Origin of the sequence: Phytohabitans kaempferiae (assembly GCF_042433955.1) — a bacterium.
GTDB lineage: Bacteria > Actinomycetota > Actinomycetes > Mycobacteriales > Micromonosporaceae > Phytohabitans > Phytohabitans kaempferiae.
Window position 1 is genome coordinate 113,520 of record NZ_JBHLUH010000021.1, and the last position, 115,343, is coordinate 228,862.

At 73.1% G+C, this 115,343-nt stretch carries 91 protein-coding genes and 3 pseudogenes (2 of these 94 cut by a window edge); 49 read left to right on the top strand and 45 right to left on the bottom strand.

Annotation, left to right across the window (positions count from 1 at the left end):
- Positions 1 to 454: the 5' portion of a DUF2470 domain-containing protein gene (locus ACFFIA_RS14520; RefSeq protein WP_377251034.1), read on the bottom strand. Its footprint begins 371 nt before the window's first position; 454 of the gene's 825 nt are visible here — the first part of the coding sequence; the start codon lies at positions 452 to 454; its stop codon lies beyond the left edge, outside the window.
- Positions 455 to 524: 70 nt separating this feature from the next.
- Between ACFFIA_RS14520 and rpsD the strand changes: the two genes are divergently transcribed.
- Positions 525 to 1,133, top strand: a complete 609-nt coding sequence (rpsD, locus tag ACFFIA_RS14525; RefSeq protein ID WP_377251037.1) for a 30S ribosomal protein S4 — start codon at positions 525 to 527, stop codon at positions 1,131 to 1,133.
- Here rpsD and ACFFIA_RS14530 read toward each other — a convergent pair.
- The 3 genes from ACFFIA_RS14530 to ACFFIA_RS14540 form a co-directional block, all read right to left on the bottom strand.
- Positions 1,121 to 1,735, bottom strand: a complete 615-nt coding sequence (locus ACFFIA_RS14530) for a TetR/AcrR family transcriptional regulator (RefSeq protein ID WP_377251040.1) — start codon at positions 1,733 to 1,735, stop codon at positions 1,121 to 1,123. The genes rpsD and ACFFIA_RS14530 overlap by 13 nt on opposite strands.
- 97 nt (positions 1,736 to 1,832) lie before the next feature.
- Complete coding sequence (locus ACFFIA_RS14535) at positions 1,833 to 2,570, bottom strand: ABC transporter permease (protein ID WP_377251043.1); 738 nt, start codon at positions 2,568 to 2,570, stop codon at positions 1,833 to 1,835.
- Positions 2,567 to 3,289: an ABC transporter ATP-binding protein gene (locus ACFFIA_RS14540; RefSeq protein ID WP_377251046.1), complete on the bottom strand. Its 723-nt coding sequence runs from the start codon at positions 3,287 to 3,289 to the stop codon at positions 2,567 to 2,569. The genes ACFFIA_RS14535 and ACFFIA_RS14540 overlap by 4 nt, the downstream gene beginning before the upstream one ends.
- Before the next feature lie 110 nt (positions 3,290 to 3,399).
- Here ACFFIA_RS14540 and ACFFIA_RS14545 point away from each other — a divergent pair, with 110 nt between their 5' ends.
- Both ACFFIA_RS14545 and ACFFIA_RS14550 read left to right on the top strand, forming a co-directional pair.
- Positions 3,400 to 3,768 (top strand): MerR family transcriptional regulator, encoded by a 369-nt coding sequence (locus ACFFIA_RS14545; protein ID WP_377251049.1) that lies wholly within the window; start codon positions 3,400 to 3,402, stop codon positions 3,766 to 3,768.
- Positions 3,765 to 4,766, top strand: coding sequence for an aldo/keto reductase (locus tag ACFFIA_RS14550; protein WP_377251052.1), 1,002 nt, complete (start codon positions 3,765 to 3,767; stop codon positions 4,764 to 4,766). The genes ACFFIA_RS14545 and ACFFIA_RS14550 overlap by 4 nt, the downstream gene beginning before the upstream one ends.
- A gap of 102 nt (positions 4,767 to 4,868) precedes the next feature.
- Here ACFFIA_RS14550 and ACFFIA_RS14555 read toward each other — a convergent pair whose 3' ends face one another.
- Entirely contained in the window at positions 4,869 to 8,159 is a 3,291-nt protein-coding gene (locus ACFFIA_RS14555; protein WP_377251055.1) for a midas domain-containing protein, read from the bottom strand.
- A 945-nt stretch (positions 8,160 to 9,104) separates the two neighbouring features.
- On the opposite strand from ACFFIA_RS14555, the gene hisI reads away from it, so the two are divergent.
- From hisI to ACFFIA_RS14570, 4 genes and pseudogenes are all read left to right on the top strand, one after another.
- Complete coding sequence (gene hisI, locus ACFFIA_RS14560; protein WP_377251058.1) at positions 9,105 to 9,515, top strand: phosphoribosyl-AMP cyclohydrolase; 411 nt, start codon at positions 9,105 to 9,107, stop codon at positions 9,513 to 9,515.
- Positions 9,512 to 9,895 (top strand): annotated as a pseudogene (locus tag ACFFIA_RS42585) (anthranilate synthase component I); the annotation flags it as partial. The gene hisI and the pseudogene ACFFIA_RS42585, both read left to right, overlap by 4 nt.
- A complete protein-coding gene (trpE, locus tag ACFFIA_RS14565) occupies positions 9,893 to 11,179 on the top strand; it encodes an anthranilate synthase component I (protein ID WP_512700718.1) in 1,287 nt (428 codons plus the stop codon). The pseudogene ACFFIA_RS42585 and the gene trpE, both read left to right, overlap by 3 nt.
- Positions 11,176 to 11,673, top strand: a complete 498-nt coding sequence (locus ACFFIA_RS14570; protein ID WP_377251064.1) for a Trp biosynthesis-associated membrane protein — start codon at positions 11,176 to 11,178, stop codon at positions 11,671 to 11,673. Before trpE ends, ACFFIA_RS14570 begins: the two co-directional genes overlap by 4 nt.
- Here ACFFIA_RS14570 and ACFFIA_RS14575 read toward each other — a convergent pair.
- Positions 11,586 to 11,870: a hypothetical protein gene (locus ACFFIA_RS14575; RefSeq protein ID WP_377251067.1), complete on the bottom strand. Its 285-nt coding sequence runs from the start codon at positions 11,868 to 11,870 to the stop codon at positions 11,586 to 11,588. The genes ACFFIA_RS14570 and ACFFIA_RS14575 overlap by 88 nt on opposite strands.
- Positions 11,871 to 12,280: 410 nt before the next feature.
- On the opposite strand from ACFFIA_RS14575, the gene trpC reads away from it, so the two are divergent.
- The 3 genes from trpC to trpA are packed head-to-tail and all read left to right on the top strand — an operon-like array spanning position 12,281 to position 15,104.
- On the top strand, positions 12,281 to 13,084 hold the full coding sequence (gene trpC / locus ACFFIA_RS14580) for an indole-3-glycerol phosphate synthase TrpC (RefSeq protein WP_377251267.1): 804 nt from the start codon (positions 12,281 to 12,283) through the stop codon (positions 13,082 to 13,084).
- Complete coding sequence (trpB, locus tag ACFFIA_RS14585) at positions 13,081 to 14,298, top strand: tryptophan synthase subunit beta (protein ID WP_377251070.1); 1,218 nt, start codon at positions 13,081 to 13,083, stop codon at positions 14,296 to 14,298. Before trpC ends, trpB begins: the two co-directional genes overlap by 4 nt.
- Positions 14,298 to 15,104 carry a tryptophan synthase subunit alpha gene (trpA, locus tag ACFFIA_RS14590; RefSeq protein WP_377251073.1) on the top strand — a complete coding sequence of 269 codons (807 nt, stop codon included), beginning with the start codon at positions 14,298 to 14,300 and terminating at the stop codon, positions 15,102 to 15,104. The genes trpB and trpA overlap by 1 nt, the downstream gene beginning before the upstream one ends.
- Here trpA and ACFFIA_RS14595 read toward each other — a convergent pair.
- Entirely contained in the window at positions 15,101 to 15,616 is a 516-nt protein-coding gene (locus ACFFIA_RS14595; protein WP_377251076.1) for an NUDIX hydrolase, read from the bottom strand. The two genes, trpA and ACFFIA_RS14595, sit on opposite strands and share 4 nt — an antisense overlap.
- A 121-nt stretch (positions 15,617 to 15,737) precedes the next feature.
- Here ACFFIA_RS14595 and lgt point away from each other — a divergent pair, with 121 nt between their 5' ends.
- From lgt to ACFFIA_RS14610, 3 genes are all read left to right on the top strand, one after another.
- Entirely contained in the window at positions 15,738 to 16,982 is a 1,245-nt protein-coding gene (gene lgt / locus ACFFIA_RS14600) for a prolipoprotein diacylglyceryl transferase (protein WP_377251079.1), read from the top strand.
- 30 nt (positions 16,983 to 17,012) lie between these two features.
- Positions 17,013 to 18,209, top strand: coding sequence for an FAD-dependent oxidoreductase (locus ACFFIA_RS14605; RefSeq protein WP_377251082.1), 1,197 nt, complete (start codon positions 17,013 to 17,015; stop codon positions 18,207 to 18,209).
- Positions 18,210 to 18,343: 134 nt separating this feature from the next.
- Positions 18,344 to 21,316 carry an AfsR/SARP family transcriptional regulator gene (locus tag ACFFIA_RS14610; RefSeq protein WP_377251085.1) on the top strand — a complete coding sequence of 991 codons (2,973 nt, stop codon included), beginning with the start codon at positions 18,344 to 18,346 and terminating at the stop codon, positions 21,314 to 21,316.
- 49 nt (positions 21,317 to 21,365) lie between these two features.
- On the opposite strand, the gene ACFFIA_RS14615 is transcribed toward ACFFIA_RS14610, so the two are convergent.
- Entirely contained in the window at positions 21,366 to 22,211 is an 846-nt protein-coding gene (locus ACFFIA_RS14615; protein ID WP_377251269.1) for a GNAT family N-acetyltransferase, read from the bottom strand.
- A 127-nt stretch (positions 22,212 to 22,338) separates the two neighbouring features.
- On the opposite strand from ACFFIA_RS14615, the gene gltB reads away from it, so the two are divergent.
- Positions 22,339 to 26,907 (top strand): glutamate synthase large subunit, encoded by a 4,569-nt coding sequence (gene gltB / locus ACFFIA_RS14620; protein WP_377251087.1) that lies wholly within the window; start codon positions 22,339 to 22,341, stop codon positions 26,905 to 26,907.
- The gene (locus ACFFIA_RS14625; RefSeq protein WP_377251089.1) at positions 26,900 to 28,411 is read left to right on the top strand and encodes a glutamate synthase subunit beta; all 1,512 of its coding nucleotides are present in this window, start codon (positions 26,900 to 26,902) and stop codon (positions 28,409 to 28,411) included. Before gltB ends, ACFFIA_RS14625 begins: the two co-directional genes overlap by 8 nt.
- A gap of 135 nt (positions 28,412 to 28,546) precedes the next feature.
- Here the strand turns inward: ACFFIA_RS14625 and ACFFIA_RS14630 are convergent, their stop codons facing one another.
- The gene (locus ACFFIA_RS14630) at positions 28,547 to 29,626 is read right to left on the bottom strand and encodes a hypothetical protein (protein ID WP_377251091.1); all 1,080 of its coding nucleotides are present in this window, start codon (positions 29,624 to 29,626) and stop codon (positions 28,547 to 28,549) included.
- A gap of 163 nt (positions 29,627 to 29,789) precedes the next feature.
- Here ACFFIA_RS14630 and ACFFIA_RS14635 point away from each other — a divergent pair, with 163 nt between their 5' ends.
- Complete coding sequence (locus ACFFIA_RS14635) at positions 29,790 to 30,089, top strand: hypothetical protein (protein WP_377251093.1); 300 nt, start codon at positions 29,790 to 29,792, stop codon at positions 30,087 to 30,089.
- The gene (locus ACFFIA_RS14640) at positions 30,086 to 31,675 is read left to right on the top strand and encodes an amidase (RefSeq protein ID WP_377251095.1); all 1,590 of its coding nucleotides are present in this window, start codon (positions 30,086 to 30,088) and stop codon (positions 31,673 to 31,675) included. Before ACFFIA_RS14635 ends, ACFFIA_RS14640 begins: the two co-directional genes overlap by 4 nt.
- Positions 31,676 to 31,723: 48 nt before the next feature.
- Here the strand turns inward: ACFFIA_RS14640 and ACFFIA_RS14645 are convergent, their stop codons facing one another.
- Positions 31,724 to 31,882 (bottom strand): hypothetical protein, encoded by a 159-nt coding sequence (locus ACFFIA_RS14645; RefSeq protein ID WP_377251097.1) that lies wholly within the window; start codon positions 31,880 to 31,882, stop codon positions 31,724 to 31,726.
- Positions 31,883 to 31,999: 117 nt separating this feature from the next.
- Positions 32,000 to 32,785 carry an IclR family transcriptional regulator gene (locus tag ACFFIA_RS14650; protein ID WP_377251099.1) on the bottom strand — a complete coding sequence of 262 codons (786 nt, stop codon included), beginning with the start codon at positions 32,783 to 32,785 and terminating at the stop codon, positions 32,000 to 32,002.
- Between the two features lie 159 nt (positions 32,786 to 32,944).
- On the opposite strand from ACFFIA_RS14650, the gene ACFFIA_RS14655 reads away from it, so the two are divergent.
- The 5 genes from ACFFIA_RS14655 to ACFFIA_RS14675 all read left to right on the top strand — a co-directional run bounded on the left by ACFFIA_RS14655 (position 32,945) and on the right by ACFFIA_RS14675 (position 37,475).
- The gene (locus ACFFIA_RS14655; protein WP_377251271.1) at positions 32,945 to 33,340 is read left to right on the top strand and encodes a PTS sugar transporter subunit IIA domain-containing protein; all 396 of its coding nucleotides are present in this window, start codon (positions 32,945 to 32,947) and stop codon (positions 33,338 to 33,340) included.
- A gap of 77 nt (positions 33,341 to 33,417) precedes the next feature.
- Complete coding sequence (gene pyk / locus ACFFIA_RS14660; protein WP_377251101.1) at positions 33,418 to 34,872, top strand: pyruvate kinase; 1,455 nt, start codon at positions 33,418 to 33,420, stop codon at positions 34,870 to 34,872.
- 46 nt (positions 34,873 to 34,918) lie between these two features.
- Positions 34,919 to 35,797, top strand: coding sequence for an acyl-CoA thioesterase (locus ACFFIA_RS14665; RefSeq protein ID WP_377251103.1), 879 nt, complete (start codon positions 34,919 to 34,921; stop codon positions 35,795 to 35,797).
- 221 nt (positions 35,798 to 36,018) lie between these two features.
- Entirely contained in the window at positions 36,019 to 36,468 is a 450-nt protein-coding gene (locus ACFFIA_RS14670) for an RrF2 family transcriptional regulator (RefSeq protein WP_377251105.1), read from the top strand.
- Positions 36,469 to 36,560: 92 nt separating this feature from the next.
- Positions 36,561 to 37,475 (top strand): sulfite exporter TauE/SafE family protein, encoded by a 915-nt coding sequence (locus tag ACFFIA_RS14675; protein WP_377251107.1) that lies wholly within the window; start codon positions 36,561 to 36,563, stop codon positions 37,473 to 37,475.
- A gap of 463 nt (positions 37,476 to 37,938) precedes the next feature.
- On the opposite strand, the gene ACFFIA_RS14680 is transcribed toward ACFFIA_RS14675, so the two are convergent.
- The 4 genes from ACFFIA_RS14680 to ACFFIA_RS14695 form a co-directional block, all read right to left on the bottom strand.
- Positions 37,939 to 38,163, bottom strand: coding sequence for a hypothetical protein (locus ACFFIA_RS14680; protein ID WP_377251109.1), 225 nt, complete (start codon positions 38,161 to 38,163; stop codon positions 37,939 to 37,941).
- The gene (locus ACFFIA_RS14685) at positions 38,163 to 39,377 is read right to left on the bottom strand and encodes a LacI family DNA-binding transcriptional regulator (RefSeq protein ID WP_377251111.1); all 1,215 of its coding nucleotides are present in this window, start codon (positions 39,375 to 39,377) and stop codon (positions 38,163 to 38,165) included. The genes ACFFIA_RS14680 and ACFFIA_RS14685 overlap by 1 nt, the downstream gene beginning before the upstream one ends.
- The gene (locus ACFFIA_RS14690; protein ID WP_377251113.1) at positions 39,370 to 42,210 is read right to left on the bottom strand and encodes a glycoside hydrolase family 3 C-terminal domain-containing protein; all 2,841 of its coding nucleotides are present in this window, start codon (positions 42,208 to 42,210) and stop codon (positions 39,370 to 39,372) included. The genes ACFFIA_RS14685 and ACFFIA_RS14690 overlap by 8 nt, the downstream gene beginning before the upstream one ends.
- 391 nt (positions 42,211 to 42,601) lie before the next feature.
- Positions 42,602 to 43,822, bottom strand: coding sequence for an ROK family protein (locus tag ACFFIA_RS14695; RefSeq protein WP_377251273.1), 1,221 nt, complete (start codon positions 43,820 to 43,822; stop codon positions 42,602 to 42,604).
- 193 nt (positions 43,823 to 44,015) lie between these two features.
- On the opposite strand from ACFFIA_RS14695, the gene ACFFIA_RS14700 reads away from it, so the two are divergent.
- From ACFFIA_RS14700 to ACFFIA_RS14710, 3 genes are all read left to right on the top strand, one after another.
- Complete coding sequence (locus tag ACFFIA_RS14700) at positions 44,016 to 45,698, top strand: extracellular solute-binding protein (RefSeq protein WP_377251115.1); 1,683 nt, start codon at positions 44,016 to 44,018, stop codon at positions 45,696 to 45,698.
- A gap of 55 nt (positions 45,699 to 45,753) precedes the next feature.
- The gene (locus ACFFIA_RS14705; RefSeq protein WP_377251117.1) at positions 45,754 to 46,776 is read left to right on the top strand and encodes an ABC transporter permease; all 1,023 of its coding nucleotides are present in this window, start codon (positions 45,754 to 45,756) and stop codon (positions 46,774 to 46,776) included.
- Between the two features lie 76 nt (positions 46,777 to 46,852).
- Positions 46,853 to 47,740 carry a carbohydrate ABC transporter permease gene (locus ACFFIA_RS14710; protein WP_377251119.1) on the top strand — a complete coding sequence of 296 codons (888 nt, stop codon included), beginning with the start codon at positions 46,853 to 46,855 and terminating at the stop codon, positions 47,738 to 47,740.
- Between the two features lie 47 nt (positions 47,741 to 47,787).
- On the opposite strand, the gene ACFFIA_RS14715 is transcribed toward ACFFIA_RS14710, so the two are convergent.
- Entirely contained in the window at positions 47,788 to 48,465 is a 678-nt protein-coding gene (locus ACFFIA_RS14715) for a S1 family peptidase (RefSeq protein ID WP_377251121.1), read from the bottom strand.
- A gap of 256 nt (positions 48,466 to 48,721) precedes the next feature.
- Positions 48,722 to 51,016 (bottom strand): TIM-barrel domain-containing protein, encoded by a 2,295-nt coding sequence (locus tag ACFFIA_RS14720; protein ID WP_377251123.1) that lies wholly within the window; start codon positions 51,014 to 51,016, stop codon positions 48,722 to 48,724.
- Positions 51,017 to 51,072: 56 nt separating this feature from the next.
- On the opposite strand from ACFFIA_RS14720, the gene ACFFIA_RS14725 reads away from it, so the two are divergent.
- Positions 51,073 to 52,977, top strand: coding sequence for a beta-galactosidase (locus ACFFIA_RS14725; RefSeq protein WP_377251125.1), 1,905 nt, complete (start codon positions 51,073 to 51,075; stop codon positions 52,975 to 52,977).
- 177 nt (positions 52,978 to 53,154) lie between these two features.
- Positions 53,155 to 55,419 carry a rhamnogalacturonan lyase family protein gene (locus ACFFIA_RS14730; RefSeq protein WP_377251127.1) on the top strand — a complete coding sequence of 755 codons (2,265 nt, stop codon included), beginning with the start codon at positions 53,155 to 53,157 and terminating at the stop codon, positions 55,417 to 55,419.
- Between the two features lie 352 nt (positions 55,420 to 55,771).
- Here ACFFIA_RS14730 and ACFFIA_RS14735 read toward each other — a convergent pair whose 3' ends face one another.
- The 3 genes from ACFFIA_RS14735 to ACFFIA_RS14745 form a co-directional block, all read right to left on the bottom strand.
- The gene (locus tag ACFFIA_RS14735; RefSeq protein ID WP_377251129.1) at positions 55,772 to 56,767 is read right to left on the bottom strand and encodes an LLM class flavin-dependent oxidoreductase; all 996 of its coding nucleotides are present in this window, start codon (positions 56,765 to 56,767) and stop codon (positions 55,772 to 55,774) included.
- A gap of 185 nt (positions 56,768 to 56,952) precedes the next feature.
- Positions 56,953 to 57,471, bottom strand: coding sequence for a hypothetical protein (locus tag ACFFIA_RS14740; protein WP_377251131.1), 519 nt, complete (start codon positions 57,469 to 57,471; stop codon positions 56,953 to 56,955).
- 305 nt (positions 57,472 to 57,776) lie between these two features.
- Positions 57,777 to 58,205, bottom strand: a complete 429-nt coding sequence (locus tag ACFFIA_RS14745; protein ID WP_377251133.1) for a MarR family winged helix-turn-helix transcriptional regulator — start codon at positions 58,203 to 58,205, stop codon at positions 57,777 to 57,779.
- A 146-nt stretch (positions 58,206 to 58,351) separates the two neighbouring features.
- Between ACFFIA_RS14745 and ACFFIA_RS14750 the strand changes: the two genes are divergently transcribed.
- On the top strand, positions 58,352 to 59,239 hold the full coding sequence (locus ACFFIA_RS14750; RefSeq protein ID WP_377251135.1) for an MBL fold metallo-hydrolase: 888 nt from the start codon (positions 58,352 to 58,354) through the stop codon (positions 59,237 to 59,239).
- 18 nt (positions 59,240 to 59,257) lie between these two features.
- Complete coding sequence (locus tag ACFFIA_RS14755) at positions 59,258 to 60,463, top strand: MFS transporter (RefSeq protein ID WP_377251137.1); 1,206 nt, start codon at positions 59,258 to 59,260, stop codon at positions 60,461 to 60,463.
- A gap of 258 nt (positions 60,464 to 60,721) precedes the next feature.
- Here ACFFIA_RS14755 and ACFFIA_RS14760 read toward each other — a convergent pair whose 3' ends face one another.
- The 4 genes from ACFFIA_RS14760 to ACFFIA_RS14775 are packed head-to-tail and all read right to left on the bottom strand — an operon-like array spanning position 60,722 to position 63,666.
- Positions 60,722 to 61,753, bottom strand: coding sequence for an amidohydrolase family protein (locus ACFFIA_RS14760; protein ID WP_377251139.1), 1,032 nt, complete (start codon positions 61,751 to 61,753; stop codon positions 60,722 to 60,724).
- Complete coding sequence (locus tag ACFFIA_RS14765) at positions 61,750 to 62,151, bottom strand: RidA family protein (protein ID WP_377251141.1); 402 nt, start codon at positions 62,149 to 62,151, stop codon at positions 61,750 to 61,752. The genes ACFFIA_RS14760 and ACFFIA_RS14765 overlap by 4 nt, the downstream gene beginning before the upstream one ends.
- Position 62,152: 1 nt before the next feature.
- Positions 62,153 to 62,608, bottom strand: coding sequence for a cupin domain-containing protein (locus ACFFIA_RS14770; protein ID WP_377251143.1), 456 nt, complete (start codon positions 62,606 to 62,608; stop codon positions 62,153 to 62,155).
- Positions 62,605 to 63,666: an Ldh family oxidoreductase gene (locus ACFFIA_RS14775; protein ID WP_377251145.1), complete on the bottom strand. Its 1,062-nt coding sequence runs from the start codon at positions 63,664 to 63,666 to the stop codon at positions 62,605 to 62,607. The genes ACFFIA_RS14770 and ACFFIA_RS14775 overlap by 4 nt, the downstream gene beginning before the upstream one ends.
- Before the next feature lie 497 nt (positions 63,667 to 64,163).
- Between ACFFIA_RS14775 and ACFFIA_RS14780 the strand changes: the two genes are divergently transcribed.
- Positions 64,164 to 65,090, top strand: coding sequence for a diacylglycerol/lipid kinase family protein (locus ACFFIA_RS14780; protein WP_377251147.1), 927 nt, complete (start codon positions 64,164 to 64,166; stop codon positions 65,088 to 65,090).
- Positions 65,091 to 65,098: 8 nt separating this feature from the next.
- Here ACFFIA_RS14780 and ACFFIA_RS14785 read toward each other — a convergent pair whose 3' ends face one another.
- From ACFFIA_RS14785 to ACFFIA_RS14795, 3 genes are read right to left on the bottom strand one after another with little or no spacing between them, the layout of a single operon-like run.
- Complete coding sequence (locus ACFFIA_RS14785; RefSeq protein ID WP_377251149.1) at positions 65,099 to 65,374, bottom strand: hypothetical protein; 276 nt, start codon at positions 65,372 to 65,374, stop codon at positions 65,099 to 65,101.
- Positions 65,375 to 65,424: 50 nt separating this feature from the next.
- Positions 65,425 to 66,639 carry an RNA polymerase sigma factor gene (locus ACFFIA_RS14790; RefSeq protein WP_377251151.1) on the bottom strand — a complete coding sequence of 405 codons (1,215 nt, stop codon included), beginning with the start codon at positions 66,637 to 66,639 and terminating at the stop codon, positions 65,425 to 65,427.
- Positions 66,640 to 66,647: 8 nt separating this feature from the next.
- Positions 66,648 to 66,998, bottom strand: coding sequence for a YciI family protein (locus ACFFIA_RS14795; protein WP_377251153.1), 351 nt, complete (start codon positions 66,996 to 66,998; stop codon positions 66,648 to 66,650).
- A gap of 180 nt (positions 66,999 to 67,178) precedes the next feature.
- Here ACFFIA_RS14795 and ACFFIA_RS14800 point away from each other — a divergent pair, with 180 nt between their 5' ends.
- Genes ACFFIA_RS14800 through ACFFIA_RS14815 form a run of 4 tightly spaced genes read left to right on the top strand, consistent with a single transcriptional unit; the run spans position 67,179 to position 70,649 of the window.
- Positions 67,179 to 68,021 carry an ABC transporter ATP-binding protein gene (locus ACFFIA_RS14800; protein WP_377251155.1) on the top strand — a complete coding sequence of 281 codons (843 nt, stop codon included), beginning with the start codon at positions 67,179 to 67,181 and terminating at the stop codon, positions 68,019 to 68,021.
- Positions 68,018 to 68,809, top strand: coding sequence for an ABC transporter permease (locus tag ACFFIA_RS14805; RefSeq protein WP_377251157.1), 792 nt, complete (start codon positions 68,018 to 68,020; stop codon positions 68,807 to 68,809). Before ACFFIA_RS14800 ends, ACFFIA_RS14805 begins: the two co-directional genes overlap by 4 nt.
- Positions 68,809 to 70,032 carry a sensor histidine kinase gene (locus ACFFIA_RS14810; protein ID WP_377251159.1) on the top strand — a complete coding sequence of 408 codons (1,224 nt, stop codon included), beginning with the start codon at positions 68,809 to 68,811 and terminating at the stop codon, positions 70,030 to 70,032. The genes ACFFIA_RS14805 and ACFFIA_RS14810 overlap by 1 nt, the downstream gene beginning before the upstream one ends.
- Positions 70,029 to 70,649, top strand: a complete 621-nt coding sequence (locus ACFFIA_RS14815; protein WP_377251161.1) for a response regulator — start codon at positions 70,029 to 70,031, stop codon at positions 70,647 to 70,649. The genes ACFFIA_RS14810 and ACFFIA_RS14815 overlap by 4 nt, the downstream gene beginning before the upstream one ends.
- 22 nt (positions 70,650 to 70,671) lie before the next feature.
- Here ACFFIA_RS14815 and ACFFIA_RS14820 read toward each other — a convergent pair whose 3' ends face one another.
- The 6 genes and pseudogenes from ACFFIA_RS14820 to ACFFIA_RS14845 form a co-directional block, all read right to left on the bottom strand.
- On the bottom strand, positions 70,672 to 70,986 hold the full coding sequence (locus ACFFIA_RS14820; protein ID WP_377251163.1) for a transcriptional regulator: 315 nt from the start codon (positions 70,984 to 70,986) through the stop codon (positions 70,672 to 70,674).
- 381 nt (positions 70,987 to 71,367) lie between these two features.
- Positions 71,368 to 76,623 (bottom strand): non-ribosomal peptide synthetase/MFS transporter, encoded by a 5,256-nt coding sequence (locus ACFFIA_RS14825; protein ID WP_377251165.1) that lies wholly within the window; start codon positions 76,621 to 76,623, stop codon positions 71,368 to 71,370.
- Between the two features lie 52 nt (positions 76,624 to 76,675).
- Positions 76,676 to 79,615, bottom strand: coding sequence for a condensation domain-containing protein (locus tag ACFFIA_RS14830; protein ID WP_377251167.1), 2,940 nt, complete (start codon positions 79,613 to 79,615; stop codon positions 76,676 to 76,678).
- Positions 79,616 to 79,624: 9 nt separating this feature from the next.
- Positions 79,625 to 81,613 carry an HAD-IIIC family phosphatase gene (locus ACFFIA_RS14835; RefSeq protein ID WP_377251169.1) on the bottom strand — a complete coding sequence of 663 codons (1,989 nt, stop codon included), beginning with the start codon at positions 81,611 to 81,613 and terminating at the stop codon, positions 79,625 to 79,627.
- 312 nt (positions 81,614 to 81,925) lie between these two features.
- Positions 81,926 to 82,099: a hypothetical protein gene (locus ACFFIA_RS14840; RefSeq protein ID WP_377251283.1), complete on the bottom strand. Its 174-nt coding sequence runs from the start codon at positions 82,097 to 82,099 to the stop codon at positions 81,926 to 81,928.
- Positions 82,100 to 82,395: 296 nt separating this feature from the next.
- Positions 82,396 to 82,689 (bottom strand): annotated as a pseudogene (locus ACFFIA_RS14845) (alpha/beta fold hydrolase); the annotation flags it as partial.
- On the opposite strand from ACFFIA_RS14845, the gene ACFFIA_RS14850 reads away from it, so the two are divergent.
- From ACFFIA_RS14850 to fxsT (ACFFIA_RS14860), 3 genes and pseudogenes are all read left to right on the top strand, one after another.
- Positions 82,613 to 82,810: a hypothetical protein gene (locus ACFFIA_RS14850; protein ID WP_377251285.1), complete on the top strand. Its 198-nt coding sequence runs from the start codon at positions 82,613 to 82,615 to the stop codon at positions 82,808 to 82,810. The pseudogene ACFFIA_RS14845 and the gene ACFFIA_RS14850 overlap by 77 nt on opposite strands.
- A gap of 526 nt (positions 82,811 to 83,336) precedes the next feature.
- Positions 83,337 to 83,477 (top strand): annotated as a pseudogene (locus ACFFIA_RS14855) (hypothetical protein); the annotation flags it as partial.
- Positions 83,478 to 83,711: 234 nt separating this feature from the next.
- Positions 83,712 to 86,264, top strand: coding sequence for an FxSxx-COOH system tetratricopeptide repeat protein (gene fxsT, locus ACFFIA_RS14860; protein ID WP_377251275.1), 2,553 nt, complete (start codon positions 83,712 to 83,714; stop codon positions 86,262 to 86,264).
- A gap of 20 nt (positions 86,265 to 86,284) precedes the next feature.
- Here the strand turns inward: fxsT (ACFFIA_RS14860) and ACFFIA_RS14865 are convergent, their stop codons facing one another.
- The 5 genes from ACFFIA_RS14865 to fxsT (ACFFIA_RS14880) form a co-directional block, all read right to left on the bottom strand.
- On the bottom strand, positions 86,285 to 86,473 hold the full coding sequence (locus ACFFIA_RS14865; protein WP_377251171.1) for a hypothetical protein: 189 nt from the start codon (positions 86,471 to 86,473) through the stop codon (positions 86,285 to 86,287).
- A 252-nt stretch (positions 86,474 to 86,725) separates the two neighbouring features.
- On the bottom strand, positions 86,726 to 86,911 hold the full coding sequence (locus ACFFIA_RS42590; RefSeq protein WP_512700717.1) for an FxSxx-COOH-like cyclophane-containing RiPP peptide: 186 nt from the start codon (positions 86,909 to 86,911) through the stop codon (positions 86,726 to 86,728).
- An 89-nt stretch (positions 86,912 to 87,000) separates the two neighbouring features.
- A complete protein-coding gene (locus ACFFIA_RS14870) occupies positions 87,001 to 88,305 on the bottom strand; it encodes an HEXXH motif domain-containing protein (protein WP_377251173.1) in 1,305 nt (434 codons plus the stop codon).
- Positions 88,302 to 89,540 (bottom strand): FxsB family cyclophane-forming radical SAM/SPASM peptide maturase, encoded by a 1,239-nt coding sequence (locus ACFFIA_RS14875; protein WP_377251175.1) that lies wholly within the window; start codon positions 89,538 to 89,540, stop codon positions 88,302 to 88,304. Before ACFFIA_RS14875 ends, ACFFIA_RS14870 begins: the two co-directional genes overlap by 4 nt.
- A 72-nt stretch (positions 89,541 to 89,612) precedes the next feature.
- Complete coding sequence (fxsT, locus tag ACFFIA_RS14880; RefSeq protein ID WP_377251177.1) at positions 89,613 to 92,453, bottom strand: FxSxx-COOH system tetratricopeptide repeat protein; 2,841 nt, start codon at positions 92,451 to 92,453, stop codon at positions 89,613 to 89,615.
- A gap of 210 nt (positions 92,454 to 92,663) precedes the next feature.
- On the opposite strand from fxsT (ACFFIA_RS14880), the gene ACFFIA_RS14885 reads away from it, so the two are divergent.
- Positions 92,664 to 93,059 carry a hypothetical protein gene (locus ACFFIA_RS14885; RefSeq protein ID WP_377251179.1) on the top strand — a complete coding sequence of 132 codons (396 nt, stop codon included), beginning with the start codon at positions 92,664 to 92,666 and terminating at the stop codon, positions 93,057 to 93,059.
- 240 nt (positions 93,060 to 93,299) lie between these two features.
- Here ACFFIA_RS14885 and ACFFIA_RS14890 read toward each other — a convergent pair whose 3' ends face one another.
- Complete coding sequence (locus ACFFIA_RS14890) at positions 93,300 to 93,680, bottom strand: VOC family protein (protein ID WP_377251181.1); 381 nt, start codon at positions 93,678 to 93,680, stop codon at positions 93,300 to 93,302.
- A 175-nt stretch (positions 93,681 to 93,855) separates the two neighbouring features.
- Here ACFFIA_RS14890 and ACFFIA_RS14895 point away from each other — a divergent pair, with 175 nt between their 5' ends.
- Positions 93,856 to 94,473 carry a DedA family protein gene (locus tag ACFFIA_RS14895; RefSeq protein WP_377251183.1) on the top strand — a complete coding sequence of 206 codons (618 nt, stop codon included), beginning with the start codon at positions 93,856 to 93,858 and terminating at the stop codon, positions 94,471 to 94,473.
- 230 nt (positions 94,474 to 94,703) lie between these two features.
- Here the strand turns inward: ACFFIA_RS14895 and ACFFIA_RS14900 are convergent, their stop codons facing one another.
- A complete protein-coding gene (locus ACFFIA_RS14900) occupies positions 94,704 to 96,320 on the bottom strand; it encodes a non-homologous end-joining DNA ligase LigD (protein ID WP_377251185.1) in 1,617 nt (538 codons plus the stop codon).
- Between the two features lie 71 nt (positions 96,321 to 96,391).
- Here ACFFIA_RS14900 and ACFFIA_RS14905 point away from each other — a divergent pair, with 71 nt between their 5' ends.
- From ACFFIA_RS14905 to ACFFIA_RS14915, 3 genes are all read left to right on the top strand, one after another.
- Positions 96,392 to 96,796 (top strand): nitroreductase family deazaflavin-dependent oxidoreductase, encoded by a 405-nt coding sequence (locus tag ACFFIA_RS14905; RefSeq protein ID WP_377251187.1) that lies wholly within the window; start codon positions 96,392 to 96,394, stop codon positions 96,794 to 96,796.
- Positions 96,797 to 96,862: 66 nt separating this feature from the next.
- The gene (locus tag ACFFIA_RS14910; protein WP_377251189.1) at positions 96,863 to 97,990 is read left to right on the top strand and encodes a cellulose binding domain-containing protein; all 1,128 of its coding nucleotides are present in this window, start codon (positions 96,863 to 96,865) and stop codon (positions 97,988 to 97,990) included.
- 28 nt (positions 97,991 to 98,018) lie between these two features.
- Complete coding sequence (locus ACFFIA_RS14915) at positions 98,019 to 99,551, top strand: alpha/beta hydrolase (RefSeq protein WP_377251191.1); 1,533 nt, start codon at positions 98,019 to 98,021, stop codon at positions 99,549 to 99,551.
- Here ACFFIA_RS14915 and ACFFIA_RS14920 read toward each other — a convergent pair.
- On the bottom strand, positions 99,548 to 100,453 hold the full coding sequence (locus ACFFIA_RS14920; protein WP_377251277.1) for an NADP-dependent oxidoreductase: 906 nt from the start codon (positions 100,451 to 100,453) through the stop codon (positions 99,548 to 99,550). The genes ACFFIA_RS14915 and ACFFIA_RS14920 overlap by 4 nt on opposite strands.
- A 100-nt stretch (positions 100,454 to 100,553) precedes the next feature.
- Here ACFFIA_RS14920 and ACFFIA_RS14925 point away from each other — a divergent pair, with 100 nt between their 5' ends.
- The 3 genes from ACFFIA_RS14925 (at position 100,554) to ACFFIA_RS14935 (ending at position 103,413) form a co-directional block, all read left to right on the top strand.
- A complete protein-coding gene (locus tag ACFFIA_RS14925; RefSeq protein ID WP_377251193.1) occupies positions 100,554 to 101,495 on the top strand; it encodes an AraC family transcriptional regulator in 942 nt (313 codons plus the stop codon).
- Between the two features lie 99 nt (positions 101,496 to 101,594).
- On the top strand, positions 101,595 to 102,632 hold the full coding sequence (locus ACFFIA_RS14930) for a LacI family DNA-binding transcriptional regulator (RefSeq protein WP_377251195.1): 1,038 nt from the start codon (positions 101,595 to 101,597) through the stop codon (positions 102,630 to 102,632).
- 121 nt (positions 102,633 to 102,753) lie between these two features.
- Positions 102,754 to 103,413, top strand: coding sequence for a hypothetical protein (locus ACFFIA_RS14935; RefSeq protein ID WP_377251197.1), 660 nt, complete (start codon positions 102,754 to 102,756; stop codon positions 103,411 to 103,413).
- 228 nt (positions 103,414 to 103,641) lie between these two features.
- Here ACFFIA_RS14935 and ACFFIA_RS14940 read toward each other — a convergent pair whose 3' ends face one another.
- The 3 genes from ACFFIA_RS14940 to ACFFIA_RS14950 form a co-directional block, all read right to left on the bottom strand.
- Positions 103,642 to 104,277: a response regulator gene (locus tag ACFFIA_RS14940; RefSeq protein ID WP_377251199.1), complete on the bottom strand. Its 636-nt coding sequence runs from the start codon at positions 104,275 to 104,277 to the stop codon at positions 103,642 to 103,644.
- Positions 104,277 to 106,502, bottom strand: coding sequence for a sensor histidine kinase (locus ACFFIA_RS14945; protein WP_377251201.1), 2,226 nt, complete (start codon positions 106,500 to 106,502; stop codon positions 104,277 to 104,279). Before ACFFIA_RS14945 ends, ACFFIA_RS14940 begins: the two co-directional genes overlap by 1 nt.
- A 534-nt stretch (positions 106,503 to 107,036) precedes the next feature.
- The gene (locus tag ACFFIA_RS14950; RefSeq protein WP_377251203.1) at positions 107,037 to 109,553 is read right to left on the bottom strand and encodes an ATP-dependent Clp protease ATP-binding subunit; all 2,517 of its coding nucleotides are present in this window, start codon (positions 109,551 to 109,553) and stop codon (positions 107,037 to 107,039) included.
- Between the two features lie 193 nt (positions 109,554 to 109,746).
- Here ACFFIA_RS14950 and ACFFIA_RS14955 point away from each other — a divergent pair, with 193 nt between their 5' ends.
- Both ACFFIA_RS14955 and ACFFIA_RS14960 read left to right on the top strand, forming a co-directional pair.
- Positions 109,747 to 110,787 carry a TRM11 family SAM-dependent methyltransferase gene (locus ACFFIA_RS14955; RefSeq protein ID WP_377251205.1) on the top strand — a complete coding sequence of 347 codons (1,041 nt, stop codon included), beginning with the start codon at positions 109,747 to 109,749 and terminating at the stop codon, positions 110,785 to 110,787.
- 76 nt (positions 110,788 to 110,863) lie between these two features.
- On the top strand, positions 110,864 to 111,889 hold the full coding sequence (locus ACFFIA_RS14960) for an NADPH:quinone reductase (RefSeq protein WP_377251207.1): 1,026 nt from the start codon (positions 110,864 to 110,866) through the stop codon (positions 111,887 to 111,889).
- An 18-nt stretch (positions 111,890 to 111,907) separates the two neighbouring features.
- Here the strand turns inward: ACFFIA_RS14960 and ACFFIA_RS14965 are convergent, their stop codons facing one another.
- On the bottom strand, positions 111,908 to 113,032 hold the full coding sequence (locus ACFFIA_RS14965; RefSeq protein WP_377251209.1) for a glycosyltransferase family 9 protein: 1,125 nt from the start codon (positions 113,030 to 113,032) through the stop codon (positions 111,908 to 111,910).
- A gap of 70 nt (positions 113,033 to 113,102) precedes the next feature.
- Between ACFFIA_RS14965 and rfaE2 the strand changes: the two genes are divergently transcribed.
- On the top strand, positions 113,103 to 114,539 hold the full coding sequence (gene rfaE2 / locus ACFFIA_RS14970; protein WP_377251211.1) for a D-glycero-beta-D-manno-heptose 1-phosphate adenylyltransferase: 1,437 nt from the start codon (positions 113,103 to 113,105) through the stop codon (positions 114,537 to 114,539).
- On the top strand, positions 114,536 to 115,343 hold the 5' portion of the coding sequence (locus tag ACFFIA_RS14975) for a glycosyltransferase (RefSeq protein ID WP_377251213.1). It continues 47 nt past the right edge of the window; 808 of the gene's 855 nt are visible here — the first part of the coding sequence; its start codon is at positions 114,536 to 114,538; the stop codon falls past the right edge of the window. Before rfaE2 ends, ACFFIA_RS14975 begins: the two co-directional genes overlap by 4 nt.

Here is a 115,343-nt window from a genome sequence, read left to right on the forward strand (position 1 = left end):
CCGGCTCCATCCGGAAGAGCACCTGGCCGCGCCCGAGGTCGAGCAGGTCGCCGACGGGGTCTGTGTTACCGGGCACTGGTCCTCGGTTGGCGGGCCCGCCAACCGAGGACCAGTCCCAGATGAGGGAGCCGACGAAGTCCTGCGCCGCCTGCCGCGCCTCCACGCCGGTCAGCGGAGCCGCCCAGCCCGAGACCCACACGCGCCCGAGCGTGGGGGAGCCGGCGACCGGCGGTACGTCCTGCACGTCCAGCACCACCGCCACGTCGTCGTTGCCCTCCGCGGGCCGCAGCGCGGCGGCGAGGTCACTCTCCACCGGTACGAGCATCAGCACGCGCCCGGTTGAGTCCGTGGCGTGCCGCACCTGGTGCGGGCTGGGCCGGCAGGCGATGTGTGCGGTGCCGGGGAGCCGGCCGGCGGCCAGGGTACGGGCGACCTCGGCGGGGCTGGGCTGCATGTCGGGGACCTCCGGCAGTTAGGTTAGGCTTAGTAAGGGCAGGCTAACCTACTCGAACGGAGACGTCTACGTGAACCAGGCTCGACCCAAAGCGCGCATCTCGCGGGCGCTCGGCATCCCGCTGACCCGCAAGGACACCAGGTACTTCGAGCGCCGTCCCTACCCGCCGGGCGTGCACGGGCGGTCGCGCCGCAAGACCTCCGACTATCAGGTGCGGCTGCTGGAGAAGCAGCGGCTGCGTTTCCAGTACAACATCAGCGAGAAGCAGATGCGGCGCGCGTTCGAGGAGGCGCACCGCAGCTCCGCCAAGACCGGTGAGCTGCTCGTTTCGCTCCTGGAGCGGCGGCTGGACGCGGTGGTCTTCCGCGCCGGGTTGGCCCGCACCATCTACCAGGCCCGACAGGTCGTGGCGCACGGCCACGTCACCGTCGACGGTCGCAAGGTGGACCGCCCCTCCTACCGACTTCGCCCCGGCCAGGTGGTGCGGGTGCGCGAGTCGAGCCGCCAGAAGCCGCCGTTTCAGATCGCGGCGGCCGGCGCGCACGTCGACGGGCCCACCGCGCCGTACCTCTCGACCGATCTCGCCGAGCTGACGACCACGCTGTTGCGCCTGCCCGAGCGCCGCGAGGTGCCGGTGATCTGCGACGAGCAGCTTGTCGTGGAGTTCTACTCCCGCTGACCGGGTGGTGCCCCCAGCTCTCCGGTCACGTACCGCTGGACGTTGGGGGCGACCGCCGCGACCACGACCTCGGGCGGGGCGGAGGCGAGCGGTTCGAGCTTGAGTACGTACCGGACCATGGCCAGCCCGGCCATCTGGGACGCGACAAGGCTCGCCCGCAGCGGCGCTTCCGCCGGGTCGGCCGAGAACTTGGGCAGCACGTGGCGGAGCATCTGCGTGGTCACGAACTCGCGCATCAGCCGCGCCGACCAGTCGTTGGACACCGCCGACCGCATCAGTGCCACGCCCGCCGCGCCGGCCGGCGAGTCCCAGATCCGCAGGAAGAAGCGCACCAACCGCTCGCCGACCTGCTCGGGCGCGCCGGCGAGCACCTGGGGGAGCACCTCGGCCGGGTCGATCGGGAAGTCCATGGCCGTCTTGAAGAGCTGCTCCTTCGTACCGAAATAGTGGTGAACCAGCGCCGGGTCGACCCCGGCGCTGGTCGCGATGCCGCGGATGGACGCGGCGTCGAAGCCGCGCTCGGCGAACGTCTCCCGGGCGGCCGCGAGGATCGCCTCGCGCGTGTCCGGGTTGCCGGGCCGGCGCCCGGTCCGTCGTGCCATGTGCTTCCTTAACTCCGGTACGTGTCGCGCCGCGCTTTGCTTGCTGTCAGGTCGTGCGTCGCCTGCTGTCAGGTCGTGCGCCGCGCTTCGCTTGCTGTCAGGTCGTGCGCCGTCTGAGCGTGGCGGCGGCCAGGACAAGGGCGACGACCACGCATCCGGCAACAATGCCCAGGTCTCGCCAGAGCGTGGCGGTGGACTCGGTGTGCGTGCCGACCTCCTGGAGCGCCTCCACCGCGTACGACAGCGGCAGCACGTTGCTGATCGCCTCCAGCCAACCCGCCATCTGCTCCCGGGGCACGAACAGTCCACACAGCAGAATCTGTGGGATCGCCACGACTGGCATGAACTGTACGGCCTGGAACTCGGTGCGCGCGAAGGCGCTGCAAAACAGGCCGAGTGCGACGCCGAGCACCGCGTTGACCACCGCGATCAGGATGACCAGCCAGATGCTGCCGGCGGTGTCGAGGCCGAAGAGCCAGTACGCCAGCGCGGCCGCCACCGACGCCTGCGCCGCGGCCGCGAGGCCGAACGCGATGCCGTAGCCGAAAAGCAGGTCGAGCCGGCCGAGCGGGGTGGTGAGCAGGCGCTCCAGCGTGCCGGTGGTGCGTTCGCGGAGCATCGCGATGCTGGTCACCAGGAACATGATCACGAACGGGAAGACGCCGAGCATCACCAGCGCGACGCGGTCGAAGACGGCGGGCTGGTCGTCGTACATGTACGAGAGCAGCGCGAGCAGCAGCGCGGGAACGGCGATGAGCATGCCGATCGTGCGCGGGTCGTGCCGTAGCTGGCGCAGGATGCGGATGATCGTGGCGCCGAGGATGCGAGGGTTCATTTCGCCGCCACCTCCTGTGCCCTGATGAGCCGGAGGAACGCCTCGTCGAGGTCGTCGGTGCCGGCCGTCGCCCGCACCGCCGCGGGCGTGTCGTCGGCGATCAGCGCGCCCTCGCGGATCAGCAGCAGCCGCTCGCAGCGCCCCGCCTCGTCCATCACGTGGCTGGAGACGAGGATCGTGGTGCCGCGGTGGGCGAGGTCGTGAAACTGCTTCCACAGCTCGTCGCGGAGCACCGGATCCTGCCCCACGGTGGGCTCGTCGAGCACGAGCAGCTCGGGCTCGCCCATCATCGCGCAGGCGAGCGAGGCGCGGCTGCGCTGGCCGCCGGAGAGCGTGCTGACCAGTTGGCCGGCGGCGTTGGCCAGCCCGACGTCGGCGACCGCCCGCTCGGCGGTGGCCGCGTCGTACCCGTACAGCGAGGCGAAGTAGCGCGCGTTCTCCCGGACGGTGAGGTCCGCGTAGACGCTCGGGGCCTGGGTGAGGTAGCCGACCTTGCGGCGCAGCGGTGCCGAGCCGGCCGGCTCGCCGAGCACCGTGATCGCGCCCGACTTGACGACCTGGACGCCCACGATCGCCCGCATGAGGGTGGTCTTGCCGCTGCCGCTGGGACCGAGCAGCCCGGTGACGCTGCCGCGGGGAATCGTGCACGTGAGCCCGTGCAGCACCCGCCTCCTGCCCCGCTCCACGACGAGGTCGGTGACCTCGATCGCGCTGGTCATGATGGCCTCCCAAAACTCATTGTCCGTTGAAATCAACGCTAGATGAAATCTTGGCGGTACTCAAGTCGGGGGTTGACTTCGAGTGGGCTCGAACTGGAAGTGTGGGGCGCATGACGATGACGGTCAGCGAGGCCGCCGAGCAGGTCGGTCTCACCACTTACACCCTGCGCTGGTACGAGCAGGAGGGGCTGGTCGAGCCGGTCGGGCGCGACTCGGCCGGGCGCCGGCGGTACACGCAGCAGGACGTCGACTGGCTGCTCCTGCTGACCCGTCTGCGGCGCACCGGCATGCCCGTACGGGACATGCGCGAGTACGCCGAGCTGGCCCGCGAGGGCGACAGGACGCTCGGCGACCGCCGCCGCCTCTTCGAGGCGCACCGTGACCGCGTGCTCGCCCGCATCGCCGAGCTGGAGGATGACCTGAAGGTGCTCAACTACAAGATCGAGGTGTACGGGAAGATGGAGCAGGAGCTGCCGTGACGATCCGCCACATCGGGGGCGCGCCGGTCGCCGCCATCGGGCTCGGCTGCATGGGCATGAGCATGGCGTACGGGCCGGCCGACGACGCCGAGTCGACCCGCACCCTCCACCGCGCGCTCGACCTGGGCGTCAACCACCTCGACACCTCCGACGCGTACGGCAGCGGCGCCAACGAGCGGCTCCTCGGGCCGGTGGTGCGGGCGCGCCGGGAGGAGGTGTTCCTGGCGACGAAGTTCGGCATCCGGCTGCCGGCCGGGGCCAGCAGCTCGGCCGTGCCGGGTACGCGCATCGACAGCACCGCCGCGTGGGCCACCGGGGCGTGCGAAGCGTCGCTGGCGCGGCTGGGCATCGAGACGATCGACCTGTACTACCTGCACCGGCGCAACCCCGCGACGCCGATCGAGGAGACGGTCGGCGCGATGGCGGCGCTGGTGGCCGCCGGCAAGGTGCGTCACCTCGGCCTCTCCGAGGTCAGCCCGGCCACTCTCCGCGCGGCCCACGCGGTCCATCCGATCGCGGCGGTGCAGATGGAGTACTCCCTGTTCAGCCGCGACGTCGAAGACGAGATGCTGGCGGTCTGCCGCGAGCTGGGCGTGACGCTCGTCGCGTACTCCCCGGTGGGTCGCGGGCTGCTGACCGGCGCGATCAACAGCGCCGACCAGCTCGACGCCCCCGGTGACTTCCGCGCCACCGGCGTGCCGCGCTTCGCGGCCGACGCGCTCCCGACCAACCTGGCGCTGGTCGACGCGGTACGCGAGGTGGCCGCCGAGATCGGCTGCACGCCCGCCCAGGCGGCGCTGGCGTGGGTACTCGCTCAGGGCGACGACGTGGTGGCGATCCCCGGTACGAAGCGCGTCCGCTACCTGGAGGAGAACGTCGCGGCCCAGGACATCTCACTCACGCCGGAGCAGGTGTCCCGCCTCGCCGCGGCGGTGCCTCGCGGGGCGGTGGCCGGTGCCCGGTACGCGGAAGGGGCCATGCGCCTGATCGGCCACTGAGACTTTGCGGCGGGGGGCCAGCCTGGTCGGCTGGCCCCCGCTTCGTGCTGATGTCGGCTCGCGCGAGCCGCGTGCGGCTTCAGGGTGCGAGCGTCCGGTGTTTCAGAGTGCGAGCACCCGGTCGAGGAAGTCGCGGTAGCGGCGCATCGCCACCCGCAGCGCCTCGGTGTCCGGCGACTCCGACTGGCGGCGCGGGTCGAGGTCGACCTGCTCGTCCAGCAGCCGCTCGCCGAGCGTGTGCACCGCGCTCGCCACGAGCGCCTGCGCCTGGGCGACGGCGGCGGCCGGGTCGTCCACGAAGTTGGCCTTGATGAGCTGCCAGTCTTCGCGGAACCGCTGGGCCGCCTCCTCACTCCAGACCGCGATCTGCGTCTCCGCGAGGTCGCCCGGCCGCTGCTGGCCACCGTCGTCGGCAACGATCTCGCCGTCCGCCGTCTCACCTTCACCGAGTACGGCGATGGCCGCCGGCGCCGCGGCGCCGGCCGCCGTGGCCGCGTCCAGTTCGGCGGTCTCGTCCGCGTCGTCGCCGCTCGCGACGGTGGCCGGCGCGCCCGCGATGCCCTCAGCGTCGGTCGCGCCTTCGGCGGCCTCGTCCGTGGCCGTCTCGCTCTGGGCGGGCTCGCTCTGGGCGGTCGCGGTGTGGGCGGGCTCGTCCTGGTCGGGCTCTTCCGACGGCGCGGCGAGGATGCCCACGGGGGGCAGGCCGTCGGCGGGCGGGCTGGTCCACTCGTGGTCGTCGCCGCCGTCCGGCGTACCGCTGGCCGTCACCGTCACGACGTACGGCTCCGGGTTGGACCAGTCCTTCTCCTGAATGCCCACAGCCAGGACCTCGTCCCGCCCGGCGGCGGCATCTATCGGTTGAATGATGTCCTCCTCGTTGAGTATCTCGTCAGCCGCCCCGTCCTCCGGCCCCGCCCACGCATCGGCGACGGCCGCCCCGTTGATGCCGGGCACGTCCTCGGCGGGAGCGTCGGCGGGCGAGAGCGGCGCTGATCGCGCGGCAAGCGCACCGACCTCGGCCGGCTGGTCGAGGTCCAGGTCGGGGTCAGCGCCAAGCCCATCCACGCTGGCATCGCCGCCCGGCGCGGCTGCGGCTTCGTCGCTCTGGACGTCCTCGGCGGCTTCGACGCCCTCGCCAGCCTCCGCCAAGGCACCGTCCTCGACCGCCGCGCCGCCTTCGTCCCCGGCCTCGGCCGTCGCGTCAGCGGTGCCCGCGCCGGCGTCGGCTTCGGGGGCCGCGTCAGCGATGCCCGCGTCGGCCGCGGCCGTCAGATCGGTCTCTGGCGCCGCGTCCGCATCGGCCGTCGTCTCGCCTTCAGACGCCGCGTCGGCTTCGGTCGTCGTCTCGCTTTCGGCCGTGGCGTCGGCTTCGGCGGTCGTCTCGCCTCGGGGCGTCGCGTCCGTCTCGGAGGCGGTGTCGGTCGCCGGCGTCGTGTCGGTCTCAAGGCTTGTGCCGGTCTCAAGGCTTGTGCCGGTCTCCGGGGCGTCGGTGGCGTCGACGTCTCCCGTCTCGGCGGCCGCGTCCGGTGTGCTGTCGTCGGCCTCGGCCCCCGCCGCGGCCTCGGCCGTGATGTCGGCGTCGAGTGCGGGGGCGTCCGGTGCGTCGGCCTCCGTGACGGCGTCGGCCTTCGCCGCGGTGCTGGCGTCGGTCGCGTCGGTCTCGGCCGCTGTGTCGGCCTCGGTCGCGGCGCTGGCGTCGGCCGTCTCCGCGTCGTCGTCGCCGGCTTCCGAAACGCTGGCGTCGGCCGCTACGTCCGCTTCCGCTACGTCCGCTTCCGCTACGTCCGCTTCCGCGTCGGCTTCCTCAGCGGAGGCGTGGTCCGGCTCTTCGCCGGTCACGGCGTCGGCCTCCGTGGCGGTCCCGGTCTCGCTCGCCGGCCCGCCCGACGGCGCTTCGGTCTCTGCCGGGGCGTCATCGGTTGCCTGCTCGGCTGACGTTGCCTCGACCTCGGCCGGGGTGTCCGCGTCGCTCGCCTGCTCCGCCGACGCTGCCTCGGTCTCGGCGTCGCCATCGCTCGCCTGCTCATCCGGCGCCGCTTCGGCCGCGACCAGCGTGTCGCCCTCGGCCACTGGCTCGTCCGGCGCCGCTTCGGCCGCGACCAGCGTGTCGCCCTCGGCCGTCTGCTCGTCCGGTCCGGCCTCGTCCTCGGTGGTGGCGTCGCTGTAGCCGGCAGCCTCGGCCTCGATCGTGGCGTCGTTGTCGCCGGCTGCCTTGGCCGAGGTCTCGTTGGCCTCGGCGGGCTCGGCCTCGTCGAGGGCACTGCCGGCGCCGGCAGTCGGGTCGGCCGTGTCCTCGTCCGTCGTGCCGGCATCGGCCCGCGCGTCCGTCGCGTCGTCGTCGGTGTCGGCTTCGACCGCAGCCGCCTCGGGCTCGTCGGATGCGGCAGCCACTTCCACCGTCTCGGTGTCGGCAAGGGCTGCCGCCGGATCGGTGGCGGCCGCGTCCTCGCCGTCCTCGGCTGCCGGGGCCTCCTCGGCCTCGGGCTCGGCCTCGGGCTCGGCCTCGGGCTCGGCCTCGGGCTCGGGCTCGGGCGAGTCCGCGAGCGTGGCCTCCGCGTCGGAAGCCGCCTCCGCGTCGACTTCGGTCTCCGTATCGACTGCATCGACCGCCGTCGTGGCCGGCTCGGCTTCCGCATCCGCTTCGGCGTCGGGCTCAGCGGTGGGCTCCGGCCCGGCGGGAGCCTCCGAGAAGGTGCCCTCCGCGTCGACAGCAGCCGGCTCGGTGTCCGTGTCCGTGACCGAGTTGGGCTCGGCGTCAGCGTCGGTGTCCGTTGTGGACTCGGTCGCGATGGCGAGGGCTACGGTCGGCGCCTCCGCGTCGGCTTCCGGCGCGGGCTCGGCGTCCGCGACAGGCTCGTCTTCCGTGGGGGCTTCGTCTTCCGCGACAGGCTCGTCTTCCGTGGCGGCTTCGCCTTCCCCGACTGCCCCGCCATCGTCGTCGGCGTCGGACTCAGCGGCGTAGGACTCAGCGGCGTCGGGCTCGGCAGCGATCGGCTCAGCGGCGCCCGTCTCGGTGGCGAGGCCGGCTTCGGCAGCGGGCTCGGCTTCGGCCGCGATCTCAGGCGCCGTGAGGACGGCGGCACTGGTGTCGGACTCGGGCTCGAACAGCGTGTCGCCCGCAGCATCGGGCTGCTGCTCCTGGTCCACCTGGCTGTCGGTGTCCACCACGACGTCGGTGACGGCCTCGGGCTCGGCCTCGCCAGCGGTGGCGGCCTCCGAGTCGGTGCCCTCCGCAGCCTCGGTCGAGCCGTCCGTTGCCGCCACCACCGTGTCCGGTGTGTCCACGGGCTCAACGGCCTCGTCCGCTTCCGCTGCGTCCACGGCGCCCACCGTTTCTGCTGCTTCTGCCTCTGCCTCTGCCTCCGCCGCGTCCACGGTCTCCGCCGCGTCCACGGTGCCAGCGGCACCGGTGTCGGGAGCGTCGGCCGCCGTGGGGTCGGCCTCGGTCAACGCCTCCGGCTCCACCGCCGCGTCCGTGTCTGCCGAAGCCTCGGCTTCCGGCGAGGCGTCCGTGTCCGTGGGGACCTGGGCGTCGGGGGCCGTGTCCGTCGCCGCTTCGACGTCGGCGTCCACAGGGGCCTCAGCGTCGGGCGAGGGGTCTGCCGCCGCTTCGGCGTCCGCGCTCGCAGGTTTCTCAGGGTCCGTGGCCGCGGAGGCGTCGGCGTCCAGGGAGGCGTCCGCGCTCGCTGAGGGCTCAGCGTCTGTGTCCGCGGGGGCCTCGGTCTCGGGAGAAGCGGTGACCGCCGCCTCGGGAGAAGCGGTGACCGCCGCCTCGGGGTCTGGGCTCACCGGGGGGCCGACCTCGGAGGGGTCGGGAGAGGACGGGGACGGGACCGCGGCCGGCTCGGTGGAGGAGGGGGCTTGGGCTTCGATGAGCTGGCTGGCGAGCGGCGGCAGTGGGGCCTCCTCGGCCCGGTCGCGCGGCACGATGATGGGGATCTCGGTGGTGGGCTCGTTGAGGGCGGTCTGCTCGACGGGCGGGCGCTGTGTGGGGACGAGGGCGCCGCCCGGCGTCACGATCGGGAGTGCCGCCGTGGCGTCTGGGTCGGCCGGCTCTGGAAAAGGCGTGGGGGTGGGCTGCATGGCGTGGTGTCCTCCGTCCGCTCGGCTGGGCCCCGGCGAGCGGATGCCGGGGTGCCCGGTGCGCCCGTATGCGATCTTCGGCGTGCGCAGCCCACGGGAAGGCGGACGTCGCGCCGAACCGTTGCGATTCTGGCCCAGCATGACAACTGGGCACCCCGCCAAAGACCCTGGCGGCGCACCGACAACCTACCGTCCAGCCGTCCTTCGCACAGCCCCCGGACGAGCACCACTTCCCGTGCGGAACAATTGGACACCGTGCCTGTACCTGAACCGCCGATCGGGGCCGCCCGACCGTCCGCGCTCGACCCGACGATCGCCGCGCGCCTCAGCCGCAACGAGGCCGGGCTGGTGGCCGCGGTCGTCCGTGACCACGCCACCGGTGACGTCCTCATGATGGCCTGGATGGACGACGAGGCCCTGCACCGCACGCTCACCACCGGGCGGGCCACCTACTGGTCGCGCAGCCGCCAGGAGTACTGGGTGAAGGGCGAGACGTCGGGCCACCACCAGTACGTGAAGGGGGTCGCCATCGACTGCGACGGCGACACGCTCCTGGTCACGGTCGAGCAGGTGGGCGCCGCCTGCCACACCGGCAACCGCACGTGCTTCTTCGACGACCTTCCCCTCACGGCGGGACCGCCGGCCACACAGGGAGACGCAGCATGACCACCGGTGCCGTCAGTCCCGACCTCGCCTCCTTCCGCGCGCTCGCCGCCACACGCCGCGTCGTGCCCGTCACGCGGCGGCTGCTGGCGGATGGGGAGACGCCGATCGGGGTCTACCGGAAGCTGGCCGGCGGGCCGGGCACGTTTCTGCTGGAGTCGGCCGAGCAGGGAGCCGGCTCGGCGGGCACCGCGTGGTCGCGCTACTCCTTCATCGGCGTGCGCAGCGCGGCCACGCTTGTCGAGCGGGACGGCCGCGCCGCCTGGCTGGGCACGCCGCCGGCCGGCCTGCCCACCGAGGGCGAGGTCGTCGACGTCCTCAAGCAGACCATCGCGGCCCTGACCCACCAGGGCCCCGCCAAGCCCGCGCCGCAGGGCATCGTGCCAGCCGCGCCGGAGGGCACCCTGCCAACCGCGCACCAGAACACCGCGCCAGCCACGCCGCAGAGCACCGCGCCAGCCGCGCACGCCGAGGGGACGCGAAGCGGCGCAGCCGAGGTCGAAGGGCTGCCGCCCCTCACCGGGGGCATGGTGGGCTACCTCAGCTACGACCTGGTGCGCCGCTTCGAGCGCCTCCCCGCGCTCGCCCACGATGACCTGGGCCTGCCCGAACTCGGCATGATGCTCGCCACCGACCTGGTCGTGCTCGACCACTACGAGGGCAGCGCCATCCTGGTGGCCAACGCGATCGTCGACGGCGACAGCGACGCCGCGTACCACCACGCGGTCGGGCGGCTGGACGCGATGACCACCGCGCTCTCCCGCCCCATCCCGCCGATGATCTCCACAGTGGACAGCCCGCCGATGGGCGAGGTGCACAGCCGCACGGAGGCGGGGGCGTACCCCAAGGCGGTCGAGGTGGCCAAGGAGGCGATCCGGGCGGGCGAGTGCTTCCAGATCGTGGTGGCCCAGCGTTTCGAGCGGGAGACCACCGCCGACCCGCTCGACGTCTACCGCGTGCTGCGCACCACCAACCCCAGCCCCTACATGTACCTGCTCCGCTTCGACGACTTCGACATCGTCGGCTCCTCACCGGAGGCGCACCTGAAGGTGACCGGCGGGAGCGGAGGCACCGCGCAGCGGGCACTGCTTCACCCCATCGCCGGCACCCGCCCGCGCGGCGCCACGCCGGAGGAGGACGGCGCGCTGGCCGCCGAGCTGATCTCCGACCCCAAGGAGCGGGCCGAGCACGTGATGCTTGTCGACCTCGGCCGCAACGACCTGGGGCGGGTCTGCCGGCCCGGCACGGTGGAGGTGCCCGAGTTCGCGACGATCGAGCGCTACAGCCACGTCATGCACATCGTCTCCACCGTGGTGGGTGAGCTGCGCGAGGACCAGACGGCGTTCGACGCGCTCGCCGCCACCTTCCCGGCCGGGACGCTCTCCGGCGCGCCGAAGGTGCGGGCCATGGAGATCATCGAGGAGTTGGAGCCGACCCGCCGCGGCCTGTACGGGGGGACGGTCGGCTACTTCGGCTTCGGCGGCGACATGGACATGGCGATCGCGATCCGCACCGCGTTGATCCGCGACGGGCGGGCCTACGTGCAGGCGGGCGCGGGCATCGTCGCCGACTCCGACCCGGCCGCGGAGGAGCGGGAGACGCAGAGCAAGGCGGCCGCCGTGCTGGCGGCCATCGCCGCCGCGGAGACCCTGCGACCAGCGCGATGAACGAGCGACGCCACTTGGTCTACGCCGTCGTGCTGTGTGCCGCCGGCGCGGGACTCGCCCTCTTCGCCGCCACGCGCACCTGGGCCGTCGACGTGGTGACGAGGCCCGAGCCGCTCCCGCCCCTACGGACGCCCCGCTCCGGGGGTGACATCCTGCCCTGGCTGCCCCCCTTGGCGGTGGTGGGTCTCGCCGGGTCGGGCGCGATCATCGCAACTCGTCGCTGGGCGCGACGGTGGATCGGCGTACTCCTGCTGCTTGTCGGTCTTGGGGTCGCGGCTGGCGGAGCCTACGGTCTCACCGAGACCACGGCGTGGGCCCTGGCCTGCCTGGCGGGCGGTCTGTCACTCGCCGCCGGCGGCGCTCTCACCGCCGTGCGCGGGGCTTTGTGGCCCGGCCTCGGTGCGCGCTACGAGCGGGCGGGGCGGCGGCCGGCGGAGGGGCCGACGGCGGCCTGGGACGCGCTGGACCGGGGTGAGGACCCGACGCTGAGCTGACTGACCAGGCGGCGCACCTCGTCGTGGCGGTCGGCGCGAGCCCGGTCGGCGCAGATGGCCTCCCACGCGTTGCCGCGGGCGGTGCGCACCCTGGCCGGCCCGATGACCGCCCGCTCGACCGTGTCGATCATGCCAACGGCGATCGAGAGGACCGAACGAGGGATCTCGACGAGGCCGTTGGGCTGCGTGTTGCTCATGGCTGCGCTCCGGGTTTCAGGTGACGGGCACCGTCGAACAGTCTGCCTGAAAGTGATCGTGCGAGAGGTCTGTTTCGGGTCGATGACCTGTGCGTCAAGTGTCCCGCAACCAACCGGGCAGGTGGCCACCGCGGGGCGTGAACGTGACGCGGCGAACAGCCGGATCAGCGGCCGGGCGCTGGAGAGGATTCGGCCTCGTCACTGCGTCGCCACCTGATCTTGATAGCCCAGGTCGGGCATTATGCCCGAGTCCATCGGGTGAGGCGTGCCATACCCCGGACTCGGACACCTCCGTGGCGCCCCCTAGCATCGGGCGAATGACACCCGGAAAGGGGAGTCCGTTGGTGACTGCTGAGCATGCGAACGCGGAAGACGAGGGCGGCAAGCCGGCCGCCGGGGGACCCGCGAGTGTGCTCGACGAAATCCTCGCCGGTGTGCGGGAGGACGTCGAGCTGCGACAACAGCGGGTCTCGCTGGAGCGGGTCAAGGAGCTGGCGGCGGCCGCGCCGCCACCGCTGGACGCCTACGCGGCCCTGCGCCGCCCCGGCGTCGGCGTGATCGCGGAGGTCAAGCGCTCCTCGCCGTCGAAGGGGCAGCTCGCCGAGATCCCTGACCCTGCCGACCTCGCGACGGAGTACGCGGCGGGCGGCGCCCGGTGCATCAGCGTGCTCACCGAGGGGCGGTGGTTCGGCGGCTCGCTCGAAGACCTGGTGTCGGTGCGGGCCGCGGTCGGGGTTCCGGTGCTGCGCAAGGACTTCGTGGTCTCCAGCTACCAGGTGCACGAGGCGCGCGCGCACGGTGCCGACCTGGTGCTGCTGATCGTCGCGGCGCTGGAGCAGAAGGTGCTGACCGGCCTGCTGGAGCGGATCGAGTCGCTGGGCATGACCGCGCTCGTCGAGGTGCACACCGAGGAGGAGGCCGACCGCGCGCTCGAGGCCGGTGCCCAGGTGATCGGTGTCAACGCCCGCAACCTGCGCACGCTCGAGGTCGACCGCTCGGTCTTCGAGCGGATCGCGCCCGGCCTGCCCAACAACGTCGTCAAGATCGCCGAGTCGGGCGTGCGGGGCCCGCACGACCTGATCCGGTACGCGTCGGCCGGTGCCGACGCCGTCCTCGTCGGCGAGGGCCTGGTCACCAAGAAGAGCCCTCGCGACGCGGTGGCCGAGCTGGTCAACGCGGGCAACCACCCCGCCACCCCAAGGCCCGTCCGGTGAACGCCTCCGCGGCGGGGCTGCTGCCCGACGTGAGCGGCCACTTCGGCCGGTACGGCGGGCGCTTCGTGCCCGAGGCGCTGGTGAGCGCGCTCGACCAGCTCGACGCGGCATACCGGCACGCGATGGCCGACGAGGCGTTCCAGGCGGAGTTCGGGCGGCTGCTGCGCGACTACGCGGGCGTGCCCTCGCTGCTCTACCGGGCCGACCGCCTCTCCGCGGCCGCCGGCGCGCGCATCTACCTCAAGCGCGAAGACCTCAACCACACCGGCGCCCACAAGGTGCGCAACGTGCTCGGCCAGGCGTTGCTCACCAAGCGGATGGGCAAGACCCGGGTGATCGCGGAGACCGGCGCGGGCCAGCACGGGGTGGCGAGCGCCACCGCCGCCGCGCTCATGGATCTCGAGTGCGTCGTCTACATGGGCGAGGTCGACACCGAGCGGCAGGCGCTCAACGTGGCGCGGATGAAGATGCTCGGCGCCACGGTCGTGCCGGTCACCACCGGTTCGCGCACGCTGAAGGACGCGATCAACGAGGCGCTCCGCGACTGGGTCTCCAGTGTGGACAGTTCGCACTACCTTCTTGGTACGGCCGCCGGACCGCACCCCTTCCCGGCCATGGTTCGCGACTTCGTGCGCGGCATCGGGGTGGAGGCGCGGCAGCAGTTCCTCGACCAGACCGGCACGCTGCCCGACGCCGTGGCCGCGTGCGTGGGCGGCGGGTCCAACGCGATCGGTGCCTTCCACGCGTTCGTCGGCGACGAGGGCGTCCGGCTGTACGGCTTCGAGGCGGGCGGCGACGGCATCGCCACCGGCCGCCACGCGTCCAGCATCACCGGCGGCTCGTCGGGCGTGCTGCACGGCGCCCGGACGTACGTGCTGCAGGACGAAGACGGCCAGACGGTCGAGTCGCACTCGATCTCGGCCGGGCTCGACTACCCCGCGGTGGGGCCGGAGCACGCGTGGCTGCACGACGCCGGGCGGGCCGCGTACCTGCCGGTGACCGACGCCGAGGCGATGGACGCGTTCCAGCTGCTCTGCCGCACCGAGGGGATCATCCCGGCGATCGAGAGCGCGCACGCGCTGGCCGGGGCGCTCGCGATCGTGCCAGCGCTCGCCGAGGAGCTGGGGCGCGAGCCGACCATCATCGTCAACCTTTCCGGTCGGGGGGACAAAGACGTGGAGACCGCCGGTTCCTACTTCGGGCTCATCTCCTGATGGGGCTCGCGGAGGTCTTCGAGAAGGCGCGCGCCGAGGGGCGGGCGGTCGCGATCGGCTGCATGCCGGCTGGCTTCCCGACGGTCGACGGCAGCATCGCCTCCATGATCGCGATGGCCGAGGCGGGCATCGACGTGATCGAGGTCGAGCTGCCGTACTCCGACCCGGTCATGGACGGACCGGTGATCCAGAAGGCGAGTGACATCGCGCTCGCCCGGGGCGTCCGCACCAAGGACACGCTCCGCGCCATCGAGGCGGTGGCGGGCACGGGCGTGCCGGTCGTGCTGATGACGTACTGGAACCCGATCGAGCGGTACGGCGTCGACGCCTTCGCCCGCGACCTCGCCGCCGCCGGCGCCACCGGGCTGATCACGCCCGACCTCATCCCCGACGAGGCGGAGGAGTGGCTGGCCGCCTCCGACGCGCACAAGCTCGACCGCACGTTCCTGGTGTCGCCGTCGTCGACCGACGAGCGGATCGCGATGACGGTGGAGCACTGCCGGGGCTTCGTCTACGCCACCGCGGTCATGGGCGTCACGGGCGCCCGCGACCAGACGTCGGCCGCGGCGCCCGCGCTGGTCGCCCGGGTCCGGGCGGTCACCGACCTGCCGGTCGGCGTGGGTCTGGGGGTACGCGACGGCGCGCAGGCCGCCGAGGTCGGCTCCTTCGCCGACGGGGTGATCGTGGGCAGCGCCCTGGTCCGGTGCGTGCTCGACGCGCCCGACGAGGCCGCCGGGCTGGAGGCGCTGCGCACGCTCAGCGCCGACCTGGCCCGCGGTGTGCGGGCGGTCACGCGGGTCGCCTAGCTCGCGGCGGTCGCGAGCGGCTCCGCCTCGGTCGAGTCGGTCTCGGTCGACTCGGCGTCGGGGATCTCCGGCTCGCTGTCGCGCTCCACGTGGCGCAGCACCCCGGAGTGGCCGGCCACGGCGTCGACGATCGCGGCGCGGGCGACGGGCGTGATCGGGTCGGGCAGCGCCGCGGGGTCGTGCCACGACAGCCAGCAGATGCGGCCGGGCGAGTTGACGCTCGCCTCGCCGCCGTCGATCTGGCCGCGGAAGACGTACTTGAGCACGTCGGGCATGTCTTCGCCGCAGGCGTTGCCGGTGAGTTGGTAGATGCCGACAAGGTCGACCATGTGGGTCTCCAGGCCGGTCTCCTCGCGGATGTCGCGGATCGCCGCGTGGACCGGGCTCTCGGCCTGGCGGATGCGACCGCCGGGCAGGCACCACAGCCGGTGCCCCTGACTTTGCTGGCAGAGCAGCACGCGACCGGCGGGGTCGGTGATGACCGCCGCGACCGCTGAGGTCAAAGAGCTCATGTCCAAAGAGCGTACGACTGCCTAACCGATTAGTCAGCCTTCGTTCATCTCTGAACCTCTGCCCGATTTGGGCGTGACCGGGCTAACGCGAGCCCGGTCCACGAAGGTAGCGTGTTCACCCGTGACAATCGCCGCTATCCCGAGCCCCAGCTCAGCGGTCTGGGAGCTTGGTCCGGTCCCGATCCGGGCATATGCGCTCTGCATCGTCCTCGGCATCGCCGTCGCTTGCGCGGTGACCGAGTTCCGGCTGCGCCGCCGTGGTGCCCCGCCCTGGGCGGTCCTCGACATCGCGGTGTGGGCGGTGCCGTTCGGCATCGTCGGCGCGCGGCTCTACCACGTGATCACCTCGCCGCAGGCATACTTCGGCGAGGGCGGCAGCCCGGCTGACGCGTTCAAGATCTGGGAAGGCGGCCTCGGCATCTGGGGCGCCGTCGCGGGCGGCGTCTTCGGCGGCTGGCTCGCCTGCCGCCAGCTCGGCATCCCGCTGACCGTCGTCGCCGACGCGGTCGCGCCGGGCCTGCCCCTCGCGCAGGCGGTGGGCCGGATCGGCAACTGGTTCAACAACGAGCTGTACGGCCGCGTGACCACCCTTCCGTGGGGCCTGGAGATCCACCAGATGGATCCGGACAACCCCGGCCACGCGCTCCTCGACCAAAACGGCCAGCCGATCGTCGAGCCCGACCTCTACCATCCGACCTTCCTCTACGAGGCGTTGTGGAACGTCGGGGTCGCCGCGGTCGTCTTCCTCGTCGACCGCAAGCTCAAGCTGGGCCGGGGGCGGGCGTTCGCGCTCTACGTGATGGGCTACACGGCCGGGCGGTTCTGGATCGAGCTGATGCGCACCGACGAGGCCAATGTGATCGCCGGGGCGCGGGTCAACGTGTGGGTCTCCGTGCTGGTCTTCCTCGCCGCTCTGGCGTACTTCGTGCGCACCCGCGGCTTCGCCGAGTTCCTCGTGCCCAAGGAGGTCGCGCCGGAGCTTGTCACGGTCGGCGGCGACGTCTCGCAGCGCGACGTGTCGGGCAACGAGGCGGAGCGGGCGGCGGCCGGGCCGAGCGGCTACCGCGTGGTGACCGAGGAGCAATACCTACGGTTCAAGGAGACCGGCGAGCTGCCGCCCGACGACGAGCCGCGGGGCGGGGCGGACGACCTGCTCGACGACTTCGCCGACGACGATCCGGCCGAGAAGACCGGCGACGTGGCGGTCACCGAAGACGAAGGCGACGACGACCGCCCGGCCGCGCGGAAGGCGGACGGCGCGTCCGACCCCGCTGCCGCCTCCGGTGGCGACAATGACCCGGCCGGCGGGGCGGATGCCGACTCCGACCCACCGGAGCGCGCGGTCCGATCCACCGACGACCGCTGAGGGATCGCGAGTAGCGAGGGGGCGCCACCCATGCGTACGGCTGTGGTCGTCGGGGCGGGCATCGGCGGCCTGGCGGTGGCGGGCGCACTGGCCCGGTCCGGCTGGCAGGTGACCGTGCTGGAGCGCGACGACCGGGTCCGGGCCGACCGCACGGCGCTGGTCCTGTGGCCCAACGCGGTGCGCGCCCTCGACTCCCTCGGCCTGGCCGACGGGCTCGACGCGATCTCCACGCCGCTGCCCGACAGCGGCATCCGCCGGCCGGACGGGCAGTGGCTCGTCCAGCCGCGCGGGACGGGCGGGCGCGGGCCGGTGATCGTGCACCGCGAAGACCTGCACGACGCGCTCGTGGCGGGGCTCGGCGACCAGGTGGAGATCCGCACCGGCTCGGCCGTGCGCACGGTGCGGGCCAACGAGCGCGAGCGCCCCGCCGTGAGCGACGACCGCGGCACGTACGAGGCGGACGTAATCGTTGCGGCCGACGGCATCGACAGCGCGGTGCGCGGGCGGCTGGCGCCGGAGTCCACTGTGGTCAGTTCGGGCTGCGCGGCGTGGCGGGCGGTCATCCCCTGGTACCGCGTGCCACCGCTCAACGAGGGCCGCCCGGTGGTGGGGGAGACGCTCGGCGCGGGATACCGCTTCGTCGCCGCCCAGCTCGGCCAGCGCGGCTCGTCCGGTGGCTCCACGCGCGGCGGCATCTACTGGGTCGCCACCGCCGCCGGCGCGCCCCGCCCCGAGCCGCCGGCGACCCAGCTCGCGCTGCTGCGGCGGTGGTTCGCGCGGTGGCACCCCCCGATCGGTGACCTGCTCGCCGCCACCGAGCCCGACGACCTGGTGCAGCAGGAGGTACGCGAGCTGCGGCCGCTGCCCCGCGAGTACGGCTTCCCGGCCGGCACCGGCGGTTTCGCGCTCCTCGGCGACGCCGCCCACGCGATGCCGCACCACCTGGGGCAGGGCGCCTGCCTCGCGCTGGAGGACGCGGCGACGCTCCGCTCGGTGCTCCGTGACGCGGCGCCGGGGCGGCAGGTGCGGGAGGCGATCGCCGAGTACTCCCGCCAGCGCCGGTCCCGCGCCGCCACCGTCGTACGCCAGACCCGGCGCATGTCGGCCGTACTCCAGGCGCGTGGCCGCCTCGCGCTCCGGGCCCGCGACGCGGCGCTGGGCACGATCAGCCCCCGCCTCATGGGGAGTGCGGCGACCGCCGCGGCGGCCTGGAAACCCCCGGCCTGACCCGCGCCCGGCCAAACTGCCCGAAGGGGGTGGCCGCGTCGCCGGGCGGACAACATGGGCGGCCCGCGCCGGGGGCCGAAGTCGAACCGAACGGCTGCTGACCGTTGCTTGACGCGAGGGGCACACTACGCGCAATGACCGATGGCCTTCGCGTACGCCCGGGGCAGGTGCGGCTGCTGGGGCCGGTGGAGTTGGCTGGTCCGGGCGGTGCGATCCCGCTCGCCAGCGGCGCACGCCGGCTGCTCGCGGTCCTCGGCCTGCGCGCCGGTGAGATCGTGGGGTGGGCGCAGCTCAACGCCGCCGGCCTCGACCCGGTCGCCCTCGACCGTGACGCGGCCGCGCTCGCCGGCGCGCTGGCCCGAGGTGGGCTGCGGGGAGCGTTGCAGACCCGGGCGTCCGGCATGCGCCTCGCCGGGCGATACGTCGACGCCCTTCGCTACCAGGACGAGCTGCGGCGGGCCCGCGCCCGCCGGGCCGGGGGTGACCTGGCCGAGGCGATCTCCCTCTACGACCGCGCGCTGACCCGATGGCGCGCCGAGGGGCCCCTCGACGGGCTGGCGCTCGGCGGCTGGGCGGCCGCGGAGGTCAAGCGGCTCAGCGACAGCCGCACCCGGGCCCGCGAGGAGCGGTGGGATTGCGTGCTGCGCCGGGCCGCCGAGGCGGTGCGGGCCAGCGGCGCTCCGGTCGCCGACCGGGCCGCTGTGGTCGCCGGCATCGAGGCCACCGACGCCGCCGCGGCCGCCGCCGCCGAGCTGGAGGCGGGCGTCGCCAAGCATCCACTGCGCGAGCGGCGGTGGGAGCTGCTGCTGACCGCGACGCTGCTCGCCCACGGCCGGGGCGCCGCCAAGTCGGTCTACGAGCGGGCCGTCCGCACCTTCGCCGACCAGTTGGGCGTCGAGCCGGGGGAGCGGTTGCGCGCGCTCGCCGCGGCCGCCGAGCGGGGCGACATCGCCGACGCGCCGGCCCCGCCCCGCCCCGAGCCGCGCGCGCCCCGGCGGGTCGCCGCGCCGCCCGTGCCGCTGACCAGCCTGCTCGGCCGCGACGCGCTGCTCGCCGAGATCGGCACGGCGCTCGCCGGGCACCGGCTGGTCACGCTGGTCGGCCCCGGCGGCGCGGGGAAGACCAGGCTCGCCATCGCCGCGGCGGGCCGGCAGGGCGGGCCGGTGGCCTGGTTCGTCGACCTCAGCGTCGTGGATCGGCCGGTACGCGTGCCAGCCGCCGTCGCCGAGACCCTGGGCCTGCGGGAAGACCCCGGTCTCGACCCGGTCGACGCGCTGGCCGAGGAGGTCGGCGAGCACGAGGTGCTGCTGGTGCTCGACAACTGCGAGCATCTGGTCACTGGCTGCGGCGAGCTGGCGGCCCAGCTGCTGGAGCGGTGTCCGGCGCTGCGGATGCTCGCCACGAGCCGGGCGCCGCTGCGGGCCCGGGACGAGGTGGTGATTCCCGTGCCGCCGCTGCCGCTGCCCGCGGTGGCCGCCGGGCACACGCTGGCCGAGCTGGCCACGCACGCCGCGACCCGCCTCTTCCTCGAGCGGGCCCAGGCCCGGTCCGGCCGTCCGGTGCCGGAGGGGAGCGCCGACGCCGTGGCGCAGCTCTGCGCCGAGCTCGACGGGCTGCCGCTCGCCATCGAGCTGGCCGCCGCCCGCACACCGCTGCTGAGCGTGCCGGAGATCGTGGCGCGCATCCGCACCGACCTGCGGCTGCTGCACAGTCCCGACCCGACCACCCCGCCGCGCCACCGCACCGTGGCCGCCGCCGTGGAGTCCAGCCTCGATCAGCTCGCCCCCGACGTGCGGCGCTTCTTCGAGCGGCTGGCCGTCTTCGCGGGCAGCTTCGACGCCGTGGCGGCCGACGCCGTGCGGGCCGGCACCACCTCCGACCCCACCGCGCTCGACCAGCTCGTCAACGCCTCGCTCGTGGAGTCCAACGCCGGCCGCTACCGGCTGCTCATGCCGATCCGCCGCCACGCGCTGGCCCGGCTGCACGCCGACGTGCCCGCGGCCCGCACCGCCCACGCGGCATACTTCCTGCGCGTCGCCGAGGCGGCCGACGCCGACCTGCGCGGCCACGCCCAGGAGGCGGGGCTGGCCCGGCTCCGCGCCGACGCGGCCAACCTGCGGGCCGCGATGGCCTGGCTGGCCGAGGCGCGGCCGATCGCCGTGCCATACGGTGACCTGCGCCTGGCCACCGCGCTGGCGATGTTCTGCCGGATCGAGGGCCACTACCGCGAGGCCCTCGGCTGGCTCTGCGCCGCGCTGGCCCGCCACACGCGTGCCCCCGCCCTGCTGCGTGGCGCCGCCGCGGCCGACGCCGCCATGCTCGCGATGCTGCTCTGCGACTATCCGGCCGCCGCCGAGTACGCCGGTGCCGCCAGCGCCGCCTACCGCGCCCTGGGCGACCGCCGCGCGGAGGCCCGCGTGGAGCTGATCCTCGGCTCGGTGGCCCGCGAGCGCGCCCAGTACACGGCCTCCGCCGCCCACCTCGACAAGGCCGCCGCCATCTACGTCGAGTGCGGCGACGAGCTGGGGGAGGCACGAGCGGTGCAACTGCGCGGCTTCACCGCCTGGCTCGCCGGCGACTTCGACCGGGCCGAGCTGCGCCTGCGCGCCTGTCGCCGCTGGTTCGAGCGGCTGGGCGACGCCGAGGCCGCCGCCTCCGCCCTCATGAATCTCGGCGCCGTCGCCCTGTACCGCGGCGACACCGACCGCGCCACCAGCCTGCTCGACGCCGCCCTGGAGCGGTACGCCGCGCTGGGCTTCCCCGAGGGGGTCGGCTGGGCACACAACCTGCGCGGCCTTGTCGAGCTCCGCACCGGCCGCGCCGACCGGGCCGAGGAGCACCTGGCGCTCAGCCTCGCCACGCACCGCAAAGTCGGCGACCGGTGGCGTACGGCCAGCGTCCTGGAGGCATTGGCCGAGGTGCACCGCCGCGACGACCCGACCCGCGCCGCCGAGCTTCTGGCCGACGCCGGCCGCATCCGCGACGAGATCGGCGCCCCCGTCCCCGCCTGCGAACGCCCCGACACCGAAGCCACCGCCGCCGCGCTGCGCGCCGCCCTCGGCGACGGCACGCCGCTGCCCGCCCGCGCCCTGATCCCCCCGGTGTAGGCCCCGCCCGCGCTGTGCCGGCCGGCGTTGCCACTCCGCCCGGCTGGCGTCAGGCGGTGGGGAAGAGGGACGGCGTGGCGATGCAGGCCGTACCGACGCGGCGGAAGCCGACCCGGGCGTAGACGCGGGCGATGTCCTCGTTGCCGGCGGAGAGGAAGACCAGGTCGACGCCGCTGTCCAGGGCGTGGCGGGCCAGGGCGGCGGTCACCGCGGCGCCCAGGCCGCGGCGGCGCGCCGTGGGCACGGTGGCCACGCCGGCGATCTCCGCCACGTCGCCGACGCGCTGGAGGATGCCGCTGGTCAGCACGCCTTCAAGGCCGGGCTCGGCAGGGGAGGGCGGCGGTGACAAATATCCCAGTGCCGAGGCTCGCCGGCCCCGGGCCATCTGGCGACGCTCGTCCTCAAGCTCTTCGGGCGAGACCGGGAGTACCGCCTCGTCCCGCTCCATGGGACCGGCGGCGGCTGTACCCGTGCCCGGTGTGCCGAAGCCCACTGCCCCGACGGCCCGCCGGACCGCGACGTCGTGCGCGAAGGACGGCGCGGCCGGATCAAGGAAGCGGACATCCGCGCCCGGAGGCGTGGCCAGCGCGGATTGATCCAGGACCATCAATGGTGCTTCGAGTACGGCCAAGCCGGCGGAACGAGCCACCGCCAGTAGCTCCGGGGTCACGTCGTGTACCCACTCGAACGCTTCTGGTGCCCCTAATTCGCGCTGGCGGGCCCGTACCGAGGTAATGTCAGCCGCGGATGGTGGTTCGCCGGCGCCCAGGCGGGGGCGCGCGTAGAACGGCCAGCCTGGTCCTTCGCGGACAAAGAGCACCAGCGCACCGAAGTCCTCGGTGCGGGCGCCGTCCCGGGGTACGGCGTCGTAGAAGCGTTCCAACCGTTCGAACATCTCAGCCACGTGTGATCAATCTCCGCTGGTGGAGTCCAGTAACCCCTAACGTAGACTCAAAGGACTCAGCAGGGCCGACGTCGTCCCGACCTATCCCCACGAAGCGCGAGCGACGACAGGAGGCCCGGTGGTTCAAACGCACCCTCAGCGCACCTCCGAAGGGCTCTACGACCCGGCGTACGAACACGACGCCTGTGGCGTGGCCTTCGTGGCGGACCTGTCGGGCCAGCGATCCCACGATGTCGTCGCCAAGGGCCTGTCGGCACTCTGCCGCCTCGACCACCGGGGCGCGCGCGGCGCCGAGCCCAACACCGGTGACGGCGCGGGCATCATGATCCAGCTTCCCGACGAGTTCTTCCGGGCCGTGGTCGACTTCCCGCTCCCGCCGCCCGGGCAGTACGCGACGGGCCTGGTCTTCCTCCCGCACGGCGCGGAGGAGTCCGCGCTGGCGCTGCGCGTGCTGGAGAAGTACGCGCTGGTGGAGGGGGCCGACCTGCTCGGCTGGCGCGAGGTGCCGGTCGAGCCCGGCGACCTGGGCGAGACGGCCGAGGCGGCCCGCCCGCGCATCCGCCAGGTCTTCCTGGCCGCCCACCGGCTGACCGACACGCCCGAGGGGTCCGCGGGCAGCCCGCTCACCGGCCTCGACCTCGACCGCGTGGCGTTCTGCGTGCGCAAGCAGACCGAGCGGGAGACCGCCGAGCGGGGCGTGGCGGCCTACTTCCCGTCGCTCTCCTCGCGCACGATCACGTACAAGGGCATGCTCACGCCCGCGCAGGTGCCGGCGTTCTTCCCCGACCTCACCGACGAGCGGGTCAGCAGCGCGATCGCCCTGGTTCACTCGCGCTTCTCGACCAACACCTTCCCGTCGTGGCCGCTGGCCCACCCCTACCGGTTCATCGCGCACAACGGCGAGATCAACACCATCAGGGGCAACAAGAACTGGATGAACGCCCGCGAGGCGCTCCTCGCGTCCAAGGCCATCCCGGGCAACCTCAAGCGGCTCTTCCCGATCTGCACGCCCGACGCCTCCGACGCGGCCAACGTCGACGAGGTGCTGGAGCTGCTGCACCTGGCCGGGCGGAGCCTGCCACACGCGATGCTCATGATGATCCCGGAGGCCTGGGAAAACGACCCGGACATGGAGCCGGCGCGGCGGGCCTTCTACCGCTTCCACGCCAGCCTCATGGAGCCGTGGGACGGCCCGGCCGCGGTGGCGTTCACCGACGGCACGGTGGTGGGCGCGGTGCTCGACCGCAACGGCCTGCGCCCCGGCCGCTGGTGGCAGACCAGCGACGGCCTGGTGGTGCTGGGCAGCGAGGCGGGCGTGCTCGACCTCGACCCGGCGACCGTGGTGGCCAAGGGGCGGCTCCAGCCGGGGCGGATGTTCCTGGTCGACACCGCCGCCGGCCGCATCGTGCAGGACGACGAGATCAAGGCCGAGCTGGCGGCGGCGGAGCCGTACGACGAGTGGCTGCACGCCGGCCTCATCGACCTCGCCGACCTGCCCGAGCGGGAGCACATCGTCTACACGCACGACTCGGTGCAGCGGCGGCAGCAGACGTTCGGCTACACCGAGGAGGAGCTGAAGATCCTGCTCGGCCCGATGGCCCGCAACGGCGTGGAGCCGCTCGGCTCGATGGGCACCGACACGCCGATCTCCCCGCTGTCGACCCGGCCGCGCCTGCTGTACGACTACTTCCACCAGCTCTTCGCCCAGGTGACCAACCCGCCGCTGGATGCGATCCGGGAGGAGCTGGTCACCAGCCTCCAGTCGACGATCGGCCCGGAGGGCAACCTGCTCGCCCCCGGACCGGCGAGCTGCCGGCAGATCGTGCTGCCGTACCCCGTGATCGACAACGACGAGCTGGCGAAGATCCTGTCGATCGACGACGACGGTGACCTGCCGGGCTTCAAGGCGGTGCGGGTCTCCGGCCTCTACCCGCTGCGCGACGGCGCGGACGGCATCAAGGCGCGGCTCACGCAGATCTGCCGCCACGTCTCCGAGGCGATCGAAGACGGCGTGCGGATCCTTGTCCTCTCCGACCGCGACTCCAACGCCACGCTCGCCCCGATCCCGTCGCTGCTGCTCACCGCCGCCGTGCACCAGCACCTCGTGCGCGAGCAGACCCGCACGCGGGTGGCGCTCATCGTGGAGAGCGGCGACTGCCGCGAGGTGCACCACGCGGCCGTGCTGGTCGGCTACGGCGCGGCGGCGGTCAACCCGTACCTCGCGTTCGAGTCGGTCGAGGACCTCATCATGACCGGCGCGCTGCCCGGCCTTGAGCCGGCGACCGCCGTGCGCAACTACGTCAAGGCGCTCGGCAAGGGCGTCCTGAAGATCATGTCCAAGATGGGCATCTCCACGGTCTCGTCGTACTGCGGGGCGCAGGTCTTCGAGGCGGTCGGCCTCGACTCGCGGCTCGTGGAGCGGTATTTCGCCGGCACGCCGGGCAAGATCGGTGGCGCCGGGCTCGCCGAGATCCACCAGGAAATCGTGGCCCGCCACGCGCGCGCGTACCCGTCCAACCAGGCCGAGCGCACGCACCGCCGGCTCGACGTGGGCGGCGAGTACCAGTGGCGGCGCGAGGGCGAGTTGCACCTGTTCAACCCGGAGACGGTCTTCCTGCTCCAGCACGCCACACGCAGCCGGCAGTACGACGTCTTCCAGAAGTACACCTCCAAAGTGGACGAGATGGCGGCGCGGGCCGGCTCCCTGCGCGGGCTCTTCACGCTCCGCACCGGGGTCCGCCCGGCGGTGCCGATCGAGGAGGTCGAGCCGGCGAGCGAGATCGTCAAGCGCTTCGCCACCGGCGCGATGTCGTACGGCTCGATCTCGGCCGAGGCGCACGAGACGCTCGCCGTCGCGATGAACAACCTCGGCGGCAAGTCCAACACCGGCGAGGGCGGCGAAGACGTCGAGCGGCTCTACGACCCGTCCCGCCGCTCGTCGGTCAAGCAGATCGCGAGTGGACGGTTCGGCGTCACGAGCGAATACCTCGTCAACGCCGACGACCTCCAGATCAAGATGGCTCAGGGCGCCAAGCCGGGCGAGGGCGGGCAGTTGCCGGGCAACAAGGTGTGGCCGTGGATCGCCAAGACCCGCCACGCCACGCCCGGCGTCGGGCTCATCTCGCCGCCACCGCACCACGACATCTACTCCATCGAGGATCTTGCCCAACTGGTGCACGACCTCAAGTGCGTCAACCCCGCGGCCCGCGTACACGTGAAGCTGGTCTCGGAGGTCGGGGTCGGCACCGTCGCCGCGGGCGTGGCGAAGCTCAAGGCCGACGTCATCCTGATCTCCGGCCACGACGGCGGCACCGGCGCGTCCCCGCTCAACTCGCTCAAGCACGCCGGCACGCCGTGGGAGCTGGGCCTCGCCGAGGCGCAGCAGACGCTGCTGCTCAACAAGCTGCGCGACCGGGTCACGGTGCAGGTCGACGGCCAGCTCAAGACCGGCCGCGACGTGGTGGTGGCGGCGCTGCTGGGCGCGGAGGAGTACGGCTTCGCCACCGCCCCGCTCATCGTCTCCGGCTGCATCATGATGCGGGTCTGCCACCTCGACACCTGCCCGGTCGGCATCGCCACGCAAAACCCGGTGCTGCGCGAGCGCTACACGGGCAAGCCCGAGTTCGTGGAGAACTTCTTCCTCTTCCTCGCCGACGAGGTGCGCGGCTACCTGGCCGAGCTGGGCTTCCGCTCGCTCGACGAGGCGATCGGCCACGCCGAGTTGCTCGACGTGGCGCCCGCGGTCGACCACTGGAAGGCGCGCGGGCTCGACCTCGCGCCCGTGCTGCACGTGCCGCAACTGCCCGAGGGGGCGGCCCGGCGGCGCATCCGCGAGCAGGACCACGGCCTCGACCGCGCGCTCGACAACGAGCTGATCACGCTCGCCGCGCCCGCGCTGGAGCACCGCGAGCCGGTGCGCGCGGCGGTGGACGTCCGCAACGAGCACCGCAGCGTCGGCGCCATGCTGGGCGGCGAGGTCGCCCGCAGGTACGGCGGCGCCGGGCTCCCCGACGACACGATCGACGTGACGCTGCGCGGCACGGCGGGGCAGTCGTTCGGCGCGTTCCTGCCGCGGGGCGTGACGCTGCGCCTCTTCGGCGACGCCAACGACTACGTCGGCAAGGGGCTCTCCGGCGGGCGGATCGTGGTGCGCCCCGACCGCACCGCGCCGTTCGTGGCCGAGGAGTACATCATCGCCGGCAACACCATCCTCTATGGAGCGACCGGTGGCGAGGTCTTCCTCCGCGGCCGGGTCGGCGAGCGCTTCGCTGTCCGCAACTCCGGTGCGGTGGCCATTGTGGAGGGTGTCGGCGACCACGGCTGCGAGTACATGACCGGCGGCACCGTCGTGGTGCTGGGCGCCACCGGCCGCAACTTCGGCGCGGGCATGTCCGGCGGCACCGCCTTCGTGTGGCGCCTCGACAAGAGCCGGGTCAACCCGGAGCTGGTCGAGCTCGAGCCGCTGCGCGACGAGGAGCAGGTCACGCTCCGCACGCTGGTCGAGCGGCACTTCGCGGAGACCGACTCGGCCGTGGCCGAATACCTGCTCAAGCGCTGGCCCGAGGCGGTCGAGGAGTTCACCGCCGTGGTGCCGCGCGACTACAAGCGCGTCATGGAAGCCATCCGCACCGCCAAAGCCGCCGGTCGCGACATCGACGAAGCGGTGATGGAGGTCGCTCGTGCCTGATCCTCAGGGTTTCCTTCGGTACGGGCGCCGGCTGCCGAGCCGGCGCCCGGTCCCGGTGCGCATCCAGGACTGGCGTGAGGTCTACCCGGTCGCCGAAGAGGGGCTGATCCGCGAGCAGGCCACGCGGTGCATGGACTGCGGCATCCCGTTCTGCCACGACGGCTGCCCGCTGGGCAACCGCATCCCCGACTGGAACGACCTGGTCCGCACCGGCAGCTGGGCCTCGGCGATCGAGTCGCTGCACGCCACCAACAACTTCCCGGAGTTCACCGGGCGGCTGTGCCCCGCGCCGTGCGAGGCGGCGTGCGTGCTCGGCATCGCGGGAGGCGAGCCGGTCACCATCAAGCAGGTCGAGGTCGAGATCATCAACCGGGCCTTCGAGAAGGGGTACGTCACCCCGCAGGCCGTGCCGCCGCCGTCCGGCAAGCGGGTCGCGGTCGTGGGCTCCGGGCCCGCCGGCCTCGCCGCCGCGCAGCAGCTCGCCCGCGCCGGCCACCACGTGACGGTGTACGAGCGCGACGACGCGATCGGCGGGCTGATGCGCTACGGCATCCCCGACTTCAAGCTGGAGAAGGAGCACATCGACCGGCGGCTTTCGCAGATGGCGGCCGAGGGCGTGGAGTTTCGGACGTCGGTCAACGTGGGCGTGGACGTGACCGCCGCGCAGTTGCGCGCGGAGCACGACGCGGTGCTGCTCGCGTGTGGCGCGCTCGCCGGCCGGGACACGCCGGAGACGCCGGGGCGGGAGTTGCGCGGCGTGCACCTGGCGATGGACCATCTCGTCCCGGCCAACCGCTTCGTCGCCGTGTCGGCGGCGGCCGCCAAGGACCCGGCCGCGGGTCCGGTGCCTGCCACGCCGATCGACGCCGCCGGCAAGCACGTGGTGATCATCGGTGGCGGCGACACCGCGGCCGACTGCCTCGGCGTGGCCCACCGGCAGGGCGCGGCCGGCATCATCCAGCTCGACCTGTACCCGCAGCCGCCGGGCGCCCGCGACGAGGAGCGCGACCCGTGGCCCACCTGGCCGTGGATCCTGCGCGACTACCCGGCGCACGAGGAGGGCGGCGAGCGGGTCTTCGCGGTCGCGGTCCAGGAGTTCGTCGACGACGGCGCGGGCAACGTCCGGGCCGTGCGGATCGCCGAGGTGACCGTGGAGAAGGTCGACGGGCGGCGGATCCTGACCTTCGTACCCGGCTCCGAGCGCGAGCTTCCGGCCGACCTGGTGCTGCTCGCGATCGGCTTCGAGGGCACCGAGGAGCAGCCGCTGCTCGACCAGTTCGGCCTCACGCGCAACCGCCGAGGCGTGGTCGACGCCCGCCCCGACTGGCAGACGACCGAGGCCGACGGCGTCTTCGTCGCCGGCGACATGCACCGAGGCGCCTCGCTCATCGTGTGGGCGATCGCCGAGGGCCGGGCCGCGGCGGCCGCCATCCACTCGTACATCGGCGGGGCGGGCGCGCTGCCGGCCCCGGTCACCCCGGCGGCCCAGCCGCTGGCGGTCTGAGGCCTGTTTCACAAGGGCCTGGCGGGCCGGGGCGACGACCGGCGGCACCGGAGGCCGCGTCGGCTCGACCGACCCTCGTGAAACAGGCCCTGGGACGAAGGGCGGGGGCCGCCGGCAAGCGGCCCCCGACCTGTTTTAGAACTCCGAGTTGTAGCTGGTGAACGAGCCGGCGTCGACGCGTACGCCAGCCGCCGTGTAGCAGGCGACGTTGCGTACGAGCACGGTCGAGCCGCTGTAGAACCAGCCCGCCTGGATGTTGCAGAACTCGCCGCCGCGGCCGAACGGGGTCACCTGCACCGTGTCCGGCTGCTGGGCCACGGCGCGGAAGCTGACGAGGGTCAGCCCGAGGCCGGAGGCGGACAGGCCGTTGGCGCCGGGGCCGGCGACCGAGCTGAAGTTCGTCGGCGGCGGACCGGGGTTCGGCGCCGGGAGCGGCGGCCGGTTCCAGATGTAGCCGAAGTTCCTGGGCGGGTACGCGTGCCCGAAGAGCGACCGTTCGAACTGGTAGCTCACCGTGAACCCGGTGTCGAACGGCGCGCCGGTCGCGTTGAAGCAGAGCACGATGATGTCCTGCGCGGCCAGGCTGGAGCTCCACCTCGCCACCTCGCAGTGCGCCCCGACGCTCGAATTGACGGCCGTTAGCTGGACGCTCCCGTCGAACGGGCCGGGCGTGCCGAGCGCGGGGAAGGTCACGTGGTACTGGCCAGGCGAGCCGAGGTGCGTGACGCTGTTGCCGCCGCCGAGCACGGAGTTGTACTCGCTCACGATCGCGCCCGTCGGTTGCGCGTGCGCGTAGCCGTAGAGGCCGGGGATGGCGTCCGGCGGCGAGCTGCTCGTGAAGACCGCCGTGAACGCCGTGTTGACGGGGGTACCGCCGGGCCGGTAGCAGCGGACGTACGCCAGCTCGTCGGCGCCGGACGGACCCCAGCGCATCGCCTGGCACCACACCGCGCTGCTGTTGATCGCGGTGACGTGCACGACGCCGCCGCGGGCCGCCTGACCCGGGAAGATGATCCGGTAGACGCCGATCCCGCCGGCCGTGACGGTGGTGGCGGGCGGCCACGTGCCGGAGGGCACCACCGCGGCGCCGTTCCAGAGCACGAAGCCATGACCATCGGGTACGGCTGCCCGCGCCGGTGCCGAGACGCCCACCGCGCCGGCCAACGCGATGACGAGTGCGCTCGCGCCGGCCAGCAGTCTGTGCCTGGTTCCCATATCGCTCCTTCGTGGGTTGGGTATGGGGACGCCAGAACAGAGGAGTTGGTCAATGGATTGATACAGCGGATCTGACGACAGGCGGATGCCGACATTTGACCGGACACCTCCGCGTGATCTTGGCGATATGGAAACGACACAGCCCGCTCGGAAAGTGATCGACATGGCTCCCACTCCACCCACGGACGCCGAGCTCGACACGATGATCCGAGCTCGCCTCGCCTCACTCGGAATCGACCTGGACCAGTTGCCGCCCGGCACGGCCGCCGACCCGGCGACCGGCTCGCCCGGCCGCGACTCCGTACTCGCCTCGCTGCGCTCGTTCGTCCGGAGCACCGTGACGACGCTCGCCGCGTACCAGCTTCCGGCTCCCGCGGGCAGCGATCCGGCCGACGCGGCGGCGTACTCCCAGCAGCCCGCGCCGATGCTCTACCCCTCCATCAGCGCGGCGTGGCGCGAGTGAGCGCCGTCGACCGGCGAGCGTTCCTCGCCCGTACCGCCGCCGTGGGCGCGGCTGCCGCCGCCGGTGCCGCCCTCCTCCCGACCGCCGCGGCGTGGGCCGGTGGCCCCGCCCGCTTCGGCGGCGGCGCGTACGTGCGCCCGCGCCCCGAGGCCATCGCCGACCCCACCGAGCTGACGCTCGCCGAGGCCGCCTGGATGATCCGGAACGGCAAGCTGACCCCGGCCGCGCTCGTCGAGGCGTACCTGGCCCGGATCGGCGAGTACGAGCCGGTGTACCAGGCGTTCAACACCGTGCTCGCCGACCAGGCGCGGGCCGCGGCGAAGGCGGCCGGGCGGCGGAAGCACACCGGCCCGCTGCACGGCATCCCGCTCGCCGTCAAGGACAACTACTGGACCGAGGGCGTGCTCACCACCGCGAACTCGTACCTTTTCCAGGACTTCGTACCCCCGCGGGACGCGACCACGGTGGCCCGCCTCAAGGCGAGCGGCGCGATCGTGCTCGGCAAGACCCAGATGGGTCCACTCGCGACGACCCGGGCGACCACACCGGACGGTCGCATCACGACGGTCAACGCGTGGACACCGACGATCCCGGGTACGGACCCGGGCGGCTCGTCCACCGGCTCGGCGACCGCGGTGGCGGGGCGGCTGGCCACCTCGGGTACGGGCACGCAGACCGGCGGCTCGATCACCGCCCCCTCCAACGCACAGAATCTGACCGGGCTCAAGCCCACCATGGGTCGCGTGTCGCTGGCCGGGATCATCCCGCTCAGCTACACGCGCGACCACCCCGGTCCGCTCGCCCGGGACGCCATGGACGCGGCCATCATGCTCACCGCGATGGCGGGGGAGGACCCGGCCGACCCGCGTACGCAGGGGCTGCCGCGCGTGCCCGACCTGGTGGAGGCGGCGACGCCGGTGCGGTCGGGGCGCAGGGTCCGGGCGCGGTGGAGCACGCGGATCGGCGTACTTCCCGGGTACGCCGACGGCACCTCCGCCACCGCCCTCGCCCGCAAGGCGTTTCTCTCCACTGTGGACGACATCGACGGCGTACGGCTGGTGGACGTGCCGCTGCCCGACGAGTGGGAACTGCTGACCGGCGGCGCGTTCAACAACGTCCGCCTGCCCGAGCGCAGCGAGCCCTTCATGCCGTACCTCCGCACCGACCTGCGCGGCTTCGGCGTCTCGGTGACCGGCTGGCTGCAGGGCGCGCTGCTCGGTTCGAACGAGTTCGTCACCGGCCAGCGGGCCAAGCTGGTGCTGCTCGAACGCGTGCTGGAGCAGATCTTCGAGCGGTGCGACGTGGTGGTGCAGACCGGCCCGGTGCCGTTCGACATCCTCGGCCTGCCGGAGATCGGCTTCCCGATCGGCTTCACGGCCGCCGGGGTCCCGATCGGGGCGATCCTCGGCGGCGAGCCGTACGCGGAGGAGCGCCTGCTCTCGGTCGTGGCCGCCTACCAGGCCGTGACAGACTGGCACTGGCGCCGCCCGCCGAATCCGCCCGCCGCGGGCGGGCCGGCGCTCCGCTCCGCGATGCCCGACCGTGGTCGCCTTACCGCGGAGGACGTGGTCGCGCAGATGCAGTGAACCGGCGGGAAGCAGCGGGTCCGGCGTTGTGCGGCGCCGGACCCGCGGCTATTTCAGGCGGTGTGCGCGGCCTGGCCCGGTCAGTCGCGCGTCGGCGCGCACGATGATCTGCTGCTCGACGCCGACGCGGAGATCGGGATGGGCGGTCGCGACGCCGGCCAGCGCTTCCCGGACGACCGCCGCGGGGTCATTGATGAACTTCTTCACGGCCGGGCTCCTTCCAGAGGTGGTAGCCCGGGCTGAGGTGTGTTCGGTAATGCTGAAGTGTGTTCGGAACCTTGTGTGCGTTGCGCGCGAGTGTCAAGGGTATGACGCGGGGGCCGATCAGGAGGCCGCGGCGACCCAACGGCGGGTCGCCGCGCGGCCCGCGCCGAGGTCGCGGGAGAGGTGGCGGGCGGTCTCCCGGACCGCGACGGCCAGCCCGTCCCGGGTCTGCCCGGCGAGCAGCCGCTCCACCGGCCCGACCGCCCCGATCGCGCCCACGACCTCGCCGGTGTGGTCGAAGACCGGTGCCGCGATGCCGGCGTCGCCGATGGCGGCCTCGCCCTCCTCGACGGCGTAACCCGCAGCTCGTACCCTCTCCAGATCCTGGACCAGCGCGGCGGGCTCCGTGCGCGTGGCGCCGGTGAGCGCGGCGAGGGGGCCGCGCAGCAACGCCGCGCGGTCGGCGTCGGGCAGGTGCGCGACGATGGCCTTGCCCAACGCGCAGGTGTGCCACGGGATGACCGCGCCCACCTCGATGATCTGCACCGCGCCCTCGGGGCGGAACGCGTGGTGCAGGACCAGCACGTGGTCGCCGGAGAGCGCGCCGACCCAGACCGCCTCGTTGGTCCGGTTGGCCAGGCCGCCGGCCCAGGCCACCGAGCGGACCCGCAGCTCGTGGGTCTCCAGGTAGGCGTTGCCGAACTCGAGGAGGGCGGGGCCGAGCCGGTACTTGCCGGTCTCGCTGTCCTGCGCCACGAGCTGGCCCGCCTCGAGCGTGCGGAGCAGCGCGTGGGCGGTGGGCTTGGCGACTCCGACGCGCTGGGCCACCTCGGTCACGCCGGCGCCCCGCGCGGCGGAGCCGAGCACGCGCAGGATCTCGATCGCCCGCGCTACCGACTGGACCATGGTGCCGCCTCTCCGCCCACCGCGGAGGCCGGGCGGTTCACTGTTGCCGAACGGTGTTTTGGAAAATACCATTTTCGGTCATGGCGGGATTCGTGGGCATCGTGCTCGTCTCGCACAGCGCGGAGCTCGCCGCCGGTTTTGCGGGAGCTGCTGTTGCAGGTGGGTGGGCGGTCGCTCACGGTCGAGGTGGCGGGCGGCACCGAGGAGGGCGGCATCGGCACCAGCTACGACCTGGTGCGGGCCGCGATCGAGAGGGCGGACGCCGGCGCCGGCGTGGTCGTGCTGCCGGACCTGGGCAACTCGGTCCTGACCACGCGGGCCGTGCTCGACGACCACCCCGGCCCCGCCGTCACCATCGTCGACGCCCCGCCGGCACGACCGTCACGCTGCGCGCCACCGGTCCGGCCGCGGCCGCGGCGGTGGACGCCGTGGCGGCCGTGCCGAGCGCGGCGGAGTAGGGTCCTCCGGGCACCTCGGGACTCGTCCGGTGGGACCTCTGATGCCCCCGGTGGTGGGGACGTCGGCGTGGGGCGGGCGGTACTAAGCTGCCGGTGACGGTCGCCGACGCCCGCCGCCTACAAATATCCGACAGGGGTCGGCCCGAGGGCCGATCCGGCGGAGGGACTAGCCTGATGACCGTGACACGCCGCGCGAAGATTGTCTGCACTCTCGGCCCCGCCACTTCCTCTCCGGAGCGCATCCGGGGCCTTGTAGACGCCGGGATGGACGTGGCCCGCCTCAACTTCAGCCATGGCTCGCACGAGGACCACGAGCAGGTCTACCAGCGCGTTCGGGAGGCGGCCGAGGCCGCCGGCCGGGCCGTCGCCATCCTCGCCGACCTCCAGGGTCCCAAGATCCGCCTTGGCAAGTTCGCCGAGGGTCCGGTCGAGTGGCGCACCGGTGACACCGTCGTGATCACCGGCGACGACGTGGTGGGCACCGCCGACCGGGTCTCCTGCACCTATCGCAAGCTCCCGCACGAGGTCAAGGTCAGCGACCGCCTCCTGATCGACGACGGCAAGGTGGCCGTCGAGGTGAGCGCCGTGCATGGCAACGACATCCGTTGCCTGGTGGTCGAGGGCGGCCCGGTCTCCAACCACAAGGGCGTCTCGCTGCCCAACGTGGCGGTGAGCGTGCCGGCACTGTCCGAAAAGGACGCCACCGACCTGCGCTTCGCGCTGGGGCTCGGCGTCGACCTGGTGGCGCTCTCGTTCGTGCGCTCGCCTGAGGACATCAAGCTCGTTCACGCGATCATGGACGAGGAGGGCGTGCGCCGCCCGGTGCTCGCCAAGGTGGAGAAGCCCGAGGCGGTGACCCATCTGGAGGCGATCGTCGACGCGTTCGACGGCGTCATGGTGGCCCGCGGCGACCTCGGCGTGGAGCTGCCGCTCGACCAGGTGCCGCTGGTGCAGAAGCGGGCCGTCCAGCTCTGCCGGGAAAACGCGAAGCCGGTCATCGTCGCGACCCAGATGCTCGACTCGATGATCGAAAATTCGCGCCCGACCCGCGCCGAGGCCTCCGACGTGGCCAACGCGGTGCTCGACGGCGCCGATGCGGTCATGCTCTCCGGCGAGACCAGCGTGGGGAAGTACCCGGTGCTCACGGTCAGCACGATGGCCAAGATCGTGACGACCACCGAGGCCGGCTCGATCGGCGTGCCCCGCCTCCAGCACGACCCCCGCACGCACGGCGGCGCGCTCACCGTGGCCGCCTCGCAGATCGCCCGCAACATCGGCGCCAAGGCCCTCGTCGCCTTCTCGCAGACCGGCGACACGGTGCGCCGCCTCTCCCGGCTGCACTGCGAGCTGCCGCTGCTGGCCTTCACGCCGGTGCCCGAGGTGCGCAGCCAGCTGGCGCTCTCCTGGGGCGTGGAGACGTTCCTGGTGCCGTTCGTGCAGCACACCGACGACATGTTCCGGCAGGTCGACCTGGCGCTGCTGGGCATCGGCCGGGCCAATCCCGGCGACTACGTGGTGGTCGTCGCCGGCTCCCCGCCCAACGCGCCCGGCTCCACCAACACGCTGCGGGTGCACCAGCTCGGTTCCCTGGTCGACGCGGCGACGGCGGCGCGAAGCAGCGGCCGGTGACCGACACCGGCGCCGCGGGGGCGTCCCCGCTCCACGGGCGGCGGCCGTGAGCGACCCGCTCGTCGGTCAGGCGGCGGTCGACCATCTCCTCGAGGTGCTCGACCTGAAGGAGCTGGGGCCGTTCACGTTCCGGGGGATCAGCCCTCCGGTCGGCCCGCAGCGGGTCTACGGCGGCCAGGTCGCCGGCCAGGCGCTGGTGGCCGCCGGCCGCACGGTCGACCCGTCCCGGCTGGTCCACTCGCTGCACGGCTACTTCGTGCGCCCCGGCGACCCGACCGAGCCGATCGAGTACCACGTGGAGAACATCCGCGACGGCCGCTCCTTCTCCGTGCGCCGCGCGGTCGCGGTGCAGGGCGGTCACACGATCTTCTTCATGTCCGCGTCGTTCCACCGGCAGGAGGAGGGGCTCGACCACCACGCGCCGGCCCCGCCCGGCGTGCCCGGCCCGGACGAGGTGCCGACGATGGCCGACCGCCTCGCCCGCTACGCCGACCGCGCCGGCATCTGGGCGGCCATCCCGCGCCCGATCGACGTGCGCTACGTGGGCGAGCCCGGCTGGGTCGCGCCCGGCGACCGCCCCGCCGACCCGTACCAGCGCGTGTGGATGCGGATCGACGGGCGGCTCCCCGACGATCCGCTGCTGCACGCGTGCGCGCTGACGTACGCGTCCGACCTCACCCTCCTCGACTCGGTGCTCTCCGTGCACGGCGAGGTGTGGGGGCCGGGCGGCGTGGTGGGGGCGAGCCTCGACCACGCGCTGTGGTTCCACCGGCGGTTCCGTGCCGACGAGTGGTTCCTGTACGACTGCTGGAGCCCTTCCGCCTCCGGCGCCCGAGGGCTGGCCACCGGGCGCATGTTCACCGAGGCGGGGCGGCACGTGGCGACAGCCGTGCAGGAAGGGCTGCTCCGTCGCGTGGGCGGCTGACCCGCGCGGCGCTTGCCTTCTGTGCGCGGTGCTCGCCTTGTGCGCGCGGTGCTCGCCTTGTGCGCGTGGTGCTGGCCTTGTCCGTGTGGTGCTGGCCTTGTGCGCGCGGCGCTCGTCTTCTGCGTGGCCCTCGCCCGGCGGCCCTGAGGCGTGGTCGGGCATCGCTCGGTGGCGTGTGGGTGGGCTCCCGGTCGGCATTCTCGACCGGGATAATGGGAATCATGCGACTGTCTGCCCGGGTCGACTACGCGCTGCGCGCCGTCGTCGAGCTCGCCACCGCCGTCGAGGGCCCGCTGACCGCCGAGCGCGTCGCGAAGGCGCAGGAGATCCCGCCCAAGTTCCTGGAGAGCATCCTGCTCCAGTTGCGCCGCGGCGGGGTGGTGCACGCCCAGCGCGGCCCGGAGGGGGGCTACTGGCTGGCCCGCCCGGCCGGCGAGATTTCGCTCGCCGACGTCATCCGCATCATCGACGGTCCGCTCGCGCACGTGCGCGGGCAGCGGCCGGAGGAGCTGGGATACCACGGCGCGGCCGCCGCCCTCCAGGAGGTGTGGATCGCGCTGCGGGCCAGCGAGCGGCAGATCCTCGAGTCGGTGACCGTCGCCGACGTGGCCACCGGCCAGCTCCCCGAGCGGGTGCGCGAGCTGGTCGCCGACCCGAGCGCCTGGGCCTGATCAGGTCTCATTTTGCGGTACCGGCTTGACGCCGCCGGCCATCTCCCGGATTCTCGACTAAGTCAATCGGAATTACCGAAGAGGTGGACAACGTGCGGAAGCTGATCGTCCTCGCTCTCGTGGGGCTCGCCGCGCAGCTCGTCGACGGCGCGCTCGGCATGGCGTACGGCGTCACGTCCACCACGCTCCTCCTCGTCGCCGGTGTCGCCCCCGCTTCCGCCTCCGCCTCGGTGCACCTGGCCGAGCTGGGCACCACGCTCGCCTCCGGCGCGGCACACTGGCGCTTCGGCAACGTCGACTGGAGCGTGGTGCGCCGCATCGCGCTGCCGGGCGGCATCGGCGCGTTCGCCGGCGCGACCTTCCTCAGCTCGATCTCCACCGAGGCGGCCGCGCCCTGGATGGCGGGCATCCTGCTCACGCTCGGTGTCTACCTGCTGATCCGCTTCACCCGCCCGCTCGGCGAGCGCCGCGCCCGCCGGCCGCTGCGCTCGCGCTTCCTCGCCCCGCTGGGGCTGGTGGCCGGCTTCGTCGACGCGACCGGCGGCGGTGGCTGGGGTCCGGTGGCGACGCCGTCGCTGCTGGTCTCGGGGCGGATGGAGCCGCGCAAGGTGATCGGCTCGGTGGACACGTCCGAGTTCGTGGTCGCGGGAGCGGCGAGCATCGGCTTCCTGATCGGGCTCGGCTCGGAGGGCTTCATCCTGCCCACCGTCGCCGCGCTCCTGGTGGGCGGCCTGATCGCGGCACCGCTCGCCGCCTGGCTGGTGCGGATCGTGCCGGCCCAGCTGCTCGGCGCCGCGGTGGGCGGGGTGATCGTGCTGACCAACTCGCGCACCATGATGCGGGCCTTCGACGCGCCGGGCGGGCTGCGCCCCGTCGTGTACGTGGCGGTCATCGCCGCCTGGGCCGGTGCGCTGGTGCTGGCCGTGCGCACGCTGCGCCGTACCCGCAAGGCGGCCGCCGAGGCCGCGGAGGCACCGGAGCCCGTACCCGCTCTCGACGCGGCCTAGCCCAACCTCGACGCGGGGCCGCCGACCCCGCGGAGGCACCGCGCGGTCGCCTGCCTGGACGTCGGCCCTGCCGGCCTGATCCAGGAGATCCGATCGAGGCGACAGGCGCGCTGCGTCCGTGGCGATTTCCTGCCCCCGGGAGCCTGTTGCAAAATCGTCAGATTCGCGCGAACTGAGGGTCGCGCTAACCCTCGCTGGCCGCCGTTCGACGGCCAGCGACCGATACAGCCGTGTTCTTCTTGACACTCACTGTGATCCAGCAATTTTGCAACAGGCTCCGGGAGGAGCAATTTCTCGCCACGGACGCCGCCAACTCGGGTCATGGATCGAGCGACGTCCGGCGACGCTCGCCGCGCTGGCGCGTGGAGACAGCACGGCGAGAAACGCGGGCCGCGGCGGTCCGGAGATCGAATCGCGGACCGCCGCGGCGGTGGGCAGGTGCGTGACCGGCGCGCCTGGTGGTTCAGGGGGCGGCGGTGCCGCCCCGGGAGTAGCGGGATGTGCGGCCGTGCCGGCGCGAAGGGCGGACCCATACCCCCGCCACCGAGGTGTTCGTGCGGTCGCGCGGGCGGAGCGGCGACGCGAAGAGCGGGACCGATGCGGCCGCGTTGTCGAAGCGGGGCACGATCCAGGCGTACACGACCCGCAGGACGCCGGTGACGGGGAACAGCGAGCGTGCGTCAGCCACTACCCCATTACAGCAGTGTTCGGAAGGATTGCGGCCGGATCAGAATTATGGGCGCCGGCCCCGGCGTCGCGTGCGCCGCCAGCCCGGACAGTGGGCCCAACCGCGCCTTCGGCAGCCGCGCCGAGAGCACCACCGAGAGCGGCGCCAGCGGTCGCCCCACGAGCGGCCACACCGGCGACCCCAGCGGCGGCGGTCGACGTGCGGACCGTCAGGCGCGGGTCCAGCAGCGTGGCGCCGGGCACCTGCTGCCCCTCCAGCTTGCGCATCAGCAGCGTGACCGCCTGGTGCCCCACGTCTTCGGCGGGGATGAGCACCGAGGTGAGCGCCGGGCTGGCCCGCTCGGCCACCTCGTCGGGGCAGATGGCGACGACCGAGATGTCGTGCGGCACCTGGCGGCCGAGCAGCGGCAGCGCGGCGAGCAGGTGCGCCACGGCCGCCTCGTTGTGCACGACGAGACCGGTGAGGCTGGGATGGCGGTCGAGCAGGCCGGCGAGCTCCTGGCGTACGGCGTCGAAGCTCTCCTCGCACGGCTGCGCGATCGCCTCGATGCCGTATCGTTCGGCGGTCTCGGTGAAGCCGGCGCGCGTGCGGTGGGCGAAGCCGGTGTCCCGCTCGTACACAACGGCGGGCGCGCCGAGCAGCGCGATCTCGCGGTGCCCCAGCGAGGCGAGGTGGTCGACGCAGGCGGCGCCGGCCCGGTAGAAGTCGAGGTCGACGCAGGTGAGGTTTTCCGCCTCGGCGGGGAAGCCGATCAGCACGCTCGGCCGCTCCAGGTCGCGCAGCAGCGGCACGCGGGGGTCGTGCATCTCCACGTCCATGAGCACGATGCCGTCGACCATCGCGCTGGCGGCGATCCGGCGCAGCCCGTCGGGGCCCTCGTCGGCGGTCACCAGCAGCACGTCGTGGTCGAACTGCCGAGCCGTCGTCACCACCGCCGTCGCGAACTGCATCAGCACCGGCAGGTGCATGCCCGATCGCAGCGGCAGCACCAGTGCGATCACGTTGGCCCGCTTGCTGGCGAGGGCGCGCGCGCCCGCGTTGGGGTGGTAGCCGAGCGCGCGGATGCTCGCCAGCACGCGCTGCCGCGTGGTGGCGGAGATCGCCCGCTTGCCGCTCAGCACGTATGACACCGTGCTCACCGCGACGCCGGCGTGCCGGGCCACGTCGGTGATCGTGACCATGTCGGCGCGCTTGGCGCCACCGGCTTCAGCCACTCGACGCCTCCATCCCGCCACTGGTGAACGTCAGACAGCTCACCGTAGCGCCTGGCGCCTCGAACGACAGGTAAAGGTCCTGCACGCCGGCCGCGCCGGTCACCGGCGCGTGCACCTCGGCCCAGTCGTGCCGGCCGTTGGCCGTCGGCACGACGATGCTCCCGGCCACCGGCCCGGAGAGCGGGTCGTCGAGGCGCAGCGTCACGCGGGCGCCGGCCGCTTCCCGGGTACGGCTGGTGACGCGCGCCGCCACCGCGCCCGCGCCCGCCCCGAAGTCGACCCGCTGGAAGCCGATCCAGCCGGCCGGCTCGGCGGCGCCCACCGCGTCGGCGCGGGCCGGCTCGTCGTCGAGCAGCACGGTGCCGGCGTAGTCGTCGTGGTCGACCGCCCACAGGGGACCGTCGAGCGGCCGCCGCGGGCCGACCTCCTCGCCGCGCACCGACAGCGTCGCGGTGAGCGCGATGTCCGCACTGGACCGTCCGATCTGGATGGTGTGGCGGGCGGTCTCCACGACGCGCGCCCCGCGGGTCACGTCCCAGAACCAGAGGTCCGCGGCCCGCAGCGGGAACGTGACGGTCGCCCTCTCGCCGGGCTCAAGCGTGATCCGCCGGAACGCGCGGAGCCGGCGCAGCGGCTGCTTGACCCGGGAACGGCGCTGGCGCGTGTAGAGCTGCACGACCTCGTCGCCGGCCCGGTCACCGGTGTTGGTGACGTCGACCGCCACCTCGACCGTCCCGCCCGCGTCTACCTCCACAGTGGATAGTCGCAGGTCCGAGTACGCGAACGAGGCGTAGCTCAGCCCGTGCCCGAAGGGGTACAGCGGCTCGCCCCGGTAGTAGAGGTACGTGGCGTCGCAGGCGATCACGTCGTAGTCGAGCAGGTCGGGCAGCTCGGACGCGTCCCGGTACCAGGTCTGGGTGAGCCGCCCGCCCGGGTCGGCCGCGCCGAGCAGCACGTCGGCGAGCGCGTTGCCGTACTCCTGCCCGCCGTGCGACGACCACAGCACAGCCGGCAGGTGCGTGTCGGCCCAGCCGATCCCGTACGGGTAGCTGCTGGTCACCACGAGCACCGTGCGCGGGTTGGCCGCGTGTACGGCCCGGATCAGCGCCTCCTGCGCGGGCGGGAGCGCGAGGTTGGGGCGGTCTTCGGTCTCCCTTCCGTTGATCATGGGGTGGTTGCCGACCACCACCACGGCCACGTCGGCGTCGCGGGCGGTGGCCGCCGCGTCCCGTGCCCCGTCGGCGACGAGCTCGACCGTGAACGGCGTGCCCCCCTCGGCGCCGGCCGCGTCGGCCCGCAGCACCCCGTCGGGGCCGGCCGCGACGTACCGCCCGGTGGCGAGATGGTGGAGCACGACCTGGCCGGCGCCCCGCTCCACCAAGCGGAACGTCTCCCGCACGATCCAGCCGCCGGGCTGGGGGCGGTCGTTGAGGAGTACCCCGTTGTCGTCGACCCCGACGTGCATGGCGTTGGCCGCGGCCCGCAGCGCGACGACGCCCTCGCCCCAGTCGAAGAGGTCGAAGCTCGCCTCCGGGCCGGGCGCGGCGCCGTCCGCGCGCAGCGGTCCGTCGGCGGCCCACGCGTAGCCGTCCGGGCCGCGCAGCGCGATGCGGTCCACGCCCTCGTGGAAGGTGGCGTGCACGCGCGCGGCCAGCCCGCCGTACGCGGTGACCGCGTAGGGGAGCGTGCCGCTGTACCAGTCTTCGTGCAGCGTGTCGGCGAGCGGCCCGATCACCGCGACCGTGCCGCCGCGGAGGGGGAGCAGGTCGTCCTCGTTCTTGAGCAGGACGATCGACTGCCGGGCGGCTTCCCGCGCCAGCTCCTGGTGTGCCGCGCAGTTGATCACGTCGGCGGTGATCCCCGCGTACGGGTTGCGCTCCGGCGGGTCGAACTCGCCCAGCCGGAACCGCGTCGTGAGGATGTGCCGCGCGGCCCGGTCGACGTCCGACTCGTCGAGCAGCCCGCGATCGAGCGCCTCGGTGAGCCGCGCGAGCGTGGGGCCGGAGTCGCCGTCGTCCTCGGTGAAGCTGTCGATGCCGGCCCGCAGCGCGGCGGCGTATCCGGCCGCGTGGTCACCGTGGTAGCCCTGGTCGCCGGCGATCTGCGAGGCCGCCGAGGCGTCGCTGACCACCAGCACCTCGTCTTCGGTCCACCGGCGCAACTCGTCGTTGATGAGGGGGCTGAGGTGGGCCGGCCGCCCGTTGACGAGGTTGTACGACGCCATCGCCGCCACCGCCGCGCCCGCCTCGATGGGCGCGCGGAACGCCGGCAGCTCGTACTCGTGCAGCACGCGCGGCGGCAGGTTGCTCGACGTGAGGTGGCGGTCGGTCTCGTTGTTGTAGCCGAGGAAGTGCTTGAGCGTCGGCGCGGTGCGCAGGTAGACGGGGTGGTCGCCGCGCAGCCCCGAGGCGTACGCGGTGCCCATCACGCCGGTCAGCCACGGGTCTTCGGCGTACCCCTCCTCGTTGCGGCCCCAGCGGGGGTCGCGCAGCGGGTTGACCACGGGCGCCCACACGTTGAGGCCGACCCGCGCCGGGTCCTTGTGGTGGAAGCCGCGCACCTCGTCGCCCACGGCCTCGCCGACGGCGTGCACCAGCTCGGGGTTCCAGGTGCTGGCCAGCCCCACCGCCTGGGGGAAGACGGTCGTGGGGCCGACCCAGGCCAGGCCGTGCAGCGCCTCCGTGCCGGTGCGGAAGGAGCCGATCCCGAGGCGGGGGACCGGCGCCTGGTGCTGGTGGAGCAGTGCGACCTTCTCGGCCAGGCTGAGGCGGCCCAGCAGGTCGGCCACTCGGGCAGGGAGCGGCCGGTCCGGGTCGCGAAACGTCTCTGTCATCGCTTTCACCCGTCCTCTATGGACTTCGAAGCGCTTTGAGGAGCCAACGTCGCGGTGGGAGATCCGCGGAGGTCTGTCTGCTCGAAGCGCTTCGACAAGCCGTCGAAGAAAACTCCGTCGCGTTTCACGAGTGTTACGCCCGGAGCCCTCTGAGACTCGCACCAGATAGCGGTCCAGGTCAATAGGAGCGCTCCCACGAAGTTTCAGGAAAGCGCTAACCCGCAGGTCACAGGCGGGTGACCGGCGGCGGGAGGGTGAGCCCTTCGGGCGTGTCCGTTGGAGATCCACTTCGTGGGAGACGCCCCGCGGCCGGGCCCCATGAGGTGGGACCGACGGCCGGGCCGAGGTCGAGCGCGGCCCGGCGGTCCGCCCGGTCAGGAGCGCGACGAGGTCACACCGCCGGGAACGGGGGGAGATGGCCGGCGTCCACCGCCGCCAGCGCCCTCGCGGCGCCACCGGTCGCGGCGGCGCCCTGGGCGAGCCCGGAGGCGACGATCCGGCAGCCACCGGCGTCGGGGGCCACCGCGCGGACCGCGAGCTCGGCCTGCGCCGCGGGCAGGATCCAGGGCGCCAGCGGTACGAAGTTGCCGCCCAGCACCACCACGTCGGGGTTGACCAGGTTGGCCAGGATGCTCACGCCGTGCCCGAGATGCCGCCCCACCGCCGCGAGCGCGTCGACCGTGGCGGCGTCGTCCCGGCGGGCGCGCCGCACCACCTCGTCGATCTCCGGCGCGAAGTCGGTGACCGGGCCGTCGGCCTCGGCCTCCGGCAGCACGCGCTGGATGATCGCCCGTACGCCGGCGAGCGCCTCCAGGCAGCCCACACGCCCGCAGGGACACAGCGGACCGCCCGGGTCGAGCTGGAGGTGCCCGATCTCGCCGCTGAACCCCCGGCCGCCGCGCAGCAGCCGCCCGTCGACCACCACGCCGGCGCCGATGCCCAGCTCGCCGGTGAGGTAGACGAGGTTGGCCGTGCCGGCGAAGGCGCCGTAGCGGTGCTCGGCCAGCGCGGAGAGGTTGGCGTCGTTGTCGACCGCGACGTCGTACTTGGGGTCGCGGAGCGCGCGCACCAGGTCGGCGCGGAGCTCGACGTCGCGCCAGCCGAGCCCGGTCGCGAGCCGCACCGCGCCGTCGGCGTCGACCAGCCCCGGCACGCCCACGGTCACGCCGAGCACCTGCCGGCCCTGGGCGGCCACGCGCGAGGCGGCCCGGGAGGCGAGCGCGGCGATCGTGCTGACCGCCTTGCCGGCCGCCGTCTCCGTGCCGGTGAAGGCGCGGCGCCAGGAGAGCAGCTGCTCCCCGGCGAGGTCGACCGCGACGGCGGTGAGGTGGTCGGCGGAGACCTCCATGCCGATCGCCGCGTACGGCTGGCCGTCGAGCACCAGCATCGTCGCCGGCCGCCCGATCCGGTGCTCGGCGAGCCCCGTCTCGCGCAGCAGCCGCCGCTCGATGAGGTCGGCGACCAGGCTGGAGACGGTCGCCTTGTTGAGCCCGGTCGCGGCCGCGATGTCGGCGCGCGAGCACGGCGCGTGGGTGCGGACATGGCGGAGTACGACGGCGAGGTTGGTGGCTCGCACGTCGGCGAAGTCGGCCGGCTGCGGCCCGCTCTGCATCGTGATCAAGTCAGCCCCGTTCCCGGCGTCGGTCTGATGGTGCCCCGGGCTGGCCTGACCATCATGCCGTACCGGGTCCGCCCTTGTGGCGGCGGTCACCGTTGGTCTAGTTTGTGATTCGCGAGACTTTGTTTAGTCAGTAGACGAACTAACTACAGTCATACCACTTTTTGCCAATAGAAGGGAGTGCGCCGTGACTCCACCCCTCGCGGGCGCGGCGACCAACCGCAGAAAATTCCTCGGCCTCACGGGGCTCAGTGCCGTCGCCGTCGCCGGTGGTGGCCTGCTCAGCGCCTGTGGGGAAGGGGGCGGGAGCAAGGGCGCCGCGACCGACACCAACAAGGTCTCCGGCGTGCTGCCGGCGCAGGGCAAGCTGCCGGACGGCATCCCGCAGCCGGACATCACGAGCACCCGCCCGATCCCCGACGGCTACAAGGCATACCCGAGCAACCTGGTCGACGTGATCGCCGACAAGCCCGGCTCCAGCGGCAAGGAGATCAGCGCGATGACGCCGGCGTGGGGTCCGGCGCCGCCCGGTATCGGGCAGAACGCCTATCTCACCGCGATCAACCAAGAGCTGGGCGTACCGATCAACTTCTCCATCCAGGACGGCCTCACGTACGCCGACAAGCTCAACGCGATGCTCGGTGCCCGCGACGTGCCCGAGCTGCTCTGCGTCCCGCAGTGGGAGGTGGAGAAGCTGCCCCGCTTCGCCGACGCGGTCAAGGTGCTCTTCGAGGACCTCACCGACTACCTCTCCGGCGACAAGGTCAACGCCTACCCGATGCTCGCCACCTTCCCCACCGGCGCCTGGCAGAACGCGCTGTGGAACCAGCGCCTCATGGCGATCCCCAACCCCACCGACGGCCCGTTTCCATGGGCGCTCTTCTACCGGAAGGACCTGCTCGACGCGAAGGGCCTGACCTACCCCAAGTCGATCGACGACCTGCTCGCGATCGGCAAGCAGGTGACCGACACGAAGGCCGGCGTGTGGGCGTTCGACGACATCTTCGCGATGGTGCAGATGTTCCACAAGGTGCCCGCCTCGGAGACCGGTTGGCGGCTGAAGGCGGACGGTACGCCGGAGCACAAGTACGAGACGCCCGAGTTCAAGCAGGCGCTGGAGGTCATGGCGCGGATCTACAAGGACGGCCTGGTCCACCCCGACCTGGTGGCGAGCAAGGGCGGCGACGCCAAGAAGCTCCTGGAGAGCGGCCGGATCATCTTCAAGCAGGACGGCATCGGGGCCTGGCAGGGCATGCAGGCGCAGCAGCAGAAGGTCACGCCCGCGTTCAACCTCCAGCCCGTGCCGATCTTCTCGGCCACCGGCGGCGACCCGCTGGTCTGGGGCGACGACAAGCCGATCTCGTACACCTTCGTCAAGAAGGGCGTCGGCAAGGAGCGCGTCGAGGAGCTGCTCCGCGTGATCAACTGGTGTTCGGCGCCGTTCGGCAGCAAGGAGTGGCACGTCCGCGAGTACGGCGTCGAGGGCCAGCACCACACGATCTCCGCGGACGGCCCGGTCAAGACCGACCTGGGCTTCAAGGAGATCGCCAACCAGTACTTCTTCGTCAGTGGCCGCAGCCCGGTCGTGCAGCCGTGGCCGGAGACGCCGAACTACGTGACCGACGTGCTGACCTACTCCAACTCCATGGTCAAGTTCATGGAGACGAACCCGTGGGACGGCATCAAGCTGGAGTTCCCGGCCACGTACAAGTCGCAGACCGTGCCGTACGAGGACAAGATTACCGACATCGTGCGGGGCCGGCGCGCGCTGACCGAGTTCGACGGGCTCGTGACCGAGTGGCGTGCGGCCGGCGGCGGCGACGAGGCCCGCGACTTCCTGGCCAAGGCGCGGAGCGACGCGGGTAAATGAGCGCGGTGACCGCCCGGCTCGTCCAGTGGCCGCCCGCGGCGGAGCGAGGACGGCCATGAGCACCGAGGCACCAGCGGCGGCCGGGACCAGCCAGGAACTGGCCCGGCCGCCAAGCCCGGCCGAGCCCCCGAAGAAGCGGCGCCGGCCGAAGGTACCCCTGCGAGCGCGGCTGCGCCGGGACTGGCCGCTGCTGCTGATGGTGTTGCCGGCCGGGCTCCTGCTGCTGGTCTTCCACTACCTGCCCACGCTCGGCAACGTGGTCGCGTTCCAGGACTACAACCCGTACGCCGGGGACGGGCCGCTCTCGGCGTTCCTGGCCAGCGAGTGGATCGGGTTCGGCAACTTCAACACGCTCTTCAGCGACCCGGCGTTCTGGGACGCGCTATGGAACACGCTCACCATCACCGCGTTCCAGCTGGTCTTCTTCTTCCCGCTGCCGATCGGGCTGGCGATCCTGCTCAACAGCGTGCTCTCCAGCAAGGTGCGGGGCTTCATCCAGACCGTCGTGTACCTGCCGCACTTCTTCAGCTGGGTCCTCGTGGTCACGTTCTTCGTGCAGATGCTCGGCGGGGCCGGACTGCTCTCCCAGGAGCTGCGGCAGGCGGGCATCGAGCCGCCGAACATCATGACCAACCCGGACACGTTCATCGTGCTGGTCACCGCCGAGGCCGTGTGGAAGGACGCCGGCTGGGGCATGATCGTCTTCCTGGCCGCGCTGTCGATGATCGACCCCAACCTGTACGAGCAGTCCGCCGTGGACGGCGCCGGCCGGTGGCGCCGCCTGTGGCACGTGACGCTCCCCGGGCTGCGGCCGGTCATCATACTGCTGCTGATCCTGCGCCTCGGCGACGCGCTCTCGGTCGGCTTCGAGCAGTTTCTCCTCCAGCGTGACGCGGTCGGCCGCGACGCCGCCGAGGTGCTCGACACGTTCGTGTACCACCAGTCCATCACCACGGGCAACTTCGGGTTCGGCGCGGCCGCCGGCCTGTTCAAGGCCGCTGTCGGGCTCGTACTGATCCTGGTCGCCAACCGGATCGCCCACATGATCGGCGAGCGGGGGTTGATCTCGCGGCAATGAGTGAACGTAGCGAGCGAATCATCGGGCGCGAGGTGTCTGGAGCCTCGCGGCCGTCCGCGGCTAAGCGAGGACTTCCATGAGCGGCACACGTCCCGTCTGGGAAGAGAAGCCGACCCCCCTCGGGCTGGCCGGCAAGGGCGCCGCCCTCACGCTCATGGCGCTGGTGGTGCTCATTCCAATGTGGTCGGTGCTGGTCACCAGCCTGTCGTCCCGCAAGACCATCAACGACGCGGGCGGCATGGTGATGGTGCCGAAGGGCATCGACGCCTCGGCGTACGTGACCATCTTCTCCGGCGGCATCGTGACCCGGGCGCTCTGGGTCACCACGCTTGTCACAGTCGCCGGCACGGTCGTCAGCCTCACGGTGACCGTGCTCGCCGCGTACGGGCTCTCCCGGCCCGGCTCGGTCGGGCACCGTACGTTGCTCTTCTTCTTCCTGCTCACGTTCCTGATCTATCCCGGCCTGGTGCCCAGCTACCTCGTGGTCACCGGCGTCGGTCTCAAGGACAGCCTGTGGGCGCTGATCCTGCCGAGCGCGGTCAGCGTCTTCAATCTGATCGTCGTCCGCGGCTTCTTCCAGGGGCTGCCCAACGAACTCATGGACAGCGCGCGCATCGACGGGGCGGGCGAGTTTCGCATCCTGTGGCGTATCGTGCTGCCGCTCAGCCGCCCGGTCATCGCGGTGGTGGGGCTCTTCTACGCGGTGGGCTACTGGAACGTCTGGTTCAACGCGCTGCTCTACATCGACAGCAACGACAAGTTTCCGATCCAGCGCATCCTGCAGAGCATGATCCTGCAAGGCCAGTCGCCCAGCTTCTCCGGCCAGTCGGTCGGCTCGCTCCCGCCCACGCAGGCCATCAAGATGGCGGTCGTGGTGGTGACGGTGGCGCCGATCGTGCTGGTGTACCCCTTCGTCCAGCGCCACTTCGTGAAGGGCGTCATCGTCGGCGCCATCAAGGGCTGACCGAGCGCCGGTAGGGGCCGTTTGGGCCCCTACCGGGCTTCGGCGGATCAGACGCCCGCGACCGAGAGGATCCAGGAGCGGTTGGCGGCCACGCTGCCGTAGTTCTGGTACGTGGAGCCGTTGCCGGTCGAGCAGACGCCGACCTGCTGTCCATTGTAGAACTGCGGGCCGCCGGAGTCGCCGCGCCAGGCGACGCCGTTGCCGCGGTTGCTGCGGATCGCCGGACCGCCGTACGCGTCCGTGGCGCTGTTGGAGGTGACGGTCACCGTGGCGGTCTTGAGCTGGCTGGAGGCGGGGCAGTTGGTGCAGGTGCGGCCCCAGCCGTAGATGTTGTTGGTCGAGCCGACCGGCGGGTTGCTGTTCGCCAGGGTCACGTACGTGGTGGAGACGCCGCTGCTGAGGCGGAGCAGCGCCAGGTCGTTCTGGCCGTAGGTGGCGGTGACGTTGCGGGTCTGGCCGCCCGAGGCGTAGTACACGCTGCCGACCCGGACGGACATGGTGCCGCCGAGGCAGTGGCGCGCGGTGAGTACCCACTGGGACGCGATGATCGAGCCGGAGCAGGTGAACGAGCCGCCGCTGAAGACGGCCGCCGCCCAGGGGGCGGAGGAGACGGTGCCGCCACCGATGATGTAGGGCTGTACCGGGGCGGCGGAGGCGGTGGTCGGCGCGACGAGGGCGCCGACGAGAGCGGTGGCCGTGGTGGCCAGGAGCAGGCGAATGCGCACTACGGACTCCTTGTGGGACGACCGAAGGGGGTTGACGCACAAGGTTAGGCATCCACGATGCTCGATGCTAATCCCGAATGGGTACTACCAGCGGCCTATGACACGCGAAGCCGGGACCGCCGCGGACAGGGGCGCAGGCGTGGCACCCCCACCATGGCACCACGCCTGCGCCTAGCGAACCTCTCCCGACCCTGCCTCGCGGTGCGCCCGTGCGGCCGGCGCGTCCGCGCTGTTCGGGCCGGGAGAAGTTCGGCGATCAGGTCGCCAGCACCACGTGCGAAACGTCCTGACCACGGTCGAAAGCGAGCGCGGCGTCCCGTACCCGCAAAGGTCCCTCACACGTCACGCGGAGGGTGTCTCCATCGCGGACGGCGACCACGACGGTGTCGCCGTCCGTGTCCCGCACCACCGTGCGGGCGTCGGTGCCGCCCCAGCTCACCACCGTCACGTCGGCGAACGGGCCGTCTCCCACGGTGTCCTGATCGGACAGTACGGGGATCAGCGCGCCGTGCCGCACGAAGAGCGGGATCCGCTCGAGCGGCGCGCGGACGCGCAGGTGCCGCCCGCCCTCGTGCACCTCGCCGGTCCAGTGGTCGACCCACCGCCCCGCGGGCAGGTAGAGGTCGCGTTCGCCGGACGGGTCGTGCATCGGCGCGACGAGCAGGTCGGGGCCGAGCAGGTACTCCAGCTCGGCGCTCCACGCCGCCGGGTCGGCGGGGGAGTCGACGAGCAGCGCGCGCATCAGCGGCGTGCCGGTGCGGGCCGACTCGACAGCGGCCGAGTAGATGTACGGCATCAGCCGGTAGCGCAGCCGCAGCGCCTGCACCACCAGGCGCTCCGCGTCGGCCGGGAAGTCCCACGGCAGGCGGCTGGTGGTGCCGTGGAAGCGGACGAGCGGGGAGAGCGCGGCGAACTGGGCCCACCGCACGTACAGGTCGGGGGTGGGCGTGCCGTGGAAGCCGCCCGCGTCGTGGCTCCAGAACGGCACGCCGGAGAGCCCGTGCGAGAGGCCGCCGCGCAGGGTGCTGCCCATCGCGGGGTAGGTGGCGTTGACGTCGCCGCCCCACTGGGCCGAGTGGCGCTGCCCGCCGAGGTACGACGAGCGCGCCCACACCAGCCCGTGGCCGGCGACCTCCCGGGTCACCGCGGCGACGGTGTCGTTGAAGAGCAGCGTGTACACGTTGTGCAGCTCGGTGCCGCTCATCCCGTTGTACGCCACCGAGTCGGCCGGCACGCCCTCGGCGAAGTCGGTCTTGAACGTGGCCACGCCCTGCTCCAGCAGCGGCCGCAGCAGCCCCACGAACCAGGCGACCGCGGCGGGGTTGGTGAAGTCGACGATGCCGGAGGCGGGGTGGGAGCCGTGCCACACGTCGGCGACGTACGCGGAGCCGTCCGCCCGCCGCAGGAAGTAGCCGGCCTCGGCCGCCTCGGCGAAGAAGGGGGAGTGCTGGCTGACGTACGGGTTGGTCCAGAGGCACACCTTGAAGCCCTGCTCCGCCAGCGTGCGCAACATGCCGGCGGGGTCGGGGAAGTTCTCCTCGTCCCACCGCAGGTCGGACCAGTGCCCGGCCACCTGCCAGTAGCAGTCGAGGTGCAGCACGTCGGAGGGGATGCCCCGCTCGCGCAGCCGCCGGGCCCGCTCCAGCACCTTCTCCTGAGTGTCCACATAGAACCCGGACGACATCCACGCGCCGAACGCCCACTTCGGCGGCAGCAGCGGGCGGCAGGTCAACCGGTTGTACCGGTCGAGCACCTCGGCCGGCGTGGGCCCGGCGAGCACGTAGTAGTCGAGCAGGTCGTCCGGCACCAGGATCTGCACGCAGCTGTGCGTGGACTGGCACATGTCGAACTCGATAGGCATGCCGCTGTCGACCAGCACGCCGTAGCCTCGGCTGGAGAGGTAGAGCGGCACCGTCTTGTGCGAGCGGTCGGACTCGGTGCCGAACGCGTCGAAGTTCCACATCAGGGCGCGCTGCCCGCGCTTGTCCAGCGGCGTGAACTTCTCGCCGAAGCCCACGAAGCGCTCGTCGGCCGGGGCGGTGAAGCTCTCGTGGTACGCCGCGACCGCGCCGTCCGCCAGCGAGCGGCCGAAGGGGAGCGTGCGCAGGCGGCCGCTGATGTCGCGCTCGCCGGCGTTCTGCTCCAGCAACACGCGGCCGGTGGCGTCGACGAAGCGCAGGTGCCACGGGTCGAGCGTGAGCTCGGCGGTGACCGCCCCGGCGCTGACCCGCACGACCGGGCCGCTCACCGTCACGGTCGCGGGATGCGTCTCGGGCCGCACCAGCGCGAGCGCGCGGGCGGCGCGGCCCCGGGCGTCGGGCGCCTCGCTCAGCCGTACCCGCAGGATGCCGTCGCCGGCGGCGCCGATCTGGATCGCGAGCGTCCCGCCGTCGGACGTGGTGGCCTTCACGGACACGCCGGAGGCGTCGGTGGTGACCAGCTCCGCCCTGGTCACGGCCGAGAGCCCCTGCTCTCCGGGGGCGCGGACGGGCAGGTCGGGCGGGTCGGCGACGAACTTCTCGTACGGCACCAGCGGCGGTCGGTACGGCATGTGGGTTAGTTTTTCGTCTAACCCAACAAACTGTCAACGCTTATCGGGAGTCATGGATGAAGTGGCCGCGCGGGCTCGACGGGCTGTGCTTCGGCGGGGACTACAACCCCGAGCAGTGGCCCGAGGAGGTCTGGCGGGAGGACGTCGCGCTGATGCGGCGGGCCGGCGTCAACCTGGTCAGCGTCGGCGTCTTCGCCTGGGCGCGGCTGGAGCCGGCGCGAGGGCGGTACACGTTCGACTGGCTGGACCGCGTGCTCGACCTGCTCGACGCCGGGGGAGTCAAGGTCGCGCTCGCCACGCCGACCGCCTCGCCGCCGCCGTGGTTCAGCCTCGCCCACCCCGACGCGCTCCCGGTCCGCGCGGACGGCACGCGCCTGCTGCACGGCAGCCGGGACACCTACTGCGCGAGCGCCCCGGCCTACCGGCAGGCGTGCCGGCGGATCGCGGGCGAGCTCGCCCGGCGGTACGCGGACCACCCCGCCGTCGCGCTCTGGCACGCGCACAACGAGTACGGCACGGTGTGCCACTGCGACCACGCCGCGGCCGCCTTCCGGGGCTGGCTGCGCGCCCGCTACCGCACGCTCGACGCGCTCAACGACGCGTGGACCACCGCGTTCTGGAGCCAGCACTACACCGACTGGGACCACGTCTTCCCGCCCCGCGCCACGCAGTACCTGCCGAACCCGGGCCAGGTGCTCGACTTCCGGCGGTTCTGGTCGGACGAGCTGCTGGCGGCGTACGTGGAACAGCGCGAGGTGCTCCGCGCCGCCGGGCCGGACGTGCCGGTCACCACCAACTACGTCTTCGGCGACTGGGTACCGGTGGACCACGCGCGCTGGTCCCAGGAGGTGGACCTGGTGGCGATCGACCACTACCCCTCCGACCCGGGCGCGGGGGCGGAGGAGGAGACCGCGTTCGCCGGCGACCTGGCCCGCTCGTGGGCCGGTGGCCGCCCCTGGCTCCTGATGGAGAGCGCGCCCAACCTGATTTACGCCGGCGGGCGGATGCACGCCAAGGAGCCCGGCCGGATGGCGCGGCACAGCCTGTCGCACGTGGCCCGCGGCTCGCGCGGCGCCATGTTCTTCCAGTGGCGGGCGCCGCGCGGCGGTGCGGAGCGGTTCCACTCCGCGCTCGTGCCGCACGCCGGGCCGGACAGCCGCGTGTATGGGGAAGCTTGTCTGCTCGGCCAGGCGCTCGACCGGCTCTCCGAAGTGGACACCGGTGCGGTCGAGGCTTCCGTGGCGCTCGCCTGGGACGCCGCCTCGTGGTGGGCGTTGCAGGGGCCGGGGCTGCCCTGGGACGGCATCGACTACCTGGCCGAGGTGCGGGCCGCCCACCGCGCGCTGTGGCGGGCGGGCATCACGGCCGACTTCGTCTCGCTGGGGCGGGGCGGGCCGCTCCCGTACCAGATGCTCGTGCTCCCCGCCCACTACCTGATGTCGGACGCGGAGGCCGCGGCGGTGCGGGCCTATGTGGACGGTGGCGGCCGGCTCGTGGCGACGTACCTGTCCGGGGTCGCCGACGAGCACGGCCGGGTACGGCTCGGCGGCTATCCGGGCGCGCTCCGCGACGTGCTGGGGGTACGGGTCGAGGAGTTCCGCCCGACCCCGGACGGCTGGACCGAGGAGGTGGAGCTGGCCGGCGCGGATGCCGTACTGCCGGGCGTGACCAGGCACCGCTTCGGCGCCGGGACGGCCTGGTACGTGTCGAGGCGGCTCGACGGCGCCGCGTTCGGGGCGCTGCTGGCGGAGGCGGCCGGCGTCCCGGTGCGGGAGGGGGCGGCCGAGCTGGAGCTGGTACGGCGCCGGGGCCGGCACGCGAGCTGGCTGTTCGCGCTGAACCACGGCACCACCGACCACGCGGTGGCGGCCGAGGGGACCGACGTGCTGACCGGGAAGCGGGTCGAGGGCGCCCTCGACGTGCCGGCCGGTGGCTGGGCGGTGATCCGCGAGGCCGGCTGAGGTGCGCTTTGCCGGTAGATTTACTGAAACCTTTCGATGTTGTTCCGAGGTAAGGGCTTGCCTTAGCATCGCTGGTGACGCAGGGAGCCGACTCCTGGCCAGGTGCGTGCCGGTTGAACCGGTTCACGCCGATTGTGGGGCGCTGGGCACGCCGCCACCGTTCAATGGAGTCTCCGCATGCTTACTTCCAGGCGGCGCATCGCGCTGCTCTCCACCACGCTCGCCGGCACCGTGGCCGGCGCGGGCGTCCTCGCCGCCGTGGTCGCGACCTCCGCGTCCGCCGCCGCGGGCTGCCGGGTCGACTACGCCGTCACCAACCAGTGGCAGGGCGGCTTCGGGGCCAGCGTCACCATCACCAACCTCGGCGACCCGATCAACGGCTGGTCGCTGGTCTGGTCGTACACCGCCGGCCAGGCCGTCACGCAGGCGTGGAACGCCAACGTCACGCAGAGCGGGACGCAGGTCACCGCGGCCAACGTGAGCTACAACGGGTCGATCGCCACGAACGGGACCACCTCGTTCGGCTTCAACGGCTCGTGGAACAACAGCACCAACCCCGTACCGACGTCCTTCGCCCTCAACGGCACGACCTGCACCGGCGCGGTCGGGCCGACGACCGCGCCGCCGCCCACGACCACGGCGCCGCCGCCGACGACCGCGCCGCCGCCCACGACCGCTCCGCCGCCGACCACGCCGCCGCCGACCACGGGTCCGCCGCCGTCCGGCGCCAAGCAGATGGAAGACCTCAACCGCGGGCTGATCAGCGTCCGCTCCGGGTCGGCCAACCTGGTGTCGTGGCGGCTGCTCGGCACCGAGTCCGCGAGCACCGGCTTCAACGTGTACCGGGGCGGCACCAGGGTCAACTCGACCCCGATCACCAACTCGACCAACTACCTGGACAGCGGCGCCGCGGCGAACGCGTCGTACACCGTCCGGGCGGTCGTCGACGGCACCGAGCAGGCCGCCTCCGAGGCGTCGCTCTCCTTCGCCAACGGATACCTCGACGTGCCGATCCAGTCGCCGGGCAGCGGCTACTCGGCCAACGACGCCTCCGTCGGCGACCTGGACGGCGACGGGCAGTACGAGATCGTGCTCAAGTGGGAGCCGGACAACGCCAAGGACAACTCCCAGTCCGGCGTGACCGGCAAGGTCTACCTCGACGCGTACCGGCTCAACGGCAGCCGGATGTGGCGGATCGACCTCGGCATCAACATCCGGGCCGGCGCGCACTACACGCAGTTCCAGGTGTACGACTACGACGGCGACGGCGACGCCGAGGTGGCCGTCAAGACCGCCGACGGCACGCGCTCCGGCACCGGCCAGGTGATCGGCAACGCGTCCGCCGACCACCGCAACTCCAGCGGCTACGTGCTGAGCGGTCCGGAGTTCCTCACCATGTTCGACGGGCGCACCGGCGCGGCGCTCTCCACCGTCAACTACGAGCCGGGCCGGGGCACCGTCTCCTCGTGGGGCGACTCGTACGGCAACCGGGTCGACCGCTTCCTCGCCGGCACCGCGTACCTGGACGGCCAGCGGCCGAGCCTGATCATGGCGCGCGGCTACTACACGCGCGCCGTGGTGGTGGCGTGGGACTTCCGCAACGGCAGCCTCACGCGTCGCTGGACGTACGACTCCGGCAACAGCAACGTCGGCGCGTACGGCCAGGGCAACCACCAGCTGTCGATCGCCGACGTCGACAACGACGGCCGCCAGGAGATCGTGTACGGGGCGGCGACGATCGACGACAACGGCGCCTTCATGTACCGCACCGGCTTCGGGCACGGCGACGCGCTGCACGTCGGCGACCTCGTCCCGTCACGGTCGGGCGTCGAGATCTTCAGCGTGCACGAGTCCACCAGCCAGCCGGCGATGGACATCCACGCCGGTACCGGGCAGAACATCTGGACCGCGCCCGTCTGCGGTTGCGACAACGGCCGGGGCGTGGCCGGTGACGTCTACGCCGGCAACGCGGGCGCGGAGATGTGGTCCTCGGGCGTCGACGGGCTGCGCAGCACCAGTGGCGCCAACGTCGGCCGCAAGCCGTCGTCGGCGAACTTCCTGATCTGGTGGGACGCCGACCCGGTGCGCGAGCTGCTCGACCAGACCCGGATCGACAAGTACGGCACCTCGTCGGACACGCGGCTGCTCACCGCCTCGGGCGTGGCGTCGAACAACGGCACCAAGGCCACGCCGGCGCTCTCCGGCGACATCCTCGGCGACTGGCGCGAAGAGGTGATCTGGCGCACGTCCGACAACACCGCGCTCCGGATCTACGCCACTCCGAACGTCACCGACCGGCGGATCCACACGCTGATGCACGACGCGCAGTACCGGGTCGCCATCGCGTGGCAGAACACCGCCTACAACCAGCCGCCGCACCCGAGCTTCTTCATCGGGAACGGGATGGCGACGCCGCCGCAGCCGAACGTCTACCTGAGGTAGGCCCCAAGGCCGGCAAGCTCCGATCCGAGGAGCGTAGCGACGAGGGCGGAGCGCGCCGGCCTTCGGGCGTTCAGTGAGCGGAGCGAGCGCGGCCAGCAAGGGGTCCGGACGCGAATGTGCCGGCGGGGATGGGCACCTATCCCCGCCGGCACTGCGGTGCTTTTACACACCGTGTTCGCGTATCGCCGGCCCCACGATTCCGGCGGCCCCGCGCCCACTTGTCCAAGAGTAGGGCCCTCCCTGGTGCGGGCCGGTGACGTATCGATGACGTTGTTGTTTCGGTGACGACCATCGTTGTCCGGGCGTTTCCGGTGTTCAGCGCTCCGTGATCACCTTCCCCGGACCGGGCCCCTCAGCTCTCGGTCACTGCCTTCCTGGCCAGCTCGAACGAGCGGATTCGATCCTCCACGTCGTACACCAGCGCGGTGAGCATCAGCTCGTCCGCCTTCGTCTTCGCCTGGAGGTCTTCGAGCGCGTGGCGGACGGTATCCGGCGAGCCGATCGCCTGCCCTTCCCAGCGCTCGGCCATGAACTCCAGGTCCATGTCCGAGTACGGGTAGGCGGCCGCCTCCTCCGGGCTCGCGAGCGGCTCGGGGCGTCCCTGGCGCAGCCGCAGGAAGGACAGCGCGCTCGGCCGGGCCAGCCACCGCGCCCGCTCGTCGGTGTCCGCGCAGACGGTGGCGACGGCGACCATCGCGTACGGCTCGTCCAGCCAGCGCGAGGGGCGGAAGTGCTGCCGGTACAGGGCGAGGGCGGGCAGCGTGTTCGCGGCGCTGAAGTGGTGGGCGAACGAGAAGGGAAGCCCCAGGATCCCGGCGAGCTGGGCGCTGAAACCGCTCGACCCGAGCAGCCACACCGCCGGGCTCTCGCCGAGTCCGGGCGTGGCGACGATCCGCCGGGGCTGGTCGCCGGTGAACATGTTGATCAGCTCGGCCAGCTCCTGCGGGAACGCCTCCGCAGACAGCCCTTCGACCGTGCGGCGCAGCGCCAGCGCGGTCGCCTGGTCGGTGCCGGGCGCGCGGCCGATGCCCAGGTCGATGCGGCCCGGATGCAGCGCGGCGAGCGTGCCGAACTGCTCGGCCACGACCAGCGGCGCGTGGTTGGGCAGCATCACCCCGCCGGAACCGATCCGCATCGTCGAGGTGGCGGCGGCGAGGTGGGCGATCAGCACCGCGGGCGCCGAGCTGGCGATCGCGGGCATGTTGTGGTGCTCCGCCACCCAGAACCGCTGGTAGCCCATCCGCTCGACCGCGCGGGCCAGGTCGGTGGTGGCGCGCAGGGCGTCGCCGGAGCTGGCACCGGCGGCGACCGGCGCGACATCGAGGACGGACAAGGGTACGTCGATCACAAGATCGTGCAACTCCGCCAGCGCCGCATTTCTTCCGATCTCCCGAGCGAAGATTTGGGCTGCCGCGATGCCCGTCGCGGCCCAGACCGTCGCTCCCGCGGCCTCACCCTCCGTCTCCAGTCGCCGTCGCTCCCGCGACGGAAAGTAGATCGTGGACGTTTGCTGCCCTCCCTGAGGGCAGTGGATTACCACGATCTGCTGGGACGGTAGGTGAGGCGCATCGAGTCGGTGTGGCCGGACCAGGTGAGGTCGAGGTGCCAGCAGCCCGCCGCCGGCAGGTCGATGCTCGACGGCCCCGGACCGCCGGTCACCTCGTGCCTGGTGACCTCGCCGGCGCCGCCCAGCCGCGCCTCGATGACGAGTGGGCTGCCCGATTCCAGCGGCACGCGGGAGACCCACAGGATCTTGTTGTTTCGGTCGGGGAGGGGCGGCTGGTGCAATGGGTAGCCGAAGATGATCGCCGCGATGTCGCCCCGGGAGCCGAGCACGTACGGCATTCTCGGGGTCGCGTCGCTGAACCCGACCCGCGCCCACTCCGGCAGCACCCGCACCGGCACATCAGCCACGCATCCGGCATCGGCGGGGATCGACGTGCCAGCCGGCGGCGTGGCGGGCGCCGGCTGCGCGGGCCGTGCCGCCGGCTCCCCGCCGCCGTCGCAGGCGGCCAGCACGAGCAGAGCGGCGAGTGCCGCGATGCGTCTCATGCCTGTTCCGAGTCGTGATCGTCAGCCCCGGTTCCCCGCCCGTTGGTCCGAGCAGATCGTGGTGATCCGCTGCCCCCGGTGTCAATCCCCCGAAATCGTGGAGGACTCCGTTAAGCGGCTTCGGTCCTCCTGGCATTGGCCATAAAGCGCTCGTAGTCGATGGCCGCCGGCACCATCCACATCCGGCGCCACGACCACCAGAGCATCGAAGTGGATGACTGCTCCGACCGCATAGCGACGTGCCAGCATGGCATCAACAAATACCCAACCATCAATGCCACCGAACAGGGTGCGTCGGCGTCGACTCATCGATGGGTGATGGCTTGTTCGAGGAGGTCCTGAAGGACGCGCTGCTGCTGGGTGGTGAGGCCGGCCAGCGGTGACTCTCGGACGAGGAGTTCGAGGAGTCGTTCGCGGAGGGTGCTGCCCTCTGCGGTGAGGACGAGTTGCTTGGCGCGGCGGTCGGTGGGGTGCGCACGGCGCTCGATCAGGCCCTGTTTTTCGAGCTTGTCGACGACGAAGGTGGCGTTGGAGGGCTCGCAGCTCATGCGTTCGGCGAGTTCCCCCATGGTCATCGGTCCGGTCATCTCCCGCAGCGCGGTCGCCTGGGCCGAGGTAAGGCCCAAGGTGACGGCGCGTTCGCGCACGTGATCGGCGATCTGCTGGGCCAGTCCGTTCACCAGACCGCACAGCTCCCGCTCGGCGACGGCCTGCGGTTCTGGGGACGTCGTCATGCGTCCCATCCTAGCAAGTCCATCAAGCCAGCATATTTAGAGCTTGAACATTTCTGTCTTGAATATTTCTGGCTTGATGCTTACTCTTGCCGAGCCGCCGACGAGGGACGCGGCGATGACCCTGACCCGAAGAAGGGAACGCGACCATGGCGAACTCCGCGGTTGGCCCGGACGAGCGGCTGCGGCGGCCGGCGGGAATCCGCTCGGTGTGGCTGGGCGACACGAGGGTGTCCTTCGTGCCGGACGGGGCTATCCAGGGGAGGCCGCGCGGCTGGCTGCCGGATACCACCGATGAGATCTGGGCCGCTCATCCGGAGTACCTGGATGCCTCCGGCCATCTGGTGGCGAGTATCGGTGGACTCCTGGTGGAGAACGGCGACCGCGCACTGTTGATCGATGCCGGATGGGGGCCGGTGTCGCTGCCGGCCGAGCCGGGAAGCCCGAACGGCGCCATTTACGGTGGTGCGCTGCTGGACAGTCTGGCCAAGCTCGGCCGCAGGCCGGAAGAGATCGAGGCGGTGGCCTTCACCCACCTGCACATCGATCACCTCGGCTGGGCGTGGCATCCCGCCCCCGGCGGTGGCCAGCCCGTGTTCACCCGGGCCGAGTATTTGGTAGCCGAACCGGAATGGGCCCAACGCGACCTGCTTGCCCAGGGCATCACCGAGGAGGAGGCCACCGCGCTGACACCGCGCGTGCGTACGGTGACAGACGGGCAGGAGGTCTTCCCCGGCGTGCGGGTCCAGATCACCGGTGGTCACACGGCCGGGCACACGCAGTACGTCATCACCGGGGGCGGAACCCGGCTGATCGCCTTCGGCGATGCCCTGCATTCACCGATCCAGGTGGACCACCCCGAATGGTCCTGCCTCTACGACCACGACCATGCCCAGTCCGCCGAGCATCGTCATCATCTCGTTGCCGAGTTGGAAGAGCCTGACACGATCGGCTTTGGCATCCACTTCGCCGATGCGGTCTTCGGGCAGGTCCGCCGGGACGGCGCCGGCCCCGCCTGGCGCCCCCTGGACGTCTGACCCGCCCCGGGATCGGCCATGACAACGACAACCAACCTCGGCCTGCCCACCCGCTCGCCTGCACGGCACTGGCCGGGAATCGTCGCGGCCGCGCTGACCGCGACCGTGGCGGGGATGCCCGGTTTCACCGTCGGGGCGCTCGCCCTGTCGATCGAGGCAGACCTGCACATCTCCCGCAGCGCCGTCGGGCTGGCGATGAGCCTCTTCTACGCCGCCACCGCCTTCGGCTCGCCCGTCGCTAAACGGGTGGCGGCGCGGTTGCCGGTCCCCACCGTCCTCGCCGTCGCGGCGCTGGTCGCGTCGGCGGTCATGCTGGTGGCGTCGCGGGCGACCGGGCTGGCGATGCTGACGGCGATACTGCTGGTGGGTGGGTTGAGCAATGCACTCGTCCAGCCGGTGGCGGGCCGGCTGATCGCGGCGCGCGTCCCGGAACACCGGCGTTCGCTGGCCGCCGGCATGATCGGCGCGGCGCTGGGGGCGGGCACGCTCGTCCCCGGCCTGCTCGTCGCCCTGGTCCTCCCGGCGTACGGCTGGCGGACCGCCCTGCTTGTCGCCGGTATCGCCGCGCTCGTTCCGGCCGCGCTCGCCCCGCTGACCCGGGCACCCGATGGCCCGCCGCCCGTACGGCCGAAGGAGGCCGGCGAGGCCGGCGACAAGCAACGGACGGTCGGGCGGGTACTCGGGCTCTGGGCGCTGGCCGCGGCGCTCTCCGCGACCGGCAACAACGCGGTAGCCACGTACTTCGTCGAACTGGGCACCCACTCCGGGCTGGGCACCACCGTGACGGGGAACCTGCTGTCGCTCAGCGCCCTGTTCGCCATCGCCGTACGGATCACCGCCGGGGCGCTCACCGACCAGGCTCCCCGCCACAACCCGGCGGTGATCGTCACGATGATGCTCACCGGAGGCCTCGGGCTGGCACTGATCGCGATCGGGACGTCAACGACGTTCGTGCTCGGTGCGATCCTGGCCTTCTCCGCGGGATGGGGCTGGACCGGACTCCTGCTCGCCACCACCCTGCGCCTGGTACCCGGCCGGACCGAGGACGCCGGGCACACCGTGCAGGTCGGCGTCTACGCGGGCGCCACCATCGCACCGTTCGCCTTCGGTGCCCTCTCCAGCGCCTTCGGGTTCCCGGCCACCACCCTCGTCGCCGCCGTGGCCGCCGTCGCCGCAGGGGCGACGATGACCGCCGGGGCGCTGCTGCTGCGGAGAGCGGGCTAATCGGACGCGCCGGCCTCGGCAATTCAGAGTGATTTAAAAAGCGACAGAAGATCAGGGCTGCCGCGACGTCCGTCGCGGCCCAGACCGTCGCTGTGCCGTCAGAGCGTCGAATCTACCCTGCGTGTCTCGGTGGCAGTTAGGAACTCGTCAGGGTCAACATCAAGCCGGGCGCGTTTGGGCGATTCCCAATCCTCATCAGCCTCGCCGAGCGACGCCCATGGATACCCGCAGCCAATAACCTGACCAGTTACCCCGATTCTACTGTGGATACGGTCTAGGCAACCACATCCTTGCAGGTCGGCTGCACTTTTCCCTCATCGACCTCGATGCGCACGGGTTTTGGGGGTTGTTTTCCGTGAGGGTCGTCTCGTCGTGGGCAGGTGGGCCGGACCAGCCGAACGCCCCCAGCGCGTTGGCGGTGCCAGCCTTGGCCGCGATGCCGGCGCCGGCCAGGGCGGGGCAGGCGCTCAGGGCGGCGGCGGGGTCGGGAGTGCCCATCGGGAAGGGCCAGTCGCTGCCGAGCAGCACCTTGTCGGCGCCGAACACCTCGACCACCGCGCGGGCCACCTCGGCGTCGTGGGTCAGGCCGTCGACCCAGAAGCGGCGCAGCGCGTCCCGTACGGCGAGCTCCTGGTCGGGCAGGCCGGGGCGGGCGGTCTCCACGCCGCGCGACCAGCGGCCGGCCAGCGCGGGCAGGACGCCGCCGCCGTGTACGAGGACCACGCGCAGCGCGGGGTGGCGGGCGAGCACGTTGCCGAAGACGAGCTGGGCGGCGGCGAGCGCGGTCTCGACCGGGTTGCCGAGCAGGTTGTGCAGGTAGAAGTCGGCCATCCGGTGGTCGGGCGACTGGGCGGGGTGCAGCATCAGCGCGCGGCCGTCGGCGGCGAGGGCGCGCCACAGCGGCTCGTAGCCCGGCTCGGCGAGCGACGGGCAGCGCCCGCCGGCACCGGCCACCACCCCAACCCACTCGCCGTCGTCGATCGTCTGGTACGCGGCCAGCGCGGCCGCCGGGTCGTGCAGCGGGAGGTAGGCGAGTCCGCGCAGTCGAGGGCGGCCCTCGATGCGGGCGGCGAGGCCGGTGTTGACCGCGGCCGCCCACTTCACGCCGTCGTCGCCGGTGAGATCCTGCCGGTAGTACGGCGGGGGGACCGACACGATCGCGGCGGCGAGCCCGGCCGCGTCGAGGTGGGCCTCCAGGCCGGCGGGGTCGGCGAGCCCGGGCGGACCGTCCACGGTGTACGCCCGGTCGAGCACCGGCGACAGGTGTGTGTGGACGTCCACTCCGGTCATTCGGTGCTTCCCAGCACGGCGATCGCGTTGATCTCGATCAGGTAGTCGTCGTGGACGAACCGCGACACCTCGACCATCGTGGAGGCTGGCGGCTCGCCGGTGAAGTACTCCCGGCGCACCGTCCGCACCGTCTCGCGGTGGCCGATGTCCCGCAGGTACACGTCGACCCGCGCGATGTCGTCGATCGTGCCGCCGGCGGCCTCGACCGCGGCGGCGAGGTTGCGGCAGACCTGGTGGGTCTGCTCGGCGATGTCGCCCACGCCGGCGATCGAGCCGTCCGGCCGGCGCGCGGTCATCCCGGAGATGAAGACGAGCCGGCCCGGGCCGGCGACGGTGGCCGCCGAGTACGGGCCGTTGGGGGCGGCGAGGTCGGGCGAGGTGACCGGCTTCTTGGGCATGTCAGCGTGCGTCCTCGGCGCTCGTGTACCAGTCGGGCTGGGTCGGGTAGTGCGGCCCGTCGTACACCTCCAGCAGCACCGACTCCTCCTCGGCCCGGGTCGGGCCGTGCACGCTGCCCTTCGGGTTCCAGTAGAAGGAGCCGGGGGTGAGCGTGATGCCGGTGGGCTCGTAGGTGTACCGCCCGCTCAGGCAGAACATGAACTGGTTGGAGGCGTGCGCGTGCTCGGACGGGATGCCCGCGCCCTTCTCGAAGCGGACCAGCGCGATCGACGCGCCGCTCTCGTCGTCGCGCCACAGCATCTTGTGCGAGAGGCCGGCGAGCGTCTTGTCCACCCAGGACAGGTCGTCGGTCTGCACCATGATCTCGCGGAACCGGCGCAGCGCCTCGCCCTGCTCGCCGGCGGCGGCCCGGTCGGGCAGCTCGCCCGAGTAGGCGGCGGGTTCGGAGAGGTTCACCTCGGCAGTCCTTCCGGTAGGGGGACGTCCAGCTGCGTGGCGAGGTCGCGCAGCCGGGCGAGCACCCCCTGGTCGACCGCGACACCACGCTGGGCGGCGTCGCGCAGCCGCTGCGCCGAGCGCTGGCCGGGCAGGAGGACCCGGTCGACGCCCGGAGCGTACGGCGGCGCGGTCACCGAGGCTTCCAGATCGGCCAGCCGGGAGGCAAACCCGTCGACGTCACCGAAGGCGGCCACGTCCAGCGCCATGAAGAAGTGACCGCACTCGTTGGGGACGGCGGTGTCCGCGTACAGCCCGTTGACCCGGTCGCCGTAGCCGCCACCGGCCAGCACGCCGGCGAACACGTCGACCATGAGCGCCAGCCCGAACCCCTTGTGCCCGGCCGCCGGCAGCAGCATCCCGGCCAGCGCGGCCGCCGGGTCGGAGGTGGGCTGGCCGGCGGCGTCGGTGGCCCAGCCGTCCGGGATGCCGTGGCCGTTGCCGGCCGCCAGGCGGATGCGGCCGATGTTGGCGGCCGAGAGCGCGATGTCGAGGACGAGCGGCTCGTCCGGGTCGGGGCCGGGCACGCCGATCGCGACCGGGTTGTTGCCGACCACGGGGTGACCGCCGCCGGGCGCCGGCATCAGCGGGCGCGTGTTGGCGGTGGCGATGCCGATGAAGCCGCTCCGCGCCGCGGCCCGCGAGTAGCGCCCCGCCGCGCCGAAGTGGAACGCGTGCCGCACCGCGACCGCGCCGATGCCGTACTGGCGGGCCTTCTCGGTGGCGAGCGCCATCGCCTGGTCGGCGGTGAGCACGCCGAGCGCGTGCCCGGCGTCCAGGAGCGCGATCCCACCGACGTCGACCAGCAGCTCGGCCTCGGTGCGCGTGCTGACCGAGCCCTGGCGGAGGCGCTCGACGTACATCGGCACGAGGTGGGAGCCGTGCGAGGGCAGCCCGCGCAGATCGGCGTCGACCAGCGCGTCGGCGACGGTGGACGCGGCCTCCGCGGGCACGCCGGCGGCCGTGAAAAGGCGTTCTACCAAGGCGGTCAGGACCATCGGCGGTACGAGGTCGGACACGTCCCTCCCTCCGTTGGCGCCGTGTTCGCCGGGTAGTTGTATCAAATATCTCGTCTGCTCCGCTGGCCCGGCCCCCGACCACTGCCCGTCGAGCGGAGCAATACCGGAAGTACCTGTACCGGTCGAACAGCGCCCGGATCGCGGCCCGCGTGGCGTCGTCGCCGGCCGCGTATTCCTGGATCAAAGTTCGCAGCGTGGCCTCCGCGACCTCGGTGACGCCGGCCTCCTCGGCGGCGGGCGGCGCCTCGCGCATGCGCCGCGCCCAGCCCGCGAGGTCGTCGATCGGTACCTCGCGCTGGCCGATCGGCCGGATGGCGGCGTCGATCCGGGCGACGCGCTCCTCGATCTCGGTCAGATCCATGGGAGCCAGTCTGTCGCAGGCGCGCCGCAGGTGGGGCGTGGTGCGGGGCGGCTCCCGTGGCTTCGCGGGGCGCGGGGGTCCGGCCGCCCTGTACCGTTGCGGGGCACCCCCGACATCCCCCCGACCGGTGGAGCGCATGCGCAGCAAGATCGAGCTTCAGGATGCGATCCACCGTGCGCGGCGCGCGGTCCTCATCGTCAACACGCACTCACGCCGCGGGCGGCGACTCTACGAGGTCGTGCGCGGCCGGCTGGCCGCGGAGGGATTCCACCTGCTCGGCTGCTTTCCGGTCGAAAACACCGAGCGGCTCCCCGGTCAGCTCGCCGCCGCGATCGCGCTCGACCCCGACCTGCTCGTGGCGGGCGGCGGCGACGGCACGGTCAGCGAGGCGGCACGGCACCTCGCCCACCGGGACATCGCGCTCGGCGTGCTGCCCCTCGGCACCACCAACAACTTCGCCCGCGCGCTCGCCGTCCCGCACCGCCCGGCCGGTGCGCTGGGCGTGCTCACCGGCGGCAAGGTGGCCGACGTCGACCTGGGGCAGGCGGGCGAGACCATCTTCGCCAACCACGCCAACGTCGGCCTCTCCGCCCAGGTGGGGGAGGCGGTGCCGGCACGGCTGAAGCGGCACATCGGCAAGTCGGCGTATCCGCTCACCGCGGTCGCCCGGCTCCTCCGGCACCGGCCGTTTCGGGCTCGGATCACGGCGGGCGGCGACGAGTACGAAGTGGTCACCCACCAGCTCAACATCGTCAACGGCCGGTTTCAGGCGGGCCGCCCGATCACCAGCGACGCCACTGTGGACGATCGGGTCCTGCACGTCTTCCCGGTCGGCGGGCCGAGGCGGCGCCAGCTGCTCTCGGCGAGCCTGCGGCAGGCCTTCGCGGGGCAGCGCCAGCCCACCGCGCCGCCCTTCCTCGCCACCGACGACCTGACCGTGGAGACGGACCCACCGCTGCCGCTCGACGTCGACGGCGAGGTGCACGGCCGCACGCCGATCCGCGTGCGGCTGCTCCCCAACGCGCTGCGCGTGATGGTGGCCCCGTCCTTCGTGGACAACTGACCCTCGGGTCAGCAGCCCAGCTCGGCGATGTGCGTCTGGATCAGATCCTCGTCGGCGCCGGCCTCGATGAGCAGGTCGACCGCGACGATCGCGTACCAGTTGTCGGCCATCGCGTGCGCCGCCGCGGCCTCCGCGAGCAGGTCGGGGTCGGAGGAAGTGGCGGAGAGCTCGGCGAGCGCGCCGGCGCGGGTCAGGCCCGGCCGGTAGCCGCCGGCGTGATCGTCGGCGATGCGGCGCAGCCGGTCGACGGTGGCCTGCCGGTTCTGGGTACGGGTCTCGGGCACCCGCTCACCCTATCGCACACATGTTCGAAAGAAGGGCCCGGCTCGCCCGGCTACAGCTCGGCGAGCCGGCGGCGCAGGTGGGTGAGTTGCGGCTCGCTCAGCCCGAGCCCGATCGCCCGCTCGTACGCCACGCGCGCCTCCTCCGCCCGGCCGTCGCGGCGCAGCAGCTCGGCCCGCGTGGCGTGCCACCACGGGTAGCCGTCCAGCCCGCCGATCCCCTCGACCAGCGCGAGCCCGGCCGCCGGCCCGTCCCGCTCGGCGACCGCCACCGCCCGGTTGAGCCGCGCGACCGGGCTCTCCCCGGTGGCCAGCAGCACGTCGTACCAGGAGACGACCGCGTCCCAGTTGGTCTCGGCGTAGCTGGGCGCGAGGGCGTGGCAGGCGGCGATGGCGGCCTGCGCCACGTAGCTGTCGGGGCGGTCGGGGGTGCGGCGCAGCGCCCGGCCGACCAGCTCGACCCCCTCCTCGATCGCCGCCCGGTCCCACCGGGCGCGGTCCTGGTCGGCGAGCAGCACCTGCCCGCCCTCGCCGTCGAGGCGCGTCTCCCGGCGCGCGTCGTGCAGCAGGAGCAGCGCGAGCAGCCCCAGCGCGGTCGGCTCGTCGGGCATGAGGTCGGCGAGCAGCCGCGCCAGCCGTACCCCCTCGGTGGTGAGCGCGACCCGCACGAGGTCGGCGCCGGCCGCGGCGGCATAGCCCTCGTTGAAGATCAGGTAGATCGTGGTGGCGACGCCGGTGAGCCGCGCGGGAAGCTGCCGCGCCGGCGGCACGCGGTACGGGATGCGGGCCTGCGTGATCTTCTGCTTGGCGCGGGTGAGGCGCTTGGCCATCGTCGCCTCGGGCACGAGCAGGCCGCGCGCCACCTCCGCGGTGGACAGGCCGCCGACGGTACGCAGCGCGAGCGCCACCTGCGCCTCCCGCGAGAGCGCCGGATGGCAGCAGGTGAACAGCAGCCGCAGCAGGTCGTCGCGGATCTCCTCGGGCGGCTCCGGCGCCGGCTCGGCCAGCATGGTCGCCTCGGCCTCCTTGCCGGTCCGCCGTGCCTCCCGCCGGATGATGTCCACCGCCCGCCGCCGGGCCGTGACCAGCAGCCAGGCGCGGGGATTGTCCGGTACGCCGTCGCGCGGCCACGTCTCGAGTGCCCGCACCACGGCATCCTGGGTCGCGTCTTCGGCCAGGTCGATGCTGCCGGTGACGCGGGCGAGCGTGGCGAGCACGCGTGTGCCCTCCTCACGCACCAGCCGCGCGACCGCGTCACCGGCCGGCATCGCCCCGCCTACGCCTCGAACTCGACGACCGGCCGTACCTCGACCGCACCGTTCCACGCCGCCGGGATCGTCGCCGCGACCGCCACCGCCTCGTCGAGGTCGGCGCACTCCAGCAGGTAGAAGCCGGTCAGCACCTCCTTCGTCTCCGCGTACGGGCCGTCGGTGGTCACCACGTCGCCGCCCTTGCCGCCGGTGACCCGGACGGTGGTGGCGCTGGCCGTCGGGTACAGCGCCTCGCCGCCCCGCAACACCGCCGCGGCCGCCGCGTTGAAGTCGTCGTAGTCCCGCATCATGCCGGCGTACTCCGGCAGCGTGGGGTCGATGTCGGCCGCGTAGATGATCGCCGCGTACCTGGGCATGAGTGTGCTCCTGGAGGTCGGTGCCGGCGCCGCTCGCCAGCTTCCACTCTAGGGACGAACGGCGGCCCCGGGTTCTGGACAACCTGGAAGATGTCGCGCCCCGTGTCCACCGGTCGGTGGACACCGAGGTTCCGTCCGCCGGTCGTCCCGGCGGGCCGCGCCGGCGCCGAGGATCGAAGCATGACAACGGCGATCGAGGTACACGGACTGCGCAAGCGGTACGGCGACACGCGCGCGGTGGACGGCGTCGACCTCCGGATCGGGGAGGGCGAGGTGTTCGCGTTGCTCGGGCCGAACGGCGCCGGCAAGACGACCACCGTGGAGATCCTCGCGGGCTTCCGCGACCGTGACGGGGGTACGGTCGCGGTGCTCGGCGAGGATCCGCAGCGGGCCGGGCTCGACTGGCGGCGCGACATCGGCATCGTCTTCCAGGACGCGGCCGACGTGGCCGCGCTGAGCGTCATCGAGACGCTGCGACACTTCGCGCGCTACTACCCGCGGGCCCGCGACCCGTACGAGGTCCTCCAGTCGGTCGGGCTGGAGGAGAAGGCGCGGGCCCGGATACGCACGCTCTCCGGCGGCCAGCGGCGGCGGCTCGACGTGGGGATCGGCGTGATCGGGCGGCCCCGGCTGCTGTTCCTGGACGAGCCGACGACCGGCTTCGATCCGGAGGCGCGGCGGCGGTTCTGGGCGCTGATCCGCTCGCTGGCCGGCGACGGCACCACGATCCTGCTGACCACGCACTACCTGGACGAGGCCGAGGCGCTGGCCGACCGGGTCGCGGTGGTCGTCGCCGGTCGGGTCGCCGCCTGCGGTGACCCGGCCTCGCTCGGCGGGCGGACCACCGCCCACGCGACCGTGCGCTGGCAGGAGGGGGAGACGCCTCGCTCCGTGCGGACCGACGACCCGGGGCAGCTGGTCGCCGAGCTGACCGCCCGCCTCGGCGGCACGCCGCCCGGCCTCACGATCGCCCGCCCGACGCTGGAGGACGTGTACCTGGAACTGATCGGAGACCGTCGATGACCGGTCTGGTGCTCGCCCGCGCGCACGTCGAGATCCTCTGCTTCTTCCGCGAGCGGGACGCGGTGGTGTTCACCTTCGCGATGCCGCTCGTGCTGCTGCTCCTGCTCGGCACGATGTTCGACGGCGTGTACCCCGGCTCCGACGTCACCTCCACGCAGTACCTCGTGCCGAGCATGGTGGCGGCCGGCGTCGCGTCGACGACCTTCGTCAACCTCGGCGTCGGTATCGCCACCGACCGCGAGGACGGCACGCTCAAGCGGCTCCGCGCGGTGCCGATGCCGCGCTCGGCGTACTTCCTCGGGAAGGTCATCCTGGTCATCGTCGCCAGCCTCGCGGAGGCGGTGCTGATCCTCGGCGCCGGCGTGCTGCTCTTCGGCCTGGACCTGCCGGCCGAGCCCGGGCGGTGGCTGACCTTCGCGTGGGTCTTCCTCCTCGGCGCGGCCGGCTGCGCGTTCCTCGGCATCGCGGCCAGCGGTCTGGCCCGCTCCGCGCGCAGCGCCGCCGCGGTGATGAACCTGCCGTACATCGTGCTCGCCTTCGTATCCGGCATCTTCGTGACGCCGGTGCGGTCGATCCCCGAGCCGCTGCTCCAACTCGCCTCGCTCTTCCCGCTGAAGTGGATGGCGCAGGGGTTCCGGTCGGTCTTCCTGCCCGACACGATCCTCAGCCAGGAGGTCGTGGCCTCGTGGGAACATGGTCGGACCGCCGCGGTACTCGCGGCGTGGTGCATCGGAGGGCTGGTCCTGTGTCTGGCGACGTTCCGCTGGCGCGGCCGGCGGGAGAGGTAGTGCCCCCGCCGGGCGGGCCGCTGCCGGCTCCGCCTCCGGCGGGGCGGTCGAAGCTGGAGGCGTGGGGCGAGCGGTGGTGGCGGTGGGACGCGTACTTCGCGGTCGTCGCCGTCGGCTCCGCCGCCTTCGTGGCGAGCGACCGGCCCGAGTCCACGCCCGCCCGGATCGCCGCCGTCGCGCTGATCGTGGCGATGGCCGGCTGGTACGCGGGCTTCGGCCGGGCGCTGTTGCGCGGCGAGGAGGAGGACTGGCGCGGATACGTCTACCTGGGCGGCCTGCTGGTCCTCTTCGCCGGCGCGGTGGGCCTGGCCGACTCCAGCTCGTTCGTGCTGCTCGCGATCGCCCCGCAGGCGTACATGGCGATGCCCGCCGGGCCCGCCACCGCGGTGGTCGTCGCGTTCGCCGCCACGCAGACCGGGGCCTTCCTCATCCGCACGGGCGACCTTCGCGACACGGTCCGGATCCAGCTCCCGATCGCCGCGATCATCGTGCTGATCGCCGCCTTCACGGGTACGTGGGGGCGGCGGATGGCCGGGCAGAACACCGAACGGGCAGAGCTGATCGAGCAGCTCGAAACCTCCCGGGGCGAGGTGGCGCGCCTCTCCCACGAGGCTGGCGTGACCGCCGAGCGGCAGCGGCTGGCCGGCGACATCCACGACACCGTGGCGCAGGGACTGTCCAGTGTGGTCATGCTGGTCCAGGCCGCCGACGCCGCGCTCGACCGCGACCACGAGGAGGCCCGCCGCCATCTGGCGTTCGCCGCGCGGATCGCCCGGGAAAACCTGGCCGAGTCGCGGGCGCTCGTGGCGGCGCTGACCCCCGCGCCGCTGGCCGACTCCTCGCTCGCCGACGCGCTGGCCCGCCTGGCCGCCTCCGCCGGCGGCACCTTCACGGTCGCCGGCACCGCGCGGCAGCTCCCCACCTCGGTGGAGGTGGTGCTGCTCCGGGCCGTGCAGGAGTCGCTGGCCAACGTGCGCAAGCACGCCGGTGCCACCACCGTCGCGGTCACACTCGGGTACGCCGCGGACGCCGTCGCGCTGGAGGTGTGCGACGACGGCCGCGGCTTCACGCCGGCCACGGACGGGAGCGGCCCGGGGTACGGCCTCGCGTCCATGCGCGCCCGCGTGGAGCAGATCGCCGGCAGCCTGACCGTCGACTCAGCGCCCGGGAGGGGCACGACCGTCCGCATCTCCGTACCGGTGCCCGAGGGAGCCACAGCGTGACCATCTCCGTGTTGCTCGTCGACGACCATCCCGTCGTACGCGCCGGGATCCGCGGCATGCTCGCCGGCGAGCCGGACATCGCGGTGGCCGGCGAAGCGGCGTCCGGCGCCGAGGCGGTGGCCGTCGTGCGGGCGGCGCCCCCCGACGTCGTACTCATGGACCTGCGCATGCCCGGCCTCGACGGCGCCCAGGCGACGGCACAGGTGCTGGCGGCCTCGCCCCGGACCCGCGTGGTGGTCCTCACCACGTACGAGACCGACGCCGACATCCTCCGCGCGGTCGAGGCCGGTGCCGCGGGCTACCTGCTCAAGGACTCCTCCCGCGACGACCTGGTCAACGCGGTGCGGATCGCCGCACGGGGCGGCACGGTGCTGGCCCCTTCGGTCGCCAGCCGCCTGCTCCACCGCGTACGCCGCCCGCAGCACGAGGCCCTGTCCCCACGCGAGGTCGAGGTGCTGCGACTCGTGGCGCGCGGCCTGTCCAATGTGGAGATCGGCCGCGCGCTCCACATCGCCGAGGCGACGGTGAAGACCCACCTGCTGCGCGCCTTCGCCAAGCTCGGCGTCTCCGACCGCACGGCCGCGGTGACGACCGCCATGGCCGAGGGCCTCATCTGACGCTTCCAGATGCGCCGCCCGGTCAGGCGATCTGGCGAAGGTCGTTGCCGTAGTCGAAGATGATCCGCATCCGTGCCCCCAACGCCCGCGCGTATCGACTCAGAGTTGCGACTTCGTTGACCTCTAGGTCGCCGTTCTCGATCTGGCTGACTCGGCCCGGCGTCACCCCCATCAGCTCGGCGACCTGGCGCTGGGTGAGCCCCAGCCGCTTGCGTTCCTCGGCAAGATGGAACGCGCTGATCCATGCCTCGGTACGCGCGCGCTCGGTCGCGAGCGCGTCGTCGTCTCCGTCGTGCAGCTCGTCGCGGATGTCTTCCCAGTCGTGGAACTCGGTCATGACCCCTCCCGCTGTTTCCTTTCGAAGGCCAGCCATCCCTCGTACGCGGCCTCGGCGGACCGTAACCAGTCGCGGACATCAGTTGTCGTCTGATCGCCCAGCGTCGCTGAGATTCGGGAGGCACGGAGAAACTATAGCTTGAGCTAAACAAGCGTGGTGTCAAGGGGTCCACTGCCACCGCCGCGCCGTGGTCGCGACGGCGGGCAGCTCCTCCGGCGGCCCTATGCCGGTCGAGCATGAAACCGCTCCGTGGCCGTCCAATCGCGCTCGTCGGCGCGCCCTGGTCGAGCCGTCCGGCGGGGCGTTGCGACGGCTGTCTCAGGTTCCGCCGGAACGCTCCTCGGCGGCCCGACTGTGGTGGCAGCGGCGGTGCCCCGCTCGCTAGCGCGGATGGGGGAGGCGCCCCGCGGCCTCCAGCGCGGCGAGGCCCACCAGGTCGTCCGGCTCGGCGTCGGGCACGTCGCGGTCGAAACGGGCCAGCACCGGCGTCCGCAGCGAGACCACCACCAGCACCGCTATCGCCAGCCCGCAGAGCAGGTACAGCAGGCCGGTGCCGCGTCCCGCGCCGGTGCCGATCAGCGCGCCGACCGAGCCGGCCAGCGGGCCGTCCGGGTCGACCAGCGGCTGGAGCGCGACGCTGGCGAGCGGGGCGACCAGGTAGCCGAGCGAGAGCACCGAGAGCGCCACCATCTGGTTGAGCGCGATGACCCGGGCATGGAAGCGCTGCGGCACCTTGGTGTGGATGATCGTGATCCACGCGCCGTTCACCAGCACCAGTGCGAACGACAGGCAGAACGTGCCGGCCGCGATCAGCGCCACCGACGGGCGCAGCCCGGTCACCGCGGCGGCCGCGGCGATCCCGGCCGCCGCCCACAGCAGCCCGCGCATCCGGTGCTGCCTGGGACCGCCCCACACGGCCATCACCAGGCCGCCGGTGATCGCGCCGGCGGCGGAGACCATCGCCACGCGGCCCGCGTCGGCCAGCGAGCCCACCGCGAGCACGAGCGGTGACACCAGCACGAGTACGGCCGCCAGCGGCGCGTTGAGCCCGACGAAGAAGAGCAGCATCGCGCGTAGCCCGGGCCGGCGGAAGAAGTAGTGGAAGCCGCCCCGGATCTCAGCGAGCACGGTCTCCCGCCGCCGCCACGCCATCGTGTGCGGGAATCGGATCGCCAGCAGCAGGCCCACACAGAGCACGTAGCTGGCCACGTCGAGCAGCAGGATGCCGAGCATGCCGAGCGAGTGCAGCAGCGCCACCGCGACGAGCGGTACGAGGAACTGCGCCGCGCCGGTCGCGAGCTGCACGACCCCGTTGGCGTGCCCCAGGTAGTGCTTCGGCACGAGCTGCGGCACCGCCGAGGCGTACGCGAGCCGTTGCAGGGTCAGCGCCACCGAAAGGGCGGCCAGCAGTCCATAGAGGACGGCGGAGCCGAGCCCGCCGGTGGCGACCAGCACCGCCAGCGCCGCCTGGATCAGTCCAGCCAGGACACTCGCGCCGATCAGCGCGCGGCGGCGGTCGCCGCGGTCGACCAGCGCGCCCGCGACCGGCGCGACGAGGATGCCGGGGAGCACGCCGGCGACCGCGAAGAGCGCGAACCGCAGCAGCGACTGGGTCTCCAGGTACGCCCAGATGGGAAGCGCGAACTCGGTCAGCGCCGTACCCGTCATGGAGACCATCTGCCCGGCCGCGACGGCGAGGAAGCGGCCCATGCTCGGCCGCGGGCCCGCGGCGCCGGACGGCTCCGCGGCGGTGGCGACCGGCGGCGGCCCGGTCACGATGCCGGCCAGTTCCGCCGCGCGGTACTTGAGGAAGTAGTGCCCCGCCTCGTCCAGCACCACCAGCCCGGTGCGCGGGGACAGGAAGCCCCACTCCCGGAAGCGCTCCTGGTAGTAGTCGGTGCCCGGGTCCTTCTCGCCGACGACCGAGACGATCGGCGCGCGCAGCGGCGTGACCCGCTCGCCGAGCAGGCGGCTGAAGTACGCCTCCGCCTCCTCGGCGTCCCGCCGCATCGCCCGGATCAGGTGCCGGCGCTGGGCCGGTTCCAGCGCCCCGACGTCGGCGCCCATCGACTGGAGCCAGTTGGCGTACACGGTGTCGGAGCGGAGCCGCTCGAAGCGGACCAGCGAGGCGACCCGGGGCCGGGCGAACGGGAAGACGCCGCCGAGGTAGACCGCGTCGAGGGTACGGCCGGCCGCCTCCAGCCGCCGGGCCACCTCCACGGTCAGCGCCGCGCCGGGCCCGCAGTGTCCATAGAGGACGAGTGGGCCGCTGACCCGGCTCAGTACCTCCTCGGTCACCGCGGCGGCCACGTCCTCCAGCGGCTCGGGCTCCTCCGCCACGCCGAGGTCGTGCCCGGGCACGGCGACCGAGTAGAGCCGCACACCGTCCGGCAGGGCGTCGGCGAGCGGCTGGTACACGACCGCGCTGGCACCGCCGTACGGCACGCAGACCAGCGACAGGCTCGGGGCCGCCGAGTCGCGGGTCAGCTCGTGGAGCAGCCGCCGGGGTCCGGTCCGGGCGCCGAGGCGGGCGAGCCCGCGTACGGTCGGATGCTTGAAGAGGTCCATCGCGCTGACCGGCCCGGGCAGCCGCCCGCGCAGCCGGCTCACCACCTGGATGGCGAGCAGCGAGTGCCCGCCGAGCGCGAAGAAGTCGTCGTCGGCGCCGACCCGATCGAGGCCGAGCAGCTCCCGCCAGACCTCCGCGATCGTCTCCTCGACCGGCCCGCTCGGCGGGACGAAGGCATCCCGTGCCGCCAGGGCCGGCGCGGGCAGCGCGGCACGGTCGACCTTGCCGTGTGCCATCCGGGGCAGCGCGTCCAGCCACACCGCCTGGGCCGGCAGCATGTACTCGGGCAGCGTCTGGGCCAGCCGCTCGCGCAGCTCGCCGGGCGCGAGGTCGGGGCCGCCGGCGCGTTCCAGGTAGGCCACCAGCCGCTCGCCGTGCACCACCACGGCCGCCTGGGTCACCTCGGGCAGCCCGGACAGCGCCGCCTCGATCTCGCCCAGCTCGATCCGGTAGCCGCGGAGCTTCACCTGGTGGTCGCGGCGACCGAGGAACTCCAGCTCACCGCCGGGCAGCCAGCGGGCCAGGTCGCCGGTGCGGTAGAGGCGGCCGTACGCCGGGCTCTCCACGAAGCGCTCGGCGGTCAGCTCGGGGCGGTCCAGGTAGCCCCGGGCCAGCCGGTCGCCGCCCAGGTACAGCTCGCCGACCGCGCCCACCGGCAGCGGGCGCATCAGCCGGTCGAGCACGTGCACTCGGGCGTACGGCAGCGGGCGGCCGATCGGCGTGGTGACCGAGCCGGGATCGGCCTCGGGCCGCACCTCGTACGTGGTGACGCCGACCGTCGCCTCCGTCGGACCGTAGTGGTTGACGACCGCGGCGGGGGAGAGCCCGGCCAGCTCCCGGGTCCACTCGGCGCGGGACGCCTCGCCGCCGAGCAGCAGCGCGCGCCGCGGGAGCAGGTCGCGGGCGGGCACCTCGGCGGCGAGCGCGGCCAGGTGCGTGGGGGTCAGCTTGAGGTAGTCGATCCGCTCGTCCGCCAGGTGCGCGGCGACCTCCTGCGCGGTGGCCCGGCGGGGGATCAGGTGTACGCAGCCGCCGGTGGCGAGCGCGAGGTAGAACATCGTGACCGCGAAGTCGAACGAGAGCGACTGCATCAGCCCGTACCGGGCACCGTCCACGATGTCCAGCCGGGCGCGTACCCCGTCGAGGTAGCGCACGAGCTGCCGGTGCTGGACCGCGACGCCCTTCGGCCGCCCGGTGGAGCCGGAGGTGTAGATGACGTAGGCGAGGTGGTCCGGGCTGGTGACCGGCGGGAGCGGCCCGGACTCGCCGCCGGTCACGTCGGTGACGACCCGCCCGGCGTATCCCGGGAAGAGGCCGGCCAGGTCGGGCGAGGTGAGCAGCACCTCGGCGCCCGCGTCGGCGAGCAGGTACGCCAGGCGGGCCGGCGGCTGCTCCGGGTCGAGCGGCAGGTACGCCCCGCCGGCCTTGAGCACGCCGAGCACCGCGACCGCCGAGCCGGTGGACTGGGCCAGGCAGATGCCGACCCGCGCCTCCGGCCCGACGCCCAGCTCGCGCAGGCGCCGCGCCAGCCCGTTGGCCCGCGCGTCCAGCTCCGCGTACGTCAGCGAGTCGCCGCCGTGCACGACCGCCGGCGCGCCGGGGGTCCGGGCGACCCACTCGTCGAACCCGTCGGTCAGGAGCCCGGGGGCCGTGTCGAGCGTCCCGCCGTCGCCGAGCTCCGCCAGCCGCGTGTGCTCCGCGGGCGTGAGCAGGTCGAGTGTGGACAGAGCGGCCGCCGGATCCGCGCCGGCCCGGCGGAGCAGCGCCTCGTACCGCGCGAAGAGCCGGGCGACGGTGGGCGCGTCGAAGAGGCCGGTGTTGTACGTGACGGTGCCGGTCAGCTCGTCACCCTCGTGGTGCAGGTAGAGCGCCAGCTCGTGTCGGGTCGTGGCGGGCGCGACGTCGAACGGCGTGGCGGCCAGCGAGCCGAGCCGCGTGGCCGGCGCCTTGGCGTAGTTCTGCATCGCGAAGCTGACCTGGAACACCGGCGGGCGCCGCACGTCGCGGGTCACCTTCAGCTCGCTGACCAGCCGCTCGAACGGCAGCTCCTGGTGCGCTAACGCGTCGATCGCCGCCTCCCGCACGCGACCGAGCAGGTCGAGGAAGGACGGGTCGCCGCTCAGGTCGGCGCGGAGCACCACCGTGTTGACGAAGAGCCCGACCAGCCCCTCGGCCTGCGGCTGCCCGCGCCCGGAGACCGGTACGCCGACGCCGAAGTCGTCCTGCCCCGCGTACCAGCCGAGCAGCGCCTGGAAGCCGGCGAGCAGCACCATGAACGGGGTCGCCCCGCGCGCCTGCCCGAGCGCCGCGAGCGTCCCGGTCAGCCCGGCGTCAAGGCGGAACGTGTGCACCGCACCGGACGAGGTCTGCTCCGGCGGATGTGGACGGTCGGTCGGCAGCTCCAGTGCGGGCACGCCGGCCAACCGCTCCCGCCAGTACGCCAGGTCGCGCTCGGTCGAGCCGAGCGCGCGCTGCCACCGGGCCCAGTCGCCGTATCCGATGGCGAGGTCGGGCAGTCCGGCGGTGCGCCCTTCGCGCGCGGCGTCGTAGAGCGCGCCCAACTCGTCCAGGATCAGCTCGGTCGACCAGCCGTCGCTGACGATGTGGTGCATCGTGAGGCAGAGCACGTGGTCGTCGGGGGTGATCGTGACGAGCGTGGCGCGGAAGAGCGGGCCGGTGGCGAGGTCGAACGGCTCGGCCACCGCGTGGGCGAGCGCCTGCCGCGCGCCCTCCACGCTGCCGGCGGCCAGCCGGGAGACGGCCACGGGTCCCGGCGTGGCCACCTCCACGACCGGCTTTCCGTCCACAGTGGCCGGAAAGCGCATCCGCAGGCTCTCGTGGCGGGCCACGAGCGCGTCCAGCGCGGACTGGAGCGCCGCGCCGTCGAACGCTCCGGCGATCCGCAGCGGGAGCCACATGTGGTACGTCGCGGTGCCCGGCGCGTACTGCTCCAGGAACCACATCCGCTCCTGCGCGTACGACAGCGGCGGCGCGCTGCCGTCCACGCTCCGCACGATCGCGGGCGCGCTCTCCGCGGTCCGCCACCGCCGCGCCAGCGCCGAGGTCATGCGGGGTCCCCGCGGAATCGTGGAGCGCGGCGGAGCGATTTCGTGGGGTGCTTCATGAGGCGGCCATCTCTTCCAGCACCTCGGTCAGGCCGGCGACGGTGGGACGGGCGAAGAGCAGCCGTACGGGCACGTCCAGCCCGGTCGCCGCGTTGATCCGCCCGACGACCCGCATCGCGTGCAGCGAGTGCCCGCCGAGGCCGAAGAAGTCGTGGTGCACGCCGACCTTGTCGAGGTCGAGCACCTCCGCGACCACGCCGGCGACAAGCTCCTCGCCCTCGGTGCGGGGCGCCACGTACTCCACCGGGGGCGGCGCGGGAGTCGGGGCGGCGAGCGGTGCCGGCTCGGGCACGCTGGCCAGCACCGCCTCGGCGACCGGGCGGTCCGGCGCGCCGGCCAGCAGCCGCAGCAGGTCCTGGAAGCGCGTGGCGAGCGCCTCCACCGCCTCGTGCGCGAACCGGCCGGCGGGGTACTCGAAGATGAGCTTGATCTCGCCGGTGGACGTCGGCACCGCGATCAGCGTCAGGTCCACATGGGAGTGCCCGGCCGGGATCGGCAGGACGTCCGCGCTGAGCCCGGCCCAGGCGATCTCGTGCAGCCGGTGGTCCTGCATGCTGAAGCCGAAGCCGACGAGGGCCGGACGCCCGGGCGCCCGCGGCGGCGCGAGCGCGGCGACCACCGCCTCGAAGGGGGCGTCCTGGTGGGCCAGCGCGCCGGCGAACGCCTCGCTGACCCGCCGCACAGCCGCCGGGAGGGGCGGCTCGCCGGCGAGGTCGGCCCGGACCGCGACGATGTTGGTGAAGTCGCCGACCACGCGCTCGGTGCCCGCCTCGGTGCGCCCGCCCACGAAGACGCCGACCGGCACGTCGGTGCGGCCGGTGTACCGTCCGAGCAGCAGCTGGTACGCGGTCAGCAGCACCGGAGCCAGGCTCAGCCGGCCCGTGCCGCCGGCCGCGGCGGTGAGCCGCTCGGCGAAGTCGGGAGCCAGCATCCGTATCGCCTCGCCGACCCCCTCGCGGGGCGCGGCGGGCGCCGGCAGGGGCAGCTCGGCGGGCGGCCCGACACCATCCAGTGTGGAGCGCCAGTAGTCGATCGCCCGCTCCAGCCCGCCGCCGGCGAGGCGGCGCCGCTGGTGTGTGGCGACGTCCGGGTACTGCACCGCGGGTCCGTCGAACGCCGGCCCGGCGCCGGTGACCCGGGCCGAGTACGCCGCCGCGATTTCGCCGACGACGATGCCGAGCGACGCGGCGTCCAGCACGAAGTGGTGTCCGATGAGGAGGAACACCTGCTCCTCCGGCCCCACCTGGAGCAAAGCCGTGCGCACGAGCGGCCCGCGGTCGAGGTCGAACGGGTCGGCCCGGACCCGCGCGATCCACTTGGCCGCGTCGACGGAGGACTCCACGCGCAGCGGTGAGCGCAGCCCGCCCACGACCCGCTGCCGGGGCTCGTCCGCGCCGGGCACGGGCACCGTGCGCAGCCCGTCGTGCCGGGCCACCACCTCGTCGACCGCCGCCGTGAGCGCCGCCATGTCGAGCGGGCCGCGCAGCCGGATCGCGGTGGCCACGTGCGCGCTCGCCCCTTCCGGGTCCACCTGCGTGGCGAGCCAGGCGCGCCGCTGGTGGTACGAGCACTCGAACTCCTCGGTGCCCTCGCCCCGCGGCGCGCGCGGCACCGGCCGCAGCCGCTGGAGGAGCAGCGCCCGCTGCTCGGGGGAGAGCTGCCTGATCCGGTCGCGTACGGATACCTCCCTCGGTGTAATGCGGGGGACCGGCCGTGCCGAGCGCCCCAGCAGGCCCTCCAGCCGGTCGCAGGCCGCCTCGACCGCGGCGGCGGAGTCGACGAGCGGCGCGCGGTCCCGGTTGCGCGCCGCGTATCCCGGGTCGTCCAGCACGCGGGCGAGGAGCGCGGCGGTCGCGTCGGTGGTCCAGCGCGCCGCCGGCAGCCACTCGGCGAGGCCCAGCCGCCGCAGCCGCGCCGCGTTGTCCGGCCGGTCGGTGCCGTGCGCCAGGATCACCTGGGGTACGCCGGAGGCGATCGCCCGCGCGCAGGTGAGCACGCCGCCGTGGTGCACGACCGCGCCGACCCGGGGCATCAGCGTGCGGAATGGGAGCGACGGCTGCCAGAGCACGCCCTCGGGCAGCGGCCGCGGCACCATGTCACGGTGGCGGCAGACCAGGATGCCGGGGCGGCCGGCGCGGGCGCACGCCTCGGCCGCGACCTGGTACCACTCCCGGTGCAGCAGCTGGCCTGAGCCACCGGTCAGGAGCACCGGCCGACGCTCGGCGGGTACCCCGTCGGCGACGAGCGCGGCCACCTCGGCGGGCAGCTCGCCGGTCTCCGCGTCGTCGTGCATCACGAAGCCGGTCAGCTCGGCCCCGTCGGGAGCCCGCTCGCCCGCTCCGTCGAACCACTCCGGCCAGAGCCCGAGCTGGAGGTCGGCCGAGGAAAGCCAGGGCGCCCAGTCGTCCACAGGGGAGAGTCCGACCTCGGCGCGGACGCGGTTGGCCGGCGCGGCGAGCGTGCGCGGGAAGAGCCGCTCGGTCAGCGGTACGGCCATGAAGAGCGTGGGGGAGAGGGCGAGCCACGCCGCCGGTACGCCGTGCGACTCGCGCAGCATCAGCACGGAGAGCCCGGAGGTGTGCCGGCTGACCGCGACCACCTGGCCCGGTTCGCGCTCGCGGGCCAGGGCGGCCATCGACTCGTACTCGTGGCGGATCTGCTCCCACAGCCCGTTGCGCTCGTAGAACTCGGCCAGGTGGTTGACGCCGGCGAGCACGTCGAGCAGCAGGTGCTGGGAGTCCTGGAGGGTCCGCGCGTACGCCTCCTCGGTGTCCACCGGCACGAAGCCGAGGCCGGCGGCGCGGGCGGTGTCGCCGTAGTACGCGTGCGTGTGCAGCACCACCTCGTGGCCGCGCCGGCGCAGCGCCTGCCCGATCCGGATGAACGGCAGCACGTCGCCGTTGGTGCCGTAGGTGCTGACCAGGAAGGTACCCATCGCGCGCCCTCAGCGGTCGGCGTCGAGCAGCGCGCGGACCTCGTCGTCGGAGAGCTGCTCCAGCTCGGCGAGGAGGTCGTGGAGCCCGTCCGAGGCGTGCTCCCGGATCGTCCGGGCGACGTCGGCGACCGTGAACGCGTCGGTGAAGAGCGCGTCGACCGGCAGCTCCACGCCGAACTCGTCGCGTACCCGCACGGCGAACCGCACCAGCGCGAGCGAATGGCCGCCCAGCTCGTGGAAGTTGTCGTGCACCGACGTCGGGGGGAAGTCGAGCAGCTCGGTCCAGATCGCGGCGACCCGCGCCTCGGTCGCGTCGCCGGTCGCCACGGTCACCGCGGCCGACCGGCGCCCGTCGATCGCGGCCAGCACCTCGGCCGCGCTGGTGAGTCCGGTGGCGATCCGGTGCACGCGCTCCGCGTCGGCGGGGACGGCGCTCTGGCCGACCGGCGCCGCGGCGACCGGTGCGGGCACGGCGGCCGGCGGCTCGTACCGGGCCGCGACCGCGTCCACCGTGGACACCACGAACGCATCCCCGTCCCGCCGCGAGCCGCGCAGTCCGGTCAGGAAGTCGTGTGCCGGGCGGTTGCGGTCGGTGGCGGTGTACGCGAGGCGGATCTCGGCGAGCCCACGCTCGGCGGCCCGCGCGCCGAGCGCGGCCAGCACGCGGTGCTCCACGCCACGGCCGAGCACGCGGCAGCTCAGCAGGAACGTCTCCACGTCGAGCCGGCCGCCGCGGGCACTGTCGACGACGACGCCCACCTGGCCGTAGGAGCCGAACCGGTCGCGCACGTCGACCGCCAGCACCTCACCGTCCACTACGGACAGCTCGGCGGCGGTGCGGCGTACCCCGGTGAGGTTGAACTGGTTGGTGCGCTGGGTGAGCTGCGCGGTGCGGGCGAGGTCGGCGGGCGCCATCGGCCGCACGTCGACGACCAGGCCGAGCCCGTCCAGGAAGCTCGCCATCGACGGCGCCGCGGTGGCCGCCGCGCGGCGCCGGGCCTCCACCGCGTAGCGCTCGGCCCGCTCGCGGTCGTCGTCCGTGACCGAGGTGTGGTCCAGCGGCCAGCAGTGGCCCAGGTACGCCGGCACCGCCGCCGCGTCGAGGGGCAGCGCCAGCCCGAGCACCTGCGGATGGGCGGCCCGCACCTCGGCGATCTCCACCGGGTTGTCGTCGAGGAAGAGGAACGAGTCAAGCCCGAGGTCGAGCTCGGCGGCGAGCGCGGCGAGGTTGGCCGACTTGGGCTCCCAGTTGATCCGGTGCGCGGTCACGTGCTCGGGGCGGAGCAGCATGTCCGGATGCTCGGCCAGTACGGCGAGCACGTCCGCCTCGGCGTTCTTGCTGCAGATCGCGATCAGGCGGCCGGCGGCCCGCTGGGCGAGCAGCAGCTCCTGGAGCGCGCGCCGGCCGGGCGTGACCCGTACGCCGAGGACGCCGTCCTCGCCGACCACGCCGTCCCACAGCGTGTTGTCCGCGTCGACCGCGATCACCTTGGGTCGTGGGGTGACCCACGCGTGCACCGCCCGGGCCACGGCGGTGCCGAGCGCGGCGAACATCGCCCGCGTGTACGGCACGTCGGCGGAGCGCTCGCCGGTCGCGTCGAAATAGTCGGCCACCGGGTAGAGGGCGGCCAGGTCGGCGCTGGTCAGGACCCGTACTCGGGGGTCGCCGGCGAGCGCCTCGGCGAGGCGGATCTCCGCCTTGTCCTCGCCTCCCGGCGGGCCCGGGCAGCAGACCACGAGATGGGGTACGGGCGCGCGCCCGGCGCTGTGGCGCACGGCCGCGGCCAGTTCGTCGGTCTCCGCCTCCCGCCACTGGTCGACCCGGACCAGTACGACGTTGACGCCGTGCCGGTTGGCGGCGAGCGGGCCGTCACCGTCGAGCAACGCCTGGAACACCTGGTTGTACGGCGCGAAGTCGGTCCGCGTGGGCAGGCCCAGCTCCTCCGACCAGTGGCGCAGCGACTCGTCGATGGGATCCGCCGTGAAGCTCGCGGCCACGGCAAGGCAGAGTGCGTCCACTGTAGAAGGTCCCCTCGTGTCGGCAGTCCATGGAGGCCACAACGCCGTGGGAGCGCTCCCATGGATGACGGTAGACAGCAGTCTAGCCACGGCGCCAGGGCTGTCAACGGCCGTGCCGCCGCCACGAGCCGGCGTATATTCCCAGCTCAGGTGGCATGACGAGAGGTATCGAAGGTGAGCGATCCTGGCTCAATGGCCCACCTATATTGATCCGTTCGGGCTAACCGGCAGGGCCATCTCCGGCGGGCCGCCTGGCGGGGCCGTGCGTCGTGCAGGGCCCCGCCGGCCCGTTCACAACGCGTCGCGCAGCGCCTCCGCGAATGCCTCCGGGTCGCCGGCCATGCCGTACTCCGGTGGCAGGAAACCGCCGTGGTGGCTGGGGAAGGTGACCGGCGCGATGCCGAGCCGCTCCGCGACCGCCTCGCCGCCGCGGTGGGCCAGCTCGCCCTCCGACTCCGCGCCCACGGCCACGACGATCCGCGTGGACGCCTTGCGCAGCGCGTCGAAGTCGGGCTCGTAGTGGGTGCACGTGATGATGTTCTGCGCCAGGAGCGGGTCGTCGCGCCTGCCGTCGTCTTCGGCCGGCAGCCCGAAGTCGGCCGGGCTCGGCCCGGGCCGCTCGGTGTAGTCGGCCGGTACGGGCCCGCGGAGGCTGGTGAGCGCGATGAACCTCGCCAGCCCGGCGCCGAAGCCCTCCTCTGGTAGGTGTCGCGGATGTCCCGCACCGCGGCGAGCGCCGCCTCCCGGTCCGGTACAAGTTGGGCGGCCGGCGGCTCGTGGGCCACCAGCGTGCGCACCTGCTCGGGGTGCCTCGCCACGAGCGCCAGGGCGTTGATCGCGCCCCCGCTGCTGGCGAAGAGGTCCACCGGCCCGGCGCCGAGCGCGTCGATCACGCGGTGTACGTCGTCGGCGTGCTGCTCCGGCGTGACCTCGCCGCTCTCGGTGCGCTCGCTCCGTCCGGTGCCGCGCGGGTCGTAGGTGACCACCGTGCGGTCCGGGAAGAGCGCGGCCAGGGTGGCGAACCCGGCGGCGTCCATCGGCGACCCGATCATCATCAGCGGTGGCTCGGTGGTGTCGGCGGCGCGCACGTCGTATCGCAGGACGGCGCCGGGCACCTCGATCGTGCGGGTATCTGGGTTGGTCATGGTTCCTCCTTCGGTGATCCTGCCGGGTTAGACGGCGCGCGGTGGGCAAACTCATCGGACCCGGCCGGTGGAGGGCACGTCAGGTCGTGGCGCGGGCTGGGCGGCGACCGGGGGAATGTGCTGATACCAAATGGTGATGCCGCTTCGGGTTTCTTTTCACGCCAGTCGGTATTAAGGCGATCCATCGGGCTGGCACAGCGTTGGTGACCATGCCAAACTAAGCCGTACGGTCGGTTTGCGCTTCCTACAGGATGGGCGTGTCATTGTCCAGTGTTTCGGTTGAACGACAAGTGTGCGCAGGGAGCCATCCTGGCTGATCTTGACAAGACTTGACGGTTCTAGGCGTACGTAGTGTGGCAGCAGTTTGTGGCCGTGGGGTTCGGCTTGTCGCAGGTCAAGCCCACAATGACACTGCCCGGGCTCCGTCTTGCGCTTTAGTAAGATCAATAGGAATAATTCTGTGAGTGACGGGCGAGTCGAAATCCGCATCGGCACGCGATGACCATCACGCCTTAGCGCGTTTGTTGGTTGGCGTGTCGCCAGCTCAGCTGGCGGCGGTGGCCCGTGACATGTTCGAGCCCGCGCAGCTTTCCGATGACATTCCGTGGAGCGATCCCGTTTCCGTGGTCGATCGGATCGCGGCCATGTCGCCGGGTCCGGGCGGCATACCGCCGTTGCTGGTGTTCGCGTCGCGCGTCGCGGACGAGATCGATGGCGAGCCCGCCGTCGCCATCCGGGCGTGGGTCGCCGCCGCCCGTGCCGCCGGTGTGGAGATCTCGGCCATCCGGCCCGGCTCGCTCGCGCGGGAGTCAGGTGGGCCGGATACCCGACAAACCACCACCAATCAGACGATCTCCCCCTATGATGCTCCCGGGCGTGGTTCGTCCACCACGCCCCAGGGACCTTCGAGTGAGCCATCGGGAGTTGTCACTGTGACTGGCCGGAGCGTTTCGGCATTGCACGAGCCGGCCAGGGAGCCCGATCCCGGGCGGGAGCCGCTCCGGATCTGGGGCGGCGTGCCGTTGCGCAACCCCGCCTTCACCGGCCGCGAGTCGCTGTTGTTGACATTGCAGCGCGCTCTCGAGCGGCGCGCGAAGGCGTCGGTGCTGCCGCACGCGCTGCACGGCATGGGCGGCGTGGGAAAGACCGCGCTGGCGGTCGAGTTCGCCTATCGATACGCCGATCGCTACGACCTTGTCTGGTGGATCCCGGCGGAGCATCAGTCGCTGGTGCTCCAGTCGCTTTATCAGTTGGGCCGGCATTTCGACACGCCCGATACCGCCGACCTCCAGCAGGCCGCAAATCTCGTGCTGGAAAAGCTGGCCGGCAGCGACCTGCGTTGGCTTTTGATCTACGACAACGCCAATGAGCCGGAAGACATCGCGCGCCTGATGCCATCCGGTGGCGGTCACGTCATCCTGACCTCTCGCAATCCGACGTGGTCCGATGTCTGGGATCCGATCGAGGTCGACGTCTTCGACCGTCCGGAAAGCATCGAGCTGGTCCGCAAGCGCAGCGAGACGGTGTCGGCCGAAGACGCCGACCGGCTGGCTGACCGCCTCGGAGACCTGCCGCTCGCGCTCGACCAGGCCGCCTCCTGCCAGGCCGTGACAGGCATGCCGGTCGGCGAATACCTCAGCGAGCTGGAGCAGCACGTGCGGGAGCTGTCCGGCACGCGCCCGCCCACCTACCGCACCACGATCGCCGCGCTGGTGCGCCTGGCCCTGCGCCGCCTGCGGTCAGACGCGCCGGCGGTGGCCGAGCTGCTGGAGATGTTCGCCTACCTGGGGGCCGAGCCGATCTCCGGTGGCCTGCTGCGCCGCGGTCGCGACGCCCGCGTCTCGCCGGCGCTGGGGCAGGCCCTCCGCGACGAGGTCGCCTGGCGGCGGGCGACCCGCGAGCTGCGCCGCTACGGCTTGGCCAAAGTCGACGCCGACCAGCGGATCCAGGTGCACCGCCTCTTCCAGGGCGTGCTGCGTGACGAGCTGACCGAAGAGGCGGCCCAGCGCGGGCGGGCCAATGTGCAGCACCTGCTCGCGTCGGCAAACCCCGGCGATCCGGGCGACATGGCCACCTGGCCCGTGCATCGGGACATCGGGCCACACGTCCTGCCGGCCGGGTTGATGGAGGCCGAGTTGCTCGACGCGCGGCGGGTCGTGCTCGACCAGATCCGGTTCCTGTACCTGAGCGGCGACCTCGAAGGCTCCCAGCGCCTGGGCGAGGCGGCGGTGGCCGCGTGGTCAAAGGTCGAGAGCACGCCCGGCCTGGGGCCAAACGGCGAGCTGACGTTGACCGCCAAGCGCCGGCTGGCGACCGCCCTCCGCTCGCTGGGCTTCAACGATCGCGCCCGCGTGCTGAGCGAGGAGACGCTGCGGCTGCTGCTCGAAAGCCCGGAGTTCGGGCCGGACCACGAGCACACGCTGCTCACCGCCGACGAGGTCGCGCCAAACCTGCGCATCGCCGGTCTGTTCCGCGAGGCGCTCGACCTCGACGGCGACAACCTTGAGCGGCACCGCCGGCGTTACGGCGACGAAGACGACGAGACCCTCAAGGCCCGCCAAAACCTCGCGGTCAACCTGCGGATGCTCAGCGATTTCGCCGGCGCACACGACATCGACACCGCGGTGGTGCGCACCTGGCAGCAGATGGTGAGCGAAAACGACAACCGGCTGCTCTTCGCACAGACCAACCTCGCCCGCGATCTGTATGGTCTGGGCCGCTACGACGAGGCCCTGGAGATCCTGCAGCGGGTCCTGCCGCCGTACCGGCAACAGTTGGGCCCGCAGCATCCGCACGTGCTGCTGGCCGGGCGCACGCTCGCCATCACGCTGCGAAAGGTCGGCCGCTACACCGACGCGCTCACCGTCGCGGCCGACCACCATCGCGACAGCGAAAGCCGGTACCGGCCGGAGCACGAGCACGCGTTGGCCGCGGCGATGACATATGCGAACACATTGCGTGTCACCGGAGAGCTGGAGAGCGCGGAAGCTATCGCGACCGAGAGCATTGATCGGTACCTACGCCTGTTTGGTGAGACGCACCCGCTCTCGTTGTCGGCGGCGGTCAACCACGCGATCATCCTGCGCGGGCTGGGGGAGTGGGCCCGAGCCCGCGAGCTGGGCGAGCGCACCTACGCCCAGATGACCGGCACACTCGGCGCCGGCCATGGCTACACACTCAGCGCGGCCAACAATCATGCCAACGACCTGGCCCTCGCTGGCGAGACCGAGGCGGCGCGCCGCCTGTCCGCGCAGACCTTCGAGATCTCGCGCGAGGCTCGTGGCGGGCGGCATCCGTACACGTTGTGGTGTGGGGTCAACGCGGCGCTGGACGCCATCGTGGCGGGCGAGACGGAGTATGGCGAGGCCCTGCGCGACGAGACGCTGGCGGCGCTGGCCGGCGTGCTCGGCGCCGACCATCCCGAGGTGATCGCGGCGGGTGAGGGCAGGCGGGTCGAGTGCGATCTCGAGCCTCCGCCTACGTAGTGGCGCCTCGGCCGGCCTTGTCAGGGAGTGGTGGCGTGGGCCGCGTAGTTGTCAACTCGTTGACCGGCGGCCTCGACCTGCCGGCGTAAGGCGTTGTCCAGCACCGAATTCTCCGACCTCAGGACGGCGTAGAGGGACAGCTGCGTCAGGTCCAGCAGTTGCGTCCACTCGTCATCCGCCGCTCGTGAAACGCTCTGGCCGTCGCACATGCGAGCCTCCCCTGCCTTGCTGTGGAGGATCCGGTCCGCCCTCGACTTCGTTGGCGGCGCTTGGACCACATGCCCTCGCCACGCCGGGATCCGGATGCGGCGCAACCGCCGCCGAGAGGCAATAGCGGGAGCGGCCATGACGACCGCGACACCACTAGCTCCGCAGACCACGATACGTCGATATGCATCGTTTTCCCAGCCCTGGCATCACGATGCCGCGGGGAGTGGGCTGATGTGGACAGTGCGGCAGAGTCAGGGGGTGCTGCCGTGCGCGGCGAAATTCTCGCTGCGCCCACTCACATCACGGACGGCACGCCGCAAGGCGTTGTCCAATGCGGAATCGCGTGAGCTGAGCACCACCTCGAGTGACAGGCGACCAAGGTCGGGGAGGCCGTCGCCTGCCTCGCCCTCCGTAGGAGGGTTTTCCGGTGTGCTCATGCCCGTGCCCTTCCAGCCGCAGCGTCGCACAGGATCATAGGTGCGCGGATCTGTTGGCACCACGCCGGCACGCTCTTTCTCACCTGAGCCTAACGGTTGGTCGGCGTGGTGCCGGCCAATCCTGGATTGTGCTGGCGCCACGCGTGCTCGCGACGTGCCAACACCTCCGTGGCCGCTTCCGTCGACGCCATCGGCACCTGGACCGCGAGGAATCCGTCGAGCGTCTTTCGTAAGCCGGCGGCGAACTCTCGCCCTTTCGGGGTGAGCTCCGCCGATCGCTCCAACGCGTGCAGGCCGACCGCGACCTGCCGCCGCACCACCGCGAACTCGCGCGTCGCCAACTCCTCCAGCTCCGGTGCGGACCGCAGGGCGCGCCAGGTGTCGGCGACGCCGAGAAAGGCGTAGACGCCCTGGATCAGCCCGGCCGTGGGCCGGGCGTCGGTGCGCCATGGTGCGAAGTGCCGCTCGCCTCCCGCCGGTGCGTAGAGCGGGGCGAGGTCGAGCAGCACGCTCAGCTTGGAGTGCTGGAACTCGTGGACGAGCGTCACGGCCAGTTCGGTGGCGGATCGGGGTCGGGTGAGCCCCAGAGTGCCGAACGCGTCCCGCGCGGTGCCGCTGCGGGCCACACCGTCGCCGTCGGTGACGAGCGGCACCAGGGAACGCAGGCCGGCGGCCAGCTCGGCGGCGCGTGCCGGGACGTACCGGACGAGCAGCTCCCACGCCTCGGTGAACAGATCCTGCCACCGCGCCACCTCGTCGGCCGTCAAGCGGTCGGCGGGAGGCGCGTGGTAGCAGTCGCGGTACGGGTTGCCGTCTTCGACCGCCAGCGAGCCGGCCAGGTCGCCGTAACGGGCGACCAACCGCCGCAGCCCATGCCAGCGGGAGCCTTCGGCGCCCACCTCCACGCGGTGCGGGCCGCCGCTCACGGTGGCCCGCCCGGCGGAGACGGTCACGGTGGCGGGGGCGTCGAGGTCGAGTACCGCGGAGCCGAGCGTGGGGAGTGTGACGCCAGCGCCTCGTGTGTGCGTGACCACCTCGGCGTCAAGGCGGGTGAGGAACGCCGCGACAGCGGCGAGCGCGCCGAGCTGCGCGAGGTCGGCCGGCGCGGAGGCGTCGGCTGCCAGCTGGCGCGTGGTCCGCACCGCCCACGCGCCGACCATGGGATCGGAGAGCAGCTCGGTGAGCGCGTGCGGATCTGAACGTTCGGCCTCCACCAGCACGTCCACCGCGGTCTGGCAGGCCGGCTCCGCCGACCACGCGTCGGTCAGGTGCCGGAGCAGCAGGAGATGCTTGCTGTGCTGGGCGTTGGCGAGCCGGTATACGGCCTCCGGCCCGCCCAGGCCCGAGGCCAGGTCGGCAAACTGCGCGTCCGGCATGTGGTGGTAGGTGATCACGATCGGGTCCTCATGCGGGTCTCCAGGTCGCTGGCCACACGCCGGGTGACGTGGCGGATGAGTCGCAGCATGTCGGCGCAGTACACGGAGGGATTGCGGAACCCGTCGCCGGCCCGGAACCGGTGGGCGTAGTGCCCGCCACCGCAGATCGCGTGTGCGGGGCAGCTGAGGCAGGTGTCGCACAGTGCCGCGCGGCCGATCTGCCGGGCCACGACGCCGGGGTGGCGGAGTGCGGCGTCGAGCGGGTCGGCGAAAACCGTCAATCCGGTGGCGCAGGCGCCCGGGTACGTCGACTTCAGCGAGTCGGCCTGCTCGATGGCCCCGTCGGTCTCCACCACCACGACCGCGACCGGGCTGAGACCGATCTGCTCGGAGCGGCCGGCGCCGCCGAGCGCGAGTGCGATCACGTCTTCGAAGAGGCGGACGCTCGTCTCCTGACGCGGCGCGTCGTACCACCGGTCGAAGATCGAGATCAGCCAGTCGGCGTGTGGCGTGGCGGCGGTGCCCCGGGCCGGCGGCTCGGACCAGTTGGCGTGGGGGAGCAGGAAGTCGATCATCGGCGGCTCGTACCGGAGGAGCGACTCGTAGCAGGCCAACGGGTCGGTGGCCGGGTCGACCGTGCAGAGCAGCCCCGCGAAGGCCGGCCGGTGCCGCGGCGTGCCGAGCAGCCGGAGTGCCCGGTCGACGGCGGCGAAGCTGCCCCGCCCGTCGGCGTACCGCCGGTGCCGGTCGTTGTCCGACGCTGTGCCGTCGAGGCTCACCCCGATGGTGACGCCGTGCGCGTGCAGGCGGCTGAGCATCGCCTCGTCGAGCAGTACCGCGTTGGTCTGGGCCCGCACGTCCAGCCGGCAGATGCCGTCAAACGCGGTCCGGAAGTCGTGTACGAGCGCGGTGAGCCGGTCGGCGCCGGCCAGCAGCGGCTCGCCACCGTGCAGGACGAGCCGCATGGCGGTCAGTGCGTGCGCGCGGGCGTGCTCGGCCATCCGATCGGCGGTGGCGAGCCATGTCTGGCGTTCCATGAGCGAGGGCCGGTCTCGCCAGGACTGGTCGGCCATCGTGTAGACGTAGCAGTAGTCGCAGGCAAGATTGCACCGCTGGTGAACCTTGAGCACGACGTCCCGAAACGGGGTGGGGCGCCAACCATCCGCTCGAAGCGCGTCGACGTCCAGTGACTCGTCCGGCCAGGTCGCCTTGCTCCGCGCTACCGGCAGCCCGAGTGCGTGACCGCCAGCCATGGGTCACGCCTCCGTCGTGTACGGCGGAACAAACCGACAATTCATCTCGTAATCCTCCCCGAGGGCCGGGATCTATACGGGCGGGGGTTCGATTTCGCACTCGCCGGGTCGCCCGTCGACGGCGGCGGTGACGAGTGGGTGATCGTCCCCCAACACCTCCCGTAGCTCCTGGAGGCTCGAACTCAGCAGGCCCGCGGCCGGATCGTCCCTCCGCAACACGATGCCGAGGTTGATCGCGCAGGTCAGAGTGTCGGCGTGGCGCTCGCCGCGGACCCGGCGGGTATCGTCGAGCGTCCGGGCGAGCAGCCGCTGCGCGTTGTCTTCCTCGTGGGCGAGGGCGAGGTCGTTTCCCACGCCGATGGCCGCCGCGATCACGTACGGATGATCCTGGCCGAGTGCTTGGCGGAGCGCGTACAAACAGCTCTCGCCCATGTGGCGGGCCCGGCGCCGCTCGCCCATGGCGCGCAGGACGATCGCCTGGTTTGCCGCCGCCGCGAGCGTCAGCGGGTTTCGCTCGCCGAACCGCCGGCGGTAGCGGTCGACCGCCTCGGTGGAGAGGCTCCAGGCCTGGCTGACGTTGCCCACGGCGCAGAGCGTGTTGGCGTACGTCATCATCGCCGCGAGGCTGAGGTCGTGGTCGGAGCCGAGGTGACCCTGGCTGACCAGGTAGAGCCGGCGTCCCTCCTCCAGCGCCGTCGCGACGTGGCCGGTCTTGCGCAACCCCAGCACGATCGTGCGCCACGCCGCGAGTACGAGCGGATGGCGGTCGCCCAGCCGGTCGCGGTATGCCGGCCAGGAGGCCCGCTGTGTCTCCAGCGCCTCCGCGTAGCGCCCCAGCCCGTACAGATCCCGGGCGAGGTTGGAGATGGAGAGCAGCGTGCGCTGGTGGTCCGGGCCGAGGGCGCGGCGGCGGGCGGCGACCAGCGCGGTGTCGATGTCGAGGGCCGCGCGGAAGTCGCCGAGGGCGCGCAGGCTGGCCCCGAGGTTGTTTCGGGCGCTTCCGGTGTAGCGGTCGTCTTCGCCACGGCTCCTCGCGTAGCGCTCGACGCGCTCCTCGTCGAGCCGCAGCGCTTCGGTGTAGTCGCCGGAGATCCGACGTGCCACGGCCAACGCATCGGCGAACTCGAGGGTCGTGGGATGGTCCGGGCCGTAGTCGGGATGGGTCACCAGGTTGTTCCACGCCTCTTCGGCGAGGCGGCGGGACTCGCCGTGGCGCCCGACGGCGAAGAGGGCGGCGACGAGCCGGCGAAGGCACGCGTACGCCTGCTCGCTGTCGGCGTTGGCCTGCTGCCGCCACGCCGTCCACGCGTCGTTGCTGAGCCGCCGGCTGCCGTCGAAGTCGCCGATCTCGTAGAGGTAGGTGGCCTGGTCGATCACGACCTGTCGACTCGCCGCGTCGGCGGCCTCGATGATCCGGGCGGGGCGCAGGTGGGGGCCGATCTGCGCGTACATGTCCCAGGTCAGCGGCTCGGTGGGATTGCAGGGGTTTGCCTCGGCCAACAGCTGGCAGGCGCTCGTGAACGCCTGCCCGCGCGACTCCGCGGGCCGAGTGTCGCGCACGATCGTCTGCACCAACCGGTGCACCTGGAGGGTCTGTCCCTCGTCGAGCACCTTGATCAGCCCGTATCGGCGCAACAGCCAGATGGCGTCGTTGAGCGGGACGGGCTGATCCAGCATCCGGCCCAGCGGTGGCGGAAGCTGGCCGCTGGCGCTGCGCAGCAGGGACAGTGAGATCGGCTCCGCGCCCAGGCAGGACAGCAGCTCCAGTAGCTGGGCGGCGGCCGAGGACTCCTCCCGGACCCGGTCGGCCGCCACGGCGAACGCGGTGGCCACGGTCGCCTGGTAGTCGCCCGGCCGGGCCGCCGCGAGCAGGCTGACCGCGCGTTCGTCAAGCTGGCGGAGGTATTCCTGGACCCGGGTCCTGGTCGCCGACTGCATCGCGGCCACCTGTTCGAGCGCCAGTGGCAGATCGCCGAGGCGGTCGGCGAGCTGGTCGGCGTCGTCGAAGTCGATCTCGTGTCCGCGGGCGCGCAGCAGCTCGATGCTCTCTCGGCGGGTGAAGACGTCGACCTCGACCGGGCGCCCCCGATCGAGCCAGGCGGCGTCTCGCGTGGTCACGATGACGTGGCCGCCCATGGTCGGCACGAGGCTCAGGAGGTCGTCGGGGCTGCCGGCGTTGTCGAAGATGATCAGCCACCGCAGCCCGCCCGCCTCCAGCCGGCTGAGCACCATGCTCACGGTCTGCCCCATGTCGCGGCTGATCGGCCAGTCCTGCCGCTCGCCCAGGGCGGCCAGCGACGCCGTCGCCTGGGACCGCTCCTCCGCGGTGATCCACCAGACCAGGTCGTACTTGTCGGCGTGCCGGTGCAGGTATTCCACCGCGAGCTGGGTCTTGCCGACACCACCGAGCCCGTACAGGATCAGCGGCTGCCAGGGCTCACCAACCATGCGGGTCTCGATCAGCTTCAGCACCTCCGCCCGGCCGGTGAAGCCCGGATTGCGGTGTGGTGCCGGGCCCACCGGCGTGACGCTGGGCGGGACGGCCGGGAGGTCGGGCGGGACCTCGAAGAAGGGCCGCGTGTCCAGCCGCGGCTCGGGCAGCTCGGGGCTGGTGCTGGTCGACCCGCCGCGGGCGGCCTCGTCGGAGGCGGCCAGCCAGAGCGCGTGAAACCGCCGGACCTCGTCCGCCACGTCGGGGTGGTGGACGGCCAGCGCGGCCAGGTAGCGCACCACACACTCCACCTTGGACCAGCGGGCCAGGCCGTCGCCGCGGAGGATGGCGCTCACCGTCTCGTGGCTGACGGTGTCTGGCATGTGGTTTTGCTTGCGGATCTCGGTGCTGATCCGGCGGTATGACGGGCGACCGGCAGCGCGGTAGAGCAGTTGCAGCTCGGCGACGAGGGTCTGCGCCACCGCCACACTCCCTGATCCACATATCGGTGCCTTCGGGCTGGGCCCAACGGCTGCCAACTACCGTCAATTTCTGGCAGGGACAGCATTCCATACGGACGCACGCCCAGGAACACCCGTAAACCTTTGAAGGGTCACGGCAAGAACTGATCTTTGGGCTCGCTGGTGCCGCAGCATCGAAGCAGAAGGTCCGTCCCAGACAGGAGTAGCGTGATGGACATCCGGCTTCCGGCCAGCCTGGCCAGGCGATTCGACGTGATGGGGTTCCTGGCGGTCCTTGTTACCGGCATCCTTCTGATCTCGGTGGGCATCCTGGGCACGGCAGCGGAGAAGGTGGTAATTGACCTGGTAGCGGCCTGCTGCGGCATGCAAATCGCGATATCGCTGCGGCGGAGGGCACCGATGCGAAGGAAGGAAGGGGCGACGCGGGCGCGACCCGACGCGTTTGCGGACCGCCGCCGTGAATTGGAAACGGACAACACCCAATCGGGTACGGAAAATTCCGCCGAAGGTGCGGCAGCGCACTTCCAATTGTCGGTTCGCGGGCTCCTTACCGGGGTCGGCATGAACGTCCGCTGGCCGTCCCCTCAGGGAGGGACGGCGGGATAGCCCCGGCAGGCCGCACTTGTGCACGATCGCCGGCGGAACCCGATCACGGATCGGGTTCCGCCTTCGTCTGTCGTCCCCCCGAGGGGGTAGGCGGGATACCACTCATGCGGCCATACCGTCGATGCCATGTGAACGTCCCGCGCGCCGAGGAGTGTCTACATGCGACCGTCCCAGCCCGGCAGCCGAGATTTGGCGCTCCCACCTCGGATGCCAGGACCCGCGCCTCCGGCGCGGGGCCCGCTACCTCGGTCCGCTCTCCGGCGGCCGGGAGGCGACGATGACGGGGTTGCCGTCCGGGTCCGCCACCGTGGCCATGCGCTCGCCCCAGGGCTGGTCCACCGGCTCCTGGAGCACCGGCACGCCGGCGGCGCGGAGCCTGGCGAGCGCGACGTCGCAGTCGTCGGCGTAGGCCCACAGCGTGATCCGGTCGTTGGCGAGGTCGGCGGGCTGGTCCTGGCGGCCGATGCCCAGATGCGACTGGCCCAGCTCCAGCGCGACGTAGTCGGGCTCGCCCTCGGGCGGAAACTGGTAGGTCACCTCGGCGCCCAGCAGGTCGCGGTAGAACCGCAGCGCGGCGGGCAGGTCGGTCGTGGTCAGGATCGGAAAGAGTTGGTCAAACATGGTCGCCTCCACTCTGCTGACGGACGGCGCCGGGTCGCGTTCGACACCGGCCTGCCGGGCGGCCCGGCGGATCGGCTCCGGCACGGCGGGCCGCGTCGTAGTGTCGAGCTGTGCCCACGCCACTACCGTCCGCGTCCGCGCTCGGCGCCGTGTGCCGGGGGCGGTTGGTGGCCCGATGAGCGGGCTGGAGCAGTGGCTCGCGGGCACCGCCGGTTGGGTCGTCTACCTGATCGTATTCGGCGTGGTCTGGGCGGAGGCGGCGATCTTCGCGGGCGTTTTCCTGCCGGGGGAGACCGTCCTGCTCTTCGGTGGTGTGCTGGCCGGGCTGGGGCACGTCGACGTGGCGGCGGTCATGGCGTGCGGGGTCGCCGGCGCGGTCTTCGGCGACACGGTGGGATACCAGGTGGGGCGGCACCTGGGGCCGCGGCTGCGGTCGACGCGGCTGGGGCGGGCGGTCAAGGCCTCGCGGTGGAGCCGGGCGGAGGCGTTCATGAGGCGCTACGGCGGTGCTTCCGTCTTCCTGGGGCGGTGGATCGGCTTCGGCCGCGCGTTGGTGCCCGCCCTCGCCGGGGCCACCCGGATGCGATACCTCCGGTTTCTGGTCTGGAATGTCCTGGGCGGCGTGACCTGGGCCGTCACCACCGTGCTGGTGGGCTACCTGGCGGGCGGCTCGTGGCGGAAGGTCGAAAGCGTCTTCGGCCGGATCGTGCTGCTGATCGTGGCGGCCATCGTCGTCGCGCTCGCGGTGGTCGCCGTGGCGCGGCGGGTCGCGCGCCGCCCCCACCAGGAGTGAGCCCGCCTCGCCGCCCACCGGAGGTGAGCCGTCCAGCCGCCGCGGCGCGCCGATGGTGAGCCCGACCCCGCCCCGCCGGCCGTCCGCCGTGCCGCGGCGGTCAGCAGCGGGGGGAGGCGGCCGTGCACAGGCGCGTGACGGCGACCGCGGCGAGGCGGGTCAGCTCCATCGCCGAGGCGTCGCGGCGCGGCGGCCGCCCCGCCAGGTTGCCGGGGTCGCCGAGGTGCGCGTCACTCCAGCGGCGGCAGCTTCTGGGGCTGGGCGAGGAGGTCACGGAAGCGGTCGCCCCGCTCGGCGATCCGGTCGAACACCGTACGGATGGTGAACCCGTCCGGGCGCAGCGCCGGGTCGTCCAGCTCGTCCCAATCGATCGGCACCGAGACCGGGGCGCCGGGCGCGGGGCGGGGGCTGTACGGCGCGACGAGTGTCTTGTTGACCGCGTTCTGCGTGTAGTCCAGCCGCGCCCGGCCCTCGCGCTCGTCGACCTGCCACTTCCAGCTGACCAGGTCGGGCACCACGGCGCCGACGGTGCGGGAGAGGCGTTCGACCCAGGCGCGCGTGGCGGCGAAGTCGGGGCCGGGGGCGATCGGTACCCAGATCTGGATGCCGCGCCGGCCGGTCACCTTCGGCAGGGCGTGTACGCCCACGTGCTCCAGCGCGGTGCGGTGCAGGCGGGCGAGGGCGAGCAGGTCGTCCCAGGTGGTGCGCTCGCCGGGGTCGAGGTCGATCAGTGCCCAGGTAGGACGGTCCGGATGGTCCACTGTGGAGGTCCAAGCGTGCCACTCCAGCGCGCCGAAGTTGGCCGCCCACACCAGCGCGGCGGGCTCGTCGACCACCAGGTACGTCCGGGTCTCGCCCGGGTCGGCGTCGGGGTTGTCCCAGCGCGGCAGCCAGTCCGGCGCGTGGCGTGGCAGCTCCTTGTGCCAGAAGCCCTTCGTCTGCGCCCCGTTGGGGTAGCGGTGCATGTTGAAGGCGCGGCGGGTCAGGTACGGCAGCACGGTCGGCGCGATGCGGGCCGCGTACCGGAGCAGTTCGCGCTTGGTCACCGGCTCCTCGCCGGGCCGGGGCGGGAAGAGCACCTTGTCCAGGTTGGTCACTCGCAGGTCGCGGCCGAAGACGTGCCACCTGCCCTTGGCCCCGATGCCGTCCAGCTCCCGCAGTTCGTCGTCGCGGGCCGGGTCGGCCAGAGGCTTGAGGAGTACGGCGGCGCGCGAGGCCGGCTGGTCCGACCGCCACATCCGGTCCGGGTCGGCCCGCACCTCGTCGTTGGTACGCCCGGTCAGCACCGAGCGCGGATGGTCCTCCGGATCCCAGCCGCCCTTAGCGAACTCGTCCCGCTTGTGCAGCAGCAGCCACTGCTCCCGGTCGCGGCTGTCGCGCCGCGTGCGGACGAGGACGAAGCGGCCGCGCAGCTTCTCGCCGTACAGGTCGAGGTGCAGCTCACCGTCGGCCAGCGCCCGCGCCGGATCGTCGACATCGCCGGCCGCGCGCCACGTGCCGGCGTCCCACACGATGACGTCGCCGCCGCCGTACTCGCCGGCCGGGATGATCCCCTCGAAGTCGATGTACTCGATCGGATGGTCCTCGACGTGGAACGCGGCGCGGCGTACGCCCGGATCCAGCGTCGGACCCTTGGGCACCGCCCAGCTCGCCAGCACGCCCGCGATCTCCAGGCGGAAGTCGTAGTGCAGCTGGCGGGCCCGGTGCCGCTGCACCACGAACCGGCCCGTACCGCCGTCGCGCTCCGCGGTCGCGCCCGCCGGCTCCGGTGTACGCGAAAAGTCGCGCTTGCGCCGGTACTCGTCGAGCGTGTCCCCGCGCCGCGCCCTGGACCTGGTCGGCGCCATGCCGACTCCTTACCCACGGCGGACGCCGGCTACCACCGGCGGCGGGAGCTGAACGCGCGTATGGTGGGCGCGTGGTGCTTCCCCGGCGGCTGGCCCGGATCAACCGCGTGGTGAGCAACCGGGTCCTGGGGCCGATCGCGCAGGTCCTGCCCGGTTTCGGCATCGTCGTGCACAGAGGCCGCCGCAGCGGCCGTGTCTACCGCACGCCGGTCAACATCTTCCACACCCCCGATGGGTACGTGGTGGCCCTCACCTACGGCGTGGGGGACTGGACCCGCAACGTGCTGGCGGCGGGCGGCTGCGTGGTGGAGATCCGGCGCCGCCCGGTGCGGCTGGCCGAGCCGCGCCTGGTCCACGACGCGCGCCGCCGCGCGGTGCCCGCACCGGTGCGCCCGATCCTGGCGGCCATCGGCGTGACCGAGTTCCTGCACCTTCGCCCCGCCGAAGCCGGTAAAGGTCGGCGGACACCGCACTAGCGGGATTCGAGCGGCTTTCGAGGGGTACACCTTGACGTCTGTCGATGGCTGGCGCATTGTCGGAACATGCCAGGCGTGCGTTCCACCGCGGCCCTCCGTCGTCTGCTGCCGGGTCTGCTGGCGGCCATCCTCCTGCCGGCAGCCGCGTTCGGGGCGCTCGTCGTCGCCGTACCGGGGGCGAGCGCGATGCCCGTGACGGGCGTCGCCCTCTACACGTCGCCGCCCACCATCCCGACGACACCGGGCACGCCCGGCACGTCGCCGTTCCCGCCGAGCGCGCCGACCAACCTGACCGCCACCGAGGTCCGCACCGGGTCGGTGACGCTCACCTGGACCGCCTCGACCCGCGGCTGCTGCGCGATCGCCGGCTACGAGATCACGTACATCCAGGCGTACAACGACATCGTCTGGACGGTGAGCGTCGGCGACGTGACCACCGCGACGATCACGGCCAACATAGCGCCGACCAGGCAGTACAGCTTCCGGGTCGCCGCGCGGGACACCATGGGCCGCCGCTCGGCGAGCTCCGACGCGGTCACCGTCGTCACGCCCAACACCGACACCGGTCCGGACACCGTCCCACCGGGTACGCCGCCCGGTTTCAGCCTCGCCAGCCAGACCGCCCTCACCGCCCGGCTCTCCTGGTCGCCCGCCACCGACAACGTGGGCGTCACCGGATACGACGTCTACAAGTTCGACGGGCTCTGGCTCTCGACGCTGCTGGCGACCGTCACCGGCACCAGCCACACGGTGCCGCTCGGCCCGGGGCGCAACCTCTTCTACGTACGGGCGCGCGACGCGGCGGGCAACCTGTCCGCGGTCACCACCACGGTCACCGTCCAGGGCGCGACCAACCCGCCGGTCGACCCGGGGGTCTGCCGGGTCGTCTACACGACACAGTCGCAGTGGACCGGTGGCTTCGTCGCCTCGGTGACGATCCACAACAGCAGCCCGGCGGCGGCGATCGACGGCTGGACGCTGAGCTACGTGTTCCCCGGTGACCAGCGGGTCACGTCCGCGTGGAGCGCGCGGGTCACGCAGACCGGCGCGGTCGTGACCGCCCAGAACGCCGGCTGGAACCACGCCATCCCGATCGGCGGCAGCGTCACCTTCGGCATGCAGGGGACGTGGAACACCAGCAACACGGCACCGACCGCCTTCACGCTCAACGGATCGAACTGCCTGGTCACCTGAATCGGGCTCCACGGGGGAGGACGCCAGAATGCGGAGGAGAAGGCGCCTGCCCGCGGTCGCGCTGGCGATCGCGGCGCTGGCCACACCGGTCGCCGTGGCGGACACCGCGGTGGCGTCCGCCGGCCGTCCGCCGGCCATCGCCTGGCGCTCGTGCCCGGAGGATCCGACCGCCCAGTGCGGCACGCTCCGGGTACCGGTTGACTGGTCGCGCCCGCGCGGGCCGAAGATCGACGTGGCCGTGGCGCGGCGGCCCGCCACCGACCCCTCCGCCCGCATCGGCTCGCTCCAGGTCAACCCGGGCGGGCCGGGCGGCTCCGGGCGGGACTTCGCGATCGCCGGCGCCGGCACGTTCAGCCCGGAGATCCGCCGCCGCTTCGACATCGTCGGGATGGACCCGCGCGGCGTGGGCGCGAGCACGCCGGTGCTCTGCTCGGCCGAGCTGGTCGCCCAGGTGCCGTCGCTGTTCATGGCCAGCCAGGCCGACTTCGAGGCGCGGCTGGCGTTCAACGCGCGGCTGCGCGCCGACTGCCGGGCACGTACCGGTCCGCTCTTCGACCACGTCGACATGCTCAGCGTCGTACGCGACATGGACGCGCTCCGCGCCGCGCTCGGCGACGCCAAGCTCACCTACTACGGCCTCTCGTACGGCACGCTCAACGCGCAGCTCTACGCCGAACTCTTCCCGCACCGGGTCCGCGCGATCGTCTCGGACAGCAACCTCGACCACAGCCTCGGCACTCGCGGCTTCCTGGACACCGAGGCGGCGAGCGCGCAGGACTCGTTCGACGAGTTCGTCAAGTGGAGCGACCGCACGCCCGGCAGCGCGCTGCACGGCCGGGACGTCCGCGCGGTGTGGCACCGGCTGCTCGAGCGGGCCGGGCGCGGCGAGATCCCGTACCCGCCCGACCCGACCGTCCCGCTGCGGCCGGAAGACCTGATCACTCGGGTCTTCGTCGCGTTCTATTCGCCGGACTGGTACGGGCTGGCGCGGCTACTGTCCGATCTAGACAGTGGCGCGCCGGTGGCGGGCGGCGCGGCGCCGGCGGCGCGGAGCGAGCCGCAGGTGGTCCCGTTCCCGCCGCTCGCCATCTTCTGTGCCGACTGGCGCCTGCCGATCCGCGACCACCGCGAGTTCGCCGGGCACGTCGACCGCCTCGCCCGGATCGCGCCGGAGATGCGGTACGGGCCGCCGGCGCTGTCGTTCGCGGTGGGCTGCCTCGGCACGCCGGCCCCGATCGCCAACCCGCAGCGGCCGGCGCGCGTACGCGGCCTCGACACGCCGCTCCTGCTGCTCAACGCGCGGCACGACCCGGCGACCGGCTACGAGCGGGCGCTCGGTGCGGCCCGCCAGCTCGGCCGCGAGGGCGTGCTGCTCACGTACGACGGCTGGGGGCACGGGGCCTATCCGCGCGGTGACTGCGTCGCCGGGGCGGTCGACCGGTACCTGCTCACCCGGCGGCTCCCCGCGCGCGGCACGCACTGCCCGGGCATCGAGCCCGCCCCGCCGCCGGCCGCCCGCTCGCTCACCACCTGGCCCGCCGCGCCCGCGTTCCCGTACTAACCACACGGCGTGAGGATCGTCTTGCCGCGCAGCAGGCCGGCCTCCGCCTCGCGGTGCACGGCGGCCAGGTCGGTGAGCGGGCGGGTCGCGGCGACGTCCACGCGTACCGCGCCGGCGTCCACGAGCGCCACGAGCGCGGCGAGCTGGTCGGTGTCGTTCCGGGCGACGAAGTGCACGGCGCGCGTACCGGCGGCGGCCGGCAGCGGCACGGTCGCGGAGACGGCCACGCCGCCCGGCCGTACCAGCGCGGCGGCCTTCTTCCCACTGGCCGGTACGAGATGGAGGAGCGCGTCGACCGGCTCGTCGAGCGCGTCGGCCAGCGGCCCCGCCGTGTAGTCGACGATCTGGTCGGCACCGAGCGCGCGGACCGCCTCGGCGCTGCGCCCGCTGGCGGTGGCGATCACGTACGCGCCGGCGTGCTTGGCGAGCTGCACCGCGAACCCGCCCACCCCGCCGCCCGCGCCGTTGACCAGCACGCGCTGCCTCGGGGCGATCCGGGCGTGCTCGAACACCGCCTGCCACGCGGTGAGCCCGGCGATGGGAAGCGCGGCGGCGTGCGCGAGAGGGGCGGCGGCGGGCGCCGCGACGAGCGTGCTCGCCGGCGCGGTGAGGTACTCGGCGGCCGCGCCCCCGTCGTCGACCCGCCCCACCACGCGGTCGCCGGGCGCGAGTGCGGTCACGCCGGCGCCGGCCTCGACGACCGTGCCGGAGACCTCGCCGCCGAGCGTCCAGGGCAGGTCCAGCTCGGCCACCGCGCGCAGCAGCCCGCTCCGCCAGCCGATTTCGGATGGGTTGAAGGAGGTCCCGGCGACCCGGACGAGCACCTCGCCGGGAGCGGGCGCGGGGCGGGGGACGTCGTCGGCCTGGATCGCGGACGCGTCGCCGTACCGGTGGATTCGCATGGCTCGCACCCGACGAACATATTGCGGCCTGCGGAGACGGACCATGCTGCCAGATCCCTGTTTGATACGCGATCGTCTCGATGGCGATACCCTCGGTTGGATGGACGTGCTCAGCGACGTGATCACGGTGATGCGCACCGGCGAGCCCCGCTCGGCGCGGCTGGCGTGGCGGGCGCCGTGGGCGCAGGAGTTCGCGTCGATGCCGGGCGGTGCCGGCTTCCAGGTGGTCCTGCGCGGGCCGTGCTGGCTGCTCCGCCCGGACGGCGAGCCGCTGGCGCTGGCGCCGGGCGACGTGGTCTTCCGCCCGCACGGGCGCGGGCACACGCTCGCCGACAGCCCGGCGACCGCGCCGGTCGCGCCCGCCTGCGACCCCGGCGACCCGCGGGCGCTGCGCCGGTACGCCGACGACACAGTGGACGATCCGACGACCGTGACCCTCTGCGGCGGCTACCAGCTCGACGCCGCCCGCGCCCATCCGCTGCTGCGCGACCTGCCCGAGCTGATCCACCTGCCGGCGCACCTCGGCCGCCACCCCGACCTGCGCGCCACCGTCGACCTGCTCGCCGGCGAGCTGGCCCGGCCCCGCCTCGGCACCGACGCGATCGTCCCCGCGCTCCTCGACACGATGCTGCTGCACATCCTGCGCGCCTGGCTGGAGGGGCAGGTGCCGGTAGGCGGCGCCGCGACCAGGCCGGGCGGTGGCTGGGCGGCGGCGCTCAACGACCCGCCGATCGCCGCCGCGCTCCAGGCGATGCACCGCGACCCGGCCCATCCGTGGACGGTCGCGTCGCTCGCCACCGAGGCGGGGCTCTCCCGGGCGCCGTTCGCCCGCCGCTTCGCCGCGCTGGTCGGGCAGCCGCCGCTGGCGTACCTGACCTGGTGGCGGATGACCACCGCGGCCCGGCTGCTCACCGTGTCGGACGCGCCGCTGAGCGCGGTCGCCGCGCGGGTCGGCTACGCGTCCGAGTTCGCCTTCGCCACGGCGTTCAAGCGCCGCTACGGTGTGGCCCCCGGCCGCTACCGGCGAGGGCGACTCGGCTGAGCCCGGCGTGCGGCGTCGCTTTTCACGTCGGCCCGTGCGGCGTCTAGGCTGCTCCCCAGAAATCGTATCCACCCCTCCTCGGCACGACGGAGGGCCACGGTGATCCGCATACGTATGCACGTCGAGGGGCCGCCCATGAGCCGGGTACCGACCAGCAAAGACGTCGCCAGGGTCGCCGGCGTCTCGCAGCCGACGGTCTCCCGGGCGCTGGCCGGTCACCCGCAGGTCTCCCCGGCCACGCGCGACCGCGTGCGGAAGGTGGCGGAGGAGCTGGGGTACGTGCCGCTCGAGTCCGGCCGCGCGCTGCGCCGGGGGCGCACGCGGCGGATCGCGGTGGTCGCCAGCCCGGACGACCTGCTCGACCCGTGCCAGCCGCAGCTCGTCGTGCCGCTGCACCAGGCACTGACCGCGGCCGGCTACCGCACGACGTTGCTCGCCGAGGCGGCCGACACGGCCGTACTCGCGCAGGTCACCGACGGCTCGGTTGACGGCGTGGTGCTCGCCGCGCACAGCGGTTCGACCGTCCCGCGCCGCCTCGCCGCGAGCGGCGTGCCGCACGTGCTGGTCAACCGCCTCGCCCCGGCCGACGGGCATCCGAGCTGCGGGGCCGACCACCGCCAGGGGGCGGCCGAGATCGCCTCGGTGGTCGCCGGCCTCGGGCACACCGAGGTCGCGCTGGTGCTCGGCCCGCGCAGGATGCGCACAAGCCTCGACCGGGAGGCCGGCTTCCGCGGCGTCCTCGCCGGTGTGCGTGCGGTGCGCACGCGCGTGCTGCGCGGCGGGTACGACCACGCGACCGGCGTCGCCGCGGCCCAGGCCCTGCTCGGCGCGGCCCGGCGGCCGACCGCGATCCTCTGCGCCAGCGACACGATCGCGCTCGGCGTGCTGCACGAGGCCCGGATGCGCGGCGTCGACGTGCCCGGCGAGGTGACCGTGACCGGCTACGACGACGTGCCGATGGCGGGGTTGGAGCCGTATGCGCTGACCACCGTGCGCCACGACCCCGGCCGCATGGCCGCCGAGGCGGTGCGGCTGCTCCTCGCCCAGATCGGGACGGACGCCCCGGCTGCGCCCGAGTCGGTGGTGCTCCCCGCCGACGTGGTGCTGCGCGGGACGCACGGGCCGCCGCGCGCCTGACCCGCGCGGGCTCCCCGTCCGGGCGAGCGCGACGCCAGCCGGGGACGCCGGGACTTTCTTCCCGGGCCGGTGGTATCGGCGCCGGCGCGACCCGGGACGGTCGGGCGGTTTCGTACCTGGCATGACGACGCTCGACACCCCGACGGCCGCCGCGGGCACGATCAGCCGGTACTGGCGACCGCTCGCCGGCCTCGCCCTCATCGGCTGGCCCTGCCTGCACTTCCTCGGCTTCCTCACCTCGCCGCCGGGCGAGACGCACGAGCCGCCGATCTTCCGGGAACACGCGACGCTCGTGCAGCTCAGCGCGATCTTCCTGCACTACGGCGCGATCCTCATCGTGCCGGTCGTGCTCGGCCTGGCGTACCTGCTGCACGACCGCATGCCCCGCCTCGCGGTGATCGCCGGGCTGGTCGGCGCGTTCGCGGCGATCAACGGGTCGGCGCTGCTGCTGGGCGACTTCTACGACCTCGCCCTCGCCGAGTCAGTGGCCGACGAGCAGGCGGTCGCGGTCAGCGACCGGGCATGGAGCTACGCCGGCGTCGTGTACGGCTTCCTGCTGCCGGGCTTCCTCGTGCATCCGGCGCTGATCGTGCTGACCACCGCGCTGGCCAAGGCCGGCCGCGTGGGGTGGTGGCAGCCGGTGCTGCTGGTCACCGGCCTGGTGCTGCCGTTCCTGGTGGCGAGCCAGGCGCCGATCGTGCAGTCGGTCGGGCCGCTCCTCGTCGCCGCGGCACTCGTCCCGATCGGGGTCCGGCTGCTGCGGGCGCCAGCGCCCCGCTGACCAGGTGGGTCGGGGGGAAGGGGGCGGGCCGCCGGCGGCCCGCCCTCACAGGCGCAGGACGTGCCAACCCCAGAGACAGATCTGGGCTACCGCTCTGTCCGTCGCGGTCCAGACCGTCACCCCCCGCGGCCTCACCCTCCGCGGTGCGCGGGACGGCGTGGCGACACGGGCCGGTGTGGGCAGCCATCGGGCGTCCCGCGAAGGGCGAACCCGCCTCGCGAAGGCGCGCTACATGCCGGCTTCGCGGGCGCGGATGATGGCCTGGGCGCGGTCGGCGACCTGGAGCTTCGTGAAGATGCTGGAGACGTGGTTGCGTACGGTCTTCGGGCTCAGGCCCAGCCGCTCCGCGATCTGCGGGTTGGTCAGGTGCTGGCCGACGAGCCCGAGGATCTGCCGCTCCCGGTCGCTCAGTTCCGGAAACGCGTCCTGCCGCCGGTCGAGCCCGTTGAAGTAGCCGACCAGCCGTACGGCGAGGGCCGCCCCGAAGATCGCCTCGCCGGCGGCGACCGCGCGCACGGCGCGTACCAGCTCCGCCTTGCGCGCGCCCTTCAGCACGTAGCCGCGCGCGCCGGCCCGCATCGCCGCGAACACCGAGTCATCGTCGTCGGCCATGCTGAGGATCAGGACCCGTACGTGGGGCATCGAGGCGACCAGCCGCTCGGTGGTGGCGATACCGCCCATGCCGGGCATCGCGAGGTCGAGCAGCACCACGTCCGGCTGCGCGGCCGGGGCCAGCGCGAGGGCCTGTTCACCGGTCGCGGCCTCGTCGACGACCTCGATGTCGGGCACGGTGTCGAGCAGCGCCCGCAGCCCCTGTCGAAACGGCGCGTGGTCGTCGACGACCAGGGCCCGGATGCTCTCCATCACTCCTCCGTCACCGCCGGCAGCTCGGCCCGCACGCGAGTGCCGCCGGTGCCGCTCACCACGGTCAGCGTGCCGCCCAGCTCGGCCGCCCGTTCGCGCATGGACATGATCCCGACTCCGCCCGCGGAGCCAGCCGCCGGGCCGGCTCCGTCCGCGCCGCTCGCCGCCGGCCCGGCTCCGTCCGCGCCGCTCGCCGCCGGGCCGGCTCCGTCCGCGCCGCTCGCCGCCGGCCCGGCTCCGTCCGCGCCGCTCGCCGCCGGGCCGGCTCCGTCCGCGCCGCGAGGTGCGGGCGCGCCCGTGGCGGTGGGCTGCCGGGGGACCTGGCCTCGGCCGTCGTCGGCGACCTCCAGCGTCAGGCGCGCGTCCGCCAGGCGGAGCGTGACCGTGGCGGACGAGGCGCGGGCGTGGCGGACCACGTTGGTGACCGCCTCCAGCACGATCCGGTACGCGGCCACCTCCGTCGCGGCCGGCAGTGGCGGGAGCGGGTCGGCGGCGTCGACGGTGACCCGGGGCGCGCCGGCGGGCAGCCCCGCGACGTGGGCGCGGAGCGCGCCGACCAGGCCGAGGCTGTCCAGTGCGGGCGGGCGCAGGCCCTCGACGAGCCGCCGCACGTCGCCGACGGCGGACTCGGCGTCGTCGACGACCCGCGCCAGCAGCGCCTTCGCCTCGTCGCCGGTGGCGTCCTGCGCCGCCTCGGCGCGCATGGTCAGCGCGGCGAGCGTCGGCCCGAGCCCGTCGTGCAGGTCGCGCCGGAGCCGGCGGCGTTCCTCCTCGCGGGCCATGACCAGGCGCTCGCGGGAGCGTTGCAGGTCGGCGGAGAGCGCCACCGAACGTTCCGTCTCCCGCACCGCGTGCACCGCCACGCCCACGTGCCGCACGAGGTCGGCGAGCACGTGCGGGTCGAGCGCGCCGCGCCGCCCGCGCCCGCCGCTCTCCGCGAGCGGGGGCCACAGCCAGAGCGAGCCCACCTCCTCGCCGTGGTACGTCAGCGGGAGCCGCTCGGGCACACCGTCCGCGGTGCCGGAGACCACCGGCTCGCCGCCGGTGACCTCGACGGCGACGTACCGCAGGCGGAGCGTCTCGGCCACCGTCTCGGCGATCACGGGCAGCACCCCGGCCGGGGTGACCGCCTGCTCGAGGCGCCGGCCCAGGCGGGCGAGCACCGCGTAGGGGTCCTCGCGCCGCCCGTACAGCATCAGGTTTATCCCGTGCTGGATCCGCTCGCGCAGCGGCGCGAAGCCGACCGCGACGGCGGCCGCCGCCACCACCGCCACGGGCCGGCTGCCGGAGCGGCCCACGAGCGCACCGAGGTACGCGGCGATGAGCACGTAGCCGCCGACCAGGCACGCGGAGAGGACCGTGTAGACGAGCGTGCGGTTGATCAGGACGTCGATGTCGTACAGCCGGTGGCGCAGCACGGCCACGGTCACGGCGGCCGGCACGAGGCTGAGAGCGAGCGCGCCGGCGTACTCCCAGAAGAGGCTGTCCCGCGGCCACAGCGAGCCGGCGTCGGCGTCGGTGAGGCCGGCGACCAGCCGCGCGACGACGGCGACCGCGGCCACGGCGAGGGCCCAGACCACCCACTTGACCTGCCGCCGCCGCACCTCGTCGGCCTCCCGCGCGCGCAGCAGCACCGCGACGCCGCCCACGGCGAACGCCAGCCCGGCCAGCACCGTGAACACCGCCCCCGCCAGGTCCGCCGCCCCCGCCAGGCCGGCCACGCCGAGCGGGTTGGTCACCTGCGGGTAGGCCCGGATCTGGTCCGGCGTCCCCGGCCGCAGCGCGCTCAGTACCGCCGCCACGGCGGCGGCCGCCAGCACCGGCCCGACCAGCCACCACCAGCGCCGCGCGAGGCGCCGGCCGCCGGGGAAGAAGAGCGGGACCAGCGCGGCACAGAGGTTCGCCGGCACCCACAGCCACGTCGCGGTCCAGGTGGCGATCTCCGGGTACGACCCGCCGGCCGGCCGGGTCAGCTGACCGTGGACCGCGTACTCGCCGCAGAGTTCGAGCACACCGAACGAGAAGGCGCTGCCCAGCAGCAGCCAGCCGAGGGGCTCGCGGGGGCGTTCGCCGGCCACCAGCCCGCCGGCCACCGCGCAGCTCACCACGAAGACCAGGTAGGCCCGCGTGCCGGGGTCGGTCCCGTTGACCGCCCCGAGCGCCATCGCCCCGGCCACGGCGGCCACCGTGACCAGGCATGCCGCCCACGCCACCCGCCTGCCCACGCGCCGCCTCCTTCGCCCCCTCCAGCCGGGCCGACCATAGCCGGCGGGCGTCCCGCCTGACCGGGACAAAGTCCCAGCCACGCCGACGGTGATTCCTTTCGCGGCGAGCTAACGCCAACCCGTGGACCGGGATCGGCATGCTGGTCTCGCGGTGTGGGCCTGGCTCCCCTCCGATCGCCGTCGACCCCGACGACGGCGCGGTCGCCCCACTGAAGCGGGCGCGATGCCTAGATGATCTATCCGAAGGGCCGACGCGTCACGACCCGTGGGCTGACCGGCGGCGCGTGACAGCAATGTCGGGGACTTGCTGCCTCGTCCGCAGCGGGAGGCAGCAAGGACAGGGAAATTGTCGGGATCTTGGTGGTGTGCTCGCTTGGGCCTGTCCGCGCGAGGTGCTTTCTCTCGCCTCCGGCCTTCCGTGTCACTACCCCCGCCACGGGGGACCGCGGTCAAGACGACTTAGGCTGAGTGGCATCGGGTCCGGACCGCGACGAGCATCGCGGCAGCCTGGATTTGTCCCTCGGCGCAGAAGGTCTAGCTGGTGGGGGCGGGCTCCAGGCGGGGCGTCACCTCGAAGGTCGGCTTGCCCTCGTCGCCCACGTCGACCCGGACCTCGTGGCCGGGGGAGAGGCGGCCGTCGAGCAGCATCTCGGAGAGGCGGTTGTCGATTTCGCGCTGGATCGTACGGCGCATCGGGCGGGCCCCGTACTGCGGCTCGTAGCCCTGGTCGACCAGCCAGCCGATCGCCGGGCGGGTGAAGTGCACGATGATGTCCTGGGCCCGCATGCGGCGGCGGGTCTGCTCCAGCATCAGGTCGGTGATCTCGGCGAGCTGGTCCGCCGAGAGCCGCTGGAAGACCACGATCTCGTCGATCCGGTTGATGAACTCGGGCCGCAGCTCCTCCCGCAGCCGCCGCAGCACGCGGTCGCGGACGTCCTGGTCGGTGCGGCGCGCCTCGCTCACGAAGCCGAGCGGCTGCTCCTGGCCGATCAGGTCGGAGCCGAGGTTGCTGGTCATGATGAGGACGGTGTTCTTGAAGCTGACCGTCCGGCCCTGGCTGTCGGTGAGGCGGCCGTCGTCGAGCACCTGGAGCAGCAGGTTGAAGACGTCCTCGTGGGCCTTCTCGATCTCGTCCAGCAGCACCACCGAGTACGGGCGCCGCCGTACCGCCTCGGTCAGCTGCCCCGCCTCCTCGTAGCCGACGTAGCCGGGCGGCGCGCCGACCAGGCGGCTGACCGTGTGCCGTTCCTGGAACTCGCTCATGTCCAGCCGCACCATCCGGTCCTGGTCGCCGAACATCGACTCGGCCAGCGCCCGGGCCAGCTCGGTCTTGCCGACGCCGGTGGGGCCGAGGAAGAGGAAGCTGCCGATCGGCCGGTTGGGGTCGCCGAGGCCGGTACGCGAGCGGCGGATCGCCTGTGCCACGACGCTCACGGCGTCCGCCTGGCCGACCAGCCGCTCGTGCAGCCGCTGCTCCAGGTTGGCGAGGCGGTGCCGCTCCTCCTCGCTGAGCTGCTGGGCCGGGATGCCGGTGGCCCGGGAGACCACCTCTGCGATGTCCTCCGCGCTGACCTCGGGGACGCCGTTGTGCCCGCCGTCCGCCTCCGACATCCGCCGGCGCAGCTCGCTCACCTCGTCGCGCAACTGGCTGGCCCGCTCGTACTGCTCGTCCGCCACCGCCTGGTCCTTGTCCCGGCAGAGCTGCTCGATCCGCCGTTCCAGCGCGCGTACGTCGGTCGCCGGCGCGCGGCTGCGCAGCTGGATCCGGGCGCCGGCCTGGTCGATGAGGTCGATCGCCTTGTCCGGCAGGAAGCGGTCCGTCAGGTACCGGTCGGCGAGCTCGGCCGCCGCGACCAGCGACTCGTCGGTGAAGCGCACGTTGTGGTGCGCCTCGTACCGGTCGCGCAGCCCGCGCAGGATCTCCACCGTGTCCTCGACGCTCGGCTCGGGCACGAGGATGGGCTGGAAGCGCCGCTCCAGCGCCGCGTCCTTCTCGACGTAGCGGCGGTACTCGTCCAGCGTGGTCGCCCCCACCGCGTGCAGCTCGCCCCGGGAGAGGGCGGGCTTGAGCATGTTGGACGCGTCGGTGGCTCCCTCGGCCGAGCCGGCGCCCACCACCGTGTGGATCTCGTCGATGAAGACGATCAGGTCGTCGGCGTTGGCGCGTACCTCGTCGATGATGTTCTTCAGCCGCTCCTCGAAGTCGCCGCGGTACCGCGTGCCGGCCACCAGCCCGGTCAGGTCGAGCTGCACCAGGCGCTTGTCGGTCAGCGTGCGCGGCACCTCACCGTCGACCATCCGCTGCGCGAGCCCCTCGACGATCGCCGTCTTGCCGACGCCGGCCTCGCCGATCAGGACCGGGTTGTTCTTGGTACGCCGGGCGAGCACCTCCACGCACTGCTCGATCTCCTGCGCCCGCCCCACCACCGGGTCGATCTTCCCGTCGCGGGCGAGCGCGGTGAGATCCCGCCCGAACCGGTCCACGGTCGGCGTCGCGGTGGTCGGGGCGGGCGCGGCCGCGGTCGGGCCGCCCTGGGCCTGGGCCTGCGCCGCCTGCCGCAGCGTCTCGGGCGTCACCCCGCGGGCGGCGAGCATGCGCCCCGCCTCCGAGTCGCGGTTGACCACGAGGGCCACCAGGATGTGCTCGGGCCCCAGGTAGGAGGCGCCGAGCGTACGGGAGACCTGGTGCGCCTGGAGCAGCGCCCGCTTGGCGGCCGGCGTGAGCGCGGGCGGTTCCTCCCGGGGGGTGGCCCGCCGTACCTCCTGCTCGATCTCCGCGGCCAGGCCGGCCGGGTCCGCGCCGGCCCGGGCCAGGAGCTGGCGCAGCGGGTCGCGCTGGCAGATCGCCCAGAGCAGGTGCTCGGTGTCGAGGTCCGGGCTGCCCCACTCGGCCGCCTTGGACGCGGCGTTCTGGATCAGCTCGCGCGCGTCCTGGCTCATGAGGCGGGCCAGGTCGATCCGCCGCCCCTGCTGCGAGCCGAAGAACTGCGCCAGGAACTCCTCGAACGGGTCCTGCCCGAACCCCCCGGCCTCCCAGTAACCCCTGGTCATCTCGGCCACCCTCCCGGTCCCCGGTGTCGCTTCCCTACCTGCTCCGGCTACCCCGACACCAACCGGACAAACACGCGGCCGAGCGCGCCGGCAGGTGTATCGCGGACGGCAACACCGCGGCCTGAGACGGTGCGCGGGGCTGGCGGGCAGCCGCCGGACCCACGCTCGCCTGCTGTGCGATACTCGCCCGACTATGACCACATACGGCCTGCTCATCTCACCTGGCACCAACCGCGTGTACGCCGAGTCCGCGGTCGAGCTGACCCGCACCGAGCTCGAGCTCTTCAACCACTCGGCGCTCGGCGGGCGGATCGGCGCCACCGACGTCGCCACGATCGGCGGCGTGCGGTACGTGACCTTCGAGGCCGAGCCGCTCGGCGAGCGTGACGTGGCGCTGCTGGGCAACCTCTCCTCGGCGTTCGCCCTCTTCGAGCGGGTCGGCGATCTGCTCCGCCCGGTCGAGCTGCGCCGGCTGGACCGGTACGACGACGACCTGATCACGATCCAGAAGTACGCCGGCAAGACCAACGAGCAGTTCACCAAGCTGCTGCTGAACGCCACGCTGCTCGCCTCCGCCTGGGCCGGTGAGCTGCTGGAGCGCCGGTTTCGTGTGCTCGACCCGCTCTGCGGCCGGGGCACGACGCTCAACCAGGCGCTCATGTACGGCTTCGACGCGGCCGGCGTCGACCTGGACCAGAAGGACTACGAGGCGTACCAGGCGTTCATCACGACCTGGCTGAAGCGCAAGCGGATCAAGCACCGCGTGCTGGAGTCCGGCCCGGTGCGGCGGGAGAAGCGGGTCGTGGGGCGGCGGCTGCGCGTGGAGATGGCACCCTCCAAAGAGGAGCAGAAGGCGGGCGCGGTGCAGCTCCTCGACGTCGTCAACGCGGACACCACGCGCGCCGACGAGTTCTTCCGCCCCGGCACCGTCGACGTGGTCGTGGCCGACGCGCCGTACGGCGTGCAGCACGGCAGCCGTACCGTCGCCAAAGGTCTTGCCCGCGACCCGCTGGCGCTGCTGGCGGCGGCCGCGCCGGTCTGGGCCGGGCTGCTGCGCCCCGGCGGTGCGCTCGGCATCTCGTGGAACACCAACGTGGCGCGGCGCGAGGAGGCCGCCAAGGCGCTCGCCAACGCCGGCCTCGACGTGCTCGACGACGGGCCGTGGGCCTCGCTCCGGCACCGGGTCGACCAGGCCATCGTCCGGGACGTCCTGGTCGCGCGGAAGGCCGCCTGAGCGCCCGGTCAGATTCAGCCCCGCCCGACCGGAACTTGGGGTTGACTGGCGGAGCCGGCAACCAGGAGGAGCGCCGATGAGAGCGGTTGTGTACACGCGTACCGGGGAGCCAGCCGTGCTGGAGGTCGTCGAGCGCCCGGTGCCCGAGCCGGCGCCGGGCGAGGTGCTGGTGCGGGTCGCGGTCTCCGGCGTCAACCCCACCGACTGGAAGTCGCGGCGGGCGGACGGCTCCGGCGCCCCGCCGTCCGGCGGCTGGCAGATCCCCAACCAGGACGGCGCCGGCGTGGTCGAGGCGGTCGGCGAGGGCGTCGACGCGGGGCTGATCGGCGAGCGCGTGTGGGTCTGGGAGGCGGCGTGGCAGCGCCCCTGGGGCACCGCGGCCGAGTACACGCTGGTGCCCGCCCGCCAGGTGGTGCGGCTCGGGCCGGCCTCGTTCGACCTCGGCGCCAGCCTCGGCGTCCCGTTCCTGACCGCGCACCGCTGCCTCACCGCCGGCGAGACCATGCCGGACCGGATCAACGCCGGCGCGATGGAGGGGAAGGTCGTGCTGGTCCAGGGCGGGGCCGGCGCGGTCGGCAACGCGGCCATCCAGCTCGCCCGGTGGGCCGACGCCACCGTGGTCGCCACCGTGAGCGGGCCGGAGAAGGCCCAGCTCGCCGCGGCCGCGGGCGCCGACCACGTGGTCGACTACCGGCAGGAGGACGTGGTCACCGAGGTCAAGCGGGTCGCGCCGCGCGGCGTCGACACGATCGTCGAGGTCGCGCCGGTGGCCAACGCCGAGACGGACGTCCGCGTGGTCGCGCCCAACGCCTCGATCTCCGCGTACGCCGCCGGTGGCGCCGACGCTCTCGCGCTCCCCGTGCGGCCGCTGATGACGGTGAACGCCCGCTGGCAGTTCGTCCTCCTCTACACGCTCACCGAGGCGGCGAAGGCGCGCGCGGTCGACGACGTCGCGGCCGCGGCCGCCGAGGGTGTGCTGCGGGTCGGGCCGGAGGCGGGGCTGCCGCTGCACTACTACCCGCTGGCCGAGGCCGCGGACGCGCACGCGGCGGTCGAGGCCGGCGCGATCGGCAAGGTGCTGATCCTGACCAGCGACGCCTGACCACTTCTGAGTGGCGGCTCAGTAGCCGGTGCCGGAGCGGAGGCCGGCGAGCGGTCCGGTGGCGGCCAGCGCCGGGTCGGTCAGGTCGTAGACGGCTTGCAGCACCTCGTCCACGGGCACGTCGTCCACAAAGGAGTCACTGTGGAGGCAGCCGCCGCCCTCGCGGGCCGGGTACAGGTCGCGCGTGCAGTCCGCCCCGCACACCGGGCAGTGCACGCGCCACGAGGGGACCGGGCGGTGGTCGGTGCGGTAGGGGGACGCGCTGTTGATGACGTTGCCGACCCAGTAGATGCCCACCGAGGGCGTGCCGACCGCGGCCGCGACGTGCAGCGGGCCGGTGTCGTTGGCGACCACGGCGGCGCTGCCGGCGATCAGGCCGACCAGCCCGCCGAGGGAGAGCTGACCCACGAGCGGCCGGACCCGGCGGTCCACCGCCGCGACCCGCTCCACCACGGGTCTCTCGCCGGGCGTGCCGGTCACCACGACCTCGTACCCATGTGTCAGGAGATCCAGGGCGACGAGGCCGAACCGTTCGGCGGACCAGCGCCGCCGAGTGTCCGTGGCGCCCGGGTGGATGACCACGCGGCGGCGTGCCGGCGGACCCGCCACGCGGCGGGCCTCGGCGATGTCGGCGGCGGTGACCGCGAGGTGCGGGACGACGGTGACCGGCGTCGCGCCGACCAGCGCGACCACCTCGAGGTAGCGGGCCACCTCGGGCTGGTAGAAGACGTACGGGACGGAGCGGTCCAGCGGCGGGCTGCCCGGCGCCCGCAGCCCAGCCGTGACCCGCGCGCCCAGCGCCTTGACCACGCGGTTGCTGGTGCGGCCGCCGCCGTGCAACTGGAGCGCGAGGTCGACCGGCGGGATGCGCGGATCCGCCAGGAAATCCTCGACCGGCACCGGCCTCTCGCCCGGCGCCGGCGGGCGCAGCCCCTCCACCGGCGGCACGATCGCCACGCCGTCGACCGGCCCGGGGCGGGAGGTGAGCAGCTCGGCGTGGAGCGGGCCACCGAGGAGCACGATCTCGGCCGACGGGTACGCGGCCCGCAACGCGTCCAGAGCGGGCAGCGCGAACATGAGGTCGCCGAGGGCGTTGGCACGGAGTACGGCGATGCGTTCCACATCGTCGAGGCGGGCGCCCATGCGGTGCCGGTACCCGGTCCGGCCCGCGGTACGCCTGTTTAGGAGGGCGTGCCTGTGGAATACCGCGAAAGTGAACGCTACCGGTTTGGCGGCTGCCCTCGACGCGTGGGACGGCCAGGACGTGCTCGTGGTCGGCGACGTGATGGTGGACGAGTGGCGCTTCGCGGACGCGGACCAGATCTCCCGCGAGGCGCCCGCGCCGGTGCTCACGCTGCGGCGGCGCCGTGTCGCCGCGGGCGGCGCCGGCAACGCGGCCGCCAACCTGGCCGCCCTCGGCGCGCGGGTCGCGCTCGTCGGCGTGGTGGGGGACGACCCCGCCGGGGAACGGCTCGCGGCCTGCCTCGGCCGCGACGGGGTCGAGGACCGCATGATCCGGGTATCCGGGCGGGCCACGCCGGTCAAGCGGCGGCTGCTCGCCGGTGGGCAGATCGTCGCGCGCGAGGACGAGACCGGCGGCGGCCCGCTCCCGCCGGAAACGGTCGAGTGGCTGATCCGCGTGCTGGCGACCGCGCCGGAGAAGGTGCTGGTCGTGGCGGACTACGGGCTGGGCGGGCTGCCCGAACCGGTGCGGCGGTGGCTGGTCCGAAACCGCGAGCGGTTCGCGCTGGTCGCGCTGGACGCGCACGACCTGCGCCCGTGGCGGGAGCTGGCGCCGACCGTGATGACGCCGAGCTGGCGGGAGGCGGCGCTCGCGGTGGGCGCCAGCGCCGGTGCCGAGGCGCTGGCCGCGGTGCTGCGGGAGAGGTACACGGCCGGCACGGTCGCGGTGACGCTCGGCAGCGACGGCGCGGTCGTCGCCGGCCCGGAGGGCGTGCACGCCACGCGCGCTGAGCCGGCACCGGAGGCGCACACGGTTGGTGCCGGCGACGTGTACCTGGCCGCCCTCACCCTCGCCCTGGCCGGCGGCACGCCGGTCGCCGCCGCCGCGGAGATCGCCCAGGCGGCGGCCGCCGTGGGCGTGACCTGCGAGGGCACCTGCGTCTGCGACGCCGAACCGCTCCGCGCCGCGCTCACCGGCCAGGCGTGTTTCGTCGAGGCGAGCGCGCTGGAGCGCATCGTGCGGCGCCGGCGGGAGGCGGGCGCCCGCGTGGTCTTCACCAACGGCTGCTTCGACGTGCTGCACCGGGGGCACGTGAGCTACCTGCGGCAGGCGCGCGAGCTGGGCGACCTGCTCGTCGTCGCGGTCAACTCGGACGACGGCGTGCGCCGCCTCAAGGGGCAGGGTCGCCCGGTCGTACCGGTGGAGGACCGCGTGGCGGTGCTCGCCGCGCTGTCCTGTGTGGACCATGTCGTGGTCTTCGACGAGGACTCGCCCACCGAGCTGATCGAGCTGGTCCGCCCCGACCTGTACGTCAAGGGCGGCGACTACCCGCCCGAGCTGGTGCCGGAGGCCGAGCTGGTGCGGCGGCTCGGCGGCGAGGTGCGGACCCTCGGGTACGTGCCGGACCGCTCCACCTCGGCCATCATCGACCGGATCCGGGCCCACAACCGGGAACTCGCGGGGTGACCCGCCCGCTCGACACCGGCCACGCCGAGGACTTCCGCCAGGCCCGCGACGTGGATGTGCTGATCCCGACCAGGGAACGGACCGCGGCGCTGGCCGCGACGCTGGCCGGCCTGGCGGCGCAGGAGGGCGTCCCGTTCGGCGTGGTGGTGAGCGACCAGTCCGACGGCCCGCCCGGCTGGGCCGACCCGGCGGTGGCTGGCATGGTGCGCGTCCTGCGCCACGCCGGGCATCCGGTGCTGCTCACCCGCCACCTGCCCCGGCGCGGGCTGGCCGAGCACCGGGCCGGGCTGCTCTCCCACTCGGCCGCCCGGTACGTGCTCTGCCTCGACGACGACGTGTGGCTGGAACCGGCCACGCTCGGCCGCCTGGTCGCGGCGATCGGCGAGCTGCGGTGCGGGTTCGTGGGCAACGGCGTGCACGGCCTCTCGTACCGGGACGACCTGCGCCCCGACTCGCACCGGCAGTTCGAGGAGTGGGCCGGGCGGCCGGAGCCCGAGCGGATACGGCCGGACAGCCCGAAGTGGTGGCGGGCCGGCCTGCACTCGGCGGCCAACCTGCTGCACGTGACCGAGCGGCTGCGGCTGGCGCCGGGGCAGTGGCGGGCGTACAAGGTCTCCTGGATCGGCGGCTGCGTCCTCTTCGACCGCGCGAAGCTCGTCGCCTCCGGCGGCTTCGACTTCTGGACCCGGCTCCCGCCCGACCACCAGGGCGAGGACGCGGCGGCGCAGCTCGCGGTGCTGGAGCGGTACGGCGGCGCCGGCATCGTGCCGAGCGGCGCGTACCACCTGGAGGTGCCGACCACGG

Coding starts and splice junctions, on each gene's coding strand:
- ACFFIA_RS14610 (WP_377251085.1), top strand. CDS start 18,344: ATGACCGATGGCCTTCGCGTACGCCCGGGGCAGGTGCGGCTGCTGGGG.
- ACFFIA_RS14900 (WP_377251185.1), bottom strand. CDS start 96,320: ATGGCGCCGACCAGGTCCAGGGCGCGGCGCGGGGACACGCTCGACGAG.
- ACFFIA_RS14730 (WP_377251127.1), top strand. CDS start 53,155: ATGCTTACTTCCAGGCGGCGCATCGCGCTGCTCTCCACCACGCTCGCC.
- ACFFIA_RS14760 (WP_377251139.1), bottom strand. CDS start 61,753: ATGACCGGAGTGGACGTCCACACACACCTGTCGCCGGTGCTCGACCGG.
- ACFFIA_RS14960 (WP_377251207.1), top strand. CDS start 110,864: ATGAGAGCGGTTGTGTACACGCGTACCGGGGAGCCAGCCGTGCTGGAG.
- ACFFIA_RS14825 (WP_377251165.1), bottom strand. CDS start 76,623: ATGACCTCGGCGCTGGCGCGGCGGTGGCGGACCGCGGAGAGCGCGCCC.
- ACFFIA_RS14780 (WP_377251147.1), top strand. CDS start 64,164: ATGCGCAGCAAGATCGAGCTTCAGGATGCGATCCACCGTGCGCGGCGC.
- ACFFIA_RS14750 (WP_377251135.1), top strand. CDS start 58,352: ATGGCGAACTCCGCGGTTGGCCCGGACGAGCGGCTGCGGCGGCCGGCG.
- ACFFIA_RS14745 (WP_377251133.1), bottom strand. CDS start 58,205: ATGACGACGTCCCCAGAACCGCAGGCCGTCGCCGAGCGGGAGCTGTGC.
- ACFFIA_RS14790 (WP_377251151.1), bottom strand. CDS start 66,639: ATGCCGGCCGGTGACGCGGTCGCGCGGCTGGTGCGTGAGGAGGGCACA.
- pyk (WP_377251101.1), top strand. CDS start 33,418: ATGACCGTGACACGCCGCGCGAAGATTGTCTGCACTCTCGGCCCCGCC.
- ACFFIA_RS42590 (WP_512700717.1), bottom strand. CDS start 86,911: ATGAGCACACCGGAAAACCCTCCTACGGAGGGCGAGGCAGGCGACGGC.
- ACFFIA_RS14690 (WP_377251113.1), bottom strand. CDS start 42,210: ATGACAGAGACGTTTCGCGACCCGGACCGGCCGCTCCCTGCCCGAGTG.
- ACFFIA_RS14935 (WP_377251197.1), top strand. CDS start 102,754: ATGACGACGCTCGACACCCCGACGGCCGCCGCGGGCACGATCAGCCGG.
- ACFFIA_RS14895 (WP_377251183.1), top strand. CDS start 93,856: ATGAGCGGGCTGGAGCAGTGGCTCGCGGGCACCGCCGGTTGGGTCGTC.
- ACFFIA_RS14720 (WP_377251123.1), bottom strand. CDS start 51,016: ATGCCGTACCGACCGCCGCTGGTGCCGTACGAGAAGTTCGTCGCCGAC.
- trpA (WP_377251073.1), top strand. CDS start 14,298: ATGGGGCTCGCGGAGGTCTTCGAGAAGGCGCGCGCCGAGGGGCGGGCG.
- ACFFIA_RS14535 (WP_377251043.1), bottom strand. CDS start 2,570: ATGAACCCTCGCATCCTCGGCGCCACGATCATCCGCATCCTGCGCCAG.
- ACFFIA_RS14805 (WP_377251157.1), top strand. CDS start 68,018: ATGACCGGTCTGGTGCTCGCCCGCGCGCACGTCGAGATCCTCTGCTTC.
- ACFFIA_RS14530 (WP_377251040.1), bottom strand. CDS start 1,735: ATGGCACGACGGACCGGGCGCCGGCCCGGCAACCCGGACACGCGCGAG.
- ACFFIA_RS14795 (WP_377251153.1), bottom strand. CDS start 66,998: ATGCCCAGGTACGCGGCGATCATCTACGCGGCCGACATCGACCCCACG.
- ACFFIA_RS14725 (WP_377251125.1), top strand. CDS start 51,073: ATGAAGTGGCCGCGCGGGCTCGACGGGCTGTGCTTCGGCGGGGACTAC.
- ACFFIA_RS14765 (WP_377251141.1), bottom strand. CDS start 62,151: ATGCCCAAGAAGCCGGTCACCTCGCCCGACCTCGCCGCCCCCAACGGC.
- ACFFIA_RS14615 (WP_377251269.1), bottom strand. CDS start 22,211: ATGTTCGAACGGTTGGAACGCTTCTACGACGCCGTACCCCGGGACGGC.
- ACFFIA_RS14910 (WP_377251189.1), top strand. CDS start 96,863: ATGCCAGGCGTGCGTTCCACCGCGGCCCTCCGTCGTCTGCTGCCGGGT.
- ACFFIA_RS14950 (WP_377251203.1), bottom strand. CDS start 109,553: ATGACCAGGGGTTACTGGGAGGCCGGGGGGTTCGGGCAGGACCCGTTC.
- ACFFIA_RS14755 (WP_377251137.1), top strand. CDS start 59,258: ATGACAACGACAACCAACCTCGGCCTGCCCACCCGCTCGCCTGCACGG.
- ACFFIA_RS14740 (WP_377251131.1), bottom strand. CDS start 57,471: ATGAGACGCATCGCGGCACTCGCCGCTCTGCTCGTGCTGGCCGCCTGC.
- ACFFIA_RS14820 (WP_377251163.1), bottom strand. CDS start 70,986: ATGACCGAGTTCCACGACTGGGAAGACATCCGCGACGAGCTGCACGAC.
- ACFFIA_RS14545 (WP_377251049.1), top strand. CDS start 3,400: ATGACGATGACGGTCAGCGAGGCCGCCGAGCAGGTCGGTCTCACCACT.
- ACFFIA_RS14710 (WP_377251119.1), top strand. CDS start 46,853: ATGAGCGGCACACGTCCCGTCTGGGAAGAGAAGCCGACCCCCCTCGGG.
- ACFFIA_RS14955 (WP_377251205.1), top strand. CDS start 109,747: ATGACCACATACGGCCTGCTCATCTCACCTGGCACCAACCGCGTGTAC.
- ACFFIA_RS14865 (WP_377251171.1), bottom strand. CDS start 86,473: ATGTGCGACGGCCAGAGCGTTTCACGAGCGGCGGATGACGAGTGGACG.
- ACFFIA_RS14705 (WP_377251117.1), top strand. CDS start 45,754: ATGAGCACCGAGGCACCAGCGGCGGCCGGGACCAGCCAGGAACTGGCC.
- ACFFIA_RS14800 (WP_377251155.1), top strand. CDS start 67,179: ATGACAACGGCGATCGAGGTACACGGACTGCGCAAGCGGTACGGCGAC.
- ACFFIA_RS14695 (WP_377251273.1), bottom strand. CDS start 43,822: ATGCAGAGCGGGCCGCAGCCGGCCGACTTCGCCGACGTGCGAGCCACC.
- ACFFIA_RS14605 (WP_377251082.1), top strand. CDS start 17,013: ATGCGTACGGCTGTGGTCGTCGGGGCGGGCATCGGCGGCCTGGCGGTG.
- ACFFIA_RS14670 (WP_377251105.1), top strand. CDS start 36,019: ATGCGACTGTCTGCCCGGGTCGACTACGCGCTGCGCGCCGTCGTCGAG.
- ACFFIA_RS14920 (WP_377251277.1), bottom strand. CDS start 100,453: ATGCGAATCCACCGGTACGGCGACGCGTCCGCGATCCAGGCCGACGAC.
- ACFFIA_RS14635 (WP_377251093.1), top strand. CDS start 29,790: ATGGCTCCCACTCCACCCACGGACGCCGAGCTCGACACGATGATCCGA.
- ACFFIA_RS14595 (WP_377251076.1), bottom strand. CDS start 15,616: ATGAGCTCTTTGACCTCAGCGGTCGCGGCGGTCATCACCGACCCCGCC.
- ACFFIA_RS14915 (WP_377251191.1), top strand. CDS start 98,019: ATGCGGAGGAGAAGGCGCCTGCCCGCGGTCGCGCTGGCGATCGCGGCG.
- ACFFIA_RS14875 (WP_377251175.1), bottom strand. CDS start 89,540: ATGGCTGGCGGTCACGCACTCGGGCTGCCGGTAGCGCGGAGCAAGGCG.
- ACFFIA_RS14570 (WP_377251064.1), top strand. CDS start 11,176: ATGAACGAGCGACGCCACTTGGTCTACGCCGTCGTGCTGTGTGCCGCC.
- ACFFIA_RS14630 (WP_377251091.1), bottom strand. CDS start 29,626: ATGGGAACCAGGCACAGACTGCTGGCCGGCGCGAGCGCACTCGTCATC.
- ACFFIA_RS14890 (WP_377251181.1), bottom strand. CDS start 93,680: ATGTTTGACCAACTCTTTCCGATCCTGACCACGACCGACCTGCCCGCC.
- ACFFIA_RS14830 (WP_377251167.1), bottom strand. CDS start 79,615: ATGGGTACCTTCCTGGTCAGCACCTACGGCACCAACGGCGACGTGCTG.
- ACFFIA_RS14885 (WP_377251179.1), top strand. CDS start 92,664: ATGGACATCCGGCTTCCGGCCAGCCTGGCCAGGCGATTCGACGTGATG.
- ACFFIA_RS14575 (WP_377251067.1), bottom strand. CDS start 11,870: ATGAGCAACACGCAGCCCAACGGCCTCGTCGAGATCCCTCGTTCGGTC.
- ACFFIA_RS14965 (WP_377251209.1), bottom strand. CDS start 113,032: ATGGGCGCCCGCCTCGACGATGTGGAACGCATCGCCGTACTCCGTGCC.
- ACFFIA_RS14940 (WP_377251199.1), bottom strand. CDS start 104,277: ATGGAGAGCATCCGGGCCCTGGTCGTCGACGACCACGCGCCGTTTCGA.
- ACFFIA_RS14540 (WP_377251046.1), bottom strand. CDS start 3,289: ATGACCAGCGCGATCGAGGTCACCGACCTCGTCGTGGAGCGGGGCAGG.
- ACFFIA_RS14650 (WP_377251099.1), bottom strand. CDS start 32,785: ATGGTCCAGTCGGTAGCGCGGGCGATCGAGATCCTGCGCGTGCTCGGC.
- ACFFIA_RS14925 (WP_377251193.1), top strand. CDS start 100,554: ATGGACGTGCTCAGCGACGTGATCACGGTGATGCGCACCGGCGAGCCC.